Genomic DNA, 115,343 nt, shown 5'->3' with positions numbered 1-115,343 from the left:
GGAGCTTCGGTAAATGCCGTTACCAAGAGCGGAACCAATGAATTCTACGGAACGGTTTATGGATTTTTTAGGAATGAAGACCTTACCGGAGGGAAAATCAAAGGGGAAAAACTAATCAAACCTAAATTGGAACAGAACCAGTACGGTGTTAGTATTGGAGGGCCAATTATTAAAAACAAGCTTTTCTTTTTTGCCAATTTTGAAAAAGATGAGCGAACAGATCTCGGTACTTTCGGATTTGTGCCCAATAGCGGAACAGGTGCTGTAAACGAGTCACGAGTGCAGGAAGAAGACCTTATGACGGTTCAAAATGCTTTGGCAGGTTTAGGCTATGATACAGGAAGATATCAAGGTTTTACCTACGGAGCAGAATCGATCAAAGGGATTATAAAATTGGATTGGAATATCGATGATGATAACCGTTTGGCATTTATCTACAATTTTTTGGATGCCTCTAAGGAAAAACCGGCACACCCAACGGCAATAGCCCCACGTGGACCTAGTTTTGCTACTTTGCAATTTGAAAATTCCGGTTATGAAATCAATAACAGAATACAATCTTTTCAATTAGAATTGAACTCTACAATTTCTGATGCGGTAGTAAACAAACTGCAATCGGGATACACATATTTTGATGATTTTAGAAATCCGATGTCCACTCCGGCTCCGGTGATTACCATTCAGGATGGAAGCGGACAAAGTTATATTATCGCAGGACACGAACCGTTTTCGATCAATAATAAACTCGATCAGAAAGTGTTTCAGATCACTGATAATCTAAATTATTTTGTAGGCGACCATACCTTAACGGCCGGTTTTTCGATAGAGAAATTTGAGTTTAAAAACTCATTTAACTTAGCCGGATACGATAATTTTGCCCCTCCGTATTACGGAACCTTCAGTCCGTACCCTGATCTGGATACTTTCTTGGCCGATGCAGCAGATCCGGATGGAGCTTTGGTCAGAAATCTGGCATCTGCTCAAGCTGCACATGACAGTAGAAATGAAGCAGGAGATGGTAACGATGGTGGATGGAAACTTTCTGAGTTAAGCGTAGGACAACTTGCTTTTTATGTGCAGGATGAATGGAATTTGACAGATGATTTTAAATTAACATACGGGATTCGTTTTGACAAGCCTTTGTATTTTAATACTGAAGATCTGATCCAGAAATATATAGATACCGACAACGGGGCCAACAGAGATACCTCAATTCCGTATTACGACCCCGAAACAGGGGAAGAAGTATTTTTGTCATCCACAACATTGCCGGATAATAATTTCTTGATGTCACCGCGTTTAGGGTTTAATTGGGATGTGTATGGAGACAATAACTTTAAATTGAGAGGTGGAACCGGAATATTTACCGGAAGATTTCCTTTTGTTTGGTTAGGGAACCAAGTGAGCGGCGCAGACGATGGCTTTTTCCAACTTGTAGATCCGGATTTTAAATGGCCACAGGTATGGAGAAATAGCCTGGGAGCTGATTATAGATTTGAAGACGGTTTGGTTTTAACAGCCGATTTTTCATACACAAAAGATATCAATGGTATTCATGTACAAAACTGGGGATTAAGGGAACCAAGCCAAAACCTCAATGCTCCGGGAGACCAAAGGGCACTTTATACTGCTGATGACATGGGCAATAATGCCTATGTGTTTACCAATACTGATAAAGGTCGCGTGTGGAACGCTACTTTTAAAGCGCAAAAAACATTTTATAGCGGACTTTATACCAGCTTCGCATATAGCTACTTGAATGCAAAGGATGTCAACTCCATCGAAGCTGAAATTACCGGGGATGCTTTCGATTTTAACCCTGTGGTTGGTAATGCAAATAACGATGTACTGGCCTATTCAAAATATGGAGACACACACCGTTTTATCGGAGTTATCTCTAAACAATTTAAATATGGAGGTGATAAGTGGGCGACCACCATTTCAGCATTTGCCGAATATGCAAAAGGGGGTCGGTTTAATTATACCTACGGAGGAAATATCAATGGTGACAGCTCTTTCCAAAACAACGATTTACTCTATATCCCAACTACTGAAGAAGTACAACAAATGCAATTTACAGGAGATGCGACCCAACAGGCAGGACAAGCAGCAGCATTTGAGGCTTATATTCAACAAGATGATTATATGAGCGATAACAGAGGGAAATATATGGAGCGTTATGGAGCCTTAGCGCCATGGCGAAGCCGTTGGGATGTAAAGATCCTCCAGGATTATAATTTTAAAGTTGCCGGGGATAAAACTAATACCATTCAGCTGAGCATAGATATTTTGAATGTAGGAAACCTGATCAATTCAGATTGGGGGGTTATTGAACAGCCGAGAAGTTTAAATCCGATTTCGGTTACTGACATTGATGCCAACAATGTCCCAACATATTCATTTGATACAAGTCTGACATCGACATTCGGACCATTGTCTGATATCGCATCCAGATGGCAGGCACAAGTAGGATTACGTTATATTTTTAATTAGCCCACTAAGTGGGATTGACTTGACTGGCTGGTGGGAAGTTTTTCCGATGCCTGTCTTGTTAGTATTCAGTAAGCATCACAAATTTTATAAAGAAAGGCTATGCATAACACATAGCCTTTCTTATTTTTGCATACCTGAAAAAATATAAACAACAGGAGCATTGAAATATAGAAGACTTACAAAAGAACAATTGGAAGAAATGCACAAGGAATTTATCAATTTCCTTGCTACACAATCCATTACCGCAGAAGAGTGGGCGGACATAAAAAAGAATAAACCGGAGGTTGCAGAAGATGAGATCGATGTGTTTAGCGATTTGGTTTGGGAGGGAGTACTTACGAAGGTGAAGTATTTAGAGAATATTTCAGCTTCGGAAATACATTTGTTCCACTTGGGAGAGAAGGAGATGAAATTGATTGCGATTCGGGTGTCACAACCGGGTATAGACCTGACCACCAAAGAAGGTTTTTCCTGGTTTAGACAGAACTTTAAGACTGATACTGTCGAAATTATGACTGCAACCAAAGTATATTCAGAAGATAAAAACAAAGATAAGTTTGGATTGATTGAAAAAGGGGCGGTAATCACAAAAGGGGAGTTGTTCAATTATTTTGATGATATGATGCCCTAAGGCGAAGTAAGAAGGTAGAAATACGAAGTTAGAAGTTTTTCAAAATCCAACAACCAACAACCAGCAACAAACAACACAAATGGCACAAAAACCAGGCATACCAAAAGGGACACGCGATTTTAATCCGGAGGAAGTAAGCAAACGGAATTATATCATCAATACCATCAAAAAAGAGTTTGAGGTGTTTGGTTTTCTTCCTATCGAAACCCCGAGTTTTGAAAACTCCGAGACCCTGATGGGAAAATACGGGGATGAGGGCGATCGATTGATCTTTAAAATATTGAATTCGGGGGATTTTTTATCCAAAGTAGATGATGCTTTATACGTCAAGAAAGATTCCGGGGCTTTAACTCCAAAAATCTCCGAAAAAGCCCTTCGCTATGACCTTACGGTACCTTTTGCGCGTTATGTGGTGATGCATCAAAACGAGATCGATCTGCCGTTTAAACGCTATCAAATACAACCTGTGTGGCGTGCCGACCGTCCGCAAAAAGGACGTTTTAGGGAATTCTACCAGTGTGATGCCGATGTGGTGGGCTCTAAATCTTTGTGGCAGGAGGTGGAATTTGTTCAGTTGTATGATAAGGTTTTTAGTGATCTTGGCTTGAAAGGAGTGACCATCAAAATGAATAACCGAAAAGTTTTGTCCGGAATAGCTGAAGTGATCGGCGCCAAGGATAAATTGATCGATTTTACGGTGGCCTTGGATAAGCTCGATAAAATCGGGGAAGAAGGGGTGAAAAAAGAAATGTTGGCAAAAGGCATTGCAGCCGAAGCGATTGAGAAAGTAAAACCACTTTTCTCTTTTGAAGGGAGTAATGCTGATAAAATTGAAAAGCTGAAAGATCTTTTATCCACTTCAGAAGAAGGGATGAAAGGGGTAAACGAACTGGAATTCATCATCAATACGATTGATTCCCTAGGCCTGAATGAAGCAAAATTGGACTTGGATGTAACCTTGGCACGCGGACTCAATTACTATACCGGAGCTATTTTTGAAGTAGCTGCTCCGGCTGAGGTGAAAATGGGTTCTATAGGTGGTGGTGGCCGTTATGATGATCTTACCGGAATCTTCGGACTTAAAAACGTGAGTGGGGTTGGTATTTCCTTCGGATTGGACAGGATCTACCTTGTCTTGGAAGAATTGGGCTTGTTCCCGGAATCGGTGACCGAGAATACCAAAGTACTCTTTATTAATTTTGGGGAAAATGAAGCTTTGTATGGTATGAAAGCAATCAAAAAACTTCGTAAAAAGGGTATTAAAGCAGAACTTTATCCTGATAGCTCGAAGATGAAAAAACAAATGAACTATGCCAACAAACGAAGTATTCCGTTTGTGGTTTTGGCGGGCGACAAAGAGATCGAGGAAGAAAAATTCACCTTGAAAAATATGCAGTCCGGTGAACAAAAGTCCGTCTCGTTTGATGAGATGAAGGATATTTTGGTGTAAAACCCTTATGAATCCGATATAGATGTCATGCTGAGCCTGTCGAAGCACTGTTGAAGAGGTATTGGACTTCATCAATGAATGATACTTCGACAAGCTCAGTATGACATTTGAGTTTATAGTTTTCGACTCTTATTGAGATTCAAAACTTGATAAAAACTTACCCTTTTCATTTTTGTTCTGAGGATTCAATTAAATCGATAAATTCAATTTCGGGTTTTCCATCAAGACCTATTTCATCCCTTTCTTTTTGAAACTTAAGAAAAGAAGGAACATTCAGTTAAATTTATACTTCAAAATAAATCACAACTCTTCACAACTAAAACCGTATTGTTGTAAAGTCTGTATAAACTTGGCTGCTGAATTGTTCCAAGTTTCGACCCGGAAGATGTTGTCACAATCCTCCAGGTCAAAATTCCACCGTTCGTTTTTTTGAGTCAATCGGTTTAACGGATTTTGTAACCGGATGACATCTTTTTGATGATTGACATTGGTTTTGAAGACAAATACTTGCATATTCCCCGAATTATCTTTCCCAAAAGAAGGGAGGTTCAATATTAAGACTTCTTAAATACACATATCCTTGTCCGCGGTGATGAATCTCGTTGTCTATGAAATACAAAATAGACGATAGTACCGTACCTTCATATTGACCAAAGGATTTAATTTTCCTATGAAAATCTTCTTCCTTTATTTTAGGGAAGTATTCATCTATTGCTTTTGTGGTTTCATCCCAAGCTTTTAGAATGTTCTTTTTTTTATTCTGATGATCCAATTCCTCTTTTAACTCGGCGGTTTCTCCAGTAACGATTTCCTTGATACCGGGGGCTGCAATTCCTAATAACTCCATGGTTATTTCGGCGAAAGTACGCATACCGCCAATACTGTGTTCAAAGAATTCCTTTTCAGGAAAAGCTTCAATAACCCTTCTGGTGAGTCCACGATGTCCTTGCCAGTGTTTTAAAAGCTCTTCAGGTGTAATAACTGTTGCTGTTTGTGTGCTAGAATTTTTCATAATAAAAATTTTACTGATGTTTTTGATTTCTGATTCAAAATTAAAAGTGGGGTATGACAGCCCTATGTCAGTAGGAAAATAATCTTACAAATAAAATTTAAATTATTGTTTAAATGGTTGTTTTATAGTGTTTTAATAAATGATTTCATTAAAGAAAAACAATTTGAACATCCGTTTTTAGCCATAGTACTATTTTGAGCCAAGACCTGACAGGTTTCGCAAACCTGTCAGGTCTATAAGTTAATCCCTTGCGTTCATTTAAAAAGTCAACCATTATTACTAAAAATGGGAAATCAGGAAAAAAGCAAATACTGATGACACAAGGTTGTCACTGCTCGTGATTTACTTTGTGGTAAACAAAAAGTAAAATGGCATGGAAACTATAGTAAAACAAGGTGTATTACAAAAGTTAACAAACCCTGATGTCTTTTAAAGAAACATACTACCAATGGATGTCTTATCTTTGGAATATATGTCAATTCGTTATGAGTGATGATACCGTAAAACGTTTCGATCGAATTGTGTCGATTCTGATTCAGTTACAGTCTAAGAAAATAGTAAGGGCACAAGATTTAGCCGACCGCTTTGAGGTAAGCTTACGAACCATATACCGTGATATACGTACTTTGGAATCTTCCGGAGTGCCTATTGCGAGTGAAGCAGGAGTGGGGTATAGCATTATGGAGGGATATAGACTCCCGCCGGTGATGTTTACCAAAGAAGAAGCGGGTAGTTTTGTAGCAGCCGAAAAGTTGATGGAACAATTTACCGATGACTCATTGGGAGGGTATTTCACTTCAGCGATGTACAAGATCAAATCGGTATTGCGGGGTCATGAAAAGGATTGGATCGATGCTATTGAATCGCAAATAACCATCAATCCTGCACAAAATCTTTTCAATAAGAATATTCCCAATGCATTAGAGTCTATTATGGAGAGTATTGCTGAAAAGAAACAGTTATTTTTAAGATATCAATCACTGCGCGCCGAAGAGCCTACGGATAGGGCCATTGAGCCTGTCGGGCTTTTTCATGAAAATAATTATTGGTACGTCATGGGATATTGCCATTTGCGTCAGGATTACCGTCAGTTCAGGACCGATAGGATCCAACAAATAAAAACAACCCAAGATCCTTATATAAAAGAACACCCGCCTTTGGAAGAACTTCGGACAAAGAAAGAAGATAAACCAAAGACTAAAATTGTTATCAGGATTGATAAAGAGATATATCGTTATATTCAGGGAAGTAGTAAATATTTTGGACTGACCTCTAAAGAAAATATTGGTGATGAAATGGAACTTACCTTTTTAACTTCAGATATTGAAAATGGTTTCCCCAGATGGTATCTTATGTTTGCAGATTACGGAACTATTTTGGAACCACTTAGTTTAAAGACACGTATAAAAGAACTCATTACAGAAGTCTCAGAGCGGTTGTGAGATTTACCACAGACACACATAATTTTAAAATGATATTAGTGCATTCGTGGCTTTTTGATAATAAAAATACGTACAAATACGTAATTTAACTCAATAAAATTTAACTTTGCTTAAAATTAATGAACTTATCAATAAGTTTGTTTAGATGAAAATCGGAATGATAGCAGTAGAGGAAGCATTAAACATAATTAGCAAGCATGTAAAAACCAATACGGTTCAAAAGGTCAAATTAATTGATGCTTTAGACGCTGTTCTTGCTGAAGCTGTTTTTTCTCCTATTCCCGTGCCGCCTTTCAGGCAGTCGGCTATGGATGGTTATGCCATTAGATATTCAGAAGTGAATCAGTATAAAATTGTAGGCGAAATAAAGGCAGGGGATAACAAAGACTTTCAGCTGAAAGAAGCGGAAGCGGTTCGCATTTTTACGGGAGCCCGTGTCCCCGATAATGCCGATACGGTGATTATGAAAGAGCATGTTGAGTCGGATGGAAATAGCATTGAAGTCAACAGAAATAAAATCAAAAAGGACAATATCCGGAAGAAAGGGGAGCAGGTGCAAGCGGGAGCGGTTGCTTTAGAAAAAGGGGCTTTGCTGAACAGCGCTGCGATCGCTTATTTATCCGGTTTGGGAGTTGCAGAGTTGAATGTTTACAAAGACTCAAGAGCGGCGATTTTGATTACCGGAAACGAACTGCAAGCTCCGGGAACGCCCCTTGAGCTCGGAAATATTTACGACAGTAACTCCATTATGCTGAAAACATTGCTGAAAAAAGCAGGGGTAGATATTGTGGATATTTTTTTTGTTGAAGATACCCTAAATGAGTCCGTTGATGTGGTTAAAAAAGCAATAGAAAAGTACGATATAATCGTTGCTTCAGGAGGAATTTCAGTAGGAGATTATGATTTGATGAGGGATTCTTTTGAAAAGAATGAGGTTGAAGAACTTTTTTATAAGATCAATCAGAAACCGGGAAAACCAATCTATTTTGGAAAAAAAGAAGACACTTTGGTCTTCGGACTTCCGGGGAATCCGGCCGCTTGTTTTATCAATTTTCAGGTGTATGTAATTCCTGCTTTGTTTTTGCAGATGGGAAAAGAAGAGTTTGTTGGTTTCAGATCAATAAAAACTGCTAAAGAACTGGTAAACAGCAGCAATAAAGCCTTGTTTTTAAGGGGGCGTAAAGAAGATAATAACATAGTTGTTTTTGAAAATCAAAGTTCGGCCATGTTAAAAAGTCTCGTCAATGCTAATGTACTGGTTTATGTTCCGGAAGGGATAAATAAAATTGAAAAAGGAGAAGAAGTTCGTTATTTGGATATTCTTCAGTAAATTTATAGTCAACAACCTCGGGGGAAGCCTGTCTGCCGACAAAGGTAGGTCCGCCAGTCATAATTGGAAAATCCAAAAAAACATTTCGGCGCAAGCCTGTCTACCGATAGGCAGGCCTGCCTGACGGTAGGCGGGCGTCGGAGCATTATAAATCTCACTTGGTGAGGAAAACAAGAAGTAGATGAAAAAGAAGAAAAAACACAATGTTTTTATGGAAGGAGCTATTCCTTCAGCATTTATAGCAGAATCCATAGCAAAACACCAGACAAAGCACAGCATAGGAGCCCATAATATCTTTTTGGGACAGGTAAGAGCTGATGAAATTGACGGAAAAGAGGTCACGGCTATTGAGTACACGACCTATGAAAATATGGCTAATGAAAAGTTGTATGAAATAAGGGAGAAAGCTTTTGAGAAGTTCGATTTAACGTGTATGCACATCTATCACAGTTTGGGCAAGGTGGATGTCGGGGAGGTCTGTTTCTTTGTTTTTGTTTCGTCAAAAAGGCGAAAAGAAGTGTACAAAGCGACGGAAACCATAGTGAATATGGTGAAAGATGAGGTTCCTATCTTCGGAAAGGAGATTTTTCAAGACGAAACCCATCAATGGAAAGTGAATAGTTAAAATATATTCAAAGTTTAAAATTTAAGGTTCAAGGGTTTTTAACCGTCAACAAAAAATGGATTTATCAAATCATATAAAAACAGCGCGGACATCCATTGCGGAAATAAGCCTGAAGTTAAGTGAAAAAGCAGTTTCTACATTGAGTGTTGAACTCTTGGAGTCTGCAAAAAATGCAGCTGAATTGGCAGTGAAAAGTGCGTCGACAAGTATTCCCGGAGCCTATCCGTCTTTGATCGATCATATCGCTGTTGATAGTGAACAGAAAGGAAATGGTTTAACGTTCAAGGTTACGGCAAAAGCCATTCATAAAACAGATTTGAACGTAGAAGCCATGTACGGAGCATCGGTAGCCGGACTAACCGTTTACAATAAGCTGAAGAAATTGGATGTTATTGCCGAGATGGGTGCTGTAAGGATTGTGACTAACAAAGGCGGACAGAAAAGCTTTAAGCGGATGTACACTTCCAATTTGACTGCTGCTGTAGTGGTTTGTTCCGATTCGATTTCTGCAGGGAAGAAGGAAGACGCGGCCGGGAAAGCGATTATTGAAAAGTTAAAACGTTGTGATGTTAAGGCTGATCATTATGAGGTCATTCCTGATCAAAAATCAATAATTGCGGAAAAAGCAGTTGAATTGTCAAAAGACCATCATTTACTTATTTATACAGGTGGAACCGGTTTGTCCCTAAGAGATGTAACCCCTGAAGCACTCCGACCATTACTCGAACGGGAAATTCCGGGAATAGAAGAGGCTATCCGTAGCTACGGACAAGAACGTGTGCCTTTTGCGATGCTTTCGCGTAGTGTTGCAGGAACGATTGGAAACTGTTTAGTGCTGGCACTTCCGGGATCCACCAATGGAGCAAAAGAATCCATGGATGCTATTTTCCCTCATGTTTTACACCTGTTTAAGATTTTTAGAGGGCAAAGGCATGATTAACTATTTCACCTCTTTGACCAACGTCATATGCTTTAAGTGTTCTTTGGAAGCTTCACATAAGGAGCAGTGATAATCTTCCGGGAGGCTTTCAAAAGGGGTATTGGGAGCAATGTTTTGGGTTTGGTCACCATAAGAAGGGTCGTAGATGGTCATACATTCGGTACACTGGTATACATCGACCTCTATTTCTTTTTTCTTCTTGGTTTCTTTTTCCTCTTTTTTTGTTTCTTCGCCTAAGGAGTTGAAGTACATCTTACTGAGCTCCATCAACAGCCCCGGAAGTTCTACCTTATCAACATCCTGAACATGGGTGATATATTCTATGGTATTCGGGTCAAAATCCTTTGCATACAACAAATTGTAGGTGTCGCGTATGGTGAAATCACCTGCAACTTCGGGTTGTTTGTTTTTTTCAATAACAATGGAGGTGAAATAATAAGCTTGTCGGGTGTAGTCGGTTATTCCGAAAGTGAGTCCGTAGGTACTGATATCATTTTGATCAAAATTGGCGACCAAATACCGCTTGAGTTTCAAAGCATCTTTGTTGTCTACCGGCAAGTGCCAGTTCAACTCCAACATAGAGTGGCGGACATTTATTCCTCTTTTTCCCAGAAATTTTTCCCATTTCAGCTTGAATTCAGCCTGAATTCCTTTGATAATAAACGATTTCCACGGTGTGATACACACCTTCCCTATTTTACATTCGGCGCAGAGGTCGCACATGGCTTTTAGGAAATCGAGGTCATATTCATTGTTTCTCCAATAGAGTCCCAACCAATATTTATCGAGCCCTATTTTGTTCATTCCTTCATAATAAGGAAAGGGATGAAAAGGAACATCTAAAGGGGTATCGACTGTCCTGTTGTTAGTGTCGATGGCGTCGTTGATCAATTCGAAAACCATTTCAATGGTTTCGGGTTCCTCTTGCAAGAGATTTTCGATAGCAATTGATACATCTGCAATGTCCCAACTGTATATCAAAGCCGGATACATGATGGTTTTTTCCCAATACGGCAATCGCACATACAGATACCAGTAATCCTCATGTGTGGAGGCGATAAAATTCAAATGACCGGTAAAAAGTGGTACTAAACGCTGTTTGGGATCCGAAATATTGATTTTTAAAACTGGGTGGTGCCTGAATTGTTCTAGAATATACAAATATCGATCGCCAGTAAGCCATGAAGTGTTCGGGAAAATGTCAGCAGCAACATAAGAGCAAACAATATTATCGGTTCCTGTTTCATTGGGGGCTATCCATTCAAGGTCGTTGAATTTGGACAGTTTTTCCTTTTCTACCTCTTTTGAAAAAAGGATGTCTTGACGCGAACCGAACGAAATGGTTTTTAAACCGGAACTTTCAGCAGCTTCAGCGATGGATTTTAATTCTCCCGGAGAAAGTACTCCGCCTTTAACGATCAATCTGTATAATTCCTTTTTCATACCTTAATTTTTACGCCAATACTTCTTGGCTTTTCAGGACCTCCCTTACTTCGGTTTTACAACTTCCACACCCGAGTCCGGCACCGGTTTGTTTACACAATTCGGTAAAATCCGTACATCCTTGTTGAATGGCTTCTTCTAAATTTCCTACGCCTACGCGGCTACACGAACAAACGAGTTCTCCCAAGACCGGTTTTGAATTGGATGTTCCGCGGAGAAGCGTTTCCCTCTTGTCAGAGAGCTCCATTTTGCTCTCGATCATTTCTTTAAATTCGGCAAATTCATTCTTGTCACCCATCAAAATAGCCCCAACCAGAAGATCGTCTTTGACGATACACTTTTTGTAGTACCTTTTGCTTACATCAGTAAAAATGATTTCTTCATAACTGTTGTCATTTTCAGGAAACTCAATATCACCAATGCTACACAGGTCAAGGTCGTTGAACTTCAAAATATTCATCAAAACAGAACCTTTGTATGAACTACTGATATCCCCGGCAATGAAATGAGCAAGGATATCGGCCTGTTCTTCAGCTGCGGAAGTAATTCCGAATAAACGGTTATTGAACTGCGCAATCTCACCAATAGCAAAAATAGAGGGATCGGAAGTTTGTAAGTGTTGATTTACTTTAACGCCTCTTCCGTATTTCAAGCCACATTGTTTAGCTATCTCTATGTTAGGTTGTGTTCCTATAGCATATACAACGGCATGAGCATTGATAATTTTACCACTTTTTAGGGTAATGGAGAGGTCGTTGTTTTCTTCATCGTCAAAAACGGTACTGACTTCATTATCAAAATAGATCTGAACTCCTCTTTCCTGAACGTTCATCGCCAGAAGCTTACTTGAAGTGATATCGAGCTGGCGCTCCATCAAGCGGGAAGAACGTTGTATGATCGTGATTTTTACCCCTTGATGTTTTAATGCTGCTGCCAATTCCAATCCTAGGAGTCCACCACCAACAATGGCAACATGCTGTTGTTCTGTAGGCAGATTGGTATTGTCTAAATGCTTTTTAAATCGATCGGCATCATTTTTACTTCGTAAGGTAAATCGACCCGGAAGATTCAGTTGTACGTCCTTTGGAACAAAAGCCCGGCTTCCCGTAGCCAGGATTAGTTTGTCATAAGAATGGATATCGTTATGATTGTCTGTTATGGTTTTATTTTTCCTGTCGATTTCGACGATGAACGTCTCCGGGTGTATATCGGTTTTGAGTTTTTCGAGTTCTTTTTTCTTTATTTTTTGTAGCTGATCCCAAGAGAGTTCTTCGGTTACATATTCAGGGAGCAACACCCGATTGTAAAATGGATGCGCTTCTTTAGAGAACACATGGATTTCATCTTCTGAATCGTGATCCCTATAATTTTGAACAAACCTAAATGCTGCCGCGCCAGCTCCGACAACAAGGATTTTCTCGCTTTCTTTCTTGTATTTGGCAACCGATACGGCTGTGTACTTAAAATCAGGCTCTTTCGATTGTGGATCAACAATATTGTTGGTAAGGTTATTGACACGGTTCAAATCGCTGTTCAACACTTTTCCCCAATGCATTGGAATAAAAATGACACCTTCGCGTACATTTTTGGTTACTTTGGCCCGAAGTCTCACCTCACCATTCCGGCTTTTTATCTCTGTGACATCTCCGTCTTTTATATGATGGATGTATGCATCTACCGGATTGATCTCCAGAACAGGTGTAGGGTAGTGGGTATGCAATCTCGATACCTTTCCTGTTTTGGTCATGGTATGCCATTGATCGCGTACTCTTCCCGTTGTTAAAACCAAAGGATATTCACTATCCGGTTGTATGGAAGCGTTCTCTGTGCTGTAGGGCACATTGAAAATTGCTTTTTGTGAAGGCGTATAAAATTTGCGGTCTTCAAATAGGCGGGGAGTTCCCTGATGTCTGTATTCATTGACAGGCCATTGAATGGTGCCCTCGTTCTTCAGTCGGTCGTAATTCAAAAAAGAAATATCGATATTGGTTCCTTTGGTCATATCGCAATATTCCCTGTAGATCTCTTCAGTAGAGTTGTAATTGAAACCTCGATATCCCATCTTATCGGCAAAGTCACATAAAATCTCCACATCGGCTCTTGCTTCACCCGGAGCATTCAGCACTTTTGGCAAGTATGAGATCCGACGTTCAGAATTGGTCATGGTCCCTTCTTTTTCCAACCAACCGGCTGCCGGTAGAAGAAGGTCTGCTACTTTGGTGGTATCTGATTTATGGGAGATATCCTGAACGACAACAAATTTAGCGTTCTTTAATGCTTTTTCTGCTTTTCTAACATTGGGCATACTCACAAGCGGATTTGTACAGACGATCCAAACTGCTTTTAATTTCCCTTTTTCCAAAGCGTCAAACATTTCGGTGGCTGTATAACCAGGTTTTCCTGAAATACTGTTAACACCCCAAAACTGTGCGACTTCTTTTCGGTGTTCCTCGTTTAAAAGATTTTTGTGTACCGCCAAAAGGTTGGCCATTCCACCGACTTCACGTCCGCCCATAGCGTTGGGCTGTCCGGTAAGGGAAAAAGGTCCGGAACCGGGTTTCCCCACTTGACCTGTGATAAGTGAAAGGTTCAGTAGTGCAAAATTTTTATCAGTCCCCATCACACTTTGGTTAAGCCCCATGGCCCACATACTGATAAAACCTTTGGACAAGCCGATCATATCTGCAGCTTTCTTGATGTCTTTTTCTGAAACACCACAAATTTTTGCCGCTTTTTTAATAGGAGTTGATAGGATTTGCTCCTTATATTTTTTGTAATTCTCTGTGTGTTGTTTGATAAAATCGGAATCTATCAATCCGCGTTCTATCAATCGTCGTCCGATGGCATTGTAAAGAATGACATCGGTACCCGGAATAATCTGTAAGTGAAGGTCAGCAAAATTGGCTGAATCTGTTTTGCGGGGATCGACCACGACAATTTTTACGTCGGGGTTTTCTTCTTTGTGTTTTTCAATCCTTCGGAAGAGAATAGGGTGGCACCATGCTGGATTTGCTCCTGTGATCAAAAAACAATCTGCCAATTCAATATCATCATAGGCGATGGGAACAGAGTCTTCCCCAAATGTTTTTTTATAGCCTACAACAGCCGAACTCATACAGAGACGGGAATTGGTATCGATATTATTGGTACCTATAAAACCCTTTGTAAGCTTGTTGGCGATGTAATATTCTTCTGTTAAACACTGCCCGGAAACATAAAAGCCAACACTGTCCGGACCGTATTTTTTTATAATCGATTTGAAAACTGAAGCGGCCCTTTCCATGGCATCATCCCAAGAAACCCGTTCCCGAGGGTGAGACTTGCTCCATCGCATCTCGGGATATAAAATTCTGTCAGAAGTATCGTTGGCCACATAATGCAGGTTCATTCCTTTGGAACAAAGCATTCCCTTGTTTACTGGATGGTCTTTATCTCCTTCCACATAAACTTTATTTTCGGCATCCTTTTTTACAACGATCCCACAGCCTACACCACAATATGAACAAGTGGTTTTTACTTCTTTTTTCAACACCTTGTGTATGTTTTAAATATCCTTATTCCTTTTATAAATTTAACCCTAACTATTGACGGTAACAAATTCTCCTCGGATTTCTTTAAGTTCTCTCTCGGCATTTTTTTCATCTTCAATCGAAAAGCGAATGGCTAAAGCAATTAGTCCGGTAAATACTACAAAGAATCCAATGACCAAATATCCACTGGATACAGCATTTGCAGCAGCTTCAGACTGTGCAACTTTTACTGCAGTCTCCCCTAAACCTTGACTTTCTACAATAGCTGTTTTTTCCGCTACGGCCGATTTGGACTTTAAAAGTAAAGCGGCCAAAAATGCACCGACATTACCACCGGCGCCTACAATACCCGAAATAGAACCAATCGCCTTTTTATTGATAAAAGGGACTACCGAAAAAGTAGCACCTTCAGCCATTTGAACGCTCAAACTAAATAAAATGAGAAATATGACACCCAGTGTCAAACTTGTCATCATCGAAAAAGTCGATAAAATGATTCCTTCAAGGGTTAAAATAGCAGCGAGAAATATAACCCGGCCACGTAGCCCTTTGAGTTTTCCGGATTTATCACCAAAAAACCCACCCAGGGTACGCGCAAAAATATTCATCAGCGCAAAAGAGAGGACAATATTTCCGGCGGTAACCCGCTCCAACTGAAAAGTGTTTTGAAGATAATCGTCCATAGTACCGTATACGGTCAGTTCAATGCCAAAACAAGCGGCATAGACGATAAACAATATCCACACTCTATAATCTTTAATGGCTTCTGAAAAACCAACTTGGTCTTTTTTGAGATTCGGAACCTTTTTTCCCTTTTCTTTCAAGTTTTTGAAGTTTCCTTCAGGGGTGTCTTGGGTAAAGAAATAATAGACAATCCCCATAATAAAACATACAATCCCGGCAATCACCATGGCATAGCGCCAAGCTTCACTTTCTGCTACTCCAAAACTAATTACGGCAGCAGCGATAAGTGGCATTCCCAATCGGTTGGCACCGCCACCCAAGTTACCCCAACCTGCTGATGTAGCATTGGCTGTGCCCACAACATTGGGAGCAAACATTAAGGAGGTGTGTACCTGTGTGATCACAAAAGAGGCACCAATAAAACCAATAAATAGCCTGCAAATAAGAAATTGAAGCGGTGTTTGTACCAATCCGCTTAAAATAACCGGAATGGCTCCGAGGGTTAACAGCCATGTGTAACACAGCCGTGGACCGTATTTGTCACACAATTTACCTATGAGTAAGCGCGCAAATACAGTCCCCGATACTGCTAGAATAACCGCATTCCATTTTTGGCTGGGGGTCAACCCTAAATCTTTTATAACATCAGGCATGAAAGGCACAATGCCAAACCATGCGAAAAAACACAAGAAAAAGGCAAAGGAAGAGATCCAAAACGTTCTTATAGGAGTGCTTTTTATAGCCTTTAAATTTAATTTAGTTGCTTTAGTTTCTGGAGTTGTTTGCATAATACTTAATATTAGTGATGATAAAATTAAGTATTAATACGTATTAAAAGCAAATTTGAAGTAAGTATTTTAGTGGAATTATCAAATCGAAATTTTAAGCAATTTTAATTAATAGATTGATAATTAATCCCTGTTGAAAATAATGAAATATTGATTCTTACGGAGAAAGTTTAAGCTTGTAGGGAGGAAGTTTTATACCAGATTGTGAGTTCTAGCTTTGTTGGCCAATTCTATTTGATTTTTCACTCCCAACTTCTTCATCAGGTTAAAACGGTGTACTTCGGCAGTTCGTTTACTGATCTTTAATTCTTCTGCAATTTCTTTATTGCTTTGCCCTTTCAAGACGTGTGATAATATTTGCTTTTCTCGTTTGGTGAGGTGGAAATCATTAATGGGTTCCTTCTTTTGTGGCTTGGCAGGTTTCCCATCAACAAAATTATTGATGATGATAGAAGAGATGTCGCCTGTAAAATATTTACCTCCGTCGGCAATGGTGTGTAGTGCTTTAAGGAATTCTTCTTTACTCGAACCTTTCAATAAATAACCATCGGCTCCTGCTTGAATAGATTGAATGACATATTCTTCTGAATCGTGCATGGAAAGTACGAGTGCTTTGACTTCCGGAGTTGTTTTTTTGATTTCTTTTACTACTTCAATACCGTTTTTTTCGGGCATTCTTATATCAACAACAAGGATATCGGGTTTGCTTTTGGCAACTACTTCTACAGCCTCTTTTCCGTCTGAGGCTTCGTCTATAACTTTGATGGACTTGTCGTTTTCCAACAAAGATTTGACTCCGTCCCTAACCAAAACATGGTCGTCTGCTAATATGATGTTGATCGTGTTCATTTGGAATTTGAATATCTAAGTACTAAAGTAAGGAATTTTACGTAAATGTGTTCGTTTTAAAAAATATGAGTTATTATGGCTTGTCTCTACCAATAAAACGCTCTTTGCCTAAAAGGAAGTTGATGGCCCTGATGACATTCTTGTCAATACTTTTTTCTGTTTTAAGAAAGGAAATATATTTAACGATCTCTTTTTGTAGCGACGGATTTAATTGATCAAAAACGGCTTTTGCTTTTTGATTTTTATCCAAAGCTAAAGCAAGTTTAGGATGTATAGGGGTAATGCGTTCAACAGGATCAAAAGCAATTTCAAATACTGCAGTGTCCCCAACTTCTTTTCCGGCTTTTTTCCTCATCGGGGTGTTTAGGTACAAGCGCCAATGGCCACTATATCTAACTAAGGTTTGAGTGAATTCATGATCGTCAATCTTCATTCTTACCGGAATACTGCCTTTACTTTTACCTGCATCCTTAAAAACCTTTTCCAGTACCGCTTGGGGAATAAAAACAAACGGATTTATCCCTATGATTCCGATTTTAGCAGAAAAACTGTTTTTCATCATTATGTGTTATTCTTTAATAGGAATATTGAGTGTGATACGGGTACCTTCTCCGGGGTTTGAATTTAAAAACAGGCGTCCGTTGATATACTTTATACGTTCTTTCATAAAAGTGAGTCCCATACCGCCTTCTCCTTTACTGCGGGGTTTCTTTTTCTCAATATCAAAACCTTTTCCGTTATCATCAATGATGATGCTCAAGATCTCTTTGCTGTGTGAAATACTTACGACAATATGAGAAGATTCAGCATATTTAATGGCATTGTTTACAGCTTCTTGGACAATTCTGTAGATGTTGATTTCAATCAAGGAATCCAAGCGGCTATTAAAATCGGTTTTGTTGATTAGCGTGATGTTCTTTCCGGTAAACTTAGCTAGTTCCTGTGTGAGTTTTACAAGGGCTGAAACAACCCCGTGGTCGGTCAATTCAGGCGGAGCAAGGTTGAAAGTGGCAGTTCGCACTCCTTTAATAATATTGGTGGTGAGTTCTTTCAGGTGTTCTATTTTTTCAGAAGCTTTTTCTTTGTCGTCAATATCGATACTTTCAATATTGAATTTCAATCCGGTCAACATCTGTCCGATGCCGTCGTGAATATCCTTGGCAATTCGGTTTTGTTCTTGCTCTTGGTTTTCTATGATTTTTGCTGAAATGGTTTTCTGCTGATCCATTTTTGCTTCAAAATGCTCCCTGGTTAGCCGATCGACCTCCAGTTGTGCCAATTTTCGTTTTGTGATATCAAAACAGATAATGAGCAATTCTTCTTTTTTCTCCCCGGAATGATATGGAATAACCGACATTTCAAGCCAAACAGGAGTATTCTGCCCCGTAGTTCCTTTTACTTCACCTTGCCAACCAGTACTTTGATTGTCGGCAATGATTTTTTCAATGGTTTCCCTTTCATCCTGTTCCGTGGAAATAATTTCTGAAAAACGGAGGTTTGAATCGAAATTCCGATGATTGAAAAATGAAGAAAACTTATTCCCCAAATGCACCAAATGTCCTTCAGGATCAATACGGGCATACAACAGCGTTTGTTCCATGGCAAGACTCAGCGCTTTAAGTTGTTTGACTGACCTTTCTTTTTCCATGCTCATCATATCGGCGTTGTAAGCCATTTCTTTGGCATTTTTTTCCGATACCAACAACTTTCCTATGACTTCTTTGGTACTTCTTGCAGCCGGAAGGAAGATGAATAGGAATTCCGCCAATAAAATTCCGAGGGCAATGATGAATAAAATAAGTTCCAACCTTCTGAGTTTTTCCACTTTTTCGGTCGCCTCAAGGTCATACTGATTTACAATACGATCCATAGTAGTGAGGAATTGCTGCTCATTATTGAGGAGTTCATCAACTTCACTATGAATGTTGATGCTCTCTTCGGCTGTCCGGGCTTTTTGAAGAATCCGCTTTACGGAAGTTTGTATTTGATCGAAAGCCGGTTGGAGTTCACCAAACATTTGTTTTATAGCATCCGAATTATTGGCTTCAATGTTAATACTATCGTTTTGCAAGGCTTTGTGGGACGTTGCCCATAAACCAAGAGTGTTTTCGATAGTATCGGTTAGTTGTTGATTGGAGAGTGAATTTTTTCCTGTTGAAAGCAGCAAGACCTCTTTGGTCAGTTTTTGACTAAGCATACGCTGCCTTCCTGCGATATTGACTACTTTGGCATCGTCTTGCTGTTTGATTAAAAAACGTTGTACCAAAATCTGACTAACGATAACCGAAATAGCAATGAGACTTAGTGCAATAACGTAGAGTTGCCTGAGTCTTTTAAAAGTGTTTTGATCTAAAGTTGAAGCTTTGTTGCTCATGTGTTTATGCCAACGCTCTTTGAATCAAGGAGGTGCTTTTTTCGTCCAATGGGAGTTTTAAAGCAGCTTCTTGCCCTTTTTCAGACATTTTTCGCCAAGTTTTTTGGAGAATATCAATGATCTTATCATCGGGGTGTTTGGCAGCGAAGTCTTCAAAATAATAACGAAGAAAAACAAGGCAGACCACATCTTCCAAGGTTTGGGAGTCTTCGTCTTTTTTCATCTTTTTTTTCTGGATCAAAAAGGAAACCCGATCGATAAAATCAGAATCATAACCAACCTCCGTCAATATTTCGGCGGTTAATTTGGCGTGCATTTTTTTTAGATCTTCACGCCATTTCAGATAACCCACACGATCCATAGGATAGGTTTCCCGGTCTATTTTCCATCGCTCAATGTGTTGTGCTCTTGCTGCAATTTGCAATTCCTGAGGAGCTTGCGGATAGAAATCTAGCAACGTTTCTGTCATTCGCTGTGAGTAAAGCAATTCTTTTGAATATTCCTCCCCTTGAAAACTTTCTTTGTTGGGATCTTTGGCATTTTCAGTGTCTATTTTTTCAATTGCTTTTTCAAAAATGGATAAACTCATAACTTTACTAATTAATCAGTAAAGCCAATATACACATTTTCATTTTCAATTTTAACAGGATAAGTAGCAATTTTATAATCTTCACCGTTGAGGTTTCCCCCGTTTTCTAGTGAAAAAGTCTTTTTGTGTAGCGGACAGGCAACTTTTGGGATACCGCTGGCATCACCAATCATACCTCTTGAAAGTACCATTTCCATTTTATGCGGACACAAGTTCTGGCACGCATACCATTGTGATTTTCGGGTAAAGTTATACACCGCAATCTGTTTGGATTTGTATTTAATACAAGCGCCACCGTTTTCAGGAAAATTGTTGACATTCCCTACGTTAAACCAGTTTGTTACTTTGGCTTGAGCTACCGTTTGATATTGTTGAAGTATGTGTTCCATAATTAGTTATAATTGATAAATGGATTTTTTACTCACTCAGTGAGATTTGAAATGTTCCGACGCCTGTGTTGAAATGTTTTTTTAGGTTTTCCGGCTAATACCTCGTGAGCCTGCCTTTGTCGGTAGACAGGCTTGCCCCGAAGTAGTTTACCAAGGTCTTGGCATTTTTTGGTTCCTTAGCGAAACAAACTCAAGAGTTTCATCAGTGTCATCAGAGTTTACGAAGTGTGTGAAACGTTTCATCATTTCAGGATCTTCGATAGCTTGTTTCCACTCACATTCATATTTATTGACTAAACCTTGCATTTCTTTTTCCAGATCTTCTGCGATTCCTAAAGAATCTTCAACAATCACTTTTTTCAGATATTCGATCCCTCCATCGAGCTTTTCCAACCAAGGAGCTGTACGGGTGAGGGGAGGAGCGGTACGTATGTAGTACATTAAGAATCGATCTAAGTATTTTATACAGGTTTCACTATCCAATTGTTCAGCGAGCAAGATGGCATGTTTTGGTGTAGCACCGCCGTTTCCACATACATAAAGGTTCCAACCGCCTTCTACGGCAATAATTCCGAAATCTTTACCTCTGGCTTCGGCACATTCCCTGATACATCCTGAAACGCCTCCTTTTAGTTTGTGAGGAGATCGGAGTCCGCGATAACGGTTTTCTATCTCGATAGCAAAAGAAACACTTTCGTGCATTCCGTAGCGGCACCAAGTCGATCCTACACAACTTTTTACCGTTCGCAGGGATTTTCCATAGGCATGTCCACTTTCAAATCCGGCATCAATAAGTTCTTTCCAAATAAGTGGAAGTTGGTGTAATTCTGCTCCGAAGAGATCAATACGTTGTCCACCTGTGATTTTTGTATAGAGGTCATATTTTTGAGCTACTTTCCCAAGGACCATCAATTTTTCAGGAGTGATTTCCCCACCGGCTACCCTTGGAACTATAGAATAGGTCCCGTTACGTTGAATGTTTGCCAAAAAGCGGTCGTTTGAATCCTGAATAACAGGTTGTTTGTTGGCCGTTTCCATATAGATACTGGAAAACAAAGAAGCCAAGGCCGGTTTACAAACCTCACATCCGTCACCTTTCCCGAGGGTGTCCAACGCTTCGTCATAAGTCTCGACCTTGTTTATCTTGATTAAGTCATATAGTTCCTGACGGTTGTACTCGAAATGCTCGCAAATCGTTTCTTTTACTTCCTGTCCTAAGGATTTAAGCGTTTCGTTTACCAAGTCGGTTACCATAGGTTTACACCCACCGCATCCGGTTGTCGCTTTGGTGTTTTTCACAACTCCGGACATTGAAGAGCAGGTTCCATTTTCGATCAGTCCGCAGATATCGCCTTTGGAAACACTTTCGCAAGAGCATATCTGTGCCGAATCCGGAAAATCGAGAACACTGCCCATAGCATCACTTTCTCCACCACGAGCTCCCAAAATAAGATCTTCGGGGTTTTCGGGGAGTTTCATTTCGTTGATATAGAGTTGGAACAAGGTGTTATAGTCGGAAGAATCCCCTACGAGAATACCTCCAAGGAGTTTTGTTCCATCTTTGGTAACATTAATTCGTTTGTATATACCTTTATGCTTGTTTTCAAAAGCGATAACAGAAACATCATTATCTTCGATAAACGGATCGCCAAAGCTGGCTACTTCTGTCCCTATCAATTTCAATTGCGTAGACATATCTATTGAAGACTCCATAACTTCGTCACCTCCGGTGATTTGTTCTACAGCCACATCGGCCATATCGTAACCAGGAGCTACCAAACCGTAAATCATGCTGTTGTATAATGCAACTTCTCCAATGGCATACACATCTTCTGCTGAGGTTTGCATTTTGTTGTCGACCCAAATACCACCACGTTCACCAACTTTGATACCTGCATCCCTTGCAAGTTCATCACGCGGACGAATACCTGCAGAAATAATAAGCATATCTACATTAAGATGGGTGTCGTCGTTAAACTCCATTTTTTCGATACCATCTTCACCTTTTATTTCGGTAGTTGCTTTTTCTAAATGAATTTTAATGCCTAAATCTTCGATTTTTTCAGTAAGTAATTTACTGGCCGGAAGATCCAATTGTCTCGGCATCAAACGTGGCGCAAACTCTACTACATGAGTTTCCATTCCCAGTTCTTTTGCTGCATTTGCCGCTTCCAATCCGAGCAGACCACCACCTAGGACCGCGGCTTTGTTTCTTCCTTTAGTCTTCAGTTTGGCAGCATAGCTTTTCATGGCGTCCAAATCCTCTAAGGTGCGATACACAAAAACCCCGGATTTGTCTGAACCCTGAATTGGTGGGACAAAAGGAGAAGACCCGGTCGCGATTACTAGGTAGTCATACGTAAAGTTTTCATTTTTATAAGTAGTTATGGTTTTGTGGTGTGTGTCAATTTTTGAAACAAGAGAAGAAGTGTGTAATTCAATATTGTTTTCCTCATACCATTCAGCCGGTGCCATCATGAGCTCATTGGCTGTTTTTTCTCCAAAGTACTCGCTGAGGTGTACCCTGTCATATGCCGGTCTTGGCTCTTCACCAAATACCAGTATTTCAAAATCATTCCTGTTGGCTTTAGCTGTTATTTTTTGACAGAACTTATAACCAACCATCCCGTTACCAATTACTATAATCTTCTTCATATCTACGTAATTTGAAATCAAATATAAGTAAAAATACGTATTTACATATACGTAAATTACTTAAAAATTGAAGTTTTGTGAATAACGAAATTTTAGGTATCAAAAATTAACAAGTATGCATCTGAAGTCGTTTTTACCGCAATTTTTATATTTTTACTCACTAAGTGAGATTTAAAATGCTCCGACGCCTGCCTACCGTCAGGCAGGCTTGCGTCGAAATGTTTTTGTTTTTATTAAATGCCTTATGGGATTATCCCCGGGGTAGAGGATTAATCTAAAAAGATAAAAATGCGATATTATTTATTGATGTTATTGGCAGTTGGTTTTGTTGTCTCCTGCAAGAGTAAAACAGAAAAAAGTGTTGTTGAAGAGACAGTAGCTGTCGACACGATTATAAAAGTTGAAGAAGAATTGGCTTCAGTAGAAGAGGAGGCGATTCCTGAACCAACACCTTTGGATGAATTAAACGACACCGTTTTTGTTCGTTTAGCCGATTATAGTGATGATTTTGTGTATGAAATGAAATATGCAACTACTGATAATTTTTTAGAGGCTCAAGTGTATGAATGTGGAGAATGTTATGTGAGAGCAGTCACAGCCAAAGCACTTATTGAAACCAATAAGGATTTTATGGAGCAAGGCTATCGCATTAAATTTTTTGATTGTTATCGTCCGCATGACGTACAGAAAAAGATGTGGAAAATTGTTCCCAATCCTACTTATGTGGCCGATCCAGCAAAAGGGTCTATTCACAACAAGGGAGGGGCTGTAGATATTACCCTGACCGATTTAGATGGAAACGAACTCGATATGGGGACTTCTTTTGATTTCTTCGGAAGAGAAGCCCGGCATGCTTATCAAAATCTTGATGAAGAAGTGTTGAAAAACAGAAAAACCTTAAAAGCGACTATGGAATCTCATGGATTTGGTTCGATCACTTCAGAATGGTGGCATTACAATTACAGACCTACCTTAGGTTACAACATTGCCAACTTCACATGGGAGTGTGAATAGCGTAGCGTTATATCACCTCAAAATTATAACCGGAGCGCAATAATTTTTTATAATTTTCATGATCGAAAGTATAATAATGTGCTCCTCTTTTGGAAGAGCTCCTGTCTTTTTCATCCAATTTTATCAAGACTTTGAATGACAGTACTTTTTTCCTGAAATTCCCGGGATCTAAGCTCCGTTGATAGATGGCCTCATAAAGACTTTGAAGCTGGGGAATGGTAAATTTTTCGGGAAGTAATTCAAAACCAATAGGTTGGTGTTTGGCCCGTTGCCGCAATATTTCCAAAGCATCGATTACCATTTGGTCATGGTCTAAAACCAATTTTGGAAGGTCTTGAATTCTATACCAATAAGCCCCGTGTTTTTCTGTAAGCTTTTTGTCATACTCTTCGATTCTGATTAAAGCGAACTGTGCCACCGAAATACAGCGCGAACCTTCGTCCCTGTCAGCTTTTCCATAAGTTTTTGATTGTTCAAAGAAAACATTGTCCAAACCGGTGATCTCTTTAAGCACCCTTCGGGCTGCATTATCCACATCTTCATCAACCTGTACGAAACTACCAATAAGTGACCAATCGCCACTATGGGGTTCAACCCTACGTTTAAAAATCAATAATTTCAATTCTCCTGTGTTAAACCCGAACACGATACAATCGGTTGCGACATGCATCTTTGCAGCTTTGCTGTAAAAATCAACGGTTTTGTTAGTCATTTTAAGCTTGAAATGTTATTAAATTAAAAAATTTTACGAAAAACAATAATGGTAAAAAATACTTTTATTATTTTTGTTTTCAAAATTGGAATTTTTGAAAAATACAACGCAATCCGTTAATAGACAAGAAAACCGGATAAATTTGGAAGATTTTAAAGAAGAGCTTGTCATTGAAGCTCCGGGAAGAATCAATTTAATAGGTGAACATATAGACTATAATGGTGGCTATGTATTGCCTGCTGCCATAGACAAAAAAGTCAGATTTCTATTTAGGAAAAACAATTCTGATTCCATCAATGTTTGGTCAAAAAATTACGAAACGGGTTTCACTGCAGAATTAAGTAATATATCACCCAGTAATACGGAATGGCACAATTATATTCTGGGGGTGATTCATCATATTCATTTAATAAAACCAAAAAGTGTCAAAGGTTTTGACTGTATTGTCGAAAGCAGTTTACCCATTGGTTCAGGGTTGAGCTCGTCTGCCTCATTGGAATGTGGGATTGCGACCGGATTGAATACCTTGTTTTCCATCGGCTTGAGTGAGGAAGAGATCATCACGCTGTCCAGAGATGCTGAACATGAATATGTGGGTACCAAATGCGGGATCATGGATCAGTTTTCAGTAGTGAAAGGGGAGAAGAACTATTTAATATTGTTGGATTGCCAAACACTTGACTATAAACTTATAAAATCAGAATTTTCCCCATATCAATTGGTGCTTTTGAATACCAAAGTGTCCCATAATTTGGCAGGTAGCGAATACAACACAAGACGCAAGGAATGTGATGAAGCCCTGGCGGTTATAAACAAAAAGCATTTCGAATATAAATTTTTAGCAGATGTCCCTGTTGATGTGGTTGAGAGTTTTAAAAATGAACTGCCTGAAAAGGTTTATAATCGTGCACTATATGTTGTTCAGGAGAATAAACGTACGCTAATGGCTGCTGAAGCGATTGAGGATGAGTTTTTTGGTTTATTCGGAAAATTGATGTATGAATCACACGAGGGACTCAAGCATTTGTATGAGGTGAGTTGTGACGAACTCGATTTCCTGGTTGATTTTTCCAAAGATCGTGACTATGTGTTGGGATCTCGTATGATGGGTGGCGGTTTTGGTGGATGTACTATCAATTTGATACACCAAGATCATGTTAAATCCTATATCGAAAAGGTATCAAAGGCTTATAAAGAAAAATTTGGTATCGAACTAGCCCCAATTGAAGTAAACATAAGTAAAGGAGTTTCAAAAAAATGAGTAAAGCAAATACATTTAAGGACACACCACACAGACGGTATAACATTTTAACCGGGGAATGGATATTGGTCTCTCCACATCGTACCAAGCGTCCGTGGCAAGGGAAAAAGGATAAGAAAAGCGAATTACAAAAGGAAACCTATGATCCGAATTGCTATTTGTGCCCTACAAACCAAAGGGCAAGTGGAGATACAAACCCGGATTATAAGGGAGCTCATAGTTTTGTGAACGATTTTTCGGCTTTATTGCCCAACGTGCCTCATGAAACCTATACTAATGGATTATTGAAGGCTGAAAGTGAAGCAGGGATATGTAAGGTGGTTTGTTTTTCTCCAAATCATGCGTTGACGCTACCGCTTATGGAAGTAAGTGCCATAACCGATGTAGTGAAGCTCTGGAAAAAAGAATATCGTGAATTGGGATCAGAATCAAATATCAATTATGTCCAGATCTTTGAAAACAAAGGAGCGATTATGGGATGTAGTAATCCACATCCGCACGGACAGATATGGTCGCAGTCTTCCATTCCGCAGGAAGTGCGAAAGAAACAAAATCAGCAAAAAGCCCATTGGGATTCAAGCAAAAAAAGTCTGTTGCAGGACTATTTGGAGCAGGAATTGGAGTTGAAGGAACGTATATTGATTGAGAATGAACATTTCGTGGCGTTGATTCCGTATTGGGCAGTCTGGCCCTATGAAGCGATGATCGTTCCGCGAAAACATTATCAGCATATAGGGATGTTGAATAGTGAAGAAGAGAAATCCTATGCAGAAATGATCAAGAAGTTGGCCATTATGTATGATAATCTCTTTGAAACATCATTTCCTTATTCATCGGGGATTCACCAAGCTCCCACAGATGGGAAACAGCATCCGGAATGGCATTTTCATATGTCTTTTTATCCGCCTTTATTGCGTTCAGCAGAGGTGAAGAAGTTTATGGTGGGATATGAAATGTTTGCATATCCACAACGGGATATTACGGCAGAAGCAGCTGCGGAGACATTACGGAGTCTACCGGAAGAACATTATAGTGGGAAGTGAGAAGAATCACAATTTACTCGATCCGCTTATAATTTTCAGAAAAAATACTATTTCCCTCGTCATCGACTGTTATTTGACTGAAATAATCCTTTTCTATGACCAGTTTAAACGAGAAAACACGCATGGTGTCTATAATTTTCATCATAGAGGCCGAACCGTATTCAAGTGTTTCTACTAAAGAGTTTTTTGTGGTGTAATAGGATCCATATCCAAACCATTCAACAGAGTCTTTCGGGACAAAACGAGTCCACATCACCTTGTTTTTGCTGTACATTTTTATCTGTCTATATCCATTGGTGTTATGAATCGTGTCCGTCACAGTGTTTTCGTCGTATGTATATCGATTTATAAGTTCCCAGGTACCTTCAAGAGATTTATCGTAAGAATATTCTCTTGGACTACCGGAAAGGAAAACAAGCGCAAAAACAACTACTAAAGGGTAAAATATTGCTTTCATGACGTCTTTTGTTTATGATATTAATAATTTTTCTTATGTTAATTTACGAATAATAATAATATAATTAAAATTTTTTGTAAATACTTTAAAGCATTTTAAGCCTATAGCGTTTGTTTATTGTTTGATAATAACTTTTCATAGGTTTCTGTGTAAGCTTTTTGTTAAAAAACCTACTTTTGTTATATAAAATAGATAAGGAGATATCATGTCTGAAAAAATAGAAAGAATCAAATGTTTGATTATAGGTTCAGGGCCTGCGGGTTACACAGCTGCCATTTATGCGGCCAGAGCCGATATGAAACCAGTTATGTACACAGGAATGGAGCCCGGAGGGCAATTAACAACAACAACAGAGGTGGATAATTTCCCCGGATATCCGGAAGGAATAGATGGTCCGACCATGATGTTGCAATTGCAAAGTCAAGCCGAGCGCTTTGGGACGGAAGTGCGTATGGGAATGGTCACATCAGTCGAATTTAGTGAGCAACACGGAGGAATCCACAAAGCCGTGGTCGATAATGAAACCACGATAGAAGCCGAAACAGTTATTATTTCTACAGGGGCTACAGCTAAATACCTTGGTTTGCCAAGTGAGCAACGATTAAGAGGTGGAGGTGTGTCTGCTTGTGCTGTTTGCGACGGATTTTTCTACAAGGGTCAAGAAGTAGCTATTGTTGGTGGTGGAGATACTGCTGCTGAAGAAGGTACTTATTTGGCCAATATTTGTAAAAAAGTGACCATGTTGGTAAGAAAGGGAGAAATGAGAGCTTCTAAAGCTATGCAGCACCGGGTGGAAAATACGCCTAATCTTGAAGTAAAATATTTTACGGAGATTGATGAAGTACTTGGAGAGCAAGTGGTAGAAGGTATACGTATGGTAAACAATCAAACCGGAGAAAAAGAGGAAATAGAAGTAACCGGTTTATTTATAGCTATCGGACATAAACCCAACACCGATATCTTTAAAGGTCAATTGGATATGGATGATACCGGTTATATTATCACAAAAGGAAAATCTACCAAGACCAATAAACCTGGTGTTTTTGCCAGTGGTGATGTACAAGACAAAGAATACCGACAAGCTGTTACGGCCGCCGGAACAGGTTGCATGGCTGCTTTGGATGCTGAACGCTATCTCGCTTCTGTAGAAAGTAAAGAAGAAGTAGAAGCTTAGGAAGGTAGAAGAAGAATAAACTTAACAATAAAGCCAGCTTGAAAAATTTCAAGCTGGCTTTATTGTTTAAAAAAGTTCGATCAAATAGCTTAAATAATCATATTCGAAATTTGAACAACAGATATTTTTTAAATGGTCAATTTATATGGTGGAATATTATGTTTTTAAAAAATTTAAGGCTATTTTGTTAATTTTAACACAAATATAACTTTAAAAATGTATTTTTATAACAGATTTTATTAATTAAATATCTATAAAACAATGCTTTTTGACAACAAAAAGCATTGTTTTTTGCAAGAAGCTTTTTAAAAGTTTCTAGTCACTAAATATTATAGATATGTAATAGAATTAATTTACTAACCAAAAAATTTAAATCTATGTTCAAACAACTATTACCTTTAATGGTCTTAGCATTTGTGCTGGTGTCCCAATCATTAGTGGCGCAGGACAAAACTATTACAGGTACAGTAACCGATGCCAATAACGGATCTCCGTTACCGGGAGTAGCTGTGATTTTAAAAGGAACAAACAATGGTACTTCTACCGATTTTGACGGTAATTATACCATTAACAATGTACCTGACGACGGAGAGCTTGTCTTTTCATTTATTGGCTATTCATCACAGGAAGTGACCGTTCAGGGCAGAACTACAATAAATGTAGGGCTTTCTGAAAGTACAGAAGAGTTGGGTGAAGTTATAGTCACTGCTTTTGGTATTTCACAAGAGAAAAAGGCATTGGGTTATGCTGCTCAGAGTATCGATGCCGAATCTATTACAGAAACAAAGGAGAGTAACCTTGTCAGTTCCCTGCAAGGACAGGTTGCCGGGGTACAGATCACTAATTCCGGTGGTGCGCCCGGACAAAGCGCAAGGATTGTCATTAGGGGGATCAACTCACTGAACCCAAGTGCTGACAATCAACCACTTTTTGTAATCGACGGGGTGCCGGTAGACAACTCTACCGTTGAATCCCCTAATACTCCTCGTGGACTTTCAAACAGGGCAGCAGATATCAATCCGGCCGATGTCGAATCCATGTCCGTACTAAAAGGAGCTGCCGCAACTGCACTATATGGTGTAAGGGCAGCAAACGGGGCAGTAATCATCACGACCAAAAAAGGAGAAAAAGGACGCGTAAAAATTAACCTGAATACTTCTGTAGGTTTTGAAGAGTTAAACCGCTTGCCGGAATTACAAAAACAGTACGGTCAAGGTTTTAGTGGTGAATACGATCCCACAAGTTTTTGGCCGAGCTGGGGGGCACCTATTGATGAGGTTGCACAGACTGAACCCGGGCATAAATATCAAGATAATTGGAACCGTGCTTTTAATACAGGGGTGCAGACCGACCACAGCTTGAGTGTTTCAGGAGGGGGAGATGTAGCGACCTTTTATGCTTCTTTAGGACGTTTTGATCAGGAAGGGATTATCCCTTTTAGTGATTGGGATCGTACTACGGCTAAAATTTCAGGAACTGTTACTGCGAGTGATAAATTTAGTTTTGGTGGTTCCATCAACTTTTCAAATTCGGGGGGTAACAGAGTGCCACACGATCGATTTATGGAAAGAATGATGTATTGGGCAGAGACCCAAGATGTTCGTGACTATATAAATGAAGACGGAACGATGAGGACCTATGGTAACACCAACCCTATTTATGATGCTCGTTTTAGTACATATAAAGATGACGTAAACAGAATCATAGGAAACCTGAACTTTAGTTATAGTCCTATTGATTGGTTGACCCTTTCTTATCGTATTGGTACCGATTTTTATAGTGATTCAAGGACTGAGATCACCCCAGGACCTAAAGGGATTGATGGTGAAAACCCCTTGAGTTCTACAGGCTTTATAGAAGAGACACGGATAAACAGACGGGATATTACTTCCAACTTTTACATTACCCTGAACAATAAGTTTGGTGATGATCTTACTGCCACCTTAAGGCTGGGGAACGATATATTTGAAAGGAAATATGACAGACTTAACTCCACAGGTTCCGACTTTGTTATCCCAGAGTTTTACAATCTTAACAATACCAATCAAGTATTTACCAGCCAAGGCAAAAGTATAAGAAGACTGGTTGGTTTTTACGGTGATTTGATGTTAAACTACAAGGAGTATTTATACTTGAACCTAACGGGTCGAAATGATATTACTTCAACCTTGCCCAAGGATAATAACTCATTTTTCTATCCATCGATCAATTTGGGTTATATATTTACAGAACATTTAGACATGCCTACATGGTTTACCTTTGGGAAGTTAAGGGCTTCCTGGGCGCAAGTGGGTAAGGATACTGATCCTCACCTTCTGGGAGCAACTTTTGTTGCTCCGGATCAATTTCCTTTAGGTGGGCAAGTAGGCTTTAGTAGAAATAGCTCGTTTGGTGATCCTGGATTAGAACCGGAATTGACAACTTCCATTGAGTTTGGTACTCAATTATCATTTTTTGATAGTCGTTTAGACTTAGACATAGCATATTATAAGTCCAATAGTGAACACATGATCTTTCCGGTTCCGATTTCTGATGCTACAGGTTTTTCATCTTATATAACTAATGCGGGTGAGATTGAGAACAGTGGATTTGAAGCGGTGCTAGGTGTAGATATTATCCGTAGTGAAGACTTTAACTGGACGGCTACGGCCAACCTGTCCATGAATAACAACGAGGTAAAAGCCATTAGGGAAGGTATCGATGAAATTGTTGTAGGAAGTCAGTTTGGATATGTTGGTAGTACAGTAACCATGAAGTTGATCGAAGGAGAGGCTTATGGTAATATATACGGTTCGAGTTATGAGCGATATGGACCAGACGAGGAATCTATTTTTCTTCAAGAGGACTTACCTGTAGTCATTGGAGATGATGGTTTTCCGGTAAGAAATGGTGATCAACTTATACTTGGTAATGCTATTCCGAAATGGATTGGGGGACTCAAAAACGAGTTGAGTTACAAAAATTTTGAATTAAATTTTTTGATCGATTTCAGAGCAGATGTAGATCAATACAATCAGTTTGATAATTTTCTATCTGCCTTTGGTAAAAATAAGTACAGCTTGGCAAGAAATGATTTCCGTGTTTTTGATGGTGTACTTGCCGATGGATCGCCAAATACCCAAGAGGTATGGCTCGGACAAGGTGTGGGACCTGATGGTAGGGACTATGGTGCAGGATACTGGAGAAATGCCTATAGGGGAGTGAGTGAAAATTTTGTGCAGGATGGCAGTTTTATAAAACTTAGGAATGTGTCATTGGCCTATAACTTGGACGACAGGATACTTTCCAGATTGCCATTTACCTCCCTGCGGGCAGCATTTTCAGTAAACAATATCATTTTATATTCTCCTTGGGATGGTTTTGACCCTGAATCGTTCTCTGCCGGAGCCGGAGGAAATGCCGTAGGTTTTACAGGCCTTGGATATCCCGGAACGCAGAGCTATTTTCTAACGTTGAATTTTGGACTATAAAAACAAGAATGATGAGAATAACTAATAAAATAATAAAATATACAGGTTTAGTGTTGGTTTTTACGATACTCTCCTGTGATTCGTATCTGGATGTAAATGAGAACCCGAACAGCCCGGAGGATGCTCCCATTTCCGGTCTGATGATCAACAGTACTTATGAATCTGCATTAAATGTGTATCGGGTAGCAGATATCACATCCAATTATGTGCAGTATTTGGCATCACCAAACCCAGCCAGTTCTTCAGATACTATGGAACCCATCAGTAACGATAATACATGGTTTCGTCTTTACAATGTAATGACTGATTTGACGGTGATTATTGAAAAGGCTGAAGAACAAGGAGCCAATCATTATACAGGAGCCGCTCAAATATTAATGGCTTTTAACTTAGCAATGGGGGTTGATATTTTTGGGGATATGCCCTTTACTGAAAGTTTTACTTTCGAAACAGTTACTCCCGCCTTTGACGATGACCAGCAACTGTATACCACGATTATGGACTTTTTGAATCAAGGAATTGCCAACCTACAACAAGAGACTACGGTCTCCATGGGGGATGATGATTTCATTTATCAAGGAGATGTATCAAAATGGATGGCGCTTGGAAATATGCTTAAAGCACGTTATATGGTACATACCGGGGCTAGTGCTTCTGAAATATTACAGGCAGTTGATAACGGATTTCAATCAAACGATGACGATGCCATGGTGAATTTTTTCGAACAAGATATCAACCCATGGGCAAATGTAGCCAGAAGAAATGCGAATCTTTTGCTGGGAGGATGGATTTCAGAGCAATTCATTCAAGCATTAGACGGTACTTCATATCCTACAATCGATCCCAGATTGGCATTGATGGTAGGGACAACCGATGATGATGAATTTGTTGGCACGGTTAACGGAGCCGGAAGAGGTAATGCTGCTGAGCAGGGAGAAAGATCGACTTTAATAGAAGATCAATTTTATACCACTTTTGACTCTCCTATTTTAATAGCAACCTATAGTGAGCAAAAATTCATTGAGGCCGAAGCAGCATTTAGTGTGGACAAAGCAAGGTCATATCAAGCTTATTTGGATGGTATTACCGCACATATGGAAATGCTCGAAGTGGCTCAGACAGAAATTGATGCATATCTGGCAGACCCTAGTGTAAGCATGGGGGAAGCGGCATTTACCATGAATGATATATTTAAGGAAAAATGGGTCGCTTTGTTCCTACATCCGGAAACCTGGAACGATGCAAGACGGTTTGACTATCAATATAAAGACATGGACCTGCCTGCTAATTTGAATTCTGATTTGAATGGTCAGTTTATAAGAAGAGTACCTTATCCGGATAATGAGATAAGCAGAAATGGGGAAAATGTCCCTTCTGTGACTTTGTTGGATCGGATCTTTTGGGATGCAAATTAGACTTGGAATAAATCAACAATAATAATAAAGAGGATGCCAAAAAGCATCCTCTTTCTATTAGGCTATTTTAAAAGTTTAATTGGTTAGTATTACCCTCGCGATATATCGCCAGATCCGGCAATTTTTGAATCTTCTTTGGTAGGGTTGCCGTAGTAGTCTATATCTCCTGAACCGACAACACGGGCTTTTAAATTTCCACTGCAATACACTTCAATGTCTCCCGAACCGGATAAAGAAGCTTCTACATTTTCAGCTTTGAGGTTTTTAGCGTCAATATCGCCCGACCCTGCTAAACTACATTTAAAATGTGTGGTTGTACCGGAAAAGGACAGATCGCCGGAGCCGGAAACATTCCCTTTTATATTTTCGGCTTCAATATTCAGGAGAACATCTCCCGAACCTGATAAACTCGCTTTAAAACTCGAACTTTTAATGGTGTTTTTGGTCACCACATCACCGGAACCAGCTAGGTTTACTTCGGAGATATCTTCAAAAGGGACAATGATGAGTACTTGTTTGTTATAACTTGGATTTAAATTATATCCTTTTTCTGTTTTGATTTTAAGGTTATTGCCGTCTACTTCAGTAATAATATGAGGAATCAAGTTTTCTTCAGCTTGAATAGTGATTTCCCCTTCAGTCCCGCTCACGAGTTCGACATCAAAGAAACCGGCAACACTCACTTGATCATAATCCCCTGTGTTTCTCTCGATAGTGGTTACATTTCCGTTTCCCCTTACTGTTTTGCTGCCAAACCATTGTGCATTGATGGAAGTTGTAGCAGCTATGGCCATTAAGGCTAAGATTAGATTTTTCATTTGTTTTTGATTTTATGGTTTTTTATTGAAGTTCACACTACCGTAATCAGAATCGATATACAGTTTATTGGTGGTTTCGCCGCCGTAGCGTCCTTGATAATATTTACTTGTTGATTTTTCCCTGCTGATTTGATATTCAAAATCAATATCGCCGCCTAAGCCGGCATAACTCAACTCGATTTCAAAATTGAAATGATAATTGCTGTTGTAACCTATTTTGATACCGGTATAGTCACTTATTATTTTCACATTTTTTGCATCGGCAGCCAATTCTTCAATTTTAATGGATCCGTAGTCTGAATCCAGCTCAAGGTTACCGTGAACGGTTCCAAAACGTGTGCTCAGGTAATCACCATCACCTTTGATGTTTGTAGCGTTACCGATCTTGATACTTCCGTAGTCACAGGAATATTCAATATTTTTTACATTGACTATTTCAGATGTGGTATAATCGGCATTGATTAACAAATCTCCTGCATTTTCAATAACATACCCGGAATAGTCGGCATCGATTTGTCCACTTTTTATATAACCGATGGTCGATTTTGAGGTATAATCGAAGTTGAGGACATTGTTACTTGCATTCAGTTTTCCAATTTCTATACGGCCGTAATCACAGTTGATAGTTGCTTTTCCGTTGATTTCATCCAAATAGATTCCACCGTAATCATTGTCCAATTCAACACTGTTGCCAACGGGAACTTTTATGGTGTAGTTGATTTCCATGCTGACATTGTCATTGGTGAACCAACTGAACCATCCGGAGCTCCAGTTGCTTTTTTCAAAGATCGTTTTTGCCGAAACCATTGAACTTGATGCTTGAAATTGAACATCGATTTCATCTAGCTTTTTTTGTGCTTTTTCTTCACTGTTGCTATTGGTTTTGATGTGGACTTCGATCACGGTCCTGTTTTCATCCCAAGAAGTAATATGCAGATTTCCGTAGCTGTTGTCTATTTTCAGAAGCGCATTGGCGTTTACCGAAAATTCTTTGTTGATCTTCTTTTCCTTGGTGTATTTGCCACCCCATCCTGGGCTATAAGCCGGGCAGAGAAGAGGTGCACACAAAAATAATAGCGTAATTTTATACAATATGATTTTCATTTTGAGGGTGTTTTAAGAGTTTAATTTCTTCTATCTGATCCAAGACCTCTTGCAGGAGGTTGATTCTTGTTTGGAAATTGATGATCATGGCATTTAGAATTTGTCTGGTGTTTCCTTCTTCCGCCAGATCGTTTTCCAGTTCTGCGTAATTTTTTTCCAGTTTTTTAATTTGTTCCATGGCATCGGCTACAACGTGTTGTGTCTCGGGTGTAGTTTCTGCCTCTATCTTCTCCATTTCCTTTTCGATCAGGGAAGCAAAATAGAATTTGGTTTCTTTAATATTATTAGGAGTGGTTTCTGCTTTCTCCCCCATGGAATTAAAAATTTGAATTCCTATGGTGAACAATACAGCAACAGAAGCCGCAATAGAGAGGTTTCTCCAAAAAGAGGTTTTGGATTTTCCGGTCTTTATGGAAACCGTGCCTTGTTGTGCGTTGAGTTTGTCCAAAAACCGTGCTTCGTGTCCTGTAGCCGGTACTTCGGTGTCCCATTGGCCTTTCAGTCCATCAAAAAGCTCATCGATGTTATCTTTCTGTATCATAAGCATTGGTTTGTAATTTTTTTCTTAAGCTTTCTTTAGCCCTGGAAATGGTCGTCCTGCAATTGGCATAGCTTATTTGCATGATGTTCCCTATTTCCTCATAGTCATATCCTTCAATGAGATGAAGGGTCAAAGCCATTCTGTAATTGTCCTTCAGCATCTTCATGGTTTGCAACACTTTTTGAGCCTTTATGTTGGTCAACTCATGGTCAGGATCAATATCATTCTTGTCTTCAACCCTGTACATCACATCTTCAAGTTCCACTTCAGCATTCTTTTGTTGTTTTCTGTAATGCTGAATACTGTTATTGATGACGATTCGCTTAAGCCAGGCACCAAACATTACTTCGCCTTTAAAGGAGTGCAGTTTGGTAAATGCGTTTAAAAATGATTCCTGCATCACATCTTCGGCTTCGTAAGCGTCTTTTACAATCCGCAGTGCTGTGTTATACATCGCTTGATGATAGCGGTTGTATATCTCGAACTGAGCAGATTGTTTTCCTTCCTGGCATAATGCCAACAGTTGGTCAGTATTTAACTTTTGGTGGCTCAAAAAGTAATTTGTTTATTATAAAGATGACAATAACTGCTGAATTGTTACAGTTGTGGAAGAATTTTTTGAAGAAAAGACTGTTTATTCAGAAGGAAGTGTTTAATTCTTTGTCTTTCAGCGTAAAAGACTTGTAGAGTTCTTTTGCCAATATTTTTGACAACCAGGTGATTCTTCCGCAGTGTTCCACATGCCAAACTGCTTTGTTTTCAATAACATTACCAGCCAATAATGGTCCAACGACATATAGACTGTCTGTGGCTTCCAATGATTTATTGACATCAATGCCTATCTGGGATTCATTAGGTTTGCATATTCCCTTTTTGATGAGGTTTTGAAGTATTTCGGGAACGTTTTCCCCGTTGAAAGTTGTACTTCCTATGCAGTTAATCACAATATGATACGGACGTGTTGATGTTTTGATTTCTCCTGTTTTTGTATCAGAATATTCCAAAAAAGGATGTTCGATATTGTTGTTTTTTAAGGAAATGAACCTTCCGGCGATATGGTCGAAACGGGAGTCTTTCGTCAGTTTATCAATTGTTTTGGTGTAGTGAACCCCGGCACATCGTTGTCTTCTTCCTATTTCATTTCCATAGCGACAAGCGAATTCTTTAAGTTCTTTTCGATTTAGTTTTGATAATAATGCTCCAAAAGCATTTGAAATGATATTGACGGTAGAAGCTGCTCCCAAATGAATACTTTCGGCATGATCGAGATCTTTATAAGTGGCCTCGGCAATATCTTTGGCTGTTATATCTTCGATATTTTTCAGTTTCTGAAGATGGTAGGGTTCAAATTCGCCTTGCTTTTTTTTATCGACGATAGAATCAGGTAAAATCCCATGGGTTGAAATAAATGTAAAATGATTGATATACGATTCACTTTTCCGGGTGTCGTTCAATTTATAGAGAAGTTCTAAAGCACTTGCATTGGCACCGACGATCAGTACATTGTTTGTTTTGCCTTCATTTTTTCTTTGCCGGGTAAAATCTTGAATTCTTTTCAAGTTTTCCTTTAGCCCCGGATCGTAACAATTATTGACAAGAAGCAAATGTTCATTTGTGTTTTTTACATCAGAGCATAACTTTTTAGTGGGCAATGAGCCAATGGCCAAAACAACTTTTGATGAACTAAAAGTGTCTGCATTTGTCGTTATTTTGAATCCATTGGTTGTTTTCTTAATATCGCGAACCTCCGCAACCTGATATGAAACTTTTATGCGGTTGTCCTTTTCTAAAGCAGACACCAATTTTTTGGCTTTTTCATCGAGATATTGACCAAAAAACCACCTGGGGACAAACAAATCTTCCCATTCGTTATTTTGTATCTGTAAGGCGTGCTCTTTTGTCCATTGAGTGGTCAAATCCCCGCCTTCATTCAACATTTTCTTTATGAGTTGACCTTTATTGACGTTTAACCAATTAATAAAAGAATCCCTTTCCGGTTGGGGCAAGAAATCTTTTAAAGAGGTTATAAGTAAGACAGAGGCTCCCGACCTGTTTCCATAGGGGATACCTGTGTGGAATTCAGGGTATTTGTTTAATATGTTGATCGATATGGTATTTCCGCCAAAGTCTTGAGCGATGGATTCAAGGAAATATATCAAGGTGAAGGTCGATGATATTCCTGAGCCGACAAAAGTGATGTCTGTTTTCTGTTCTCTATTAGTCATTTTTAGGGGTTTTATATTTAATGATCCGTCCGGGATTACCAACTACGGTAGCATAATCGGGTACATCTTTGATGATAACGGTGCCGGCACCCAACAAACATTCTTTTCCGATAGATGATATGCCTGTCATTACAGTTACACCCATCCCGATATAGGCTTTTTCTTTTACATCAATACAGGCACCGACGTTTACTCCTGATGACATGAATACACCGTCGGCCATATGTACATGATGGGCAATAGTGCTATCCATATTGACCATGATATAATTCCCAATAGTTGTATGGGGCATCACGATATTTCCTACCAACATATAGACCGCTTCGCCCAAAGTGACATCAGGGGCTATGGAAACTGTTTTATGAATAAAACTCGGAATTTTATAGCCTTCTTTTTTTAAAGTTGATAGGTATTGTACTCGAATATCGTTGTCGCCAATCGGACAATACACACTTTGTATTTTCTTTTTGAATTCTTCAGTAAAAAGATCTTGATAACACCCCAGTACCGGGATTCCATGAACATTTGTCCCTTTTAGGGCAGGGTTATCATCCATAAAACCAATAATATTGATCCCTGCCTCTTTTAAATAAGAAGCATATATCTGTCCTTGGGTCCCTGCCCCAATAATGATCGCATTATCCATATTTATTTAGTTATTACCTTCAAAAGCAGGCATGTTGAGGGAAGTATTGTTGTTTATGCCTTCTTTTACAATCACTTTTCTTATTGTTTTTTGCAGAATATGCAGGTCGGTTTTAAAACTTAGGTTTTTAACATACCACACATCCAATTCAAATTTTTGATCCCACGAAATGGAATTCCGTCCGTTGACTTGTGCCCAGCCCGTAATTCCCGGTTTGACTAGATGTCTTTGTTTTTGAAAGTCATTGTATAAGGGAAGGTATTTGACCAACAGCGGTCGTGGGCCTATCAGACTCATATCTCCTTTCAAGACATTAAATAGTTGAGGGATCTCGTCAAGGGAATATTTTCTGATAAACCGCCCGGTTTTAGTAATTCGCTGATTGTATGGCAAGAGCTCTCCGTTTTCGTCTTTGTAGTCGTTCATTGATTTAAACTTGATCAAGTTGAAAACTTTTTCGCCTTTACCTGGTCTTAGCTGGACAAAAAAAGGAGTTCCTTTATTGACAAATATCAAAATCAAACTCAACACAAGAATAACAGGTAGCAGGATGATGATACCGATCAAGGCTAAAACGAAATCCCCCCCTCTTTTTAAAAACAACGAATACATAGTTAGGCTTTTTGGTTGCGTATTGAAAATTAATAGTTTAGGGTTCTATGTGTCGTTATTAAAAGTACTTCAATAAAATGATTGTATAAAAATTGTTCTTCAAAAGGCAATAAATCTCGTCAAAGTAATTTTTTCTTTCCGTTTATTGTGTTTTTTAAACTCTGTCAATTTTAAAAAGAGACTTTTCCCAAGTTACTAATCAGGTTTTTCTTATTGTAAAGTGTTGTTTCATAGGGTGATATATGCACTTTGTCGACAGTAATGTATTTTGAAGAATATTCATGTTCCTAATAGATTTTTAGCCGGTTTTAAAGCACTTATAACTAATTTTATATTGATTTTATCCCTCTCAGTTTCTACAAGATTTAAGATACTTAATTATAACCGACCTAATACCATAATTATGAAAATAAAAATACAACTTAGCTTTTTAGTGATAGCATTTGGTGTTTTTAGCCTGAATGCTCAAAATTTACACACAGATGCCAACGCGGCTTCTATCGATAATGAAGCAGATGCGACTACCGGGTGGATCGGAGGAGCTGTGTTGAGTTCGGTATCTGATGATCCACAAAATGGTACGTTTGCACTCATGGCGGTTTCCTCGGGAGTGTCATCAGGAAGGAATATGGAATACACCCTTAATGTTGTTCCTGGAGAAGTATATAACATAAGTATATGGGCAAAACGGGGAGAACAAAGTTATTCGCCGGCATTTGCCAATTGGTCAGGCTTTAATGGTTTTTCAACAACGGGCATAACAACAGAGAATTGGACTGAATATAATTTTGAGTTGACTGCCAATGCCAATACTGCAACGATCAGGGTTTACACAAGTCCGACAAGTAGGGGAGATGTTTCAGGTGATACGGTATTGATTGATGGAGTGAGCATTATCGGTGCAAATGAAGATACCGAAGCACCATCAGCAGTAACAGACCTAACGGCCTCCAACACTACTTTTGAAGGGACTACACTGGATTGGACCGCAGCGACAGACAATGTCGGGGTGACCGATTATGAAGTTTTTCAGGATGGGGTGAGCATAGGTTTGACCGGAGGGGCAACAACTTTTGCCGTATCAGGTCTGACACCGGAAACAAATTACGCCTTTACGGTTTTTGCCATGGATGCGGCGAATAACACATCGACGGTAAGTAACACAGCCAATGTGACGACCTTGGCTGAATCCCAGCCGGACACCGAAGCACCATCGGCAGTAACAGACCTAACGGCCTCCAACACTACTTTTGAAGGGACTACACTGGATTGGACCGCAGCGACAGATAATGTCGGGGTGACCGATTATGAGGTTTTTCAGGACGGGGTGAGCATAGGTTTGACCGGAGGGGCGACAAACTTCAACGTAACCGGCCTGACGCCTGAAACGAGTTATGCATTCACGGTTTTTGCCATGGATGCAGCGAATAACACATCGGCGGTGAGTAATACAGCCAATGTGACAACCTTGGCTGAATCTCAGCCGGACACCGAAGCACCATCGGCAGTAACAGACCTAACGGCCTCCAACACTACTTTTGACGGGACATCGCTGAGTTGGACCGCAGCGACAGACAATGTCGGGGTGACCGATTATGAGGTTTTTCAGGATGGGGTGAGCATAGGTTTGACCGGAGGAACTACAACTTTTGCTGTAACCGGCCTGACACCGGAAACAAATTACGCTTTTACGGTTTTTGCCATGGATGCGGCTAATAATACTTCGGCGGTGAGTAACACAGCCAATGTGACAACCTTGGAAGATTCAGGGAACACCGTAGTAGATTACACTAGTGAGAATGCAAATTTGGAAACAGTAGATTGGCAAGCCAACAATATGTTTGTGAATGGGAATATGGGGATTGGCACAAGTTCAACTTTAAATTATAGATTGGCAGTCGCCGGAAATATTGTTGCTGAAGAAGTGAGAGTGGCTTTGCAAGGGAACTGGCCGGATTATGTTTTTGAATCGGATTACAAGTTGCCAAGCCTGGATGAAGTTGAAAAACACATTGTGGAAAACAAACACCTGATCAATATCCCGAGCGCCAATGAAATTAAAGAAGAAGGGATAAGACTGGGAGAAATGAATGCTAAGCTCTTGAGGAAAATTGAAGAACTGACACTTTACATCCTTCAGCAAAAAAAAGAAATAAATCAATTGCAAAGAAAAAACGCCAAGCTTGAAAGTTTGACGGAGCGTATTGAAAAATTGGAATCAAAAATAAATCAAAATCAGTAAACAATGAAGTTCACCATAGAAAAGCTCTTTTTATTGGTTTTGTTTTTGATGCTTTTCCAGCTTGGAAAGAGCCAAAGTATTCGGAAAAATTATCAAGAAATGACCGAATATGAAAAGACGGAATTGATCAATGCTTTTTATCAATTAAGACAAGGAGCAGACCGAATAACAGATATGGCAGATTATCATTTGGAATATGCCAATTTTGACAGTAGCTTTCCTGATAGCCTGGATATTCACTTCAATTTACCTGACGAACAAGACAAGGAAATCTTTTTGGTGTGGCACCGAAGGTTTGTTTTTGAGATCGAACAGGCCATGCAGCAGATTAATCCAAAATTGACCATTCCGTATTGGGATTCTTCAGTAGATGGGGCTATAAATTCTCAGCTTTGGGATGAGGATTTTATGGGGAGTTTTGATACCAATTGGGGATTGGGGAGGACTTTAGGTCAATTTGGGACTTTGCCGACTGAGCAGGAAATTGCCGATATGATGTTGATGGAGGATTTCTTTGAATTTTCAGATCATTTTGAACGACAAAATCCGCATGCAGGAGCCCATCGATGGGTAGGTGGTTATATGAGGACAATGGCATCTCCCAGAGATCCTGTTTTTTATCTGCATCACTCCTTTGTAGATAAAATTTGGCATGAGTGGGAAGAAACTCACCACAATTCATCTTATCTAAGGACAGATATGATCCGCTATGACGGAACCTATGTTTTTGATGGAGAAACCTTGCCTTCGGTAAATCCGAATGATATTATCGATACTAGGGCTTTAGGCGTTTTTTATGCTGAAGATGGATTGGCAACCTTAGACAATTATACCGTAAACAACACTTACCATAGCGAAGAGCTGTTTTATTATCAATACACCATCCAAGCGGGCAATAATTTTATAGCTGCACAAAATACAAGTTCGCGTATGCAGTCTTTGAGCGAAGTAGTGCTTCAACCTGGTTTTTTAGCTGAAAGTGGTACCAATTTTGTTGCGAACATTGATACTGATGCAGGAGGAAATCTGTTGGCAAAAACTTTAAAATATCCTGTTCGGGAGTACAATCCGTTTGAAGAAATCGATTTGGATCCTGTTTGGGACTGGTCAGAAACAGCAGGGGTAATGGACATTGAAAATAATATTGAACTGGCAGTTTACCCAAATCCGTTTATTTCATCGATTACAATAAAATTGGATAAAAAGAGAAGTGGGATAGTGGAATTTTATGCGCTTAACGGAGCTTTGGTGAAAAGAGAATTTTTCGAGTCCACAGAAAGGATAACAATAGACAAACTTAGTCATATGACAATAGGGACATATATAATGAAGATTATAGACGTTTCTGGAGAGGTGCTTGCGTCCAAAAAAATTATCAAGATCTAAATAAGTATTGAAGGTCATTATCATAAACACCTAAAATCAATCATAATAGTGGGTTAAGTTATTGTTTTTCATTATATTATATAAATGGATTTGAGTGGTTTGGTATTTCAAAGAGAATCTTTACCGTTAATAGAAATTTGTATGTATATAGCGGTGATTTGGTGTAATTTTAAAGATAATTCTTCCAAACGGCAATCAATTAAAATTAAAACTATAAAAATAAGGCCCTCTTTCTATATGCTATCCTAAAACTTTTCATGATTTTATATGACATTTTAAATTCATAGGTTGAAAAGAATAGTGGGTTTTTCTTATGTAATGAGCTATGGGGTTAAACAATAAATTACGGGAAGTATCTTTTTGGATTATAGATTTTTTAAAAAGCTCCAAAATCAAAAAGCAGTATAAAGATATTGTTTATGTTTTGGAGAATTATACCGATGAAAAATCAAATTCAAAGCGGGAAGCATATTTGCAAAAAGTGCTAAAACATGCAAAAGCAACTGTGCCATATTATAAAAATAAAACAGTAGACAATTTTAAAGATTTTCCTGTTATTGATAAGAATGTTGTCAGAAATAATTTTGAAGATTTTAAATCAGATTCATATCAAGGAAAAAAAATATACCCTGCCTATACAAGCGGTTCCACCGGAACACCTTTCAGGGTCTTTCACAATAAAGAAAAAAAGATAAGGAACACTGCAGACACCTTATATTTTGCTCAAAAAGGAGGGTATACCATTGGGCAAAAATTGTATTATTTAAGACATTGGGACCAATACAATAAAAAAAGTGTTTTGGGAACTTTTATGAAGAATATTGTGATGCATCCTGTTTCAGAGCTCACCGACAAGGATATATGGAATTTAATAGAGAAAATGAAAGCTGATCCCGAACCCAAAAGCATCCTTGGCTATGCTTCAGCTTTGGCTAATATTTGTAACTATATGGTCAATACCAACGCTCCTAAGGTTGATGCCAATGTGCGTTCCATAATCGCGATGTCTGAACACTTGAGTCCCAATGTAAAAGAACAATTACATCATTATTTTGGTGTTGAAGGACTCTCCAGATACTCCAATGTTGAAAATGGGATCATAGCCCAGCAATTTCCCGGAAGTAATACCTTTCATATCAATTGGGCGAGCTATTTTGTTGAAATTTTGGAAATTGAAACCGATGTTCCGGTAAAGTCAGGTAATCCCGGAAGAATTGTTGTAACAGATCTTTTTAACTACAGCATGCCTTTAATTCGCTATGACACTGGAGACATAGGAGTAATGAAAGATAACGATCCTTTTAATGAAGCGCCGTATTTGGAGCATGTTGAAGGGAGAAAAATGGATATGATATATAATACCAGTGGAGAATTGATAACTTCCTATGTCACATATCACCTTTTGAAATATCCTAAAATCAAACAGTTTCAATTCATTCAAGAGAACAAAAACACTTACCTCTTCATATTAAATGTCTATAAAGGTTTTGATCTTGAGCAGCAAATAATTGAAGAATTTAAAGCCCATTTGGGTGCAGATGCTGTAATAAAAGTTGAATATGCCAACGATATTCCATTGTTACAATCGGGCAAAAGAAAATTGGTCGTGAACAAAATGTTTCCACATCAGTAATCAACATGTTTTAATCATTTGATATTTATAATGCATTAATTGGTATTTTCCAGAGCTTTGTATTCTTTCAATAATTCTTGCCAGACATATAATTGTTCATAATTGGATTCTATTACCTTACGTGCATTTCCCCCCATATTTTGTTGATCATTAGTTGACAATTGCATCATTTTTTTCATAGCTATATAGATAGCATCTCTATTTTTTACGGGAATGATATACCCGTTTAATCCTTCTTTTATAATTTCATTACATCCATTTATGTTGGATACAATACTGGGAAGTTTCATAGCCCCGGCTTGCATAACTACATTAGGGAATCCTTCTCTGTAACTTGGAAAAACAAGGGCGTTTGCCATGGCAAAATACGGGCGTACATCTTTTTGTTTTCCCGTTGCTATTATATTAGGATGTTTTTCTATAGTCTCAATGGTTTTAGGAAGTAAGGGGTCTAAAGTCGTTTCATAATAACCTACCATAAGTAATTTAACGCACTTTAGTTCTTGACTAAGGGTATTGAATGCCGAAACGAGTTCGTTAATCCCTTTGTCTTTTACCAACCTACCCACATAAATGAAAACATAGTCATTTTTGTCTATTTTTAGTTTCTTCTTAAGTTCGAGGATATAATCTTGTGAAACTTGATTTATATTATAGTGATGTATGTCGATACCATTGGAACTTCCATTCCCTATGATTTTAATCTTACTTTTATTAGTAAACTTGTTTTGAAGAATAATGTCTGATAGTCCATGTGAGTTTGGATATATTTTAGTAGCACAGGCATAGGTGACTTTTTCTACATTGTTAAGTAGTGTTCTTTTCATCCCTTTTGCTTCTACAAGTGGAAGCCCGGCAATTGTATGAAGGCGATTAGGTACTCCGGCGAGCCATGCTGCAATCATTCCGAGGGTGCCAGCCTTTGGAGTATGGGTATGAACTATAAAGGGTTTTTCTGATTTAAAAATTGAATAGAGTTTCCAAAAAGCCGTAAGATCTTTAAAAAGAGTAATACGCCGGGTCATTTCTACAATTCTAAAACCGGCATTCTCTTTATTGGCATAATCCACCATTAATTTTTCATCGCTGCCATTACTTGAAATAGCGATCATATTGTAAAAGGCACTCATATATTTTAGTTGCCCTTTTAGTAAACCGGAAAGTGATTGGGGAACAGTAGTGATTCGGATAATCTTTTTCATTTTATGGATGCGTGGTTGTTTGTGATTTCTATTAATGCTAAAATGAATAGCTGATTTAAGTTATTAAATATAAGGATGTTATAGGGGTTTATAAGACTAATTGGTTGTATTGAGTTATTTTTCGTTAAACTCAATGCTTTTCTGGATTAGGCAAGTATTTCTATGCTTATTATTACCTTGAGATATAAGGTTATTCCTTTTCTAAAGCAGATCGATATACAGAGAGATATTTATCGACCATGATATCGATACTGAATTGTTTTGATCGCTCGAGGCATGCCTTTGCCACGAGTTGGTAATATGGTGAATCGCTTAATAACTGCTTGATGATATATGCCAATTGATTAAAATTTCCATTTTCAAACAAAACCCCGGCATCTTTGACCACTTCGGTAAGTCCAGGGACATTTGAGGCAATAAAAGGCTTTCCCGAAGCCATACCTTCTATGGATGATAAAGAAAGTCCTTCGAAATGGGATGAAAGAACCACAAGGTCGACGGATTTCAATAATTTTGGGACGTCTGACCTGATTCCTAAGAAAATGACTCGATCTTCCAGTTGTAGTTCTTGTGTCAATTTAATGGAATGGACTTTCAAAGGCCCATCTCCAACAAGTATAAGCTTGACGCTTTCTGGAACATGGGACATGGATTTGATCAATGTGTTTTGGTCTTTTTGTTTTGTAAAACTAGCCACTTGAATGATCAAGTGGTCACTTTCTTCAACTCCCAATTCACTTTTTTTGTAGGCTTGAGCATTGTTGTAGGCCTGTAAGGGAATTCCGTTGTGGATCTGTTTCAGGTTTTTAAATCCTTTCCCTAAATGATGGCGAAGGTTTTTATCTACCGCATCAGAAATTGTGATTATGGAATGATATTTTTTGTAAAGGATACGATCCAATATTTTGAAAAGAAACCATCTCCGCCTTCTGTTACTGGAATTATGTTCGGTCATAATCAAGGGAATCTTATTCCTGTTCAGGATAGAAGCTATGGCAACCCAGTATATAGACGGAAACAGATGAACATGGATAAGGTCGTAATTCTTTATATGTTTTTTTAATCTAAGAATGTATTTTGGGTTGTAAATATTTCCCTGTTCTAAAGCGATGATCTCTATTTCTTGATTTTCTTCGATTTTATTTTTTAACGGGCTGTCTATTCCATTCAACAATAAAATATCGACCGAAGTGCTCTTTTTCTTAAACAGTAGAGAGGTCTCTACAACTAGTTTTTCGGCTCCCCCCGAGAGTAAAGAGTTAGTTATTTGCAGGATTTTCATTGCTTTACTTTATTTAAATACATTACATAGAGATAGAGGAGAAAACCAATGGGTAGGGCTATAAAAGTCAGTGTTTTATCAGGAGTCTTTTTAAAAAAGGTAAAGTCTTTTAACTGCAAACTGTGCGACACCAAATGAACCGCATTCTTAAAGCGTACTTTTAGATAGTTTGAATTCTGGATGTTGAGGATTCTTGCATACTGAAACCCTTTGGGGTGGCGGTAATATTGTTTTAAAATGTTCCTGGACGAGCCATCCTCCATATATTCAACAATACAAAAAATCTCATTTAAACAAGCGAGTTCGTAGTCTTTGTCGATCAATAAATACAGAGTTCCCAAAGGCACAAAACGTTCATCTGGGAAAATAGGATATTTTGGGTATTTTTTGACGACATCAGTACGATAAACTAGTTTTTTATCACCTTTAACATTGTGTTTGTGGTGTAGATCCTCCAACGTAGATGTTTTTATGTAGTTTGGAAATTGATCTCCTATAACTTCTCGATTTTTATAGGCATCCAAACCTATAATGCCGGCTATTTTATCTTTATTGCCAAGAGAATCCCAAAAACCCAGTATTTTTTCAACAGCATCTTCAGGCATAAAATCGTCAGAATCTATACAAACATTCAATGTTGTTTTTATGAGGGAATAGGCCGTATTGTGTCCGCCGTGCATTCCTTGATTTTCTTGATAGTGATATATAATATCAATTTTTCCTTCAGCAATCCAGCTATCTATCAATGTTTTGGTATTATCTGTGGACCCGTCGTCTATGATCAACCATACAAAATCCTTATTCGTTTGGTTGACCAATCTTTCATAACACTGCCCTAAGCAGTATTCTCGGTTATAAGTGGGGGTGAAAATGGTTAATGATTTCATGTTTCAAGACTTTATTTTATCACTTAATACCAACATATAAATAGGCCATTAAGAAAGTGAAAAAGAAATAGGCCAGTATCACTTTACAAATGATTAAATATTGATGTTTAAAAAAAGTTTGTTTAAGAAAGGGATAGATGATTACAATGGCCATCATAAACCACGACAAATACGCAAAACGGTTTGAAAAATTAGCCCTGATGACCAAAATCCAAAACGAATTGGCTATCAAATATGTGTTGAACAATTGTAAATAGAATGGGTCCCTGAATTTCTTTTTGAATATAAAATACCAGCCTGCATAAACTGCAAACGCACTGTAGATCAGAAAATCCCATCTAAATCCAATGCTTTTGAACGATTCAGGATTTGCATCACCCAACAGATAACCACTGAGCCTATCGTCAGCAAATCCCATGCTTGCGAAAAGATTTTCCCAAAAACCACCCAAGGCAATGGAAAGGGGGATAGCTGCAAACCATCCTATTAAATAAGCCTTCGGATTGTTGGTTAAGAAAGTCAGTGTAAAAGCTAAAATGGGTAACAGTAGGGTTTGATGGACATAATATGAAACCAAAAAAATGGCATACATAAGTACTTTCTTATTCCTAAAAGATAATGCTAGTAAGAATAAAGAAGTGGCAATACCATTTCTGATACCGTTGGTAGCATATGTCCAAAATGAAAAAGAAACCAATAGCAGGAGAAAAGCAAAAAACCAATAAATGTTGGATATCGATCTTGACAACCGATACATAGGGTATATGTAGAGGGCAGCACAAATAGTAAAGAAAGCACTTTGGGAAACAAAGTAGGACGAGAATTTCATAAAGTAATGAAAAAGCCAATCTTTCTCGGTAATTACACTTCCTCCCTGTTCATAATAGTCAAAATAACGGGCATAAGTAATCATATCCCCAAAGTAGGCACCACTAACCGGACGTAAACCAATAAATAAAACAGAAAATACCAGTAAAAAGTATCCGCAAATTTTGATGAATTGTAAATTTTTAGGATCATTTATATCCAAAAAAAGTGCGTGTAACACCATAAAAATAACAATACCCAAACATAAGTTTAAATAAATGTCATGAAATAAAGAAGGATCTAAAAAACTAAGCATAAAAAATCGTATTGATTTAACACTAATCTGAATCTTACAACAATAGAAGATTTTCTTTCAAAATGATAGATTAAATTCTGTAATTTAATTATTGAAGCAAAAGAATATTCTAATTGAGGGGTAAAATCCTTCACCTTTAATAAGAAACAAATATAGTGTCTTAAACTGTTAAAAATCAAACTATTCGACTATTTCAAAAAAACTTCGTTGAATTTTATATTCCAATGATCCAAAGAAGGTTATTTTGCCGTATATAAGTGTGTATTTCATCGAGAAAATTGTATACTTAATCTAAAATTAGAAATAAATGAAGACGAATGATGTTAAAACAAAGTCCCGAATAATGAACAGCTTAACCATGAAAACAATACGTTTTAATATGATGGTGTTATTATGCTTGGTATTTCTTGCCTCTTGTACAAAAGAAGAAGAGTTTGTAGAAGCTGTAACCAACGAAGAAGAAAACACACCTCCTCCCAATGAAGAAGTTGGAAATGTTGGTGAACTCACTGATACCCCATGTGATTTCACCCTTGATAATGTAACGTCAAATTCTACAGTGGTTATTGATTGCCAGATGGATTTAGAAGGAAAGACTGTCAACCTTCCCGCTGATGTCAATTTTGAATTTGAAGGTGGTGAGATTATCAACGGAACCCTTAATTTTTCAGGAGGAATTATTGATGGAAGGTTACTGAATTATCAATTAACGATCGAAGGAAACGCCACTTTAAAGAGTACAACGTTTTTCTTTGACCCTTCCAGATGGGATATTGTGCAAGGAGAAACCACATCTGAAGTAGCTCTCTCGAACAATAAAAAACTGGAAGACTTGATTAATTTATCAAAGAAAATGGGAGCTACTACTTTTGAAATGGACGATTTTGATGCGTATTTTGAAATTTCCAAAGTAACCAGTACTACATCTAATCAGAATTTTTATCCTTCCGTGGAAGCGATTAATGTTCCGTCAGACTTTAATTTAAAAATGTCAGAGAACACCCATTTAAGGGCTTACCCTAATGGAGTTGAAAGATATGCACTTTTGGCGGTAAGAAATGAATCAAACGTTACCATAAGCGGGGGGAACCTTCACGGAGAGCGAGATAAACATGATTATAGTTCAGGAGGACCTCATGCATGGGGACATGTATTGGAATTGCACGGGGCTGTTGGAGTTACAGTTTCCAACGTGGCCATGTCAATGGGTGCAGGAGATGGTTTGAAAATCCATAGTTTGAATCATAATTATGAAGCGAATTACATCCCCTCAAATGATATAGTAGTGACCGATTGTACTTTTGACAGTAATAGAAGAAACAATGTGTCCATAACAGACGGATATAATATTATCATAGAGAACAGTACTTTCCTAAATGCCGGAATAGACACTCCAAATTCTACTGGAGTTGCTCCAAGGTTTGCTTTGGATATTGAAGCTTATAGAACAAGGGATAGTAATGGAGAATTCATTTTTTATGAAAAAGTTTCAGATGTGATTATTCGAAATAATACAGAGGAAGGAAGTGTCAAAGGAGGTTTCTTGGTGGCCATAGGCGATAATGTAACTATTGAAAACAATAAAGTGTCGAGTGGTATAGGTTATCTTTTGGCAACCGGGGTGAAAATTCAAAACAATGAAATTACAGGTAATGGAACCGGTAATGCCATAACAGGCGGAAGATCTGATACGGAAACGACATACAACAACGAAATCTCCGGAAATGTAATCAGGGGATTTGGTACAGGAATTACTTTATACAGTAAAGAAACAAAGATTTATGATAATGAAATAATAAATGCTCAAAATGGGATTTTTATACCGAATAAGGTCAATGATATGGAGATCTATAATAATACCATCACGAGTGATTTAAGTGGTAGCCATGGAGTGTTTGCCCATATTGCTTCCGCAGATGATGTGACCATCTATAATAATGAAATTGATACTGATGGTTATGGAATAAGCTTTGTCAATGTGAATTTAGATACATCAGATGCAAATAACCAAGTATTTGTAAGAGATAATAATATTATATCAGACTTGGGGGTTCAAGTATCCAATTCCCAAGGGATTATCGTTGAAGATTAATAGTGCCTATTTATATAAATTAATTGGTGAGGGAAGAGTGGCTTTATTGTAAGTCACTCTTTTTTCTTGATAACCCTCGCTGGATTGCCAACAACGGTACAATTATCCTGAACACTTTTAGTAACCACAGCTCCGGCACCGATGTTGCAATTGTTACCGATGGTGATATCACCAATGATAATAGCTCCGGTATAGACAGAAACATTATTACCTATGCTGGGTTTTTTCCCATTTATTTCCCCAATGGTCACGAGGTGGTTGATATAGAAATTTTCTCCGATTTCATTAGCGTTTATAATAGTGGAGTAGGGGTGTCCGGTTAAAAAACCACCTTTTATTTTTGTGTTGACATCTATTTTGAAATATTTTTCTTTAGGACAATACAGATTCAAAATATGACATAGTGCCCCACGATTTCGGAAGTAAAAAATATTTCTAAAGTCTTTGGAGTGGGTTAAATAGTGGAGGAGCAGTTTTGTTTTATTGTTTTTGGGATGTCCTTTTGCTTTTGCCCACCTGATAATATCCTGATCGATATATGCTTTCTGCTTGCTGTATTTATACAGGATGACATGAGGAATAAGAAAGAACTTGTATAGGGTTGTGACTAATGTTTTCATTTCTACTGTTTTTCAGCTATTGTTTTTTCAAATAATCGAATCCACATAACCATCACTTTGTCTTCTGTATAATTTTTGGCGTTGTTTCTGGCATGGATTCCTAAAAAAACGCGCTTTGAATGGTCAGACATCAGTTTTTTTACCTGATGGGCATACTTGTCGATATCCATAGGAGTTACCAAACACCCTGTGTTTTCTTCTATGATGTTCCTTGGCCCATGAGGACAGTCAAACGATACAATGGGCAGTCCACACGATTGGGCTTCTAGTAAGACCAAAGGGAAGCATTCATTATGTGATGACATTAAATATAAGGAAGATTCCAGCATTTTATTTGAAATCTGATTTGTGGTGCCGCATAACTTAACAGCATCCTCCAGTTTTTCATCTTCTATTTTATCCTTTAGGTAGCCCATATAAACCTGTTCTCCCGTGCCGTAGATTTGTAAAACCCAATCAGGATGTTCTTGATACACGAGTTTCCATATATCGATCAGAGTGTCATATCCCTTGACCGGGGCAATCCGTCCTGCCGTGATAGCTATTTTGTTTGTTAAGGATGCTTTTCCTTCAGGGAAAAAGGTAAGAGGGTTGGGAATAACTACCGTGTTGTCACTGGTGTAATATTGCAGTTCGTCACGGTTAAGGACAATCAAATGGTCGTATTGCTTCTCAACATATTCAGCAAATTTTAGAAATAAACCTTTGATACTGTTTTTCTCCTTTTTCTTTTTCCGTTCATCTAAAATTTTGGAGTAATGAAACTCTTTTATTTTTGGGATTCTTTTGTGGATAAAGGGAACAAAATAGGTATCGGTACTGTGACTACAAACCACGATAATGTCCGGTGTGATTGTTCTAATCGCTTTTTTAAGTCTACGGATATGCTTGGGGATTTTAAGCAAATTTGAAGGATGGAAATAGCTTTTGTTCCTGTTGTAATCTATGTTTAAATCATAGAACGTTATATCCTTATGAAATTCATAACAGGGTGCTTTTCCTTTTTGTGATGTAGTTGTGATATAGATATCCCCATGTTTGTGTTTGCTAAGGTAATTGGCTTTTATGGAGAGGACTCTTTCAATCCCCCCGTGCAAATACACTTGATCGATCAGAAACAGGATTTTCATTTGTTTAAGAGTGTTTTAAATAGGTTGTCCCATTGTTTTACAATTTGCTCCGGCTGGTATCTGCGAACATTTTGTTTTGCTTTTGCTCCCATCCCCTTTCTTAGTTTGTCATTTTCTATTAGTAGCGAAATCTTATCAGAAAGCATGTCGATATTTCCATTGGGCACTAGTATTCCATCTTCGCCATTGGCAATAATATCAGCGGGACCGTGTGGGCAGTCAAACGCTACGCAGGGCACACCACAGGCCATAGCTTCTATCAAAACCATCCCAAAACCTTCAAACCTCGAAGGCATGACATATAGGGAGGCATTCAGGTAAACCTCTTCAATTTTTTGGGTGGGTTTGTTTATTTTAAAACTTCTTTCCAAGCGGTGTTTTTTGACTAATTCGGTAAGCATTGAATAATCATCCCCTTGACCGTAAATTTCAATTTTCCAGTCGGGATATTGATGAGCGATTTTTGCCCACGATTTTATCAATATGTCATATCCTTTTTGAGGGGATAATTTGCCTACGGTTATTATTTTTTTGGAATCCAAGGTTGAAGAAGGTGTCGGATAGAAGGGAAGCGGATTGGATATCACATGTAGGTTGTTTAAGCGCCATTCTTTTTTGTTTCCTTTGGTCAATACCACAAACTTGGAAAAGTGTTTAGCCCCAAAATCCATCAGGGAATACTTCATTTTTGCTTTTAATCGACTTCCGTTTGAGTTGTGGTGATTCTTTTTTTCAATGAGCTTGGAAACATGCCTTTCATAGACCATTGGGCATGGTTTGTTGGTGAAAAGCGGCACAAAAAAACCTTTTAAACCGTCATCACATACTGAAATAATATCAGGTTTGATTGTTTTAATGGAATGTCGGACTCCATTTATGTATGATAATAGGTATTGAAGGGGATTTCCTTTTACTCGAATATCGTGATAGATAATTTTAGGGTGAAAGTGATAAAAGTGTTCTTTTGCACCTTGGTTCAAGGTTAGTATATGCACTTCATAACCAAAGTTGTCGATAAGATGTGATGTTTTAACCGACAGCACCCTTTCAAGTCCTCCCGGCCCACATATTTGGTTGGTTATGTATAAAATCTTAATCATTTTCTGTTAGATTCGCTTAACGAAATTTATGATCCGATACTCATATTAAAAACTAGGGCTTATTGGTTTGAACCTTTTGTTCACTTGTACTGAGACCCTTCTTCACCGTTGCTTTTAGCTTTTCTGATAGCTCATGGTGTTTTTCTAAATTTTTAATGCTGAAATCGTTACCAATTCTTCCTTCTAAACCGAAATTTGTAGTGAATTCCCCGGTGATACTGTCAATATCAACCCGGTTGAATAAATCGATGATCCCTTCAAAGCGGCATGAATCAACAAAGCTGTCAAAGCCGTTGACAAAGATGACGGGAGTTCCCAAAGCCAAACAGGGCAATGCACAATGAATTCTAGAGGTGATAACCAATCTGGCTGTTGCATATTTTTTCAATAAATTTTCTGCCATCGCAAACTTTTCTTCTTCAGAATAAACATTAGAAGGAGGTTCTTGATTGATGAAAATGGCTCGCTCCAGAAGTTCGTCACTAACAAATTTTTTAAGATATTTTTTCTTTTTCCCCAAACGGAATATTTTTCCGTTTAAAGTATTTCTAAGAATGGCTTTAGTGTTATAAAACACCTTTTCGGGTCTGGGATAGTTATACAAAGGGTCTACGATATAAACCTTATCAGACCGTTGTGAATCATCAACTTTATATGAATCTAATGTCAGGGTCAAACAACCGGAGAAGTAGGCGTCAATCCCTTTTGATTTTAAAGTATCAGCAGTAAATTGATCCCTACATCCTATAGGTTGGTGTTTTTTTAAATAATCGATTCCTTTTTTGCTGAGCATAAAAGGAGCCGCAGTGTTGTTCATATGAAAGGAGACAAAAACAGGATCAATATCTTCTGAAGGGACCCAATGATGAATGTTATGTGTAAACCATCCGTTCATGATCAATTTTACTTTTTCTCCTCGGTATTCCCCGAGTTTTTCACGGTTGAGATAAGTATCCACCTGCGGTAAAAACTGTTTGGCGGCAAGACTTTGTATGTAATCGCCGACATTAAAAAAACGTTTATTCTCATCGTATGTTAAAAGGGCGTATTTCATGTGTTTATATTTATTTGTTTTTCAATGGTCACACCTGCCTACCGACAGGCAGGTGGAACATCCAATTAATCATTCCCTTGTGTGTTTAAAAATTAATCATGGATGTTTCATCGCTTTATTTTTTTATAATACTTGTATATTTTATTGAATCTATTTCTAAGGATAAATTTGATACGCTGTTTTTTTATATCCGGTTTATGGATTTTACTTTTTAAAATGGTATCAATTTCTCCGTTTTGTATGCGTGATATTTCGTGCTTTTCTTTATTTTGATCCTTGAAAATAAATGGAGTGTCAGTTGCTTTTGCTTTTTCCATAAGTTCCCACCAAAAATATTTCACACCAAGACTTGCCCTACCTGAATTTATTACCTTAAAGATTTGGTCATAAACATCTTCATTTACATTAAAACCATAATCATTGGGGTCTTGTCCGTTTAATATGATTCCTAAGATGGTTCTGAAACATTTCTCACAGCGGTTACAGTTAAAACCTTTTCTCAATTCAGAATAGCAAACCCTTAGGTTAAACTTCACACCCTTTTTATTGGAAAATTTGGTAATCAAATCGACCTTATCTTGGCGCTTAAGTTGATATCCATCATGATGCACTTTTATTCCTTTCCACGATATTTTTTCATCCAGGGTAGGTGTAGAACCCCAAGCGATTTGTATGTCTTTGGTATATGAAGAGGCGATGTATAAATCTGAGTAATTTTCTATATAGGATAAAGGGGCTAAAGAACCAATTAAGGCCAATCCGTGTTGTATTTTCCCCCACCATCCCATACCTTTCAATAAGAGCTCGACATGATAGGTGTAAAAAGTTCTCAGATTTGATTTTATGTATCTTTTTTTATTGTTCCTTAAGAGCTTTTCACTTGTAATAAAATCTTTTAATTGGTTCCATTGTTTGTTGTCATTCAATTCAATATCAGCACCATGTATTGTAATCAGATCGGGGTTTTTATCATATTGTCTTATATAAGTAGCATATGCATCTACACCACCACTGAAAAGCATTGCAGATTTTTCTTCATCGATTTTATTGTTCTTGGTTAGTTTTTTTGAGTTTATTTTTCCGGAAAGCGTATACTTAGGGTAAGTTTCAACAAATTCTTTTTTTATTTCATTAAGTGAATGATGAAAATCTTCATCTATTTCATCTACCAGAACATCAAATCCGGCGAACCATGCAATAGGGGCAAGGTTTGCCAGTAAAGGAATAATGGCAATGCTTTGTGGTACCATCCTAACATCTGTTTCATAGGTCACAAAAAAAGGCGATTCAGCATTGAAAAACTTGGCAATGGACTTGTCGTAGGAATAACGATATACAATGGTGTTGCCGTTATCCTTATAATCTAATTGCGTTATGCGAATACTTTTTTTCATGTGTTTAAATTTTTTTTGCAATGGTCAAATGTGCTAAAAAATTATTGCACACATGGAACCGCTGCACTCCAGCCTGCGGCAGGCAGGCTCACATGATTTTTTTTAATCATGCGTTTTTGTGTATTTATGATTAATAAAATTCGTGTTCGTTTCATTTTAAAAATGGTATTGCTTTTTTAAATAACTCTTTTTCCGATTTTACCATCCCGATGTGATATACCAGAGGTATGTAAATAAGAGAGTAAATAACCGCTTTGGTGATAAAATTGAACCACCCCTCACCGGGAATGTAGTTGATTAAAGTTCCAATCAAGAACATAATGAGGAAAAAAAGAAGTGTTTTATTAAAAAGTGCTTTGAAAAACCTTAGGATGTCTAGTTTGATGACCCTGTGATAATAAAAGTTCATAATGTTTTGTCCGATACCCCATCCTATTATGGAGCCGAGAATCATTCCTGTAGCACCATGGTTTTTTGTTAACAAAGCCCCGACCCCAGTGCCAATAATCATAAACACCAGATAGACCACGGCTTTAAACGACATTTTGTTTTTTGCTTCCAAAATAGAATTTGCAAAAGCTTGAACCAAAGGGATGGTATATGCCAACATGATAAATAGGGCAATGTAATAAGCTTCTGTATATGATGTCCCTACCCAAAGGACAACGAACTGTTTGCCGTATAAGATAAAGGCACTTAGAATGTACATCAGAACGATAAACGATAACCTACCTATTTTGATCAGCATATTTGTGAGTTCCCTAGGGGAGGCATTGGCAACTGTCATTTGGGTTGCTCTTGGTAGAAAAACTCCGGATATAGCAGTAGAAAAAGCCCCGTAGTATGTGCCTAACATCACTCCAACTGCAAAAATCGCCACAACGGTAGTGTTGGTCATAATCCCCAAGACTAGTTGTCCGGATTTCCATTGAAATTGTCCTACCAGGGCAAAAATAAAAATCCAAACTGAATAACTGAATATTTCTTTTATCAAAGGGGTTTCTATACGATGAAACCTAAATTTCACCTTTAGTTTTCTAATGACATAAAAAGCTTGAACCGCGATTACCGTTAAATTCATGGCAGTGTCTACAATAACCATGGAAATGGCTTTTCCACCGAATAATAAAACGGCTACTATGGTCAAAGAACGAACAAGGTAACGGACGATGTTCACGGTCTTAGGAAAAACAAAGACTTCATATCCATAGCAAATACCGGTAAAAGCACCACCTGGCAATGTTATGGCCAGATTAAAGATAAGAATGACAAACATGATCTTGGCTTTTCTCATTTGATCCAATGTCAAAGACTCTGAAAAAATACCTTCAATATTCAGGTAGCAAACCGTACCGATAATTAAAATAATCAGGGAAATAGCCAAATATATCAGCATTGTTGTACCCAAGAAGTTTTCCTCACCCTCGTGGTCTTTTTCAGCTTTGTATTTGGCTACAAAACGGACAATAGTATTGTTCAATCCGAAATCCAGCACAGAAATATACCCTACAAAAGCACCGATAAGTGTATATAAACCATATTCTGTATCACCTAAATTCCTTATAATAAAAGGTGTGAGCAGGAGTCCGACGATATTCGTCAGAAAAATAGTGACATAATTTAATACAGCTCCTTTTTTTAATTGGCTCACAATTTTAGGTTTAGCTAGGGTTGGTTTTTTATAATCGTTTATTTACTATTTGTGGGTCTACAACTCCTTTGACATCATAGATCACTCCATTAGGGACTAAAAGTGCTTTTAGGTCGATATCAGAAAAGGCTTTGTGTGCAACAGCCAAAACAATGGCCTCATATTTTTTATCAGGTTTTTCCTGTACAGTTAAAAAATTGTATTCGTTTTCCACATCATTGGGTTTTGCCCAAGGGTCATATACGGTTACATTGATTTGGTAGGACTGTAAATGTTTTACCACATCTGCAACTTTGGTATTGCGCACATCCGGACAGTTTTCTTTAAAGGTGATGCCCAAGACTAAAACATTAGCATTTTTGACTCTCACATCATTTTTCAGCATTAATTTTATGATTTCGCTAGACACATATTGTCCCATACTGTCATTGATGCGTCTTCCTGCCAGGATAATTTCAGGGTGATAACCCACCTCTTGGGCTTTTTGAGCCAAATAATACGGGTCTACACCTATACAATGCCCACCGACAAGGCCGGGTTTAAAAGGAAGGAAATTCCATTTCGTGCAAGCCGCTTCCAAAACGTGGTTGGTGTCGATATCCATTAGATTAAAAATCTTAGCCAATTCGTTTACATAAGCAATGTTGATATCTCTTTGGGAGTTTTCTATTACTTTGGCGGCCTCAGCTATTTTAATGGTAGGGGCCAGATGTGTTCCTGCTGTGATAACAGATTTGTATAAATTGTTGATTTTAACTCCTATTTTGGGTGTAGACCCCGAGGTTACTTTTATGATCTTTTCCACAGTATGTTCTTTATCCCCAGGGTTGATGCGTTCAGGGGAATAGCCTGCATAAAAATCTTTATTGAATGTCAAGCCGCTAATCCGTTCGAGAACCGGAACACATTCATCTTCTGTTACTCCTGGATATACCGTTGATTCATAGATAACGATATCTCCTTTTTTAAGGACTTTCCCCACAGTCTCACTTGCTTTGTATAGCGGAGTGAGGTCGGGTCTGTGGTTCTTGTCCACAGGTGTTGGCACAGTAACAATATAATAATTACAATCTGAGATGTCTTGTAAAGTGGTTGAACAAAAAAGTCCTGTGGATTTTATATCAGGAGTGTTTTGCAAACTGGCTTGTAACAGTTCGTTTTCGACTTCCAGGGTGGCGTCTATTCCTGAGTTTAACTCATCCACCCTTTTTTGATTGATATCATAACCAATAACAGGGTATTTGGTGGAAAAAAGCCTGGCCAATGGCAGACCCACATATCCAAGTCCGATAATTGCAATTTTTATAGTGCTCATCTTTGTTTTGTATTATTAAAGGTTGTTCCAGTACCATTTGATAGCTTCTTTTAACCCTCTTTTGATATTGTAGTCTGGTTCATAATTCAGTAATTTTTCCGCTTTTTCGATCGACGCCAAAGAATGTGGGATATCACCCGCCCTGTTAGGCCCGTGTTTTATGGGGATATTTTTGATTTCATCATCATACTGTGACAGGTGTTCTTTTAATAATTGTGTGAGTTCCAACAGTGTTGTTCGCTCACCATAGGCCACATTATAAACTTGGTTTACAGCTTGTTTGTCTTTGGTTTGTATAGCGAGGATATTAATGTGTATAACATTATCTATATAGGTAAAGTCTCTTGAATAAGATCCGTCACCGTTGATAACTGGAGATTTATGATTCATCAATTGCATGACAAATTTGGGGATTACCGCAGCATAAGCTCCATTGGGATCTTGTTTCCTTCCAAATACATTAAAATATCTCAACCCGATAGTGTCCACACCATATGTTTTATGGAAAACATCGGCATAAAGCTCATTTACATATTTTGTAATAGCATAGGGGGAGAGTGGTTTTCCTATATTATCTTCCAACTTCGGAAGCTCAGTGGAATCCCCATAAGTAGATGAACTAGCAGCATAGACAAAACGTTTGATTTTTTGATCTCTGACTGCGATCAGCATATTGAGGAATCCGTTTATATTGACATCATTACTAGTTATAGGATCTTCAATAGACCTGGGAACAGAACCAAGTGCAGCCTGATGAAGCACATAATCTTGTCTTTTGCATGCATTTTGGCATGTAACCAGATCGCGGATGTCTCCTTCAATAAGTGTAAATTTTAAATGATCTTTAAAACTTGATAGATTTTCCCTCTTTCCTGTTGAAAAGTTATCAAGGCATGTTACATAATTACCTAACTTCAATAAGGTTTCACAAAGATTGGAACCTATAAAACCGGCACCGCCTGTGACTAAAATTCTTTGGTTGGTTAACATATGTGGGATGTTTAGAGTACAAGCAAAGATTGTAAAAAAGAATGTCGTTCAATAGATTTTTGTTTCAACAGTACGTTATTAACGTTGAAATTCATTCTAAGGGGAAAAACCCCCTGATTTTTATAAGATTATTTACTACTTAAGGTTTAAGGGTGTGAATTGAATTCGTTTATTGTTGTTTTTAAAATTATCTGTTAATCAATTTATTGTGATGATGATGTGTAAGGATAAAAAGCAAAAAAATACGGTAAAAAACCTCTTTTTTATACTGCATATTCAATAAACAGTATTTAACCGAAAATTACTCATGGTTCACCGAAATAGCATTATATAATCGCAATTCTTTAGTACATTTACAATCCTTCTTGATAATTGAATTGATTAATAGCAAGTATTGATTTAATATTTATGAAGGCTTCTTATTATAGTCTTAAACCGACCAAGGTTTAAGATATGTTTTCAGACTTCTTATTTGTTTATCAATACACTTTTTGCAAGTGGGTGATGACACTTGTAGATGGATTAAATCGCCAACCAAATCTTAAATACCGCTATAAACTTGACTCTTATTAAATATAAGAGTGTAATGATCACAAAGAACAAGAAAGTTTACTTATCCTCTCCACATCTTGGAGGAAGCGAGAAGAAGTACGTTAATGAAGCTTTTGATACCAATTGGGTAGCTCCTTTGGGACCAAATGTCGATGCGTTTGAAATTTCACTAGAATCGTATTTGAATGACAATGTGCATGTGGCATCGGTTGCATCTGGCACAGCGGCGATTCATTTAGCATTGATGCTTTTGGGCGTAGGTCCCGGCGATGATGTGTTGTGTCAAAGCTTTACATTTTCGGCTTCTGCAAATCCTATTTTGTATCAAGGAGCCAATCCCGTTTTTGTCGATAGTGAAGAAACTACTTGGAATATAAGCCCCGAGTTATTGGAAAATGCAATTATAAGCAGGCTCAGTCACGGGGGAAAACCAAAAGCCATTATAGCCGTACACCTCTACGGAATGCCTTATGATGCTTTTGCAATCAACCAGATAGGGGTGAAATATGGAATTCCGGTTATTGAAGATAGTGCAGAAGCACTTGGAAGTGAATATTTAGGGATCAAATGCGGATCACTTGGTGATATGGCGATCCTTTCTTTTAATGGAAATAAAATAATAACCACCTCCGGGGGTGGAGCATTGGTCACCAAAGGCGGAAGAATGAAAGAAAAAGCCATTTTTCTTGCCTCACAAGCCAGGGACAATGCACCTCATTACCAACATTCACAGCTGGGCTACAACTATAGGATGAGTAATGTGCTGGCCGGAATCGGGCGAGGACAACTGGAAGTTTTGGACGAACGGGTAGAAATGAGAAGGAAAAATTATGATTTCTACCATAAAGCATTGAGTGATATCCCCAAAATTACATTTTTAAAAGAACCATCCGGGGTTCGATCCAACAGATGGCTTACGGCTATATTGTTGGATTCTTATGAAACCCGGGAAAAATTACGCATGGCATTGGCCGAAGAGAATATTGAATCCCGGCCTTTGTGGAAACCTTTGCATTTACAACCTGTTTTTGAAAAGTCCATCGCTTATACCAATGGTGTATCGGCAAAGCTTTTTGAAAAAGGCCTGTGTTTGCCAAGCGGATCTAATCTGACCGAAAAAGAATTAACAAGAATAACCAACGTAATTAAAAATACTTTACTAAAATGATTTATAAATACCTCATGCCTGTGGCTGCAAGACACGCATCAAAATGGATAGTACTATCCGTCGATATTTTGTTGGTGCTGATGACCTTTGTGATGGTGTATTTTATACGTTTTCACCTGACGTTCAATTTTAATGTTGAACATCTGTGGATGGAATTGCCCATCATAGCTATATTGGCCTTTACAAGTTTTATGTTGACCGGTTCGTATAAAGGGATTATACGATATACAGGAGTTAAAGACCTGATGAATATTTTTATGGCTGTGTGCGTACTGACGGTACTGACCTCAGCATTTGTGGTTGCAAATAAAGAATTGGCTTTGATTCCCAGTTTGACCATTCCGAAGTCGATTATTATTATGCATGCTTTTTTGAATTTTGTAGTGCTGGCGTTAAGCCGATTGACTTTCAAAATTCTCTACCGCTATGTGCATTGTAAATTGAAAGCAACCAAACGTATTCTCATTTATGGAGCCGGTGAAGCCGGAATTATGACACACGACGCCTTGGTGAACAGTGTGGATAAAAAGAATAAGGTAATTGCTTTTATCGATGATGACAAACATAAGATAGGGAATAGCATCAATGGCACAAAAATTATGGAGAGGTCGTATGTGGATGAGGCCTTTATTAAAAAGAACCGTATTGATGAGATCATCGTTTCCATTCAAAATACGTCTTCCTCAAAATTTAGGGAAAGTATCGAGAGACTGATCGATTATGAGACTGAAATAAAAATTGTCCCTCCAATAGACAAGTGGATGAATGGAGAGCTGAATGTAAACGAGATAAAACCACTTCAACTTGAAGATTTATTGGACAGAACACCTATTTGTATTGAAAATGAAGGGCTGTGTAAAGAGTTCAGCAACAAGGTTTTGCTTGTTACGGGTGCTGCAGGTTCTATCGGGAGTGAGATATCTAGGCAGCTGGTGAAATTCAATTTTAAAAAATTGGTACTGATCGATATAGCTGAATCTGCACTTTATGACCTTCAGCAGGAATTAAAACAAGCTGGAATCAAGAATTTTCACCCCATCGTGACCGATGTAAGGGATCAACATGGTTTGGAAAGGATTTTTGAAGTGCACCAACCTGATATCATTTTCCACGCTGCGGCCTACAAACATGTGCCTTTGATGGAAGACCAGCCCTATGAAGCTGTAAAAGTGAATGTGGGCGGTACCCGTTTGTTGGCAAAAATGGCACTGAAACATCAGGCGGATAAATTTGTGTTTGTCTCTACCGATAAGGCGGTAAACCCGACCAATGTGATGGGAGCGACAAAACGTGCCGCCGAAATTTACATAGGAAGCCTTCAGGAGAAATCAACAAAGACCAAATTTATAACCACCCGTTTTGGAAATGTATTGGGATCTAATGGTTCTGTAATACCATTGTTCAAAAAACAACTTGAAAAAGGAGGGCCGTTAACGGTTACTCACGAAGAAGTAACGCGTTATTTTATGACCATTCCTGAAGCCTCCCAACTGGTTCTGGAAGCTGGAACCATGGGAAAAGGAGGGGAGATCTTCATTTTTGATATGGGGGAAAGCGTCAAGATTATGGATCTGGCGAAAAACATGATCCGCCTGTCCGGACTCCGCTACCCGGAAGACATCGATATCAAAATCACCGGATTGCGCCCCGGAGAAAAACTGTATGAAGAACTTTTGGCCAATGGTGAAAATACATTGCCGACTTATCACGAAAAAATAATGATCAGTAAAGTGAAAGAAATGAACTATGAAAAACTCAGGGGTAAAATAGACGCCTTATGTGTTTTGAATCTATTCCATGACAAGAACGTCGTCGTAAAAAAACTAAAAGAGATCGTGCCCGAGTTTGTGTCTAAAAACTCCAGCTACGAACATTTGGACCAAATTGAAAAAGCAAGAACACCAAATTATAACATTTTGCAGTCCTTAAACTACGTTTCACAAAACTATAATTTTTAAAACTGAAATAAATGGCTATGGGTATAAAATATAAGAAAGGTATTATCTGGATTCTTTTGATATGGATTTTCGTTTCCTGCGGGTCCAGAAAGGATATAGTTTACATGCAAAACGCTAAAAAGTTTGAAACTGAAGTAGAAACCAACACTTTCGAGCCAAAATTTAAAATAGACGACATCCTGAGTATTTATATTTCGAGTATTGATATGGCTTCAACCTCTCCTTTTAATTTGGCTAGAGGGGCAGGAGAAAACCTAGAAGAATTGGAATATGTGATCGATAAGGAAGGGAATATTGATTTCCCCGTTTTAGGGAAGATCAAACTGATAGGCCTTTCTACTGGTGAAGCCAAGGAACTGATCAGAAAAAGATTGGTCGGAGGAGGATATTTAAAAGATCCTATCGTGAACATAAGGATAAAGAATTTCAGGGTAACGGTTTTAGGTCAGGTCCGCCAACCGGGAACCTACAGTATTGCCGGGGAACGGGTAACCATTCTTGAAGCCTTAGGGTTAGCCGGTGATCTGGATATCAGGGGGAGAAGGGATAATGTTTTGGTGATCAGGGATTTTAACGGAGTTAAAACCTACACCAGAATCAATTTGACATCCAAAGAATTTATGCGTTCACCCGTTTACTACCTCACGCAAAACGATGTGGTGTATGTAGAACCCAATAAATCTGTGGTCAAATCATCCAATTTGGATAATAGAACGAGTGTAGGGATTTCTATACTGTCTGTATTAATAGCATCTATCATAGCCATTACAAGATAATTATTATGAGTAACATGAATGAAATACCGATAAAATCATCAAAGATCAATGTAAAGGAACTTATCAGACCCTATGTAAAGAATTGGTACTGGTTCGTGATAAGCCTGTTACTGTTTGGATTATTGGCATACGCTTATTTGAGATATTCCAAGCCGGTTTTTATGGCACAATCTACAATTATGATTGCCGAAGAAGAAAAAGTATCACCGGAAGCTTCAATTTTAGAAGGGTTATCACCGGAATCATTCAACAGCAAAAAAGTGGATGGGGAAATTCAAGTGCTGAGGTCGAGGGAGCTTATGCAACAAGTGGTTGAAGAATTAGGGCTGAATGTTCAATATTTTGCTACCGGTAGAATTAACGATAGTGAAATATATTCCAATCCGCCTTTTAAGGTCAATTACCTTCAACCGGATTCGATTATCAATAATTCGTCTTCCGCATTTGAAATAAGAGTACTTTCCAATACAAGTTTTGAGTATAGTACAGAGGGTAAAACCCCAAAGAAATACCTTTTTGGAGAGAATGTACCTAACCGTTTGGGAAATACCATTCTTATCCCTAGAGAAGAACATATAAAAAATTATATAGGTGCTGTGGTTAAAGTAAAGGTAAGTCCGTTAAGCGCAATTAGGGAATATTACAGAGACAAACTGGCTGTTACTCCAATGGAAAAAAGTTCTAATATTATTTCCGTGAGTTTGACAGATCAGGTTCAGAAAAAAGCAGTTGATATAGTCAATAAACTTGTTGAAATTTATAATGAAAATTCTATAGAACAGAAGAATAGTGTGGCAATAACGACTTCGGAATTTATTGATGAACGTATCAAGTTGGTTGCTTCCGATCTTTCAGAAGTCGACTTGACAAAAGAGCACTTTAAAGTAGGGAATAAGTTGACTGATATCACTTCTGAAGCCGGTATATTTTTAGAGACGGGTGCTCAAACAGAACAAAATCTGATTCAGGTAGGAACAGAACTCAACACTGTGAATTTTATGAGTGAGTATGTTGAAGATCAAAACCGTTATGAACTGCTCCCGACCAATATAGGGTTATCAGACCCGAATTTGTCAACAATAACATCTAAATATAACGAATTGATACTGGAGCGACAACGCTTGCTGAAAACCTCAGGAGAAAACAACCCTATTGTTGTGCAGTTGGATCAACAATTGAGCGGCTTGAAATCTTCTATGAGACAGAGTTTGGGGAATTTAAAGAGCACACTGGGCATTAAGGCGAGAAATTTAAGGGCGCAAGAAGGCTTGATCAATTCCAGGATATCCTCTGTGCCGGGGCAGGAAAGAAAGAATAGGGATATACAACGACAGCAAGATATCAAGGAGGCTATTTATTTATACTTGCTTCAGAAAAGAGAAGAATCTGCCATATCGATGGCGGCAACTTCACCGAACGCTACGGTAATAGAACCTGCATACAACAGTTATAATCCTGTTTCATCAGGAAAAAAGATCTATATGGGAGCTGCTTTTCTAGGATTGCTAATTCCCTTTGGATTTATATATATCAAAAGACTTTTCGACACCAAGATCCATAAAAAAGCCGATGTGTTAGATGAAATCCCAAACATTTCAGTCATCGCTCAATTACCACATATCGAAAAGAGATTGGAAAAAACGATCAAGATCAACGACCGTTCTGTTTTAGCAGAGTCTTTTCGTGTTTTGAGAACGAATATTGATTATATGATCAACAAAAAGACGAATGACAAAGGGGAAGTTATATACATCACTTCGTCGATTAAGGGTGAAGGGAAATCTTTTGTTTCTTATAATTTAGCATCGATTTATGCCTATTCCAACAAAAAAGTATTGTTGGTTGGGGCTGATATAAGAAAACCCAGCCTTTCCCATTTCATCAAAAACAGCTCTAAAATCGGACTTTCGGAATATCTACATGGCGATGTTGACGTAGAAGATATCATAAAACCGGTATTGTCTTTTAGTGACCTGGATGTGATCCAATCGGGAAAAATACCCCCAAATTCGGCCGAATTGTTGATGAACAAGCGTTTGGGTGAATTATTTGATTATGCCCGCGAGCATTATGACATCATCATTGTTGATACTGCACCTTCTATGATGGTAACAGATACAGTGATGATCGGAGCTCACGCAGATCGGGCCATTTACATTGTCCGTGCAGGTTATACCGATAGATCATTATTGGGATTTGTAAAAGAACTCTACAAAGATCAAAAATTGAAAAACATGGCAGTAATAGTCAACGATGTCAAGTCAGCCGAATTGGGTTATGGTACCCGTTATGGTTACGGATATATGATGGAGCCCACCAAGAAGCGACGTTTGTCTTTCAGGTAAAACAGTTTCATTATAAATTTTGTATCTTATAGAAAACGATTCTATGATGCAATTTGATCTTCTCTTTATATTATTTCAAGCTCAGGAGGGTATTCCCAAACCGGGTAACAACGAACCGATTGACCTGCGGTCGAGGGAAGATTTGATTATCTATATTATTTTACCGCTCGTTTTTCTTATTCTCTATTTGATATGGAGATTCAAAAAACGTCGTAAATCTGATGGAGATTAACCTAAAATCCCACTAAGTGGGTCTTATTCCCTCCCGAAGCATTGAGACTCTGCATCGAAAAGGGTTAAGATTTGTTTGTTTGAATACCTCAGTCCCGATAACTATCGGGATGTTCCAGATAGTTAATTTTTCAAAAACTAAAAAGCCTGCACGTTTTTTATGCAGGCTTTTTAGTTGGTTAATTGAATGTTTCAATTTATGCAGGCTTTCTTGCTGGTTGATGTTGTAACTTTTTATAGGCTGCTTCTTTGTCAGTGTTTGTTGTATCATAAACCTTTTCCGACAAAACAGGACATTTAAACCTTTTGAACAGTTGATTGAAATAGCGTTCTAGATCGTTGTCAGATTTAATAATACACGCAGTTTGATCTATTCTTTCCCTGCTTTCCCAATCTGCATTTGTGTATCTGGGCATGGCCAATACAGTATTGTAAATTTGTTGTTCAGAAAAGTCATAAAACACACATACTGAAATATACTCAAACCGGTCGGATTTGAATAGGATTGATATTCCCGTGCAAGAAATTTCACCTTCAACAAATGTTAAACCTTGTTGTTTGTAGTCAAAACACAGGCAATTTTTCATTTCGCCCAAAAAACTTTCGTCAATAGTTTGAACAAAATAGTTAGGCGAATAGAAAAGGTCAAAATCTGAATCTAAGGGTGGAAACCCAAAGGTTTTGCTTAAAATTTCTCTAAGATGTTTTTTGGTCATGTCTTAAATTGTTTGAGAAGTATATTGAATAAAGGTTGAGAACTCTGTTCAATATAATTCGTTAGTTGATTTTTTAGACAGCAACCACATGTAAAGGTCTTGTTTTACAATGTGTTAGATGTTCGTTAGCTTTATGAGTAAAGTTAAAAAATGATGTGCTCAAATACCATTTTAAAAACCATATTACAATAATGATAGCCTATTTTGATAAAGTCACTAAAACATGATGTTTGTATGTAATTATTTCACTATAAGTAAGTTATGCTTGTTTTTGACAATAACTTAAAACCTACTCAATCGGTTAAGTAAAAAATTGAAAAGATGTGTTAATTTAAATAGATATTTTATCTTTATGATGTGAAAAAATCGATTACATTAAAAGATATAGCCCAGCATTTTAAGGTCTCGGTTTCTACAGTTTCAAAAGCACTGAAGGACAGTCATGATATTAGTGTTGAAATGAAAAAAAAGATAGACGATTATGCTAAAGCACATAATTACAGGCCTAATCCTTATGCGGTTAATCTTAGGAAAAAGGAGAACAAGACCATAGGGGTAATTATTCCTAATATTCTCAATTACTTTTTTGCACAGGTTTTTAGTGGCATAGAGAAAGTGGCTAATGAAAAAGGGTATAATCTTATTAGTTGTATTTCTAATGAGTCTTTGGCTAAAGAGAGAAATACCATTGAGATCTTGGAAAAAGGTTTGGTATCGGGTTTATTGATCTCGTTAGCGGAGGGAACCGAGAAGTCCAACGATCACGAACACCTTATATCTTTTGCTGAAAATGGTATTCCTATTGTGATGTTCGATAGGGTAACAGACGATATTGAATGCGATAAGGTTATTGTGGATGATTATTTAGGGGCGTATAATGCCGTTGAATATCTTGTGAAATCAGGATGTAAGAACATAGCTGTAATATCTCCATTGGATAACCTGAATATAGGTAAACAACGTTTAAAAGGATATACTGAAGCGCTTAAAGCCCATAATTTGGAGGTAAATCCGAATTTAATCGTTAAGATTTTCGATCTCGAATTGTTTACGGCCGAAATAAGGGCGTTGCTCACCCGTAACAAAGTTGATGCTATTCTGGGATTGGAAGAATTTAGTGCGATAAACGCCATGAATATAGCTGTGTCGTTAGGTCATAAAATACCCGATGATATTTCCATTATAGGTTTTACCAATGGTCAGCTTCCCAAACATGTGTCGCCTAAAGTAACCTCCATTAGTCAGCATGGGAAATATATAGGTGAATTGGCTACAAAAAAACTTATTGAACGCATAGAAGGAAAAGAAGACGATAAACCCGAATATGTCACCCATAAATTAAAAACCTCCCTGATTCTCAGGGAATCTACCAGGAGTATTCCGGAGTAATTCTATTCTTACTTTATTTGCATATCCGCAAAATAAAACTGGAATTAAAATGTCACGTCGAGCCTGCCTTTGTCGGCAGACAGGTGCAGTCGAGATGCTTTTGTTTGACCCTTCGACTGCGCTCAAGGGGACAAAAACAAACTTATAGGTCATAGACGGACCATCATTTCACTTTATAAATGATACTATCCCAAAAAGTGTGTAAACTAAAGAGATTGCTCCTTTAAGACAGCCCCTTCAATCATGTTTTGTTGCTTACCAGTATTATTCAGGCTGAATGTCATTAGCATTAGTAGCATATAGGCCTAACAAACATCCGGTAAAACCACCGGCTACATCAGTTGAAAGGATATCACCGGAAACAGTACCGCCTAAATTTTTGAACTCATTTCCATCAAGTGAGTATGTGAATTCATATTTATCCCCATCAGCGGAAATTCTCAATTTCACCGGGTTCTTTAAGTCTATTTTAGTGCTAGCTATAACATCAGAAATAATATCACCATGTCTGTTTGGCCATTTATTTTTCTCCAAAACAAGGTAATAATCTTTATTTTTTTTAGTAATGCCGAATACATAATTAGACCCTTCGTTCTGCAAAGCAACCACACCTGCCAAATCTTTTTCGGATTTTGGCTTATAATCTAAGGTTGTTGAGAATGAGAAAGTCCTATGTTGTTGTCTGTAAAACAAAGTGGAAGTTGGTTTTACTTCCTTGATATTTGTTTCAAATGGGTAGATTTCCAAACCTTTTTTTGTTGTCTCAATAAATTCTTCCCTTGGACCTCTTAAACCTATCCATCTATAGTCAAGTTTATCAGAAGCAAAATTTTCGGTGAAAGTGAAATTCCCATTTGGTACAAAACCATTCCGGTCTGTTTTGTTTTCAACGCCTTCTGGCATTTTTAATTTGGGTTCCAAAGGAATTAACCCATTTTCAAACACAGGGAATTCCCCTGACCAGTCTACAGGTAAAATAAAAGTTTCACGACCGGTATTAACCCTGTTTTCTTCATTGGGTCTAACAGCTAAGAAAACACCATAATATTGGTCGTTTGGTCCCTTTATCAAATCGGCATGTCCGGCCCAATCCACTTTATTTTCACGATCTTTTCCAAAATACCGCTGTGTTAAAATGGGATTGCTCGGCGCAGGGATGTATAGGCCTTTGGGACTGTCACTTTTAAAGATAACCTCGCTGTGCCAATCTCCGGTTCCGCCTTCAGCACACATCAAATAATAGCTGCCATCTTTTTTGTAAAGGTGGGGTGCTTCAATCCATATAGGCTTTTGGGTAATGTCTACACCGCCATCCACTATAATTTTATCGCTTCCGGGAATGACCCTGTCATTTTCAAGGTCGTATTCCCAGATTTTGATAACACGATGACCGTTGTATAATTCTTTGCCTTTGTCCGGAGCATCGTTGTGGACAATATAGCCTTTTCCATCGTCATCAAAGAAAATAGAAGGATCAATTCCACCAAAATCGAGTTTGATTGGGCTGCCCCAACCTTTCATGGGATCTTTTGTTTTTACAATAATGTTGCCAAGCCCCCCTGAAAATGCAGTTACAATCATATAGAAAGTGTCATTGTGTGGATTGTATGTAATACCGGGGGCATAAACACCTTCGCTAATACCCGAATCGTCTGGATTGAATTCAGTAACATCATCTAAAACCCCTCCAAGATCCGTCCAGTTTACCAAATCCTTTGAGTGAAAAATCGGTACCCCCGGAAACATAGCAAAAGAGGAACAAACCATGTAATAGTCATCACCTTTTCTTGTGATGGCAGGATCGGGATAGCACCCTTGTAATATGGGCGTATAAAATTCTCCTTCATTTAATGGGATTTTATTATAAACATCATCATTGCCTTCATAAACAGCATTGATAAATAAAGCAGGGTTTTTGGATTTCCCCTTTTTTGTTTGGCCATTAACTTCTGAAGAAGCTAACGTTACACCCAAGCATAAAAGTAATATTTTAATTTTTTTCATTGTTTAAATTTTAATAATGAAATTGAAGTTATGATTTAGTTGATTTATTCTATATGTTCTTTTTCTGTAGGGTCACTTTAGTCTTCTTTAATGACTGCATCTTGCGCTTGTACAAAACAAGTGGATAGCAATAAAGCAATTAGCAATACTAAGTGTTTCATGATTTTGTTGTTAGTTAGTTTTAAAAAAACATCTGATTTACAATGTGTTAGGTGTTTTTTAGCTTAATAAGTAAAGTAAAAAAATGATGAGATAGGGTGCTAATTTTAAGATAATATGTTGCTATGGAGTTTTTTGTTTTTAAGGATTCAATCGTATTCATAATGTTTTTTTAACTAACTGATTATTATTTCATTATAGATATTTTTTTAATGATTGTTTAAAATTACTCAATCGGTTGAGTAAAAAAATGAAGAAGTATTGATTTAACATTTTATATTTATTAAAATGAAAAAAAGATAATTGGTTATGCTGAAGGATCAAATCCCTTAACTTTAATTTAATAAGAGGGCTCCTTATATAAACAAATGGTTAAATAAAGGTTTTTTGATGTTTTTCAACTACGTGTACCGGTCGTTATAAGGTATTTATAATTGAATACCTATACATACCACATGAAGGAAAAGGAGTTTAAAAAACTTTTAAAAAAATACAACAGCGGGAAGGTAAGCCATAAAGAAAAGGCATTGCTGGATGCGTTTAGTGATCATTTTATCCATAAAAACAAGCCGGTTTTTGAAGGTGAATTGCACAAAAAGCAAGTTCACGCAGATATCTACAAAGGCGTTAAAAGAAATATTCGAAGCAAGGGTGTAAATTGGTACAGTATAGCAGCTTCCATCATTGTGATACTTGGGATAAGCCTGATATCTTGGTTCGCTTTTACCGGGGAAAACACTTCTTATACAACAGTTGTTACAAAAGACAATGAAATAAAAGAGATCACACTTACCGATGGGAGTATAGTGACCTTAAACCGTAACAGCATTTTAGAGTTTCCAGAAGAATTCAGTAAAGATAAGCGTCAGGTGAAATTGACCGGAGAGGCCTTTTTTAAGGTGGAAAAAGACAAAAACCGACCGTTTAGAGTGACTAGCAACGAGGTGATGACCACGGTACTGGGAACGCAGTTCAATATTTATTCATCAAAAAAAGAGGTTTCGGTCTCATTGGTAGAAGGTTTAGTAGATGTAAAGGGGTTAGGGGCTTCAAAAATTTTGAAACCCAAACAAAAAATAAGCTTTGATCTAACCAACAAGAAAATAACCACCGAAACTTTTGACCCTAAAAACGAATTGTTATGGATGTCCGATAATCTCAGTTTTGACAACACTTCTTTAAAAGAAATAGGGGAGGTGCTGGAAAAGAAATTTGGTGTTTCCATCATGTTTAGCACTTCCGAAATGGAAAATGTGAGGGTGAGTGGAACTTTCAAAAACCAAAGCCTGACGTCAATTTTACTTGCTGTTACAGAGACGATAAACCTTAAGTATAAACGAACACTTAAAAACCAAATATTAATCTATAACCCTCAACAAGACAATGAAAACATAAAGGAATAAAAAAAGGAAGTGCAGCAACACTTCCTTCGTCAGAATAACCATAACAAGTTTTTAAATGTATCAGAAAAACACAAATCAAATAAATGTTAATTGATTAAACCGCAATAAAAATATGAAAAAAAACGCTTATAAATGGCATAAACTCATTATGCGTATTTCTTCCTTATACATAGTAATCGTTTTAGGATTACATGGTTTGTTTGCCACCGAGATGAACGGACAGGCATTGAGAAAATCGAATATTGTTTTAAACAAGAGTAACTATAAACTTGAAGAGCTCTTCCGTTTTATAGAAGAGAACACCGCATATAATTTTGTTGTTTCCGAAGAACAATTGGACTTATCAGCTTCTGTGGAAACACTTTCAGGAGAGGTTAATTTGCTTCATTTATTGGAAGCGATCTCCAAAGATGAACAATTACGCTTTTATCGCGTAAACGAGCTCATCAGTGTATCGAAAATAAAGAAATTCCCTATTCGTGAAAAAATACAGGTCATAGAGCAAATGACTGTAACAGGTGTGGTTACCGATCAAGACGGAGTGCCCTTACCGGGGGCTACGGTTCAGGTAAATGATGCCACTTCGGGAGTAGTAACCGATTTTAGCGGGAATTTTACCATCAATGCTAGTAAAGGCGATGTTTTGAGAGTCACTTATGTAGGTTTTTCCGAAGGAACAGTAACCGTAGGAGATGAGGATTTTTACCAAATTGAGCTTCAGCAAGATGTTTCTCAGTTAGATGAAGTCGTTGTAACTGCTTTAGGAATAAAAAGAGAAGAAAAGAAATTGGGATTTGTACAACAAACGGTATCTTCGGAACAACTTACCGATGCCAGACCCAACAACTGGTCTGAGGCCTTGAGGGGTAAAGTTCCCGGATTGACGATCAATGGTCTTGGAGGACCTATCAGCTCTCAACAAGTAATCCTCAGAGGGAATAACTCTTTAGATCCCGGAAATAATGGGGCACTGATTGTTATTGATGGAATTCCGATTCAAAACGAATTTCCCGGTTCGGGAGCATCCAATGGTTATATGGGAGGGGCTGCCAGCAATGATACCCCGGTAGACTATGGAAATGCGATTTCCGATCTTAATCCTGATGATATTGAAGATATTTCTGTGCTAAAAGGACCTGCGGCATCTGCATTATATGGATATCAAGCAGCCAATGGGGCGGTTGTGATCACCACTAAATCCGGGAAAAAACAAAAAGGATTAGGGGTGACCATTAGCTCAAATACGAAGTTTGACGTTATCACCCGTACTCCTGACTGGCAATATGAATATGGACAAGGAAGTGGAAAAGGGAGTTATGTAAAACCGGAAACTGATGAAAATGGAAATCCGGTGCCGTATAACGATCGCCTGTATTATACTTATGGGGCGTCAGAAGACGGAAGAAGTACTGGGGGAAGTAGTAGTGCATTTGGACCTAAGTTTGACGGGCAATATTACTATCAGTATGACCCTGAAGTTGAAGGGCAGTCATTAGAGCGTCAACTTTGGAGACCGTATAAAAATAACAGAAGCGATTTTTGGCGTACTGGGGTGACGCAGACTCAGAACATATCCATCCAAGGTGGAGGTGATAAAGGTTCCATGAGAGGATCTATCACGCGCACAAAGAATGATTGGATTATGCCCAATACGGGATTTGAGCAAACATCCCTTTCCGTAAATGCCAATTACCAAGTTTCAGAACGTGTCAGATTGACTTCTGTGGTGAATTATCGTAAAAAAACGAGCGATAACCTCCCCGGACAAGGATATAACAATCACTCCATCGCTTACTTTATGATTTTTCAAAATCCCAGTGTTGACTTGGCATGGTATGAGCCTATCTGGAAAAAAGGACAGGAACAGGTCGATATGATCCGACCTTATAGTAGCTATATAGACAACCCGTATGCCATGGTATATGAAATCCAAAATAGCTTGGACCAGAATTCGGTGACCGGGAATTTTAAAATGGATATAGACCTGTTTCCTCATGTGAGTTTAATGCTTCGAGGAGCGTTGAACACCTATAACAAGAATATGGATCAAGAACGACCATACGATATAAACCGTTACCCACGTGGGTATTATAGAAAAACCAATGTTTTTAAGCAAGAAATAAACACGGACTTCTTACTGAATTATGCCAATGATTTTGAGAACTTTGAATTGAATGTTAATTTTGGAGGTAACAGTCTTGATTATAAATACTTGCGTCAAGATTCATGGGCAGAAGGATTAGAAATTCCAGGGGAATACAACTTGGTTAATGGGTCTCAACTTTTCACCAGTAAGTTCGATGGGTTTAATAAGGTAAACAGTCTGTATGGAATGGTGAGTTTGGGGTGGCAAGACAAAGTGTTTCTCGATATCACCGGTAGAAACGACTGGAATAGCATGCTTCCGGAAGGGAACCAATCCTATTTCTTTCCCTCTGCAAGTACTGCGATAATTTTAAGTGAGATGTTCAGTATGTCGGAGGTGGTCAGCTTTGTAAAACTAAGAGCCTCTGTAGCTCAGGTAGGGGGAGCAGGACAGTTTGGAAATCGCTATAAGACGAATAAATATTACGGGAGAAGTGACTACCCAGGTTCAGCTATTGCACCGACATCACTTTATAATACCAATTTAAAACCAGAAATAACCACTAACACGGAACTCGGTTTGGACTTCCGCATGTTCGACAATCGGTTGAAATTGGATGCTACGGTATATCAGGCTACCACAAAAAACCAGATTATGACAGCTCCACTTCCCCGATCTTCAGGTTATAGCAGTGTCGCCATTAATGCCGGTGAGGTACAAAACCGAGGGGTGGAATTAATGCTGGATCTCACTCCTGTTAAAACACCGAACTTTAAATGGAACACCACCCTTACATGGGCTAAGAATGAAGGAAAGGTATTGTCGCTCCATGAAAATGCGGAAGAAGGCAGATTCCAATTGTTGAGTTCCTCAGGGGCACGTCTTGTAGCAGAAGAAGGGGGTTCTCCGGCAGCACTTTATGGACGAGGTTTTCAGCGTTCACCAGATGGAGAGGTCTTGTATAATGAAGACGGTTTTCCACTGATGACAGACGATATTATTTATGTAGGTGACACCCAACCTAAATGGGTAGCCGGGTTTATAAATTCCTTTCAGTATAAAAACTTTAGGTTGAGTGCAGTGATAGATGGAAAATATGGAGGGATGATTTATTCACATACCCATCACAAAACAACACAACAAGGAAAGTTGAAACACACCTTGGTAGGTAGAGATGAAGGAGAGCTAGTGGGGCAGGGAGTCGTTGATAATGGTGATGGTACGTATTCACCGAACACCACCCCCATACCCATTGCAGAATATTATAATGTGCATTGGCCATTGGCAAATACTGAAGCTAACTCTTTTGATGCTTCTTTTATAAAGTTGAGGGAGGTTACCTTGGAATATAATTTTACTAAGAGGTTTTTGAAAAACACCGGATTAAACAACTTGACTTTATCGTTGTACGGAAGAAACTTAGCTGTTATTTCTGACTTCCCGATTTATGATCCTGAAGTGGCAGGATTGGCAGGAGGAACCAATATGCACCCAGGTGTTGAGGTTGGGCAAATGCCTGTGCCAACTGAATTTGGGATGAATATTAAAATAGGGTTTTAACCAAAAAAAGAAAAGAAGAATGAAGTTTATAAAATTTACAGTTTTGCTATGTTACCTGTGTTTTTTGACGGTAGCTTGTACAAAAGATTTTGAAGAAACAAATACAAATCCGAATAATCTCAAGGAAGTGACAGCAGGGAGCACACTTAACCCTGTTATTTACGGATTTGCAACAAGAAATGGAGTTCAAGTACGCAATGTAGGCGCTCCATTGATGCAGATGTTCATGCGAACAGACGATTTTATCAATGCACCGGCTTATTACGATCTCGACCAGAACATCGGTGCCGGTCTGTGGAATGATTATTACAAATGGCTCAACAATATAAAAGAGATGGAAATTGCAGCCGTTCGTGATGAAATGCCAAATTACCAGGCAATAGCCTTAACTCTTAGAGCCTACGCTTATTCCATTTTGACAGACACCTTTGGTGATGTTCCCATGATGGAAGCTTTGGGGGCAGAAGAGGATGTTTGGTATCCTGAATTTACGCCACAAGAGGATATTTACACCCAAATACTGGCCGACTTGGAGCAGGCAAATACTTTATATAATGAGGAGACAGGAATGATTTATGTCAGTGATATTCTGTTTGATAATGATGTGACCAAATGGAGAAAATTTACCAATTCCCTACATCTTAGACTGTTGCTTCGTGTTTCCAACCGCTCAGAGACCAATGCGTTTCAGAAAATAATGGCTATGCTCAATGATCCGGGCAAGTACCCGGTTTTTACAACTAACGAAGATGCGGCTGTATTACAGGTCACAGGAGAGGCTCCTTTGCTATCTCCTTGGGACCGTCCTCAGGATTTCGGGGTGTTCAGATATTATTCAGAATTTTTCATCGACAACCTTAACAATTTTGAAGATCCGAGAAGAGGGGTGTATGCTTCTGTAGCAAGAGGATTGAACAATGAAGATTACGGATATATTGGAGAACCGATAGATTTTGTAAATGAGCCACTTCACGACAGCATAGCTACAGCTTCAGGAGTTCTTAGGGATTTGGCAGAAGAACCGCTCATTATTCCGATTTTAAGCTATTCAGAAGTTGAGTTTATCAAAGCTGAAATGGCACAAAGAGGATATACAGCTGATGCAGAAGTACATTATGAAAATGCCGTAAGAGCAGCTATCGAAATGTGGGGAGAAGAGGTGCCTGAAAATTATTTTGACAGTGAATTTACCTCCTATGATGGTAGCTTGGAACGTATTATGCTCCAAAAGTATTTCGGATTGTTCTTTACAGATTACCAAGCGTGGTTTGAACACAGAAGAACAGGACTTCCCCAGTTGCCTACATCACCCACGATGAAAAATAACGCGGAGGTACCTTCAAGGTTCTATTACCCCATTGATGAAGCGGATAGAAACCATCAAAGTTATCAAGAAGCTGTCAACCGAATGGGAGGTGATGAGATCAATGTTAAAGTTTGGTGGGATCAATAAATTGAAATAATAAAAACAGATGAAGACTAAAATATTATTACTTGGTGGTGCCTTGCTATTTTCAACTATAACTATGGCACAATCTACCGTTAAAGGTTATGTGTATGAAGACACAGATCAAAATGGTAAAAAAAGCCGAAGGGAAAAAGGAATTGCACAAGTGGCGGTAACCAACGGAGAACAAGTAGTGTTGACCGATAGTAGTGGGAAATATGAACTTCCGATAGGAGATGATAACATTATTTCGGTTATCAAACCCTCCGGATATGTGGTAGGGACCAATGAAGATAATCTGCCACAATTCTTTTACATCCACAAGCCAAAAGGATCTCCCGAAACAGATTTTAAAGGGGTGGAGCCTACGGGGAGACTTCCAAGATCGGTAGATTTTGGATTAATCCCTGCTGATGAAAACGATCGTTTCACTGTCCTTATTTTTGGTGATCCGCAACCATACACGCTTGAAGAAGTGGATTATTTTGCCCGCGGAATCGTTTCTGAATTAAAAGGAGTTGAGAATGTATCCTTTGGCTTAAGCATGGGCGATTTGGTCGGTAACGATCTCGATTTATTCAATCCTTATATCGAAGCAGTAAAGAATGTTGGTATTCCGTGGTATAATCTTTTGGGGAACCACGACTTGAATTTTGATGCTAAGGAAGATCATCTTTCCGATGAGACCTACGAAGATCATTTTGGTCCGGCTGATTATGCGTTCAACTACGGAAAAGTACACTTTATTGTTTTGGACGATGTGTTATATCCCGACCCACGTGACGGAAAGGGTTATTGGGGTGGCTTTAGGGATGATCAGTTGAAATTTGTGGAGAATGACCTGAAATATGTTCCCAAGGATCATTTGATAGTGCTGGCCTTTCATATTCCTATTAGCGAATCCAATGGGGATCCATATAAAGATGAAGATCGTCAGAAATTGTTTGATCTTCTGAAAGATTATCCGCATACATTGTCACTTTCGGCACATACGCACATCCAGAAACAGGATTTCTTCGGAAAAGAGGAGGGGTGGCATCATAACAATCCACACCATCATTATAATGTGGGTACCACTTCAGGCGACTGGTACTCTGGAAAACATGACGAAAACGGGATTCCAATTTCAGTGATGAGAGATGGAACACCTAAAGGATATGCTTTTATTCATTTTGATGGAAATCAATACAATGTGAAATATAAAGCAGCCGGAAAACCGGAAGACTATCAAATGAAGATTTTCGCACCCAAAGTTGTTGCCAAAGACAGAAATACAAAAGCGGGTATTTATGTCAACTTCTTTATCGGAAGTGAAAATGATGAGGTGTTGTACCGTATTGATGAAGGTGAATGGAAACCCATGCAATATCTAGAAGCCCAAGACCCGTCGTATGAAGCTTTGGTGTATGAATGGGATCTGGCAGAGGAGTTGATGCCAGGAAGAAGGTCGTCCAATCCTATTGATTCTAAGCATTTATGGAGAGGGGGAATCCCTGTGAAATTAGAAGCCGGTGAACATAAAATAGAAGTCAAAGCAACCGATATGTTTGGCAACACCTACACATCGAGTAGCAGTTACAGACTAGAGGAATCTAAATAAATTTGAAGAGTAAGCGCTGAATTGCACTGTAAGAGGGTGGATTTAAGTAAGCGTTTAAATTGTTTTCATTCATTTCGATTTTTTCAAACCCCGTGGCAGCACCACGGGGTTGCTTTTTATTTTCCTTTAAGTTTACGTTTGCTTAACCCAAAGTAGCGTCAGATTTAGTTAATTTGATGCTAATGAAAACCCTCCAGGAAAAAACGACCGATCAATTAATGAACCGCATAAAAAAAGATGATGAAAAAGCCTTTCATTGTCTTTTTGATCGTTATTGGGAATCGCTTTATGTGACGGCAAAATCCATCATTGGTCATGAAGACACGGCAAAGGATATGGTGCAGGAGGTATGGATTGGCTTTTGGGAGCGTAGGAATAAAATAGAGAATACCAACATAGAAGCCTATTTGAAACAGGCGATCAAATTTAGGGTTTTTAAAGAATTACGAAAAACACCTTTAACAGAAGAACACAAGGAATATTTGCAGGAAATATCTTCAGGTAATCATGCAGACGAACAGCTGATTTTTGACCAAACCCGGCATTTGGTTTCCGATTCCATTCAGGAATTGCCCGATCGCTGTCGGGAAGTATTTACCATGAGCAGGGAAGAACAACTGACCAATGCCGAGATAGCCAACCAACTTAATATCTCTAAACGAACGGTGGAAACCCATATATCGCACGCATTAAAAAACCTGCGTTTAAAACTGACTTCATTTCTTTTTTAGGGATAATTTCTATATGGAATAGTATCTGGTGAAAATTATTATCTTTGTTAAAAGGGTAAAAAAATGGCAACAATCACCATAAAAATAAACGAGCGTACAAAAGCAGGGAAAGCCTTTAAGGCTATACTGGAGTATTTTATAAATGAAAGAAAAGGTGTAGAAGTAGTAGGGAAGAGTCCCTATGACCCAAAATTTGTTGCTAAAATACGTCAATCAGAAAAAGAAATAGCAGATGGTAAAACAACCGTAATCGACACCGATGATATATGGGGAAGTTTAGGGTTGAAATAACCAAAAGTGCACATAAGGATATTGAAAAGCACTATAAAAGTGGTAACAAATCTACGATAAATAAAATTTCAGTAATACTAAAAGAACTGGAAAGCCACCCGCGAAAAGGTAGTGGTAAACCGGAACAATTAAAATACGAGCTTTCGGGTTACTGGTCACGACGCATAAATCAAAAAGACCGCTTAGTTTATAAAATAGAGGATGAAATTGTTTCTGTAACTGTAGTTTCTGCAATGGGACATTACAGTGACAAATAGCAAAAGAGGAGGATACCCACAAAAATCCCCTACCAATCTGATAAGGGATTTAAAATGTTCGATTTTTTAATGTTCTTTATTCTGAAAGCTGTTCTTCCAGCACTTCATTGGTCTTTTCTTCGATTCCCCTTTCTTCGGCTTCATCTTCACAAAATTTACAAAGCTCGGTAATGTTTTTAAGTTCGCGTGCCTGAGCTACGGTACCTTCAAATATTTCTTTAGTAACGTCTCTATTTATGGCGTGGCAATCGCTGAATAAATGATATTTGGTACCCGATTTGGTCCAATACACGTGGTTGATCCCCATAAGGTCTTCCACACGATTGGTTTGTTCGGTGTATTGCTCTATGGAAGGCGGATTGAAGTCAACCCCCGTAATTCCGGCGATGATCAGTGCTACACCAGCTATTCCTCCTAAAATACCTTTTTGCTTTCCGTCCAGGTTTTTACTGGTCAGGATAAAGATAATCAGTGGTAAAAAAGCAATAACAGCTACGACCAAGCCGAGCTGGTTCTGCATAAAGAACCTAAATTTCTGTTTTTCTGAGGCCGGATCCAAACGGTTTGATTTCTTCCATAAGACCGAGCCGATGATGGCCAAAATCAAATCCACTACAATCAAGATGATCATCCACATCATGAAATTTTCAGGTTGCGGGGTTTGAAGGAGTAATCTGATGGCTATAATTTGTGCGACAATGGCAAAAAACCACAATATACCAGCGATGACTCTTAATCGGGTTGCTTTGCCTTTACTTTCCGGAGTAGGCACAAAGGTTTTTCCTTTGCTACCCGATTGGTTTGAAGAAGATTCATCTCCTCCAACCCGTGTTATTTTTTTTGAAGTTCCCATTTAATGTTCTATTTCTTATTCTGTTATGAATATGTTAATGTTTTAAATGTAATAATTTTTCTCAAAACCTGATTAAAAAATCAAATCTCATCTGTCACTCACTAAGGGAGAATTGAAATATTCTAATCTTTCGTTGAAATATTTTTGGCCTTTTCACTAATGGCGTCCAAAAGGTTTTCATTAAATTTTTTAAACATACTGAATTTGTTAAGGTTTTGATAAGGTTTTAATGTTTGTGGTTTGGTTCCGGCCTACGATAAAAATATTGAAAATCAAGGAAGCAGCGGTGGCCCAGAGATAAAAATCTGTTTGAGACTCGCCAAAAGCGAGTTGAGTTATTTTTATCTGTGGCTAGGGATTCCGTAGTATTTTCTTATGTTTTAATCGTCAGCCTAGATTTTTTTGGTTCGTTTTTTCATCAATGGAAAAAATGAACAGGTAAAAATTTATTTAAGACAGAATTGGCTTTTTACCTAGAGTGTCTCATGGGCTTTCTGGAGATGGTTTACTTTACTTCCGAAATCCGTTTTAGTTCATCGAGTGCAGGGGGAAACAGTTTGTTCATATGGTCGACATATTCTTCAACCGTATCGACATTTACGGTGAGCTTCGTACCGTTTTTAACAGGGTTGAGTTCGTAGGTTTCCATAGCATTTGTCCAAGTGGCTGTTTCTACAGATTGTTCTTTAAAATCCATGATCTCTCCCAAATGTCGAAAAGCCATATAGCTGTTTTCGTCCAACTTATCAATAACGCTATACATCCCGTGTCCTTCGGGGGTAAGGAAATGTATCTTGCTGCCTTCAATAAAAAGATCCGTTTTGTAATAACTTCCTTCAGAAAAGATACGTGTCCACGTCTTATAATTTTCAGGTTCCCATAAGCAATGCCACACTTTGTCGGGCGTGGCATTTATTTTAATGGAAAATGTGAGGGTTTTCATTACTTTTGATTTTTAGTACGAACAAAAAATGCGACAATGGCAGAAGTAACCACCCCCATGATCAAACCCCAAAGCACACTTTGTTTGGCATAATTTCCATAATTGAAAAAAGCTTCAGCCTCTTCACGGGTGTCATGATAACCGGTTTCCAACGAATAATCAATGACGTTTGGAAAATATTCGGGAGTGATAACATATGATGTTATCCACTGTGTGACGGGACCAAATACTGCAATGATTACCGAAATAATCAATCCACAAACAAAGCCTTGTTTAAAGGTCATTTGTCCGTTGTAAAATTTTTTCTTTTTGTCCTTGAGCGCCAATACAAACATGATTATTGCAGGAATGGCAAACAGGTTGGTCAAATACATGTGTTTATCGATGTGCGTACTGTGCAGGCCACTTAGTTTTTCCAAAAGCATCCATAAAAGGCCTACGCCCATAAAGATGAAAGCCCATTTTATTTCAATTTTATACTTACTCATAATTTTGTTTTTAGATAATGCATGGTTTCCTTCATAAGGTTTGCCAAAACATTGAGGTTTATATCAGCAAGTTTGTTAACATATATACAGGCTTTTCCTTTTTTAAACTTCCCCAAACCGTTCAACAAATGCTTGTGTGATTCCAGTCCGGTAAACACATAGAGCGACAAGGCTGACTTTCGGGGCGAAAACCCTACAAGTGGGGCATCACCTTCATGGCCACTAGCGTATTTGTAGTGGTAACTGCCAAAACCTATAATGCTCGGCCCCCACATTTTGGGTTTGTGACCGGATATTTTTTCCATAAAATTCAATAAGGCCAAACTGTCCTTGCGTCTTTGCTCGTTTGGAGCAAAAGATTGGATAAACTCCAAGACATCAGCCTCGGTAGGCCGTGTTTTTTGTTTGGCCATTACACTTAGTTTTCAGGAAAATCCGAATGTGCTTTTACTTCTTCAATCTGAAGTGTATGCCGCGCTGTATGTGCAGCATTGAACAGTAAACTTTGGTATCCATCGGCCTTTCCGGTAGGGAAATCGATCACGTGGTTGCGAAGTGATTTCAAAGGCACACTGTCTATGTATTTTAAAATAGGTTTACGACCTTCGTTTAAATCTGCCAAAGCGGCTTTGGCATCGGTATATTTTTCTTTGGGTTGAAGGGCGTCGGGTGCTTTAGCTTTTTGACTTCTATCGGTTATGGCCCCAATGATTTCCTCATCGCCTAAAGCTATTGAATCGCGCATTTCGGGATTTTCAGGGGCTTTCATGCTTTGTGTTGTCATCCCGAAAATCATGGGCTCGGCACCTACGATGTGTTCTAAGACCTGAGCCACGGACCATACGCTGTCCGCAGGTTTGAATTTCAATTGAGCTTCACTAAGTCCGGTTACACTCTTTTTAAGGTTTTCTTTAGTTTGGTTGAAATAGTTAAGCAAAAAATCCTTGCTTCCGGCTTCAACTACCGGTTGAGCTTCCAAAACGACTTTTAAACTATCCAATCCTTCCTGTAAATCGGGACCTATTTGCTTGTCCATTACAAGGCACATCAGATTCATGGGGTAGGCTATGTGCCCTTTAAATCCCCAAGTCACTTTGGTTTCATTATCTGAAGTTGCTTCGGTAGTCATGTATGCCGGCGAAATACCCTCCATGGGCTCAAAAAACCGAAGCTCAGTATCAATGCGCTCACCTTCGGTGATACCGATAATTTCCTGCTCACCCGAGCCTACATCTTTATTACCTTTCCAAGCAGATACAAAGCCCACTTCGCCGTCGGTACCGGTATAGGAGGTTTCCATATTGGGGTCCATTTGGGACCATTTACTGTAGTTGTGTTGGTTTTTCAGGTATTTGATGTAGTTGAACACTTTACCCTTGGGTTTGTTGATGGTAACCTCACGGGTTACGGTGTAGTCTTTAGGCACAAATAGTGCCGCAATAAGCGCAATGGCTATTAAAACAACCAGCGCTATGATAATTTTTTTTAATGTTTTCATTTTCTGATAATCAATTGGTTAATTATCAAATTTAAGAATTTTTTGTGTTTCGGATTTAACTTTTTATTGATTTTTCCTCGATTTAGTTATTCATCTGCTTCCGTCATCATAGAGGCTTTCCCCTGTAGCTGGGCAGCAGCATCAACAGTAAAGGTTCCGTTAGTCACGATTTCTTCCCCGTTTTCCAATCCGTTTAAAACCTGATAACTATTACCATTAGTATTGCCAATCTCAACCTCACGCATCTCAAATATAGGGATATCCCCCGGTTTTTTTACATAAACCACCGAGCGTTTCCCTGTCCACATTATAGCACTGGCGGGAATACTTATCATGGATTCAGCTTTGTCTTTTTTATCAATATCAATTTCCCCTGCAACAAACATCCCGGGTTTAAAAAGTCCGTTTTTGTTGTTCAATACTACGCGAACTTCTACAGTACGGGTTTGTGTGTTCATCACGGGATCTATGTATGCGATGGTTCCTGATATGGTTTTGTCAGGATATGCATTTGTGGTGATGCGTATTTGTTGTCCCTCTTTGAGGATTGAAATTTGCTTTTCATAGGCGTCAAAAATCGCCCAGACACTGTTGAGGTTGGCTGTTTTAAAAATAGCTCCTCCCATGTAGATATGTGAACCTTCTGTTACGTCGATTGAGCTTACAACCCCCGAAATATGCGAATGGATAGTAAATCTGGTTTTCACCTTCCCGGAACTGATCACTTCTTCAATCTCCTTGTCGTGAATCACCCAGTTTTTGAATTTGTTCCTTACGGCTTCATACAGTTGAGGCTGTGATTCCCGGTTTTTATAGGTTATCAGTAGTTCTTGTTGCGCACTTACCAATTCCGGGGAATAGACCATAGCGAGGGCTTGGCCTTTTCTCACGGTCTCCCCGACAGATTTTATATAGAGCTTTTCAATACGACCGTTATAATGTGCAGGTTGTGTAAACACTTGGTCTTCATTTGGCTGAATTTTTCCCGAAAGAGTGATGGCATTACCTCCAATACTGTCTGTTCCAACTATAGTGGTTTGGATGTTTGCCAAAGCCATGGCATTTTCGGTCATTTTGAATTCTTGAGCCTCCATTTCGCCTTCTTCTGTTTCCATTGGGGTAAGGGCCATACCACAAATAGGACAATCGCCCGGTTCAGGTCGTACGATCTGTGGATGCATGGCGCAGGTCCACATTTGACTATCTTCAGCATTGTGGCTGTGTGTTACTTCTTCTTGTTCTTGAGATGATGGACTGAAGATCAACCATCCAATAAAGAGTCCGACAAGTAATATGCCGATGTAAACGATATATTTTTTCATGTGTTTATTTTTATTGTTTTTTTAATTATTTTTCTGATTGAAGGCGATGTTGTGTACCACAGGAGGAATCCGCTTAACACGGTAATCAATCCTAAAAGGGAAAAGGCCCTTAAAACAGTGGTGTTGAAATTATCCCTGCCTTCATAATCCATAGTGTGGGTCATCCATAAAAAGTCGAACCACCTCCAGTTTCGATGTCTCACGGTTTGAAATTTCCCGTCTTTAACCGAAACATAGACCTTCAGGGCTTCGTCATTATTGTATGAAATAACATAGGCCGGAAGCAATCTTCCTCTATATTCATGATGCTTGCCTACGGTATCAATTTGTTCGATACTGCTAACTTCTAAACTGCTTTTCATTCTGTTTTTGGCAATATACAAGGCTTCTTCTTCTGTGATGTTATTTTTGAGATCACCGTTTTCAGCATTGTACAACTGATTTTTGTTGATCCAGTAATATGGGGCATTATTGATATCCCTTAATTCGATAGTATGGATGTTTTCAGTTGTTTTTAATTCAGACGGACTTATAAGATTTGCAAATGATTTTGATTGATAGGCTTCATTTTTGAAATGATCCCCGTGAATTTCATCAAGATTTGTCCAACTAAAGTATAACCCGCTTATGGTCCAAAACAGAAATTGAATTCCGATGAACAAGCCTAAATACCTATGTATTTTTCTAATCTTTGATGCCGTATGTCTGTTTACCATTTTTTAGATATTAACTTTTCTTAGGCGTAATGCATTCGCAATAACAGAAACCGAACTAAAACTCATGGCTAAGGCAGCAATCATGGGGGAGAGCAACAAGCCAAAGAAAGGGTAAAGCACCCCGGCAGCAATGGGAATCCCTAAAACATTATACACAAAGGCAAAGAACAGATTCTGTTTGATGTTTTTCATTACTTTTTTACTGAGTTTATCAGCTTTTACGATGCCGTCTAAATCTCCTTTTACCAGCGTGATATCCGCACTTTCCATAGCGACGTCGGTCCCGGTGCCCATGGCGATACCCACATCGCTTTTGGCTAGGGCGGGGGCGTCGTTGATACCGTCGCCAGCCATAGCGACTATTTTTCCTTCACTTTGGAGTTGTTCTACTGCTTTCAGTTTATCTTCGGGCATCATTTGAGCTTTGAAATCGGTCAGATGAAGATCAGCAGCCACCGCAGCAGCTGTACTCTGATGGTCTCCTGTAAGCATGATGACTTCAACCCCGTTTTGTTGTAATTGTTGAATAGCTTTTTTACTACTCGTTTTAATTTTATCTGAAATGACCATATAGGCCACTGTTTTGTCTTCAACAGCAAGAAAAGAAACCGTTTTCCCTTGTTTTTGATGTTCCGCAGCTTCTTCTTGTAACTTTTTCGGAATCTCATAGTGATTTGACATTACCAATTTATCATTCCCCAAAACAATCTTTTTACCATTTAACACACCTTCTACACCTTTTCCGGTAACAGAATTGAATTTGTCAATATTTTGAACAGCAATTCCTTTTTCCTTAGCATATTTCACAGATGCTTTTGCCAAAGGATGTTCACTCTGACTGTTAATGGCCATAATATATTGAAGCGCCTCTTCTTCTGATGTTTGTGCCTCGTCAATTCCTATTTTTTCTACCGTAGGTTTTCCTTCTGTGATCGTTCCGGTCTTGTCGACTATGAGTGTATTCACCTTGGCCATGGTTTCCAAAGCTTCAGCATTTTTGATGAGCACACCCAATAGCGCTCCTTTACCAACACCAACCATAACCGACATGGGTGTTGCAAGTCCGAGGGCACACGGACAAGCAATGATCAATACTGCAATGGCATTTACAAGGGCGTAGACATAGGCAGGCGAAGGACCCCAAACCGTCCAAATGACAAAGGTAATAGCTGCAATAATCACTACAATGGGTACAAAATAACTCGAAACCGTGTCGGCGAGTTTTTGTATCGGAGCCTTGCTTCGGCTGGCGTTGTTGACCATTTGTATGATCTGTGATAATAAAGTATCAGCGCCTACCTTTTCAGCTTTCATTAAAACAGAACCATTTCCGTTGATCGTACCACTGCTAACGGTGTCATTTATTGATTTATCAACAGGAATAGGTTCTCCGGTGATCATAGATTCATCTATGGCTGTTGCTCCATCAGTAATGATGCCATCTACGGGGATTTTATCTCCGGGTTTTATGCGAAGGATATCGTTGACGGCAATTTCATCGACGTGAATTTCTTCTTCTTTACCGTTAACAACACGAATGGCCTTATTGGGAGCCAGTTTTAAAAGTTCTTTTACAGCGCTGTTGGTCTTGCTATGCGCACGGGCTTCAAGCAATTGCCCCAAAAGTACCAAGGTGAGTATGACCGTTGCAGCTTCAAAATAGACGTGCACAGTACCACTTTCAGTTTTAAATTGATTGGGGAAGATATCAGGAAATAGCAATCCGAAGAAGCTAAAAATCCAAGCTACCCCGGCGCCAATTCCGATAAGGGTGAACATGTTTAGGTTCCATGATACAATAGATTTATAAGCACGTTCAAAAAACATCCATGTGGCATAGAAAACTACCGGTAGGGAAAGTCCGAATTGTACCCAATTCCAATATTTTATCCCCATCAGGTCGTAAATTGGATTGTTGCTTAGCATTTCGGACATAGCGATGAGGAAAATAGGGAGCGTAAAACCTACCGCGATCCAAAATTTACGTTTTAAATGCCGATAATTTTTTTCCTCAGCAGAAAGATCTGGTGCTTTTGGGACGAGATCCATTCCGCAAATAGGGCAGGACCCCGGTTCGTCACGTTCTATTTCCGGATGCATCGGACAGGTGTAAACAGTTTCTTTAACAGCTGTCAAATTCTGTTCTTCCACTAAATCCATTCCGCAGACAGGGCAATCGCCAGGTTCATCATAGGTTTTGTCGCCTTCGCAATGCATCGGACAGTAAAAAACACCGTTTCCGTTTTCTATTTTTTTTGGTGGTTCTTTATGCTGATGGTGCTCGTGATGATGTTCTCCTTGCGGATGAATAGTGTAATGTCCTAAAACCTTTTGAAAATCGGCTAATGGAATATGGGATTCCATTTCAATTTTGGCAGTAGCTTTTTCAAGATCAACTGAAACCGATTTTACGCCCTCAACTTGTGCCAATGCCTTTTCCACATGGTTTTGGCAACCTTGGCAACTCATTCCGTGTATGTGATATGTGTGTTGCATAGTTTTGTGTTTAAGGTGTAAAATTAGTCGTTGTTCCTTGCTTTGTTTTTCATAATTCCGGAAAGGATTTACAAAATTTTGTCAAACGATTGGCGGTTTTGATCTTGCATTCGTTTGAAGTGGCTCATAGTTATACCCGAGACACGTTTAAATTGTCCGGAAAGATGACTTACGGAATTGTAATTCAGTTCGTAAGCGATTTCTGAAAAGGAAAGGCGATCCATTTGAATAAGTTCTTTGGCCCTTTCAATTTTGAGCTTGATAAAGAACTTTTCAATAGTGTAACCCTCATTATTTTTAAAAGTGCGACTTAAACTCGAATACTCCTTATGGAGTTGTTCGGCCAAATACACTGAAATATTTTCGGGAAGCTTCTCGTGAGCATCGATATATTTGATTAACAGTGTTTTGATCTGTTCTGTTGTTTTTTGTTGTTTTTTGTGGAGCAGTTCAAAACCGTGTTCTTGAAGTGATGTTGCTAGTTTTTCTTCATCAAAGCTCGCTGAAGAAACATCGGCCGTTACTTTTCCCAGTTGCAATTGTTCTATCGGAGCATTATTTTTTTCAAATAGTTGCCCTACCACCATTTCGCAACGGCCGCACACCATATTTTTGATGTAAAAAGTTTTCTTCATCGATCTTCTCGCTTTAACAAGCTGTTATTTTGTGGGATTTATGGTTTCTTTTACTTCTCCACAGGTAAGCATCTTATCGCCAAAGTACGGATTTTGTATCGCTTTACTGTCGGATAACCAATATCCGCCATTATTGTTGAATGCCATCGGACAAAATTGTTTGTAGATCTCACCCTCAGAAATATTGGCTTCCAAAACCGGTATAATAGCGGATGTAAGTTTGGAAAAAGCAGCTCTTTGCACTTCAATATCACTGCTTGAAGCGATTTTCTTGCTCAAGGTTGAGATATCTACATAATTATTACTGATGGTATTTGCCAACATATCTCCACCATTTTTCGCTTCTTGAACATCGCCGTTTGTCAGCGCAGTTTTAATGTGCATATAATGTTGAAAAACTTTGTCGGTCAATTCACTCTGAAAGGCAATAGCGGTCTCTTGATTTTCTTTTTTGGCATCCTTACAACCAATGGTAAAAATACCTAATGCAATAAGCAGTACGATTTGTTTTTTTCTGAAGTACTTCATAACTCTATAAATTTAACGATTTGTGATATAATTAATAATTGCGATTTGTGAATAATAAGTTTTAATAGCTTCTATCTTGCTGAGGTGAAAGTTCAATTGCAGTTCAAGAATATCCAAAACATCATTGAAGTCGAGCGTTTTGGTTTCAAAATTCCTAATCAAAATCTCTTCAGCATTTTTGGCTTGTTCTATATTCTTTAGTTGTGTTTCATAATCTATTTTGGCAGCAACTTTATTGTTGATGGCCGTATCAAGATAGGAGTTCAGTTGATTGGTCCGAGATTGTTTTTGTGCTGTGATCTCCTGTTGTTTCAGTTCGTTTTGTTTTGTCTTTGAACGAATGCTCTTATTGAAAATAGGAATGGACAAGGAGACCATAGGCATCAAAATATCCTTGCCGTTATCGTTGAAATCCATATCGGTACGTTCTGCAACATTGATATAATCCAAGCCAATACCCAAGTCTGGTCCTCCGCCTTTTTGATTGAGCGTCTCCGATTGCACTACCGCATCATACATAGCATCATACTTCAACAACTCCGGATGTGCTTCAAGGCTATCAGATAAGGCTTCTTGTTCGTTGTCGGGAATATCCAAGTTGTTTGCCACAACAACTTCTGTTTTGGTAGCCCTGTTTAACAATGAATTGAACGTAGTTTGCTCACTCAAAAACTCTTGTTCGAGGATTTTTTGCCGTTTTTCGAGCTCATTTTCCCGTATTTGCAACTGAAATACCTTTACGGTCGAGGTTTTCCCTGTTTCAACACCGGTCAATGCCAACTGTTCATATTGCTCAATCAGTTCAAGTTGTTCTTCTAAAACAGCTTGTTTTGCCTGTAGCGTATACAATTTGTAATAGGATTGTGATACGGAAAGTGCCAATTTTCTCTTAGCAACGGCAATTTCAGCATATTCAGTATCTGCAAGGGAACTCGCATAGTTTTCCCTTGCGGTGATGGTACCAAACCAAGGGAGCATTTGCTTTACAGAAAGCTTAAACCGCTGCGGACCTGTTCTGGTTTCCGGTTCGCTTACAAAATACCCGGCACCAAACTGGGTATTGGGTAATGTCCCTGATTCGTTTGTTTTTTCCTCAGCGATGTTATAGCGCAATTCAAACGCCTGAATGTCCGGATTGTTCTCCAGTGCCGTTTGGATGTAGGTATTTAAATCTTGCGCTTGAATATTTATGCTAATCAGCCAGCATCCAAGGCTTAACATCCAATAACGAATATGTTTTTTATGATTCATTTTTTTCTAATTCAAGGTTGTTTTCCAGCTTTCTAACTGATATTTCTTCTTTCCACCCAAACAATATTGGTACAACAAAGAGGGTAATAAGGGCTATGAGCATTCCGCCAAAACTTGGAATGGCCATAGGGATCATAATATCGCTTCCCCGTCCGGTAGAGGTCAATACCGGCAATAATGCCAGCAGGGTAGTGGCTGTAGTCATTAAACAAGGCCTGATTCGTTTTTGACCTGCTTCAACAACAGCAGCCCTCACTTCTTTTATGTTTTTTGGTTTGTTTCTGTTGACGGTCTGTGTCAGATAGGTAGCCATCACCACGCCGTCGTCTGTGGCAATTCCGAATAACGCAATAAATCCGACCCAAACTGCCACGCTCAGGTTGATGGGGTGCATTTGGAAGAGGTTCCTCAGGTTCTCTCCAAAGAAACTAAAATTGAGGAACCAGTTTTGTCCGTACAACCAGATCAAAATAAATCCACCTGAAAAGGCTACTGCAATACCACTAAAAACAATAAAGGAAGTAGTAGCAGACCTAAACTGGAAATAGAGTATCAAAAAGATGATGAGCAAGGCTAAAGGCACCACGACAGACAAGGTTTTTTCTGCCCGTAACTGATTCTCATAGGTGCCTGTGAACTCATAGTTAATTCCTTGGGGAACTGTAAGTTGTCCACTTTCAATGACATGATTGATGCGTTCTTGGGCATCTTCAACCACATTAACTTCGGCAAAGCCATCCACTTTGTCAAACAGCACATAACCAACGAGAAAAGTATCTTCACTTTTGATGACCTGCGGTCCTTGTTCATATCGTATGCTGGCGAGCTCACTTAACGGAACCGGACTGCCGTTTTCAACAGGGATATAAATATTTTCAAGATCGGAAGGATTGGAGCGCAATTCCCGTGGATAACGCACCCTGATATTGTAACGTTCCCTGCCTTCCACAGTTTTTGTGAGTACTTTTCCACCTACTGCCACTTGCAGTATGTCCTGAACTTTTTCAATGGAAATACCATATCGGGCAATGCGTTCGCGATCAATATCGATCAATAAATAAGGTTTCCCAATGATTCTATCGGCAAAAACAGCCTCTTCTTTAACGCCTTCCACGTCCTTGATAATCTCTTCCAATCGGATGCCGAAATCTTCAATGGTCTTCAAGTCGGTTCCTTTTATTTTGATCCCCATAGGAGCCCGCATTCCGGTTTGAAGCATTACCAAACGGGTTTCAATAGGTTGTAATTTTGGTGCGGAGGTTACACCCGGAAGTTTTGTAGCCGCTGCAATCTCGTTCCAGATGTCATCCGGGGAGTTGATTTCAGGGCGCCAATTTCGGTAGTATTCACCATCGTCATCCGGGATCAAATCATTGAAACCTATTTGGGAGTGAATCGGACTGTTTTTGTATTCTTCGGAATTCGGATTTGAAACTAAACCACCGGATTTTAGAACAAATTGTTCGTTTTCATCTACTTTAAAACGCTGTTTTTCCCCACCTTCATTCAAGATGTATTCTGGTTTGTACTGAACTATATTTTCATACATAGAAAGTGGGGCCGGATCCAGGGCCGAAATCACCCTTCCTGCTTTTCCAACAACGGTTTCAATCTCTGGGATGTTGGCAACGGCCATATCCAATTGCTGCAGCACCCGTTTGTTTTCTTCTACCCCGGCATGCGGCATTGAGGTGGGCATCAAGAGGAAAGATCCTTCGTTAAGTGAAGGCATGAACTCTTTTCCGGTATTCGACATGATACTGACTCCCAAAACGAGCAATACTCCTGGAATTGATAAAAATAGGAGCTTGTTTTCCATTGCCCAAGTTAAAATACGGGTGTAATATTTACTAAAAACATTAAAAATAGCTAGCAAGCCAAAACATATAATGGCGACGAACAAGAGGTTCCAAATAAAGTGTGTATCAACGCCTAAAGGTCGCCAATAGGAAGCCAACAGCATCACGATGGTGATTATGGATACCAAAATATAAAGCTGATTCTCCTGTTTTTTTGTGATTTTTTCTCTTTGGAATAAAAGAGAAACACTGCCAAAAGCGATTAAGGCCAAACCTAACCAGTATCCGAAAACTATGGCAAGGATGCCCATCAGAATCAAAACAATATTGAGAATAAAACGAAAATTCGTTTTTAAATTTCTTTTCCTGAATAAAAATGCTGCAAATGGCGGAATAAGGAATAAAGCGACTAAAATAGAAGCCGTAAGTGCCATAGTTTTGGTAAATGCAAGCGGACGAAAGAGTTTTCCTTCGGCGCCAATCATGGTAAATACAGGAATAAAACTGATAATGGTGGTGAGCACTGCTGTCAAAATAGCGCCTGAAACTTCAACGGTAGCATTGTAAACCACCGTGTTGATTGGTGTTTTTTCATCTGAATTATCCAAATGCCGGATAATGTTTTCCGATAGGATAACACCGACATCGACCATGGTTCCGATAGCGATGGCAATACCTGATAGTGCCACAATATTGGCATCGACATGAAAGAGTTTCATGCTGATAAAAACCATCAACACCGCCACTGGCAATAATCCTGAAATAAGGATGGAAGCCCGAAGATTGAAAACCATAACGACGATAACCAAAATAGTAACCAAAATTTCCAATGTGAGGGCTTCGTTTAACGTATTGAGAGTTTCTTTGATAAGGATGGTACGATCGTAAAAAGGAACCAAAGTAAGTTGTGATGTACGTCCGTCTTTTAATGTTTTTGAAGGCAAGCCTTTACTGAGGGAAGTGATTTTTTCTTTGACATTATTGATCACTTCCAGTGGATTAGCACCGTATCTCGATACGACAACACCACCTACGACTTCGGCGCCTTCTTTGTCTAGAATCCCTCTTCTGTCTTCAGGCCCTAATGAGACCTTCGCCACATCTTTTATTCGGATGGAAGTGTAGTCTTTTGAAGTCACAACAGCATTTTGAATGTCTGCAATGGACTTAACATAGCCCAATCCGCGAACTAGATATTCGGCTTTATTGATCTCCAGTGTTTGTGCGCCTATATCACGATTACTGCTTTTTACGGCTTTGACGATCTGTTGCAAATCGATGTTGTATTGTTTCATCAATTCGGGATCAACATCCACTTGATATTCCTGCACAAATCCGCCGACAGAAGCCACTTCTGAAACCCCACTTGCAGAGGACAAAGCATACTTTACGTAGTAATCCTGTATACTTCTGAGTTCGTTCAAATCCCATCCTCCGGTCACGTTTCCGTCTTCATCACGGCCTTCAAGCGTGTACCAAAATACTTGTCCCAATCCGGTGGCGTCCGGACCTAATGCCGGATTGACACCTTCGGGGAGTAAATTGTTGGGCAGTGAATTCAGTTTTTCAAGAATCCGGCTTCGACTCCAATAAAATTCTATATCCTCTTCAAAAATGATATAGATGTTTGAAAACCCGAACATGGACGAACTCCTGATGGTTTTTACCCCGGGAATGCCCAAAAGGGCAGAGGTAAGCGGGTAGGTAATCTGATCTTCGATATCCTGTGGCGATCTTCCATCCCAAGCTGTGGAAACGATTTGCTGATTTTCACCAATGTCGGGAATGGCATCTACCGCAACGGGATCGTTGGGTAAAAAACCAGTATCCCAATCAAAAGGAGCGTGAATAACACCCCAACCTGTAAAAAGGATGAGCAGTAGCACTGCTACTAATTTATTTTCGATTAAGAATTTGATGCTTTTATTTAGCATGAGTAATTTTATTAAACAATTTATACACACTTTTTAAGTGCACGATAGTTAAATGTGTCAAGTATTGGGCAGCCGTTTTACCGACCACAATTGTTTAATAAATCAAATAAGGAAAGTCTCGTTTTCAATCAGTATCTCCGTGACCAGAAGTGGCGGAGTATAATGTTGAAACGGAATGATATTCTCTTTCAAACCTTCAAAAAGGTTCAGTGAAGTGAATATGTATGCAGTCAAAAAGACTTGTTGATCGAAAGAAAGCTTTTCAAAGGAAGTTTTTAGCTCTTTTTGGCCTTCGACCACAATTTGTTCGTCTGTACAGCATTTGTTTTCTGAAATGGTTTTATCAGCATTCATATGCATTACCATTCCACAGGTTTCTGCGGGTTTCAGTACAGCAACATCAATAAGCGAATCCCCACAATAATGCATGTCTACCGTAAAAGATAGGGTAGAGAAGAGCACAATGAGTGCCATAAAAAATGATGCTATTTTATGCAGTACAGTTTTCATATACAGGCACAAATGTACAAAAAATTGGAAATTGAAGCCGATTTTCTTTCTTTTTACGATTTTTTTATGATAAGTTCCCTGTGAAAAACCGACTGTTTAACCGATATTTATGTGATGAATCCCACTAAGTGGGTTTAACCTGACTGCCCTGCCTTTGCCGGCAGGCAGGCTTCAGGCAAGTTTCCCCAATACCCCGAGACAGTTGATTATTAAGAGATGGAGAAGGTTGAAAACATATTAAAAACAAACAAGGTAAGGCCTACGGCCATGCGCTTGTTGATCTACAATTATCTTACGGGTTTGGATGAGGCTGTCGGACTTACAGATATTGAAAATGCTTTTTTGGAGAAAGAAGGCTTGTCTATGGAAATAGACCGGACGACCTTGTATCGAACCATAAAGACTTTTCAGCAAAAAGGACTCGTCCACGCTATTGAAGATGGTACGGGAACCACAAAATATGCCTTGTGCGAAAGTGATTGCTCAGGTGAAAAACACAACGACCTACATTTACATTTTTTCTGTAATGATTGTAAAAAAACAGTTTGTCTTACCGATCATAAAATCCCAAAAATAGAATTGCCCCGCGGTTATGAGGCGGAGCAATTGGATCTTTTGATTAAAGGGGTATGTGATTTGTGTCAGCCGGATTAGCTCATGATTTTGTAAAATCCGGGTTGAAAAATACTGCCAATTGTAGCCTGTCAAACTTTCCGTTTGGAAAATGATTTTTCAAATAACCGGCTTGTAGACTTAATTTTGAGTTCACTTTATACCCCAAGGCCCCATACAAACGGTTTTGTCCGAAAACTTCATCTTGTAGATTGAGAAATACCTCATCATATACATTCACAAACCATTTTTCACTCAAGGGGTAGGTGAGTTGTAAACGGTAACGGGCTCGGTGTTGGGTGTCGTTTTCATCTAAATATGAAATGAAACGTTGTTCCAAACGATATCGGTGTTCAAATTTTAATTTTTCTATGGAGTTTTTTAAGATGAACTGCTCATAAATACGATGCTCTGTACTATTTTCTTCCGAAGGAAAATCTTCAAAAGTACCATCGGTTGAAATAAAACCATAACCAAAAGTAGCAATGGCATTTGGAGAAAAATGATAGTTAAGTCCTGTACGTAGCAACAACTGATTAAAATTATCGGCTACTTCATAAAAACGAAACTGTGCTTCTGTATGGATGCTGAAATCCTCAGAAATTTTATTTGTTCCAAAATACATATACCAAGCACCTAATCTTTTTTCACCGGTTTCTTGGGCATGTGTTGATAGCGAATAGGTAAAAACTGTAAGGAACAGTAACAAAAAGCGTTTCTTCATAATAACAAAAATTTAAATCCCACTAAGTGGGTCTTATTTCTCGATGTTCTATATCGAAATGTGTTAAGGTTTATTCATTTGAATACCTCGTAGGCTTACCCCGAGGTAGTTGATTTTAAAACCCACGAAAATATAAAACCCCTATTATACTTTGAAGGTTTTTAAGAAATAATTTAGAATTTTAACACTGTTGATAATTTGTAGTGATAAAAGGCGTTTTATTGAGCACAATTCACACATAAAACGCTTTCCGGTCTGATGAGAAGTCTTCCCTCCGGAATGGGTTGTTTACATTTCCTGCAGATACCAAAATCGGCATCATTTACTTTTTCCAGTACGAGTAGCATTTTTTTATGACGTTGTTCAGCTTCACGCAAAGCAGCATCATTCACACTTTTATTGTTAATGGCATCCATACGCGACACACGACCAATGGCATTATCCGGAGAAACCGGATTGGTCATGCCTTTGTACAAAGCGATGGTTTTTTCCAATTTGGAAATTTCCTGCTTTACCTTTTCAATAAAAAGTGTTTTGTCTAACATAAGTAAAAGATTGAGTAATAAATTAGAATGTCCAAAAAACTTATGATGATTTGATTTGTCACCCTGAGCTTGTCGAAGATGTCATTGAATTATACTTCGACAGGCTCAGTATGACATCTGATTTTATAGTTTTTGAACATTCTCTATTATACTATGCTTTTTTGGATTCCAAAACATTGACCTTGATCACTTCGTCTGCTTTGATCAAAAGCTTATGACTGCTACTTGACAGATTGGAAATATACACCTTTTTGTTCACTTTGTGATAGCGTTCAGTGAGCTTGTTTACGGCTTCGATACCCGACATATCCACGATACGCCCTTCTTTAAAATCGATAATCACTTTTTCGGGATCGTTCAAGACATCAAATTTATCATTAAACATTTGAACCGAGCCAAAGAATAAAGGCCCGTAAATTTCGTAGTGTTTCACCCCATCTTCATCAATGTGTTTTCGGGCACGAATACGTTTTGCACTGTCCCAAGCAAAGACTAACGCGGCAATGATAACACCAATTAGTACTGCCAAAGCCAGGTTGTGTAATAAAACGGTTACTAAGGCTACAAGCATCCCTACAATAATATCAGATTTCGGGTATTTATTGATGATTTTAAAGCTTACCCATTCAAAGGTACCAATAGCGACCATGATCATTAGTCCTGTAAGAGCTGCCATAGGCAATTGCTCGATAAGCCCCGCACCAAACATAATAAAAATCAATAAGGCTACAGAAGCGACAATTCCTGAAAGTCTTGCTCTTGCTCCTGATGATATGTTAATCAAACTCTGGCCCAACATGGCACAACCACCCATTCCGGAGAAAAATCCGGATAAAATGTTTGCAGTACCCTGAGCAACAGCCTCTTTATTAGTCCTTCCCCGGGTTTCAGTAATTTCATCAATTAGCTCCAAGGTCAATAAACTCTCGATCAATCCCACTCCGGCCATAATACCTGCATAGGGAAAAATCAGTTTTAAAGTTTCCCAAGTAAAAGGCATATCGGGAATATGGAACGGAGGAAAACCACCTTTTATAGAAGCAATATCTCCTACTGTTTTGGTTTCAATACCGAAGAAAGCAACGATACCGAATATAACCAAGATAGCTGTTAAGGAAGCCGGAATGGCTTTAGTAAGCTTTGGAAGCCCCCAAATGATCAGCATGGTAAGCAGAACAAGTCCGAGGATGATATAAAGCGGTGTTCCGGTCAACCAGTGATCTGAATCATCTTTAAATTGATCCAACTGCGACATGAAAATGATAATAGCCAGACCATTTACAAACCCATAAACCACGGGTAAGGGCACTAAACGCATCAATTTCCCAAGTCTGAAAGCTCCTGCAAGAATTTGTATAATACCTGCAAGGACAACAGTGGCGAACACGTATTCTACACCATGTGATTTGGCGAGTGCAACAATAACCACAGCAACGGCTCCTGTTGCTCCCGAGATCATTCCGGGCCTACCACCCAGGATAGAGGTTACAAGCCCCATAACAAAGGCAGCATATAAACCTGTCAAAGGCGATAATTCGGCAATCATAGCAAAAGCCACTGCTTCAGGGACCAAAGCCAAGGCTACGGTCAAACCTGATAAAACCTCTGTTTTATAATTTACTTTTTGTTTGAAATCAAATAGATTCAGATACTTCTTCATAGTAATTGTTGATGGTTAAATAAGAATGGAAATGTTCTTATCTATATAATTAAAAATAAAATTGAATTTGTTTAAAAAGGAATGGATATGAATAGACACACAGCTATTTAGGGCGGAGTAACCGCAGGAAGGTTGTAATTGTGTGTGTGTGCTGTGTTTTTCATTTCGGGGGCAAATATAAAGCGATTTTGCTAGTGATCAAAAGAAAATGTTAAAATAATACCCCCTCCTTTTTAACGATCTGTCAAAAGGAGGGTGTATGTTTTGTTAATGGAACAATTACTTTAATTTCAATCTGTTCGATGCCTTTTCATCGACCATCCAAATAACCTTTCCGGCTTCGGGATGGATAAGTTGAGCAGGGTAAAGGTTACTATTTCTTTCTCCCTGAACTACTTGATAGAGGGCATTGGCTTTCTTTTCACCAAAAACAAGAAATACAATCTTCCTGGCTTTATTGATCAAAGGGGCAGTCAATGTAATGCGGTACATATCCTGCGGTGCCAAGAAATAGGCATCCACTTTTTTGTTTTCCTCTTTTAGAATTTCTTCTCCGGGAAATAATGATGCGGTATGTCCGTCGTCACCCATACCCAAGAGGATAAGGTCAAAAACTTCCCCATCTTCCAAATGCTTTTCAAGCAATTTTTCATAGGCAAGGGCATAGGCTTCCGGTTCCACATTTTTTTTCCACATTGGGAAAATGTTGGATTCAGGAACAAGAATGTGGTTTAAAAAGCTTTTATATGCCGCTCCGGCATTGCTTTTTTCATCATCTATCGGTACCCAGCGCTCGTCCCCCCAAAAAACAAAGACCTTGCTCCAATCGATTTCCTCTTTGTATGGAGAAGAAGCCAGTAATTGGTATAACCCATTGGGAGAAGAGCCTCCGGTCAGGGCAACGGTGAATTTATTACGCTTTTTGATGGCTTCCTGAGCTTTTTCTATAAAAAATTCAGCTGCTTTTTTGTTTAAGGTATTTGTATTGTTAAAAACTTGAATCATTTCTTTTTGTCTTTTGAATGTGTGTTTACTGCCCAAACATGTTCCTGTCTTGCGATCAAGGCTTCTGCGTTTTCAGGCCCCCAACCTCCGGCAGGATAATTCGGGAAATCTACCGAACCTTTGTCTTCCCAAACTTTTTGGATATTGGAGATCACATCCCAGGCTTCTTCAATTTGATCTGATCTCATAAATAAGGTAGTGTCACCCAACATGGCGTCGAGCAGCAAAGTTTCGTATGCTTCTGGGGTTTGAGTGGAAGCAGTATCATAATCGAACACCATTTCTGAAGAATTGAGATTCATTTCCAAACCGGGACGCTTACTCATAAACCGAAGTAAAATATCCATTTGAGGCTGAATATTGATCGTTAGTCTATTGGGAGTAACACTGTTTGTTTGGTTTGATGGAAAGGAAGCGTGTGGCACTGGTCTGAATTGTATGGTGATTGACGATGTTTTTTCTTGCATTCTTTTTCCTGTTCGCAAATAAAAAGGTACATTTTGCCAACGCCAGTTATCCAAATAGAATTTGATAGCGACAAAAGTTTCAGTATTTGATTTTTCATCAACACCTTTTTCATCTCTATAACCGGACACTTTTTCACCTTCTATCCAACCTTCAGAATATTGTCCTCTTACGGCATAATGGTTAACTTCCTCTGGTTTGATACGCCGAACGGCGCGAAGGACGTCAAATTTTCTGTTTCTGATTTCCTCTGCGTCAAAAGAAGCCGGTGGTTCCATAGCCACCATACACAATATCTGCAAGAGGTGGTTCTGGATCATATCGCGAAGCGCTCCTGCACCTTCATAATAGCCGCCTCGATCTTCAACCCCCACTTTTTCGGCCACGGTGATTTGAACAGAATCGATATAATTTCGGTTCCATAAGGGTTCAAACAAGGTGTTGGCAAAACGGAAAGCAAGGATGTTCTGTACAGTTTCCTTTCCGAGGTAATGATCAATTCTGAAAATTTGTTCCTCATCAAAGGTCTTTGTGAGCATTTGATTCAACGCCACAGCTGATTCCTTATCATAACCAAAAGGCTTTTCGATAATGATTCGGTCTTTGGTTTTATCAGTTGCTAAACCACTTTTATTGATGTTCAGGCTAAGTGTTTCGATAAATCGAGGGGAAACCGAGAGGTAAAACAAGCGGTTGGCTCTTCCATTCCATTCCGTATCATATTCTTCAAGCCTTGATAGCAGCTCTTTATAGGATTTCTCATCATTGATATTCGATGGAAAATAGTGTAGGGACTCTTTAAAACGCTCCCATTGCTCTTTTTCGGGAGTTCCACTTCTCGAAAATTCTGAAAGTCCGTCGTACAATTCCTTCCTGTACTCATCATCTGTCAATTCTGTTCTTCCCAATCCGTAGATGGCAAAATTCTCGGGCATCCAGTTTTCGATAAAAAGATTGTAAAATGCCGGGATTAGTTTTCTTTTAGCAAGGTCACCGGTACCGCCATAAATAACAATAACTGTGGGTGTAGCTTTTTTATTTGTTTTCATGCGTTTAAAATCTATCAGTTTTCCCACTCAGTATGGAAAACTCCTTCTTTATCTATACGTTCATATTTATGGGCTCCAAAATAGTCTCTTTGTGCCTGGATGATATTGGTTGGCAAGCTTTCACTTCGGTAGGCATCAAAATAAGACAGAGTAGCGGTGTAAACCGACATCGGAATTCCTTTGCCTATACCGATTTTTACAACGGAACGCATGGCTTTTTGGCGGGGAAGTATTTGTGATGAGAGTTCCTCGTCCAATAACAGGTTAGGCAATTCCGGATTGTTTTTATACGCTTTTCTGAAGTCTTCAAGAACAGCTGCACGGATAATACAACCTCCCCGCCATATTTTGGCTACTTCTTCTAAGTTCAAACCATAATCAAATTCTTTGGAAGCAATACTCAGTTGTGCCATTCCTTGGGCAAAGATGGTAAGCATTCCAAAATGGAAAGCATCTTTAAAAAGGGCTTTGATTTCTTCGTTGTTCACCGTTTCAGTTGAATCGTTCCACCTTAGTTTAGACGCAGCTTCTACACGTTCCTCTTTGTATTTTGAAATATCGCGCATCGCCACGGCAAGGTCGATGGATGGTACCGGAGCTTGTATTTCCATAGCGTTTTGCGACGTCCATTTTCCGGTTCCTTTGGCTTTGGCAGTATCAGAAATCAGGTCAACCAATGGTTTTCCGGTGTTCGGATCTTCTTTTTTAAGGATAACAGCGGTAATCTCAAGCAAATAAGATTGTAACTCCGACTGATTCCATTCTTCAAAAAGTTGTTGGATTTGAGCCGTTTCAAAACCGAATCCTCGTTTTAAGACGTCATAGGTTTCGGCAATGAGTTGCATAATGGCATATTCAATACCGTTGTGAACCATTTTCACGTAATTCCCGGCAGAACCACGTCCGAGATAGGTAACACAAGGTTCTCCACCCACTTTGGCAGCGACAGCTTCAAAAATAGGACGTAGTCTTTCGTATGCATCTTTATCACCTCCCGGCATCATGCTGGGGCCAAAACGAGCTCCTTTTTCTCCTCCGGAGATTCCCATCCCAAAATAGTGGATGTTTTTTTTAGCAAGTGATTTCACCCTACGGTTGGTATCTTCAAAATATGAATTTCCTCCATCAACCACAATATCTCCGTCTTCCAAATAAGGAAGGAGGGAGTCGATAACGCTGTCAACAGGTTTTCCGGCAGGTACCAAAAGCATAATGGCTCTTGGTTTTTTGATGAGTTTTACAAAGGTTTCGGCAGAAGTTGTGCCTTTTATAGTGTGTTTATCGTCTGCTTCTTTTTCAAGGGAAGCTGCTTTTTCGGCATCAAGGTCGAGTCCGGCTACCGAGAAATCGTGGTCTGCCATGTTCAGAAGTAAGTTTCTCCCCATAACTCCCAAACCAACGATACCAAAGTCAAAATTTTCCATAGTCAATTTTTATGTTGTATTATATCAATGCTTTTTGAAATTCTTGTTTTCAATGGCGATAACTTTATCTAATCGCCTTTTAAAACGGGGTTCATCGTTCACAAATTCAGCTTTTAAAAATGTGTCGATGATTTCTGTAATGAGCGATAGCCCTAACACCCGTCCGCCTACACAAATCAGGTTCATATGGTCGTGTTCCACTCCTTGATGGGCAGAATAGGTTTCGGTGATCAGCGCAGCGCGTACTCCCGGAAATTTATTGGCAGCAATGGATACGCCCACACCACTTCCGCAGATAGCGATTCCTTTGTCTATTTCCCCTTTGGAAATGGCTTCGGCCAAGGGAATGATAATATCGGAATAATCATCATCGGGATCGTGGGAAAAAGCTCCAAAATCCGTAAAATGATAATCGGATTTCTCAAGGAAAAGCTTCAGTTTTTCCTTTTGTTTATATCCTGCGTGGTCTGCCGTAATACCTATTTTCACGTTTCTTGATCTTGTAGGAATGTCGAATGACATATGAGCGTATAAAATTAAGTATTTCTACGGTAATGCGGGCATTTTATGCAGATATATAACGATTGTTTAAACAAATGGGCGTAGATGTAAAAATGGTGTCCATAGGTAGTTTTTTGTAAATAATGATCTTTTATAATTTTTAACACTTGTTTAATGTAACATTTTCTATAAGTGGATTACTTATCTGCAAAGCGAATAATTGTGCTAACCAGACTAATGTTTTATTTATGAAATCGTTGATATTAAATAATGATAATGAGTCAATTAAAAGAGTGTTGGTGTTTGCTTCTAACATCGATAACTATTCCAAGGAGGAAATGGTTTGTGAAGAACTATTGAAGATTGAAGGAATTTACGATGTGAATGTAGATTTGGAAGATTGGGAAAATATCCTTCGGGTGGAATGTGCGTCGGAAGCACTTTTGAAAGATGTAAAAAATAAAGTATCCAGCTTGGGCTTTGAGTGTCATGAACTTCTGAGCTGATTCATCTGGTTGACTATCGAAAAATCAACATAAAAACTCTCATTGAAATTTTTGTTATGTTTATGACAAAACAAAGTGTATGTATTGGTATTTTATTGTTATTATTGTTTGAAATGTTTTACATCAGAATAACAAATAGAAACCAAAAAACTTAAAGTCATATAAATAATGTTCAAAGGAGTAAAAGACAAAGTAATAGTTGTAACCGGCGGAACGGGAGTTTTGGGTTCAACCATGACCCGAGCATTGGCCTCAAAGGGAGCGAAAGTAGCCGTTTTGGGCCGGAATTTAGATAAAGCGAATACATTGGCAGATGAAATTAACAAATCAGGTGGAATTGCTATCGGGATAAGTGCAGATGTTTGCGACAAAGAGGCACTTGTTACTGCCCACGCGAAGATAAACAAAAAACTTGGCCCGGTGGATATCCTAATCAATGGTGCAGGGGGAAATCATCCCGATGGAACGACCTCACAGGAGTTTTATTCCGAAGAAAACCAAAAAGATGCCCGTACATTTTTTGATATGGAATTGGACGGAATGGATCACGTTTTCCGACTTAATTTTATGGGCACCTTTTTGCCGACACAAGTATTCGCAAAGGATATGATCGGTAGAAAAGATTGTAGTATTCTGAATATTTCTTCAGTCAGTGCCGTTTTACCGCTTACCAAAGTGCCCGCCTATAGTGCTGCCAAAGCGGCCATCAGCAACTTTACCCAATGGATGTCGGTTTATTTTGCAAAGGAAGGGATTAGGGTGAATGCCCTAGTGCCGGGTTTCTTTTTAACAGAACAAAACCGAACCCTGTTGACCAATACAGATGGAAGTTTAACCGACAGGGGCAATAAAATCTTATCACAAACCCCGATGGAACGTTTTGGAGATCCGGAAGACCTGGTGAGCACTTTGTTATGGCTGTGCGATCCGGCTTCACGATTTGTAACAGGAACCACAGTAGCAGTGGACGGAGGATTTTGTGCCTATAATGGCGTTTAAAAAAATTGAATACATGCAAGGATTAGAACAAACATGGCGGTGGTACGGACCAAAAGACCCTGTATCACTTTCGCATATAAAAATGACCGGGGCAAGCGGAATTGTAACGGCATTACACCATATTCCGAATGGCGAAGTATGGTCGGTTGAAGAGATAGAGAAAAGAAAAAAACATATCGAAAAAGCCGGATTAACATGGTCGGTTGTGGAGAGCATCCCGGTACATGAAGACATTAAAAAGCGAAGCGGGGATTACAAACGCTACATCGAGAATTACAAACAGAGTATTGTAAATTTAGGTCAGTGCGGTATCGATACAGTTTGCTATAATTTTATGCCCGTACTCGATTGGACGCGTACAGACCTCGCCTATGAAGTGGCCGATGGTTCGCGTGCGCTGCGGTTTGACAAAATACATTTTGCGGTTTTTGAGTTGTTTTTACTGAAAAGACCCGGGGCAGAAACGAACTACACCGATGTTGAAGAGGAAAAGGCAGAACAGTTGTTCGATACCATGACTTCGGAAGAAAAAGAAACATTGATAAATAATATCATTGCTGGTCTTCCGGGAGCGGAAGAAGGTTATACCCTTGAACAGTTCCAAAAAGTACTCGATGAATATAGCGAGCTAGGTGATACTGCATTAAGAAATAATCTATATGACTTTTTAAAAAAGATCATTCCCGTAGCTGAAGAAGCGGGTGTGTTGATGGCGATACATCCCGACGATCCGCCTTTCCCTATTTTGGGGCTTCCCAGAGTGGTGAGCACCGAAGCCGATGCCAAACAGTTGTTGGATGCTGTAGATAGCAAGTACAACGGATTGTGTTTTTGCACGGGATCGTATGGAGTTAGGTCAGATAACGATCTACCGGGAATGGTAGAACGATTGGGTGATCGTATCAATTTTGTTCATTTACGGGCGACAAAACGGGATGAAATAGGCAACTTCCACGAAGCCGATCATCTTGATGGCGATGTGGATATGTATGCCGTGATGAAGGCGCTCATTAACGAACAACAAAAGCGAATAGCACAAGGAAGGGAAGATTACCGACTGCCCATGCGCCCGGATCATGGTCACCAAATGCTGGACGATTTAGAAAAAATAACCAATCCCGGTTATTCCGCCATAGGAAGGTTAAGAGGGTTGGCCGAATTAAGAGGGCTTGAACACGGGATTATTTGTAGTTCTTGATCAATAAATAACGAAGTCGCTCAATTATAGATCGAATACTAAAAATATAGAATGTAGCATCCCAATTAGGTATGGCTAAGCTTGTAATTACATAGATGTTGTTACAGTTTATGGGGTGCTTACCTTATGTTGCATGATTTGTCCTTAAAGCTAAAGGGTTGTAGCTGATTTAATCACTAAGCATATTGGGAGTTGCAACGGTCCTAAACCCCAAATGTTCCTGACCGGAGTCTGTGGCAGTAGCCATTCTGGCAGAAATTCTGTAACTGGCGCAATAGCTGGCATTACATAAAAAAGAGCCGCCTTTAATGATCTTTTCCTGAGCGTAAGGATTGGCAGGATTATAGGCTTGTGCAGCTCCTTTTGGATTATCTATTTTTCCTTGATCCAATGCTTGTTGGTAATAATTGATGTCATACCAATCTTGTGTCCATTCCCAGACATTTCCGGACATTTCGTAGAGTCCATAAGAGTTAGGAGGGAAGGATTTTACAGGGGCTTTGTTCTCATAACCATCATTTTTGCTGTTCTCGGTAGGAAATTCGCCATTCCACGTGTTCGCTTCATGAGTTAGTTGATCAATATCATTACCCCAAGCGTATAGTGAATTTCTTAAATTGCCATTTGCTGCCAATTCCCATTCGGCTTCCGTGGGAAGCCTTCTTCTGGCCCATTTACAATAAGCAATAGCATCTTCATAAGCGATATGGACAACGGGGTAATCATCTTTGCCCTCAATGGAGCTTCCCGGGTCTTTCGGATGTTTCCAATTGGCTCCGACTTTCCATTCCCACCATTGTGAAAAATCATACAGATTAGGTACACTGGTTTTTGTCTTTTTAAAAACCAAAGAACCGGGTTGTAACAAAGAATCATGTGGTTTGGGAGTCCCAGGAGGTACTTGTTTTTCGATTTCTTCCCATTCTATAGGGCGTTCAGCTACGGTTACATATCCTGTTGCTTCAACAAATTTTTCGAATTGTTTATTGGTTACTTCTGTTTTATCCATAAAAAAACCATCAACCCGAACAGGATGGGCAGGTTTTTCATGGTCAAGCGCCATTCGGTCTCCATTTCTGGCTCCCTGAGTATAATTGCCACCCGGAATCCAAATCATTCCCTTTGGAGTTTTTATGTCCTTTGGTTGTTTTTGGAAATCAGTAATGGATTCTTCAGTTTTAATCTTTTCTGAAGTGTTTTTCTTTTTACATTGAGTGCATAGAACAGCCAGACAGATAAAAACGAATAGACGAATTATTTTCATTACTTCTTTTGTTGTGATAATTACCTGAAAAAATCCCAGGTTAAACTTTATAGCATCCTAGTTTAATCAAAAAAATACTTAATCCCTTTTCTTTTTAAGTCTTTTTTTGGTTTTACTCTTTTTCAATCTATACATTCTGAAACCGGTGATAAATAATACCAGTGGCACCAGTCCGGAGATAAAGACCAAAATCCTGCCATAAACACCTGCAATTTCCCCGATATGAATAGGGTAGAACTGAGCTGCTATACGGTTACTATTGGAATCGAATCTAAAATCTGATAAGGTTGTTATTTCTCCTTTAGCACTTATTTCTACCTCTTTGGTTTTTCGTAACCCTGCTTTTATATAGCGATCTTCTATGTATCTGAACCGATATGGGGCTGTTTTGTCTTGAGGAAAATAAATAGCCCGTAAAGCATAACTTTCATTAGTGTTTGATAATAATTCATTAAAGATTGAAGAATCTTTTACAACTTGTTTTTGTTGATGGTTTAAGCTCGTTTTAGGATCTCCATCAAAAATTTTTAAAGCTGATTTGTAGTAGGTGTTATAAGTGAAATAAGCACCTGTAAAAGCTATGATAAGAAGGGGAATAAAAAAATAGATTCCGAATGTTTTGTGTAAATCGAAGTTAAACTTCCTTTTTTTGCTTTTCCATTTTATTTTAAATCCTTCTCGTAAATTTTTAGCATAAACTTTCCACCAGATATAAACTCCCGAAGTTAATATGAAGAGAAAGAATATTACAGCACTTGTTCCTATAATATATTTGCCTATTTTGGGAACACCTAAAGTACGGTGAAGATTCAATAGGTTTTCAAAAAATGAGATTGAAGCCGATTTTTCACCTAGAAATTCATTAGTTAGGGGATGGTAGTAGTTTGTTTTTCCGTTTTTAAACTGAATGGAAATGGTTTGCTGTTCACGGTAGGGCAGAAAAATTTTACTCACCAAGTGAGATTTATAATGTTCCGACGCCTGTCTGCCGAACAGGCAGGCTTGCGTCGAAATGTTTTTATAGGTTTCCGGTTTATGCTTTGTGGACTTGCCCGGAGGTTGTTGATTTATGTTATCCTTATGAGTTTCTATTAATGATGCTACCGATTTTAAAATCGCAGCATCTTCAATATCTTCTATGTTTTCAACTTTTAATAATTCGGGATTAAGAGCAGCTGTTATTTCAGGTTGCCAAACATATAGTGAACCTGTAAGCCCAGAGAAGGACGCAATAAGTCCGCAGGTAATCCCTGACCAAAGGTGAATTTTCCGTATTGTTTTATTAAATGACAGCAAAGGATATATTAAAAACTTTAAACAACCAATGCTAGCAAATATACTAACATTGGTTGTTCAGTTATATTAAAAATTATAATGAAGGCTTAATTTGGCATTGGTGCCTTCGCCTGAACCTGTGAACGATCTTAATGGGGCAGCCCATTGTGATCTTGCCGGCAGGTAATATTCGTTTAATAGATTATTGATACCTAAAGAAACAGACATGTTAGATTGCAGTTGATAAGCAAACGAAAAATTAAGCAAGGTATATCCTGAAACAGGAAACTGTGTGTGCCTATATGTGTAATTATCATTGTCATCTAAATACGGGTCAAATCGCTCTCTGTCACCTAAATTGGTCATTCGCAATGATGTACTTATTTTTTCAGTAGGCTTCCAGGTCACATAGGCAGTCCATTTGGGTGCAGCAATAACATCACCTCCGAGATAAATTAAGTTGTTGTCGTTCCCGGCGTTATGAGTTGTCCCTTCCACATAAGAATAAGAAGTACCTACTTGTATTTTATTGTCATAAGTGAAATAATCAATAGCTATTTCACCACCATAAATATTTTGTGGTTGTTTAGAAGGGACAAAAGAATTGATGTCTTCATCAAAAACAACACCTGTTCCCAAGTTAGACGTGCTGTAATAACCGACGGCTTCTAATTTGAAATTATTGAACTTAGATAAAAAACCAAATTCATAGTTTTTCGTCACTGCAGGCTCTAATTGAATATCATTTATGTTATCGGCAGTTGCTGAACGCAAAACAGAGCCTAAATCAGCGATAGAAAATCCTTGTGAATAGCTTACGTAAGGAATGAACTCTTGGTGCTTGATATAACGTATTCCTGCATTGAATGCCAGGTTGTTAAACCCTATTTTACCACCTTCAACAGCAACCGAAGGATTGTAATTTCCATCACCTAAGGGAGAATAAGGCAGCGTGTTATAATCATCAATATTCATATTCATATCATCATATCTCAGACCTGCTTTTATAACCCATTCACTATCAAATTTCACAGTAGATTGTAGGTAAGGTGTCCAACTGAACATTTTTATATTTGGCACCCATAACCTTCCGTCTAAAAGCCCTTGATTGGTTTTGTCTTTAAGGAAATCTATACCATAAGTCAATGAAATATCTGTAGAACTATTGGTGTTAATTCTTGTGTTGAAATTAGGTCTAAGTCCGTATTTATCAGCATTGATAACAGATTGCCCTCCATTTTCAAATTTATCGGAATAGAAGAAAATGTTTTCTGTACTTTGAATATAAAGATCGGTTGTAAAATCGGTAGTACCGGAAAAAATATCGTTTAAGTTGTATTTTAATTGCCCGTTTATAAGTGTGGATCCTGTTGGCTCTTGGCCTTCTACAGAACCTTCAACACCGTAACCGGCAGTTAACGAATAATCTCCTTCTTCATTAAAAACTTCAAATTCTCCAGGAACCGGAATAAAAGGAGTGTCTTGAGCCGATTTGTATAAATTTCCGGAGAAGGTTATTTTTTGATTATCAGAAATTTGATAATCTAATTTTGCCAGTGTACTGTAAATATTTGTGTTATCAAGTCCGTAAGTAGGGAGGATGGGAACACCGTCGGCATCATACTTATTGCCGGTTCTTTCGTAACTACCACTGACATAATAGTTGAATTTATCCAGATTTCCTTTTAAAGACTGGTATACACCAAAACCAAAAGCATCTTTAGTTTTTGCTAAGTTAGATGTACCCCAAACGTTGGTAGAGCCTTCAATTTTTTTAGTGGCATTTGGTTTTTTGGTAATGTAGTTTATAAAACCACCGCTACCACCATTACCAAATATTGATGTAGCACCTTTAATGACTTCAACTCTACTAATGTCGTTTGGACTTATGGATTTGATCCCTAATTGTCCATTTCTTAAAGGTGTAGATTGCGGAATTCCATCAACCATTACCAAGAGTGAACGTCCGCGTAATGTTTGTCCCCAGTTGGAGAATGTTCCCGTAGAAACCGCTAAACCTGGTATCGTAAACTCTAATATCTCACTGATGTTTGTTGTAGATTTTGAAAACTCTTGTAATTCAATTTCATTAACAACGCTTACTGAAGCAGGGATTTCTGAAAGATATTCAGAATTTCTACTGGCAGAAACAACAACTTCATCTAAACTGCTTAAGTCTTCCTTTAACACTGCTGTAAATGAAGTAGTTTCGCCTTCTGTGAAGGTTAAATTTTGAGTTTGGGTTTGATAGCCTAACATTCGAAAAGTGACTTCCCAAATTCCTTCTTCAATATTAGGCAATTCATAATTACCGTTGTAATCTGTTGTTGTGCCTTGTTGCAATGCTGCAATATAGATGGTGGCACCATAAATTGGTTGGTTTTGTTCATCGGTTACCTTCCCTTTTAGTTCTGTTTGGGAAAATGCGCAAAATGACAATAAAAAAGCTGTGATTAGTGTGAAAAATTTCATTTATTTAGACTTGTTTAAAATAAGCCGCAAATGTATTTTTTATTATTTAATTAACAAATCTATTTTAGGACTTTGGCTAATAATTATGTTATAAAATCAACATTGTGTTTATTTGTCTTACTAAGGGAGTTTTATGGATAGATTTAATCACGAAGCGTATCGGGAGTTGCAACAGTCCTGAACCCTAAGTGCTCCTGACCGGAGTCTGTGGCAGTAGCCATTCTGGCAGAAATCCTGTAACTGGCACAATAACTGGCACTACATAAAAAAGAGCCGCCTTTAATGACCTTTTCCTGAACGCAGGGATTGGCAGGGTTATGTGCTTGTAGAGCCCCTTTGGGATTGTCTATTTTCCCTTGATTTAATGCTTGTTGGTAATAATTGATATGATACCAATCCTGTGTCCATTCCCAGACATTCTCGGACATTTCGTACAGTCCGAAAGAATTGGGAGGGAATGATTTTACAGGAGCTTTGTTTTCATAGCCATCATCTTTGCTGTTCTGGGGAGGAAATTCGCCATTCCACGTGTTAGCCCCGCTAGTTAATTTTTCAATATCGTCTCCCCAAGCGTATAAGGAGCTCTTTAAACGGCCATTAGCTGCAAATTCCCATTCGGCTTCAGTGGGAAGTCTTTTTCCTGCCCATTTACAATAAGCGATGGCATCTTCATAAGCGATATGGACAACGGGGTAGTTTTCTTTTCCTTCAATGGAGCTTCCCGGACCTTTTGGGTGTTTCCAGTTGGTTCCGACTTTCCATTCCCACCATTGCGAGAAATCATACAGATTAGGCACACTGCCCTTTGTCTTTTTAAAGACCAAAGAACCAGGTTGTAACAAAGAATCATGAGGTTTAGGAGTTCCCGGGGGGACTTGTTTTTTTATTTCATCCCACTCTATAGGACGCTCGGCAACGGTTATATAACCTGTCGCTTCAACAAACTTTGTAAATTGTTTGTTGGTTACTTCCGTTTTATCCATAAAAAAGCCATTAATATGTACCGGGTGGGCGGGCTTTTCATGGTCAAGTGCCATTTGGTCTCCATTTCTGGCTCCCTGGGTAAAATGGCCACCCGGAATCCAAACCATTCCATTTGGAATTTTTATATCCGCCGGTTGTTTTCGGGAGTCAACCGATTTTTCAATTATAATTTTTTCTGAAGCGTTTTTCTTTTTGCATTGTGTACATACAACGATCAAGCAAGTAAAAAGGAGGAGACGGGTGATGTTCATTGTTTCTTTTGATAAAAAACATTTTTTCAGAAGATGTAATTTCTACTTATCATCATAATGCCCCATTGCTGAAACCACAGTAACAGTAACAATATGATTTTCTATTTTGTAAATTAAACGGTCTTTTTTGTTGATGCGACGTGACCAATAGCCTTTTCGATTGTACTTTAGTCTTTCGGGTTTGCCTGTACCGGTTTCAGGATGCTCTTTGAGTTCATTTAACAATTGGGATAAACGCTTTTTTGCACTTTCTCCTCCGGATTTTAAGTGATTTGCGATATCCTTTTTGGCTTTTTTAGTAAAATCTAACTCAAATTTTCCAGCCATTCTTCAACGTTTTCCGCTCTTTCCACATTACCGGCCTTTATATCCTTTTCGGCTTCATCTATAAGCTTGTCCAAAGGGGTTTGTTTTTCAAAAACGCCCAAAGAAAGTATGTAGTCTAAAGTCTTTTTAGCTAGGCTATTACGAGCATCATATTTTAAGGTTATTTCTGCCATTGCTGTTTGTTTTACACAAAGATAGTAATTTCGTTAACTTAACTCAAAAGGACAAAAAAATTGGAAAATATCAAAAGTTTTTTTTGCGAAGGGTAAAACTCATAGAGTTATTACCAATCATCTTCATTTAATCTTTCGTCCATTTCTGAAGCAATTGTTTTAATTGTTTCTTTTGCATCTTTTGTAAGGTATTCCACTAAATCCCTTTTTTGCCTTTTACACCTTTTACAATTATTTATAAAGTCCTCAATACTATTTTTACTTCTGCATGGTCCTACATCTTTCATTCCATATACTTGAACAGCATCAGAGGTTTTATTGTTATAATGCGAATAATTGTAATTGCTTAATTCGATTTTGTACCTATCTTCTTTAAACTTCAAAGAAATATCATAATTAATGAACATTACACGAATACATCCCATTTGTGTGCCTTCGTATTTGTACATTGCACTTGCAATTACTTCACTTTCCCCAACGTATGACAGCCCAGTGTTTTCTTGTTTTTCCTCAGATAATAAAGTTATTCTTTTGGATTTTCCTGAAACAAAGCCTTGGATTTCCCTATTTGTTTTGTACAGATTGACCGCATTTGAAGCTAGTATTTTTTCAGCTTCTTTTGAAATGTCTTTGTCAGAATTGTAATTTACTATCGAATCGAATTCGAATTCTTGAGCGTTTGATGCAAAAGACAACAATAATGTAATTAGGAGTAGTTTTTTCATAATCATTGTATTTTTAAGTTTTCAACTCTAACCGAATTTCCTTCAAATATTATTTTACAAGAAAAATTACTTCTTATCATAGCACCGAAGCCGTTTTGACTATCGACCCATGAATTGATTTTATACTCACGTCCGCCTAACGGCGTTACGTGTTTTGATTTTTCGTATAATCCGGGAAATTTTGCAGTCGATGGAGATTTCAACCTCTTTTTTACAAAGTCTTCAGCATAATTATAGGCGAGCATTTTGTTGTCTTGTTTCCTTTCGCCCGTTGAATCAGTACAAGTACTGTACATAAACAACGCTCCAAAAACAACTATAATACCGACTACTATTCTGAAGGCTATACGGTCGTATTTGTTAAATTTTTTTGTTCCTATCATTTTAGTTTTGATGTCTAGGTTTTAAATGTATATAAAAATATATGTTACTTCTTTACGTAATCCCGTAAAAGGGGAAAAATCCCCCTAAAAAATTCTTTTGATTACTTTGAAAATATGGTAAATATCGTTGAGGTTTAATTCAAAGTCTGAATATTCCGTAGGAAAATATCAAAAAGTTTTTTGCGAAGGGTAAAATTCACAGTTGTGGCAGTATCTGAATTAACCCTTGAAGGGTTCCGAAGGATCATTCCTAAAAGTTGTGTGAGAATTGAAGTAAAGTTCGATCTTTGCAAAAAAAATACTTGCATTGGAATTATCACTAGACCTATTACGATTTA

95 protein-coding genes (1 of these 95 running past the window's edge) are annotated in these 115,343 nt (G+C 38.5%); 33 read left to right on the top strand and 62 right to left on the bottom strand.

Annotated features, from left to right (window positions below; all coding sequences use genetic code 11):
• The 3 genes from OOZ15_RS04580 to hisS all read left to right on the top strand — a co-directional run.
• Window positions 1–2,493, top strand: the 3' portion of a protein-coding gene (locus tag OOZ15_RS04580) for a TonB-dependent receptor (RefSeq protein WP_265954683.1). The gene continues 684 nt to the left of window position 1, outside the view; only the last 2,493 of its 3,177 coding nucleotides appear in the window; the start codon falls outside the window, past its left edge; its stop codon occupies window positions 2,491–2,493.
• 160 nt (window positions 2,494–2,653) lie between these two features.
• Window positions 2,654–3,124 (top strand): DUF6495 family protein, encoded by a 471-nt coding sequence (locus tag OOZ15_RS04575; protein ID WP_265954682.1) that lies wholly within the window; start codon window positions 2,654–2,656, stop codon window positions 3,122–3,124.
• A gap of 79 nt (window positions 3,125–3,203) precedes the next feature.
• Window positions 3,204–4,574, top strand: coding sequence for a histidine--tRNA ligase (hisS, locus tag OOZ15_RS04570; protein ID WP_265954681.1), 1,371 nt, complete (start codon window positions 3,204–3,206; stop codon window positions 4,572–4,574).
• A 300-nt stretch (window positions 4,575–4,874) separates the two neighbouring features.
• On the opposite strand, the gene OOZ15_RS04565 is transcribed toward hisS, so the two are convergent.
• Together OOZ15_RS04565 and OOZ15_RS04560 are read right to left on the bottom strand one after the other, a co-directional pair.
• On the bottom strand, window positions 4,875–5,087 hold the full coding sequence (locus tag OOZ15_RS04565; protein WP_265954680.1) for a hypothetical protein: 213 nt from the start codon (window positions 5,085–5,087) through the stop codon (window positions 4,875–4,877).
• Window positions 5,088–5,097: 10 nt separating this feature from the next.
• Window positions 5,098–5,586: a DinB family protein gene (locus OOZ15_RS04560; RefSeq protein WP_265954679.1), complete on the bottom strand. Its 489-nt coding sequence runs from the start codon at window positions 5,584–5,586 to the stop codon at window positions 5,098–5,100.
• Between the two features lie 485 nt (window positions 5,587–6,071).
• On the opposite strand from OOZ15_RS04560, the gene OOZ15_RS04555 reads away from it, so the two are divergent.
• The 4 genes from OOZ15_RS04555 to OOZ15_RS04540 all read left to right on the top strand — a co-directional run bounded on the left by OOZ15_RS04555 (window position 6,072) and on the right by OOZ15_RS04540 (window position 9,923).
• The gene (locus tag OOZ15_RS04555) at window positions 6,072–7,028 is read left to right on the top strand and encodes a helix-turn-helix transcriptional regulator (RefSeq protein ID WP_265954932.1); all 957 of its coding nucleotides are present in this window, start codon (window positions 6,072–6,074) and stop codon (window positions 7,026–7,028) included.
• Between the two features lie 145 nt (window positions 7,029–7,173).
• The gene (locus OOZ15_RS04550; RefSeq protein WP_265954678.1) at window positions 7,174–8,358 is read left to right on the top strand and encodes a molybdopterin molybdotransferase MoeA; all 1,185 of its coding nucleotides are present in this window, start codon (window positions 7,174–7,176) and stop codon (window positions 8,356–8,358) included.
• Window positions 8,359–8,539: 181 nt separating this feature from the next.
• Window positions 8,540–8,983: a molybdenum cofactor biosynthesis protein MoaE gene (locus OOZ15_RS04545; RefSeq protein WP_265954677.1), complete on the top strand. Its 444-nt coding sequence runs from the start codon at window positions 8,540–8,542 to the stop codon at window positions 8,981–8,983.
• A gap of 55 nt (window positions 8,984–9,038) precedes the next feature.
• Complete coding sequence (locus tag OOZ15_RS04540; RefSeq protein WP_265954676.1) at window positions 9,039–9,923, top strand: molybdenum cofactor synthesis domain-containing protein; 885 nt, start codon at window positions 9,039–9,041, stop codon at window positions 9,921–9,923.
• Here the strand turns inward: OOZ15_RS04540 and OOZ15_RS04535 are convergent, their stop codons facing one another.
• The 9 genes from OOZ15_RS04535 to nirB all read right to left on the bottom strand — a co-directional run bounded on the left by OOZ15_RS04535 (window position 9,924) and on the right by nirB (window position 23,224).
• Entirely contained in the window at window positions 9,924–11,366 is a 1,443-nt protein-coding gene (locus tag OOZ15_RS04535; RefSeq protein WP_265954675.1) for a rubredoxin, read from the bottom strand. It abuts the gene before it with no gap.
• Window positions 11,367–11,376: 10 nt separating this feature from the next.
• Window positions 11,377–14,898: a nitrate reductase gene (locus tag OOZ15_RS04530; protein ID WP_265954674.1), complete on the bottom strand. Its 3,522-nt coding sequence runs from the start codon at window positions 14,896–14,898 to the stop codon at window positions 11,377–11,379.
• A 45-nt stretch (window positions 14,899–14,943) separates the two neighbouring features.
• Window positions 14,944–16,368, bottom strand: a complete 1,425-nt coding sequence (locus OOZ15_RS04525; protein WP_265954672.1) for an MFS transporter — start codon at window positions 16,366–16,368, stop codon at window positions 14,944–14,946.
• A 192-nt stretch (window positions 16,369–16,560) separates the two neighbouring features.
• Window positions 16,561–17,217 (bottom strand): response regulator transcription factor, encoded by a 657-nt coding sequence (locus OOZ15_RS04520; protein WP_265954671.1) that lies wholly within the window; start codon window positions 17,215–17,217, stop codon window positions 16,561–16,563.
• A 73-nt stretch (window positions 17,218–17,290) separates the two neighbouring features.
• Complete coding sequence (locus OOZ15_RS04515; protein WP_265954669.1) at window positions 17,291–17,779, bottom strand: YdeI/OmpD-associated family protein; 489 nt, start codon at window positions 17,777–17,779, stop codon at window positions 17,291–17,293.
• A gap of 6 nt (window positions 17,780–17,785) precedes the next feature.
• On the bottom strand, window positions 17,786–19,591 hold the full coding sequence (locus OOZ15_RS04510; protein WP_265954667.1) for a sensor histidine kinase: 1,806 nt from the start codon (window positions 19,589–19,591) through the stop codon (window positions 17,786–17,788).
• 4 nt (window positions 19,592–19,595) lie between these two features.
• A complete protein-coding gene (locus OOZ15_RS04505; protein WP_265954665.1) occupies window positions 19,596–20,180 on the bottom strand; it encodes a DUF4202 domain-containing protein in 585 nt (194 codons plus the stop codon).
• Window positions 20,181–20,191: 11 nt separating this feature from the next.
• On the bottom strand, window positions 20,192–20,569 hold the full coding sequence (gene nirD / locus OOZ15_RS04500) for a nitrite reductase small subunit NirD (RefSeq protein WP_265954664.1): 378 nt from the start codon (window positions 20,567–20,569) through the stop codon (window positions 20,192–20,194).
• Between the two features lie 147 nt (window positions 20,570–20,716).
• Window positions 20,717–23,224 (bottom strand): nitrite reductase large subunit NirB, encoded by a 2,508-nt coding sequence (gene nirB / locus OOZ15_RS04495; protein WP_265954663.1) that lies wholly within the window; start codon window positions 23,222–23,224, stop codon window positions 20,717–20,719.
• A gap of 288 nt (window positions 23,225–23,512) precedes the next feature.
• Here nirB and OOZ15_RS04490 point away from each other — a divergent pair, with 288 nt between their 5' ends.
• Window positions 23,513–24,238 carry a M15 family metallopeptidase gene (locus OOZ15_RS04490; RefSeq protein ID WP_265954661.1) on the top strand — a complete coding sequence of 242 codons (726 nt, stop codon included), beginning with the start codon at window positions 23,513–23,515 and terminating at the stop codon, window positions 24,236–24,238.
• Between the two features lie 7 nt (window positions 24,239–24,245).
• Here OOZ15_RS04490 and OOZ15_RS04485 read toward each other — a convergent pair whose 3' ends face one another.
• On the bottom strand, window positions 24,246–24,950 hold the full coding sequence (locus tag OOZ15_RS04485; protein ID WP_265954659.1) for an NUDIX hydrolase: 705 nt from the start codon (window positions 24,948–24,950) through the stop codon (window positions 24,246–24,248).
• Window positions 24,951–25,044: 94 nt separating this feature from the next.
• Here OOZ15_RS04485 and galK point away from each other — a divergent pair, with 94 nt between their 5' ends.
• Window positions 25,045–26,211, top strand: coding sequence for a galactokinase (gene galK, locus OOZ15_RS04480; protein WP_265954657.1), 1,167 nt, complete (start codon window positions 25,045–25,047; stop codon window positions 26,209–26,211).
• The gene (locus OOZ15_RS04475; protein ID WP_265954655.1) at window positions 26,208–27,254 is read left to right on the top strand and encodes a UDP-glucose--hexose-1-phosphate uridylyltransferase; all 1,047 of its coding nucleotides are present in this window, start codon (window positions 26,208–26,210) and stop codon (window positions 27,252–27,254) included. Before galK ends, OOZ15_RS04475 begins: the two co-directional genes overlap by 4 nt.
• A 13-nt stretch (window positions 27,255–27,267) precedes the next feature.
• Here the strand turns inward: OOZ15_RS04475 and OOZ15_RS04470 are convergent, their stop codons facing one another.
• Complete coding sequence (locus OOZ15_RS04470; RefSeq protein WP_265954653.1) at window positions 27,268–27,711, bottom strand: hypothetical protein; 444 nt, start codon at window positions 27,709–27,711, stop codon at window positions 27,268–27,270.
• Window positions 27,712–27,916: 205 nt separating this feature from the next.
• On the opposite strand from OOZ15_RS04470, the gene trxB reads away from it, so the two are divergent.
• The 3 genes from trxB (at window position 27,917) to OOZ15_RS04455 (ending at window position 33,770) form a co-directional block, all read left to right on the top strand.
• Complete coding sequence (gene trxB / locus OOZ15_RS04465) at window positions 27,917–28,885, top strand: thioredoxin-disulfide reductase (RefSeq protein ID WP_265954651.1); 969 nt, start codon at window positions 27,917–27,919, stop codon at window positions 28,883–28,885.
• Between the two features lie 377 nt (window positions 28,886–29,262).
• The gene (locus OOZ15_RS04460; RefSeq protein ID WP_265954649.1) at window positions 29,263–32,355 is read left to right on the top strand and encodes a SusC/RagA family TonB-linked outer membrane protein; all 3,093 of its coding nucleotides are present in this window, start codon (window positions 29,263–29,265) and stop codon (window positions 32,353–32,355) included.
• Between the two features lie 8 nt (window positions 32,356–32,363).
• Window positions 32,364–33,770: a SusD/RagB family nutrient-binding outer membrane lipoprotein gene (locus OOZ15_RS04455; RefSeq protein ID WP_265954647.1), complete on the top strand. Its 1,407-nt coding sequence runs from the start codon at window positions 32,364–32,366 to the stop codon at window positions 33,768–33,770.
• Window positions 33,771–33,859: 89 nt separating this feature from the next.
• Here OOZ15_RS04455 and OOZ15_RS04450 read toward each other — a convergent pair whose 3' ends face one another.
• From OOZ15_RS04450 to OOZ15_RS04420, 7 genes are all read right to left on the bottom strand, one after another.
• A complete protein-coding gene (locus tag OOZ15_RS04450) occupies window positions 33,860–34,588 on the bottom strand; it encodes a head GIN domain-containing protein (RefSeq protein WP_265954645.1) in 729 nt (242 codons plus the stop codon).
• A gap of 12 nt (window positions 34,589–34,600) precedes the next feature.
• A complete protein-coding gene (locus tag OOZ15_RS04445; RefSeq protein ID WP_265954644.1) occupies window positions 34,601–35,692 on the bottom strand; it encodes a DUF4097 family beta strand repeat-containing protein in 1,092 nt (363 codons plus the stop codon).
• Window positions 35,673–36,233: a hypothetical protein gene (locus OOZ15_RS04440; RefSeq protein ID WP_265954642.1), complete on the bottom strand. Its 561-nt coding sequence runs from the start codon at window positions 36,231–36,233 to the stop codon at window positions 35,673–35,675. The genes OOZ15_RS04445 and OOZ15_RS04440 overlap by 20 nt, the downstream gene beginning before the upstream one ends.
• Window positions 36,217–36,786 (bottom strand): RNA polymerase sigma factor, encoded by a 570-nt coding sequence (locus tag OOZ15_RS04435; RefSeq protein WP_265954639.1) that lies wholly within the window; start codon window positions 36,784–36,786, stop codon window positions 36,217–36,219. Before OOZ15_RS04435 ends, OOZ15_RS04440 begins: the two co-directional genes overlap by 17 nt.
• 85 nt (window positions 36,787–36,871) lie before the next feature.
• Window positions 36,872–38,458, bottom strand: a complete 1,587-nt coding sequence (locus tag OOZ15_RS04430; RefSeq protein ID WP_265954637.1) for an FAD/NAD(P)-binding protein — start codon at window positions 38,456–38,458, stop codon at window positions 36,872–36,874.
• On the bottom strand, window positions 38,451–39,104 hold the full coding sequence (locus OOZ15_RS04425; RefSeq protein WP_265954636.1) for an acetyltransferase: 654 nt from the start codon (window positions 39,102–39,104) through the stop codon (window positions 38,451–38,453). Before OOZ15_RS04425 ends, OOZ15_RS04430 begins: the two co-directional genes overlap by 8 nt.
• Window positions 39,105–39,110: 6 nt before the next feature.
• Complete coding sequence (locus OOZ15_RS04420; RefSeq protein WP_265954634.1) at window positions 39,111–39,716, bottom strand: sugar transferase; 606 nt, start codon at window positions 39,714–39,716, stop codon at window positions 39,111–39,113.
• A 403-nt stretch (window positions 39,717–40,119) separates the two neighbouring features.
• Here OOZ15_RS04420 and OOZ15_RS04415 point away from each other — a divergent pair, with 403 nt between their 5' ends.
• From OOZ15_RS04415 to OOZ15_RS04405, 3 genes are all read left to right on the top strand, one after another.
• Complete coding sequence (locus tag OOZ15_RS04415) at window positions 40,120–41,958, top strand: fibronectin type III domain-containing protein (protein ID WP_265954632.1); 1,839 nt, start codon at window positions 40,120–40,122, stop codon at window positions 41,956–41,958.
• A 3-nt stretch (window positions 41,959–41,961) separates the two neighbouring features.
• Window positions 41,962–43,344, top strand: a complete 1,383-nt coding sequence (locus OOZ15_RS04410; protein WP_265954630.1) for a tyrosinase family protein — start codon at window positions 41,962–41,964, stop codon at window positions 43,342–43,344.
• A gap of 325 nt (window positions 43,345–43,669) precedes the next feature.
• Window positions 43,670–44,977 (top strand): phenylacetate--CoA ligase family protein, encoded by a 1,308-nt coding sequence (locus OOZ15_RS04405; protein WP_265954628.1) that lies wholly within the window; start codon window positions 43,670–43,672, stop codon window positions 44,975–44,977.
• A 35-nt stretch (window positions 44,978–45,012) separates the two neighbouring features.
• Here the strand turns inward: OOZ15_RS04405 and OOZ15_RS04400 are convergent, their stop codons facing one another.
• The 4 genes from OOZ15_RS04400 to OOZ15_RS04385 all read right to left on the bottom strand — a co-directional run bounded on the left by OOZ15_RS04400 (window position 45,013) and on the right by OOZ15_RS04385 (window position 49,471).
• Complete coding sequence (locus OOZ15_RS04400; protein WP_265954627.1) at window positions 45,013–46,179, bottom strand: glycosyltransferase family 4 protein; 1,167 nt, start codon at window positions 46,177–46,179, stop codon at window positions 45,013–45,015.
• A 190-nt stretch (window positions 46,180–46,369) separates the two neighbouring features.
• Window positions 46,370–47,461: a glycosyltransferase gene (locus OOZ15_RS04395; RefSeq protein ID WP_265954626.1), complete on the bottom strand. Its 1,092-nt coding sequence runs from the start codon at window positions 47,459–47,461 to the stop codon at window positions 46,370–46,372.
• Entirely contained in the window at window positions 47,458–48,348 is an 891-nt protein-coding gene (locus OOZ15_RS04390; RefSeq protein WP_265954625.1) for a glycosyltransferase family 2 protein, read from the bottom strand. Before OOZ15_RS04390 ends, OOZ15_RS04395 begins: the two co-directional genes overlap by 4 nt.
• A 19-nt stretch (window positions 48,349–48,367) precedes the next feature.
• Complete coding sequence (locus tag OOZ15_RS04385) at window positions 48,368–49,471, bottom strand: EpsG family protein (protein WP_265954623.1); 1,104 nt, start codon at window positions 49,469–49,471, stop codon at window positions 48,368–48,370.
• Window positions 49,472–49,829: 358 nt separating this feature from the next.
• On the opposite strand from OOZ15_RS04385, the gene OOZ15_RS04380 reads away from it, so the two are divergent.
• Window positions 49,830–51,563, top strand: a complete 1,734-nt coding sequence (locus OOZ15_RS04380) for a right-handed parallel beta-helix repeat-containing protein (RefSeq protein ID WP_265954621.1) — start codon at window positions 49,830–49,832, stop codon at window positions 51,561–51,563.
• Window positions 51,564–51,616: 53 nt separating this feature from the next.
• Here the strand turns inward: OOZ15_RS04380 and OOZ15_RS20145 are convergent, their stop codons facing one another.
• The 8 genes from OOZ15_RS20145 to OOZ15_RS04340 form a co-directional block, all read right to left on the bottom strand.
• Window positions 51,617–52,183, bottom strand: a complete 567-nt coding sequence (locus OOZ15_RS20145; protein WP_323053779.1) for a serine acetyltransferase — start codon at window positions 52,181–52,183, stop codon at window positions 51,617–51,619.
• Between the two features lie 2 nt (window positions 52,184–52,185).
• Window positions 52,186–53,313, bottom strand: a complete 1,128-nt coding sequence (locus OOZ15_RS04370) for a glycosyltransferase family 4 protein (RefSeq protein WP_265954619.1) — start codon at window positions 53,311–53,313, stop codon at window positions 52,186–52,188.
• Complete coding sequence (locus OOZ15_RS04365; RefSeq protein WP_265954618.1) at window positions 53,310–54,413, bottom strand: glycosyltransferase family 4 protein; 1,104 nt, start codon at window positions 54,411–54,413, stop codon at window positions 53,310–53,312. Before OOZ15_RS04365 ends, OOZ15_RS04370 begins: the two co-directional genes overlap by 4 nt.
• A gap of 52 nt (window positions 54,414–54,465) precedes the next feature.
• A complete protein-coding gene (locus tag OOZ15_RS04360; RefSeq protein WP_265954616.1) occupies window positions 54,466–55,467 on the bottom strand; it encodes a polysaccharide pyruvyl transferase family protein in 1,002 nt (333 codons plus the stop codon).
• Window positions 55,468–55,574: 107 nt separating this feature from the next.
• The gene (locus tag OOZ15_RS04355) at window positions 55,575–56,861 is read right to left on the bottom strand and encodes a hypothetical protein (RefSeq protein WP_265954614.1); all 1,287 of its coding nucleotides are present in this window, start codon (window positions 56,859–56,861) and stop codon (window positions 55,575–55,577) included.
• Between the two features lie 151 nt (window positions 56,862–57,012).
• Window positions 57,013–58,512, bottom strand: a complete 1,500-nt coding sequence (locus OOZ15_RS04350) for a lipopolysaccharide biosynthesis protein (RefSeq protein ID WP_265954612.1) — start codon at window positions 58,510–58,512, stop codon at window positions 57,013–57,015.
• A gap of 28 nt (window positions 58,513–58,540) precedes the next feature.
• The gene (locus OOZ15_RS04345) at window positions 58,541–59,827 is read right to left on the bottom strand and encodes a nucleotide sugar dehydrogenase (RefSeq protein ID WP_265954610.1); all 1,287 of its coding nucleotides are present in this window, start codon (window positions 59,825–59,827) and stop codon (window positions 58,541–58,543) included.
• A gap of 15 nt (window positions 59,828–59,842) precedes the next feature.
• Window positions 59,843–60,817, bottom strand: coding sequence for an SDR family oxidoreductase (locus OOZ15_RS04340; protein WP_265954609.1), 975 nt, complete (start codon window positions 60,815–60,817; stop codon window positions 59,843–59,845).
• Window positions 60,818–61,403: 586 nt separating this feature from the next.
• Between OOZ15_RS04340 and OOZ15_RS04335 the strand changes: the two genes are divergently transcribed.
• Genes OOZ15_RS04335 through OOZ15_RS04320 form a run of 4 tightly spaced genes read left to right on the top strand, consistent with a single transcriptional unit; the run spans window position 61,404 to window position 67,616 of the window.
• Window positions 61,404–62,537 carry a DegT/DnrJ/EryC1/StrS family aminotransferase gene (locus OOZ15_RS04335; RefSeq protein ID WP_265954607.1) on the top strand — a complete coding sequence of 378 codons (1,134 nt, stop codon included), beginning with the start codon at window positions 61,404–61,406 and terminating at the stop codon, window positions 62,535–62,537.
• Window positions 62,534–64,495, top strand: a complete 1,962-nt coding sequence (locus tag OOZ15_RS04330; RefSeq protein WP_265954606.1) for a polysaccharide biosynthesis protein — start codon at window positions 62,534–62,536, stop codon at window positions 64,493–64,495. Before OOZ15_RS04335 ends, OOZ15_RS04330 begins: the two co-directional genes overlap by 4 nt.
• Before the next feature lie 17 nt (window positions 64,496–64,512).
• Window positions 64,513–65,271 (top strand): polysaccharide biosynthesis/export family protein, encoded by a 759-nt coding sequence (locus OOZ15_RS04325; RefSeq protein WP_265954605.1) that lies wholly within the window; start codon window positions 64,513–64,515, stop codon window positions 65,269–65,271.
• Window positions 65,272–65,276: 5 nt separating this feature from the next.
• A complete protein-coding gene (locus tag OOZ15_RS04320; protein ID WP_265954603.1) occupies window positions 65,277–67,616 on the top strand; it encodes a GumC family protein in 2,340 nt (779 codons plus the stop codon).
• A gap of 428 nt (window positions 67,617–68,044) precedes the next feature.
• On the opposite strand, the gene OOZ15_RS04315 is transcribed toward OOZ15_RS04320, so the two are convergent.
• Entirely contained in the window at window positions 68,045–68,563 is a 519-nt protein-coding gene (locus tag OOZ15_RS04315; RefSeq protein ID WP_265954602.1) for a hypothetical protein, read from the bottom strand.
• 357 nt (window positions 68,564–68,920) lie between these two features.
• On the opposite strand from OOZ15_RS04315, the gene OOZ15_RS04310 reads away from it, so the two are divergent.
• Entirely contained in the window at window positions 68,921–69,952 is a 1,032-nt protein-coding gene (locus OOZ15_RS04310; protein WP_265954601.1) for a LacI family DNA-binding transcriptional regulator, read from the top strand.
• Window positions 69,953–70,216: 264 nt separating this feature from the next.
• On the opposite strand, the gene OOZ15_RS04305 is transcribed toward OOZ15_RS04310, so the two are convergent.
• Complete coding sequence (locus tag OOZ15_RS04305) at window positions 70,217–71,956, bottom strand: glycoside hydrolase family 43 protein (protein WP_265954599.1); 1,740 nt, start codon at window positions 71,954–71,956, stop codon at window positions 70,217–70,219.
• 614 nt (window positions 71,957–72,570) lie between these two features.
• Between OOZ15_RS04305 and OOZ15_RS04300 the strand changes: the two genes are divergently transcribed.
• The 7 genes from OOZ15_RS04300 (at window position 72,571) to OOZ15_RS04270 (ending at window position 81,490) form a co-directional block, all read left to right on the top strand.
• Window positions 72,571–73,518, top strand: a complete 948-nt coding sequence (locus tag OOZ15_RS04300) for a FecR family protein (protein ID WP_265954597.1) — start codon at window positions 72,571–72,573, stop codon at window positions 73,516–73,518.
• A 112-nt stretch (window positions 73,519–73,630) separates the two neighbouring features.
• The gene (locus OOZ15_RS04295; protein ID WP_265954595.1) at window positions 73,631–77,164 is read left to right on the top strand and encodes a SusC/RagA family TonB-linked outer membrane protein; all 3,534 of its coding nucleotides are present in this window, start codon (window positions 73,631–73,633) and stop codon (window positions 77,162–77,164) included.
• Window positions 77,165–77,183: 19 nt separating this feature from the next.
• Window positions 77,184–78,617: a SusD/RagB family nutrient-binding outer membrane lipoprotein gene (locus OOZ15_RS04290; protein ID WP_265954593.1), complete on the top strand. Its 1,434-nt coding sequence runs from the start codon at window positions 77,184–77,186 to the stop codon at window positions 78,615–78,617.
• Between the two features lie 19 nt (window positions 78,618–78,636).
• On the top strand, window positions 78,637–80,211 hold the full coding sequence (locus tag OOZ15_RS04285; RefSeq protein WP_265954592.1) for a calcineurin-like phosphoesterase family protein: 1,575 nt from the start codon (window positions 78,637–78,639) through the stop codon (window positions 80,209–80,211).
• Between the two features lie 182 nt (window positions 80,212–80,393).
• Window positions 80,394–80,942 (top strand): RNA polymerase sigma-70 factor, encoded by a 549-nt coding sequence (locus OOZ15_RS04280; RefSeq protein ID WP_265954591.1) that lies wholly within the window; start codon window positions 80,394–80,396, stop codon window positions 80,940–80,942.
• A gap of 63 nt (window positions 80,943–81,005) precedes the next feature.
• Window positions 81,006–81,233 carry a DUF2683 family protein gene (locus OOZ15_RS04275; protein ID WP_265954590.1) on the top strand — a complete coding sequence of 76 codons (228 nt, stop codon included), beginning with the start codon at window positions 81,006–81,008 and terminating at the stop codon, window positions 81,231–81,233.
• Window positions 81,209–81,490 carry a Txe/YoeB family addiction module toxin gene (locus OOZ15_RS04270; protein ID WP_265954589.1) on the top strand — a complete coding sequence of 94 codons (282 nt, stop codon included), beginning with the start codon at window positions 81,209–81,211 and terminating at the stop codon, window positions 81,488–81,490. The genes OOZ15_RS04275 and OOZ15_RS04270 overlap by 25 nt, the downstream gene beginning before the upstream one ends.
• 76 nt (window positions 81,491–81,566) lie before the next feature.
• Here the strand turns inward: OOZ15_RS04270 and OOZ15_RS04265 are convergent, their stop codons facing one another.
• The 13 genes from OOZ15_RS04265 to OOZ15_RS04205 all read right to left on the bottom strand — a co-directional run bounded on the left by OOZ15_RS04265 (window position 81,567) and on the right by OOZ15_RS04205 (window position 96,463).
• Window positions 81,567–82,343 carry a hypothetical protein gene (locus OOZ15_RS04265; RefSeq protein WP_265954588.1) on the bottom strand — a complete coding sequence of 259 codons (777 nt, stop codon included), beginning with the start codon at window positions 82,341–82,343 and terminating at the stop codon, window positions 81,567–81,569.
• A gap of 505 nt (window positions 82,344–82,848) precedes the next feature.
• Window positions 82,849–83,286, bottom strand: coding sequence for an SRPBCC family protein (locus tag OOZ15_RS04260; RefSeq protein ID WP_265954587.1), 438 nt, complete (start codon window positions 83,284–83,286; stop codon window positions 82,849–82,851).
• Window positions 83,286–83,774: a DUF4199 domain-containing protein gene (locus tag OOZ15_RS04255; RefSeq protein ID WP_265954586.1), complete on the bottom strand. Its 489-nt coding sequence runs from the start codon at window positions 83,772–83,774 to the stop codon at window positions 83,286–83,288. The genes OOZ15_RS04260 and OOZ15_RS04255 overlap by 1 nt, the downstream gene beginning before the upstream one ends.
• A complete protein-coding gene (locus OOZ15_RS04250; protein ID WP_265954584.1) occupies window positions 83,771–84,187 on the bottom strand; it encodes a DUF1801 domain-containing protein in 417 nt (138 codons plus the stop codon). Before OOZ15_RS04250 ends, OOZ15_RS04255 begins: the two co-directional genes overlap by 4 nt.
• Before the next feature lie 5 nt (window positions 84,188–84,192).
• Window positions 84,193–85,272 carry a DinB family protein gene (locus OOZ15_RS04245; RefSeq protein ID WP_265954583.1) on the bottom strand — a complete coding sequence of 360 codons (1,080 nt, stop codon included), beginning with the start codon at window positions 85,270–85,272 and terminating at the stop codon, window positions 84,193–84,195.
• A gap of 86 nt (window positions 85,273–85,358) precedes the next feature.
• The gene (locus OOZ15_RS04240; protein WP_265954582.1) at window positions 85,359–86,594 is read right to left on the bottom strand and encodes an efflux RND transporter periplasmic adaptor subunit; all 1,236 of its coding nucleotides are present in this window, start codon (window positions 86,592–86,594) and stop codon (window positions 85,359–85,361) included.
• The gene (locus OOZ15_RS04235; RefSeq protein ID WP_265954581.1) at window positions 86,591–87,310 is read right to left on the bottom strand and encodes a PepSY domain-containing protein; all 720 of its coding nucleotides are present in this window, start codon (window positions 87,308–87,310) and stop codon (window positions 86,591–86,593) included. The genes OOZ15_RS04240 and OOZ15_RS04235 overlap by 4 nt, the downstream gene beginning before the upstream one ends.
• 3 nt (window positions 87,311–87,313) lie before the next feature.
• The gene (locus OOZ15_RS04230; RefSeq protein WP_265954580.1) at window positions 87,314–89,806 is read right to left on the bottom strand and encodes a heavy metal translocating P-type ATPase; all 2,493 of its coding nucleotides are present in this window, start codon (window positions 89,804–89,806) and stop codon (window positions 87,314–87,316) included.
• Between the two features lie 68 nt (window positions 89,807–89,874).
• Entirely contained in the window at window positions 89,875–90,441 is a 567-nt protein-coding gene (locus OOZ15_RS04225) for an AraC family transcriptional regulator (protein ID WP_265954579.1), read from the bottom strand.
• 24 nt (window positions 90,442–90,465) lie between these two features.
• Window positions 90,466–90,969, bottom strand: a complete 504-nt coding sequence (locus OOZ15_RS04220) for a DUF3347 domain-containing protein (RefSeq protein WP_265954578.1) — start codon at window positions 90,967–90,969, stop codon at window positions 90,466–90,468.
• Window positions 90,970–90,981: 12 nt separating this feature from the next.
• Entirely contained in the window at window positions 90,982–92,220 is a 1,239-nt protein-coding gene (locus OOZ15_RS04215; RefSeq protein ID WP_265954576.1) for a TolC family protein, read from the bottom strand.
• Window positions 92,210–95,953, bottom strand: coding sequence for an efflux RND transporter permease subunit (locus OOZ15_RS04210; RefSeq protein WP_265954575.1), 3,744 nt, complete (start codon window positions 95,951–95,953; stop codon window positions 92,210–92,212). Before OOZ15_RS04210 ends, OOZ15_RS04215 begins: the two co-directional genes overlap by 11 nt.
• Before the next feature lie 102 nt (window positions 95,954–96,055).
• Window positions 96,056–96,463, bottom strand: coding sequence for an HYC_CC_PP family protein (locus tag OOZ15_RS04205; protein WP_416337309.1), 408 nt, complete (start codon window positions 96,461–96,463; stop codon window positions 96,056–96,058).
• Between the two features lie 216 nt (window positions 96,464–96,679).
• On the opposite strand from OOZ15_RS04205, the gene OOZ15_RS04200 reads away from it, so the two are divergent.
• Window positions 96,680–97,117, top strand: a complete 438-nt coding sequence (locus OOZ15_RS04200) for a Fur family transcriptional regulator (RefSeq protein WP_265954573.1) — start codon at window positions 96,680–96,682, stop codon at window positions 97,115–97,117.
• A gap of 1 nt (window position 97,118) precedes the next feature.
• Here the strand turns inward: OOZ15_RS04200 and OOZ15_RS04195 are convergent, their stop codons facing one another.
• From OOZ15_RS04195 to OOZ15_RS04165, 7 genes are all read right to left on the bottom strand, one after another.
• Window positions 97,119–97,799, bottom strand: a complete 681-nt coding sequence (locus OOZ15_RS04195; protein ID WP_265954572.1) for a DUF2490 domain-containing protein — start codon at window positions 97,797–97,799, stop codon at window positions 97,119–97,121.
• A gap of 218 nt (window positions 97,800–98,017) precedes the next feature.
• Window positions 98,018–98,344, bottom strand: coding sequence for a TraR/DksA family transcriptional regulator (locus OOZ15_RS04190; protein WP_265954570.1), 327 nt, complete (start codon window positions 98,342–98,344; stop codon window positions 98,018–98,020).
• Window positions 98,345–98,495: 151 nt separating this feature from the next.
• Window positions 98,496–100,004 carry a SulP family inorganic anion transporter gene (locus tag OOZ15_RS04185; protein ID WP_265954569.1) on the bottom strand — a complete coding sequence of 503 codons (1,509 nt, stop codon included), beginning with the start codon at window positions 100,002–100,004 and terminating at the stop codon, window positions 98,496–98,498.
• A gap of 279 nt (window positions 100,005–100,283) precedes the next feature.
• The gene (gene pgl / locus OOZ15_RS04180; RefSeq protein WP_265954567.1) at window positions 100,284–101,009 is read right to left on the bottom strand and encodes a 6-phosphogluconolactonase; all 726 of its coding nucleotides are present in this window, start codon (window positions 101,007–101,009) and stop codon (window positions 100,284–100,286) included.
• A complete protein-coding gene (gene zwf / locus OOZ15_RS04175; RefSeq protein ID WP_265954565.1) occupies window positions 101,006–102,523 on the bottom strand; it encodes a glucose-6-phosphate dehydrogenase in 1,518 nt (505 codons plus the stop codon). The genes pgl and zwf overlap by 4 nt, the downstream gene beginning before the upstream one ends.
• Before the next feature lie 14 nt (window positions 102,524–102,537).
• A complete protein-coding gene (gene gndA / locus OOZ15_RS04170; protein ID WP_265954564.1) occupies window positions 102,538–103,947 on the bottom strand; it encodes an NADP-dependent phosphogluconate dehydrogenase in 1,410 nt (469 codons plus the stop codon).
• A 24-nt stretch (window positions 103,948–103,971) separates the two neighbouring features.
• Entirely contained in the window at window positions 103,972–104,436 is a 465-nt protein-coding gene (locus OOZ15_RS04165; protein WP_265954563.1) for an RpiB/LacA/LacB family sugar-phosphate isomerase, read from the bottom strand.
• Window positions 104,437–104,696: 260 nt separating this feature from the next.
• Here OOZ15_RS04165 and OOZ15_RS04160 point away from each other — a divergent pair, with 260 nt between their 5' ends.
• The 3 genes from OOZ15_RS04160 (at window position 104,697) to uxuA (ending at window position 107,151) form a co-directional block, all read left to right on the top strand.
• A complete protein-coding gene (locus tag OOZ15_RS04160) occupies window positions 104,697–104,954 on the top strand; it encodes a hypothetical protein (protein ID WP_265954562.1) in 258 nt (85 codons plus the stop codon).
• A gap of 168 nt (window positions 104,955–105,122) precedes the next feature.
• Window positions 105,123–105,953, top strand: coding sequence for an SDR family oxidoreductase (locus OOZ15_RS04155; protein ID WP_265954561.1), 831 nt, complete (start codon window positions 105,123–105,125; stop codon window positions 105,951–105,953).
• Window positions 105,954–105,966: 13 nt separating this feature from the next.
• Entirely contained in the window at window positions 105,967–107,151 is a 1,185-nt protein-coding gene (gene uxuA / locus OOZ15_RS04150) for a mannonate dehydratase (RefSeq protein ID WP_265954560.1), read from the top strand.
• A gap of 169 nt (window positions 107,152–107,320) precedes the next feature.
• Here the strand turns inward: uxuA and OOZ15_RS04145 are convergent, their stop codons facing one another.
• From OOZ15_RS04145 to OOZ15_RS04110, 8 genes are all read right to left on the bottom strand, one after another.
• On the bottom strand, window positions 107,321–108,415 hold the full coding sequence (locus OOZ15_RS04145) for a formylglycine-generating enzyme family protein (protein ID WP_265954559.1): 1,095 nt from the start codon (window positions 108,413–108,415) through the stop codon (window positions 107,321–107,323).
• Between the two features lie 78 nt (window positions 108,416–108,493).
• Complete coding sequence (locus OOZ15_RS04140; RefSeq protein WP_265954558.1) at window positions 108,494–109,711, bottom strand: PepSY-associated TM helix domain-containing protein; 1,218 nt, start codon at window positions 109,709–109,711, stop codon at window positions 108,494–108,496.
• 66 nt (window positions 109,712–109,777) lie between these two features.
• Window positions 109,778–112,162, bottom strand: coding sequence for a TonB-dependent receptor (locus OOZ15_RS04135; RefSeq protein ID WP_265954556.1), 2,385 nt, complete (start codon window positions 112,160–112,162; stop codon window positions 109,778–109,780).
• Between the two features lie 143 nt (window positions 112,163–112,305).
• Window positions 112,306–113,397, bottom strand: a complete 1,092-nt coding sequence (locus OOZ15_RS04130) for a formylglycine-generating enzyme family protein (protein WP_265954555.1) — start codon at window positions 113,395–113,397, stop codon at window positions 112,306–112,308.
• Between the two features lie 42 nt (window positions 113,398–113,439).
• A complete protein-coding gene (locus OOZ15_RS04125) occupies window positions 113,440–113,724 on the bottom strand; it encodes a Txe/YoeB family addiction module toxin (protein ID WP_265954554.1) in 285 nt (94 codons plus the stop codon).
• Window positions 113,703–113,897: a hypothetical protein gene (locus tag OOZ15_RS04120; RefSeq protein ID WP_265954552.1), complete on the bottom strand. Its 195-nt coding sequence runs from the start codon at window positions 113,895–113,897 to the stop codon at window positions 113,703–113,705. The genes OOZ15_RS04125 and OOZ15_RS04120 overlap by 22 nt, the downstream gene beginning before the upstream one ends.
• Before the next feature lie 110 nt (window positions 113,898–114,007).
• A complete protein-coding gene (locus OOZ15_RS04115) occupies window positions 114,008–114,622 on the bottom strand; it encodes a hypothetical protein (RefSeq protein WP_265954550.1) in 615 nt (204 codons plus the stop codon).
• A 2-nt stretch (window positions 114,623–114,624) separates the two neighbouring features.
• Window positions 114,625–115,005 carry a hypothetical protein gene (locus tag OOZ15_RS04110; RefSeq protein ID WP_265954549.1) on the bottom strand — a complete coding sequence of 127 codons (381 nt, stop codon included), beginning with the start codon at window positions 115,003–115,005 and terminating at the stop codon, window positions 114,625–114,627.
• Window positions 115,006–115,343 lie beyond the last annotated feature (338 nt).

It is taken from the genome of Galbibacter kalidii (genome assembly GCF_026241135.1).
In the GTDB taxonomy this organism is placed as follows: Bacteria; Bacteroidota; Bacteroidia; order Flavobacteriales; family Flavobacteriaceae; genus Galbibacter.
The sequence above is the reverse complement of the archived record's forward strand: the minus strand, read 5'-3'. Positions and strand labels throughout refer to the sequence as shown.

Excerpts from the sequence above, each read along its gene's own strand:
- OOZ15_RS04125 (WP_265954554.1), bottom strand. The coding sequence starts at position 113,724 with ATGGCTGGAAAATTTGAGTTAGATTTTACTAAAAAAGCCAAAAAGGAT.
- OOZ15_RS04260 (WP_265954587.1), bottom strand. The coding sequence starts at position 83,286 with ATGAAAACCCTCACATTTTCCATTAAAATAAATGCCACGCCCGACAAA.
- OOZ15_RS04345 (WP_265954610.1), bottom strand. The coding sequence starts at position 59,827 with ATGAGCACTATAAAAATTGCAATTATCGGACTTGGATATGTGGGTCTG.
- gndA (WP_265954564.1), bottom strand. The coding sequence starts at position 103,947 with ATGGAAAATTTTGACTTTGGTATCGTTGGTTTGGGAGTTATGGGGAGA.
- OOZ15_RS04325 (WP_265954605.1), top strand. The coding sequence starts at position 64,513 with ATGGGTATAAAATATAAGAAAGGTATTATCTGGATTCTTTTGATATGG.
- OOZ15_RS04220 (WP_265954578.1), bottom strand. The coding sequence starts at position 90,969 with ATGAAGTACTTCAGAAAAAAACAAATCGTACTGCTTATTGCATTAGGT.
- OOZ15_RS04200 (WP_265954573.1), top strand. The coding sequence starts at position 96,680 with ATGGAGAAGGTTGAAAACATATTAAAAACAAACAAGGTAAGGCCTACG.
- OOZ15_RS04460 (WP_265954649.1), top strand. The coding sequence starts at position 29,263 with ATGTTCAAACAACTATTACCTTTAATGGTCTTAGCATTTGTGCTGGTG.
- OOZ15_RS04275 (WP_265954590.1), top strand. The coding sequence starts at position 81,006 with ATGGCAACAATCACCATAAAAATAAACGAGCGTACAAAAGCAGGGAAA.
- nirB (WP_265954663.1), bottom strand. The coding sequence starts at position 23,224 with ATGAAGAAGATTATAGTAATTGGTAACGGGATGGTTGGTTATAAGTTC.
- OOZ15_RS04540 (WP_265954676.1), top strand. The coding sequence starts at position 9,039 with ATGGATTTATCAAATCATATAAAAACAGCGCGGACATCCATTGCGGAA.
- OOZ15_RS04235 (WP_265954581.1), bottom strand. The coding sequence starts at position 87,310 with ATGGTAAACAGACATACGGCATCAAAGATTAGAAAAATACATAGGTAT.
- OOZ15_RS04115 (WP_265954550.1), bottom strand. The coding sequence starts at position 114,622 with ATGAAAAAACTACTCCTAATTACATTATTGTTGTCTTTTGCATCAAAC.
- OOZ15_RS04490 (WP_265954661.1), top strand. The coding sequence starts at position 23,513 with ATGCGATATTATTTATTGATGTTATTGGCAGTTGGTTTTGTTGTCTCC.
- OOZ15_RS04370 (WP_265954619.1), bottom strand. The coding sequence starts at position 53,313 with ATGAAAATCCTGTTTCTGATCGATCAAGTGTATTTGCACGGGGGGATT.
- zwf (WP_265954565.1), bottom strand. The coding sequence starts at position 102,523 with ATGAAAACAAATAAAAAAGCTACACCCACAGTTATTGTTATTTATGGC.
- OOZ15_RS04560 (WP_265954679.1), bottom strand. The coding sequence starts at position 5,586 with ATGAAAAATTCTAGCACACAAACAGCAACAGTTATTACACCTGAAGAG.
- OOZ15_RS04535 (WP_265954675.1), bottom strand. The coding sequence starts at position 11,366 with ATGAAAAAGGAATTATACAGATTGATCGTTAAAGGCGGAGTACTTTCT.
- OOZ15_RS04390 (WP_265954625.1), bottom strand. The coding sequence starts at position 48,348 with ATGAAATCATTAACCATTTTCACCCCCACTTATAACCGAGAATACTGC.
- OOZ15_RS04135 (WP_265954556.1), bottom strand. The coding sequence starts at position 112,162 with ATGAAATTTTTCACACTAATCACAGCTTTTTTATTGTCATTTTGCGCA.
- OOZ15_RS04155 (WP_265954561.1), top strand. The coding sequence starts at position 105,123 with ATGTTCAAAGGAGTAAAAGACAAAGTAATAGTTGTAACCGGCGGAACG.
- OOZ15_RS04430 (WP_265954637.1), bottom strand. The coding sequence starts at position 38,458 with ATGACTAATAGAGAACAGAAAACAGACATCACTTTTGTCGGCTCAGGA.
- OOZ15_RS04545 (WP_265954677.1), top strand. The coding sequence starts at position 8,540 with ATGAAAAAGAAGAAAAAACACAATGTTTTTATGGAAGGAGCTATTCCT.
- OOZ15_RS04225 (WP_265954579.1), bottom strand. The coding sequence starts at position 90,441 with ATGAAGAAAACTTTTTACATCAAAAATATGGTGTGCGGCCGTTGCGAA.
- OOZ15_RS04255 (WP_265954586.1), bottom strand. The coding sequence starts at position 83,774 with ATGAGTAAGTATAAAATTGAAATAAAATGGGCTTTCATCTTTATGGGC.
- OOZ15_RS04405 (WP_265954628.1), top strand. The coding sequence starts at position 43,670 with ATGGGGTTAAACAATAAATTACGGGAAGTATCTTTTTGGATTATAGAT.
- OOZ15_RS04520 (WP_265954671.1), bottom strand. The coding sequence starts at position 17,217 with ATGAACACGATCAACATCATATTAGCAGACGACCATGTTTTGGTTAGG.
- OOZ15_RS04440 (WP_265954642.1), bottom strand. The coding sequence starts at position 36,233 with ATGATACAGAAAGATAACATCGATGAGCTTTTTGATGGACTGAAAGGC.
- OOZ15_RS04110 (WP_265954549.1), bottom strand. The coding sequence starts at position 115,005 with ATGATAGGAACAAAAAAATTTAACAAATACGACCGTATAGCCTTCAGA.
- OOZ15_RS04210 (WP_265954575.1), bottom strand. The coding sequence starts at position 95,953 with ATGCTAAATAAAAGCATCAAATTCTTAATCGAAAATAAATTAGTAGCA.
- OOZ15_RS04550 (WP_265954678.1), top strand. The coding sequence starts at position 7,174 with ATGAAAATCGGAATGATAGCAGTAGAGGAAGCATTAAACATAATTAGC.
- OOZ15_RS04195 (WP_265954572.1), bottom strand. The coding sequence starts at position 97,799 with ATGAAGAAACGCTTTTTGTTACTGTTCCTTACAGTTTTTACCTATTCG.
- OOZ15_RS04315 (WP_265954602.1), bottom strand. The coding sequence starts at position 68,563 with ATGACCAAAAAACATCTTAGAGAAATTTTAAGCAAAACCTTTGGGTTT.
- OOZ15_RS04485 (WP_265954659.1), bottom strand. The coding sequence starts at position 24,950 with ATGACTAACAAAACCGTTGATTTTTACAGCAAAGCTGCAAAGATGCAT.
- pgl (WP_265954567.1), bottom strand. The coding sequence starts at position 101,009 with ATGATTCAAGTTTTTAACAATACAAATACCTTAAACAAAAAAGCAGCT.
- OOZ15_RS04400 (WP_265954627.1), bottom strand. The coding sequence starts at position 46,179 with ATGAAAAAGATTATCCGAATCACTACTGTTCCCCAATCACTTTCCGGT.
- OOZ15_RS04245 (WP_265954583.1), bottom strand. The coding sequence starts at position 85,272 with ATGAAAACATTAAAAAAAATTATCATAGCGCTGGTTGTTTTAATAGCC.
- OOZ15_RS04190 (WP_265954570.1), bottom strand. The coding sequence starts at position 98,344 with ATGTTAGACAAAACACTTTTTATTGAAAAGGTAAAGCAGGAAATTTCC.
- OOZ15_RS04505 (WP_265954665.1), bottom strand. The coding sequence starts at position 20,180 with ATGAGTTTATCCATTTTTGAAAAAGCAATTGAAAAAATAGACACTGAA.
- OOZ15_RS04280 (WP_265954591.1), top strand. The coding sequence starts at position 80,394 with ATGAAAACCCTCCAGGAAAAAACGACCGATCAATTAATGAACCGCATA.
- OOZ15_RS04515 (WP_265954669.1), bottom strand. The coding sequence starts at position 17,779 with ATGATGAAAAACAGTTTTTCTGCTAAAATCGGAATCATAGGGATAAAT.
- OOZ15_RS04240 (WP_265954582.1), bottom strand. The coding sequence starts at position 86,594 with ATGAAAAAATATATCGTTTACATCGGCATATTACTTGTCGGACTCTTT.
- OOZ15_RS04160 (WP_265954562.1), top strand. The coding sequence starts at position 104,697 with ATGAAATCGTTGATATTAAATAATGATAATGAGTCAATTAAAAGAGTG.
- OOZ15_RS04130 (WP_265954555.1), bottom strand. The coding sequence starts at position 113,397 with ATGAACATCACCCGTCTCCTCCTTTTTACTTGCTTGATCGTTGTATGT.
- OOZ15_RS04475 (WP_265954655.1), top strand. The coding sequence starts at position 26,208 with ATGAGTAAAGCAAATACATTTAAGGACACACCACACAGACGGTATAAC.
- OOZ15_RS04285 (WP_265954592.1), top strand. The coding sequence starts at position 78,637 with ATGAAGACTAAAATATTATTACTTGGTGGTGCCTTGCTATTTTCAACT.
- OOZ15_RS04445 (WP_265954644.1), bottom strand. The coding sequence starts at position 35,692 with ATGAAAATCATATTGTATAAAATTACGCTATTATTTTTGTGTGCACCT.
- OOZ15_RS04450 (WP_265954645.1), bottom strand. The coding sequence starts at position 34,588 with ATGAAAAATCTAATCTTAGCCTTAATGGCCATAGCTGCTACAACTTCC.
- OOZ15_RS04320 (WP_265954603.1), top strand. The coding sequence starts at position 65,277 with ATGAGTAACATGAATGAAATACCGATAAAATCATCAAAGATCAATGTA.
- OOZ15_RS04425 (WP_265954636.1), bottom strand. The coding sequence starts at position 39,104 with ATGGATAATGCGATCATTATTGGGGCAGGGACCCAAGGACAGATATAT.
- OOZ15_RS04340 (WP_265954609.1), bottom strand. The coding sequence starts at position 60,817 with ATGTTAACCAACCAAAGAATTTTAGTCACAGGCGGTGCCGGTTTTATA.
- OOZ15_RS04270 (WP_265954589.1), top strand. The coding sequence starts at position 81,209 with ATGGGGAAGTTTAGGGTTGAAATAACCAAAAGTGCACATAAGGATATT.
- OOZ15_RS04300 (WP_265954597.1), top strand. The coding sequence starts at position 72,571 with ATGAAGGAAAAGGAGTTTAAAAAACTTTTAAAAAAATACAACAGCGGG.
- OOZ15_RS04355 (WP_265954614.1), bottom strand. The coding sequence starts at position 56,861 with ATGAAAAAAAGTATTCGCATAACGCAATTAGATTATAAGGATAACGGC.
- OOZ15_RS04525 (WP_265954672.1), bottom strand. The coding sequence starts at position 16,368 with ATGCAAACAACTCCAGAAACTAAAGCAACTAAATTAAATTTAAAGGCT.
- OOZ15_RS04420 (WP_265954634.1), bottom strand. The coding sequence starts at position 39,716 with ATGTATTCGTTGTTTTTAAAAAGAGGGGGGGATTTCGTTTTAGCCTTG.
- uxuA (WP_265954560.1), top strand. The coding sequence starts at position 105,967 with ATGCAAGGATTAGAACAAACATGGCGGTGGTACGGACCAAAAGACCCT.
- OOZ15_RS04330 (WP_265954606.1), top strand. The coding sequence starts at position 62,534 with ATGATTTATAAATACCTCATGCCTGTGGCTGCAAGACACGCATCAAAA.
- OOZ15_RS04410 (WP_265954630.1), top strand. The coding sequence starts at position 41,962 with ATGAAGTTCACCATAGAAAAGCTCTTTTTATTGGTTTTGTTTTTGATG.
- OOZ15_RS04305 (WP_265954599.1), bottom strand. The coding sequence starts at position 71,956 with ATGAAAAAAATTAAAATATTACTTTTATGCTTGGGTGTAACGTTAGCT.
- OOZ15_RS04230 (WP_265954580.1), bottom strand. The coding sequence starts at position 89,806 with ATGCAACACACATATCACATACACGGAATGAGTTGCCAAGGTTGCCAA.
- OOZ15_RS04380 (WP_265954621.1), top strand. The coding sequence starts at position 49,830 with ATGAAAACAATACGTTTTAATATGATGGTGTTATTATGCTTGGTATTT.
- trxB (WP_265954651.1), top strand. The coding sequence starts at position 27,917 with ATGTCTGAAAAAATAGAAAGAATCAAATGTTTGATTATAGGTTCAGGG.
- OOZ15_RS04335 (WP_265954607.1), top strand. The coding sequence starts at position 61,404 with ATGATCACAAAGAACAAGAAAGTTTACTTATCCTCTCCACATCTTGGA.
- OOZ15_RS04265 (WP_265954588.1), bottom strand. The coding sequence starts at position 82,343 with ATGGGAACTTCAAAAAAAATAACACGGGTTGGAGGAGATGAATCTTCT.
- OOZ15_RS04365 (WP_265954618.1), bottom strand. The coding sequence starts at position 54,413 with ATGATTAAGATTTTATACATAACCAACCAAATATGTGGGCCGGGAGGA.
- OOZ15_RS04415 (WP_265954632.1), top strand. The coding sequence starts at position 40,120 with ATGAAAATAAAAATACAACTTAGCTTTTTAGTGATAGCATTTGGTGTT.
- OOZ15_RS04395 (WP_265954626.1), bottom strand. The coding sequence starts at position 47,461 with ATGAAAATCCTGCAAATAACTAACTCTTTACTCTCGGGGGGAGCCGAA.
- OOZ15_RS04510 (WP_265954667.1), bottom strand. The coding sequence starts at position 19,591 with ATGAGCAACAAAGCTTCAACTTTAGATCAAAACACTTTTAAAAGACTC.
- OOZ15_RS04215 (WP_265954576.1), bottom strand. The coding sequence starts at position 92,220 with ATGAATCATAAAAAACATATTCGTTATTGGATGTTAAGCCTTGGATGC.
- OOZ15_RS04455 (WP_265954647.1), top strand. The coding sequence starts at position 32,364 with ATGATGAGAATAACTAATAAAATAATAAAATATACAGGTTTAGTGTTG.
- hisS (WP_265954681.1), top strand. The coding sequence starts at position 3,204 with ATGGCACAAAAACCAGGCATACCAAAAGGGACACGCGATTTTAATCCG.
- OOZ15_RS04360 (WP_265954616.1), bottom strand. The coding sequence starts at position 55,467 with ATGAAATACGCCCTTTTAACATACGATGAGAATAAACGTTTTTTTAAT.
- OOZ15_RS04470 (WP_265954653.1), bottom strand. The coding sequence starts at position 27,711 with ATGAAAGCAATATTTTACCCTTTAGTAGTTGTTTTTGCGCTTGTTTTC.
- OOZ15_RS04290 (WP_265954593.1), top strand. The coding sequence starts at position 77,184 with ATGAAGTTTATAAAATTTACAGTTTTGCTATGTTACCTGTGTTTTTTG.
- OOZ15_RS04185 (WP_265954569.1), bottom strand. The coding sequence starts at position 100,004 with ATGAAGAAGTATCTGAATCTATTTGATTTCAAACAAAAAGTAAATTAT.
- OOZ15_RS04120 (WP_265954552.1), bottom strand. The coding sequence starts at position 113,897 with ATGGCAGAAATAACCTTAAAATATGATGCTCGTAATAGCCTAGCTAAA.
- OOZ15_RS04385 (WP_265954623.1), bottom strand. The coding sequence starts at position 49,471 with ATGCTTAGTTTTTTAGATCCTTCTTTATTTCATGACATTTATTTAAAC.
- OOZ15_RS04565 (WP_265954680.1), bottom strand. The coding sequence starts at position 5,087 with ATGCAAGTATTTGTCTTCAAAACCAATGTCAATCATCAAAAAGATGTC.
- OOZ15_RS20145 (WP_323053779.1), bottom strand. The coding sequence starts at position 52,183 with ATGAAAACATTAGTCACAACCCTATACAAGTTCTTTCTTATTCCTCAT.
- OOZ15_RS04205 (WP_416337309.1), bottom strand. The coding sequence starts at position 96,463 with ATGAAAACTGTACTGCATAAAATAGCATCATTTTTTATGGCACTCATT.
- nirD (WP_265954664.1), bottom strand. The coding sequence starts at position 20,569 with ATGGAACACATACTTCAACAATATCAAACGGTAGCTCAAGCCAAAGTA.
- OOZ15_RS04555 (WP_265954932.1), top strand. The coding sequence starts at position 6,072 with ATGAGTGATGATACCGTAAAACGTTTCGATCGAATTGTGTCGATTCTG.
- OOZ15_RS04295 (WP_265954595.1), top strand. The coding sequence starts at position 73,631 with ATGAAAAAAAACGCTTATAAATGGCATAAACTCATTATGCGTATTTCT.
- OOZ15_RS04250 (WP_265954584.1), bottom strand. The coding sequence starts at position 84,187 with ATGGCCAAACAAAAAACACGGCCTACCGAGGCTGATGTCTTGGAGTTT.
- OOZ15_RS04145 (WP_265954559.1), bottom strand. The coding sequence starts at position 108,415 with ATGAAAATAATTCGTCTATTCGTTTTTATCTGTCTGGCTGTTCTATGC.